Here is a 113,872-nt window from a genome sequence, read left to right as displayed (position 1 = left end):
TTCGTTGGCACGGGTGTAGTTTATTGAGTTTTGCACACCTGCCGCCATGGTAGCCTGTAACGCTGCTATACCTGCAACTGGGTTGGCGATGCCTAGCAATAAAGAACCTAGCATACCGGCCATAGATAGGTTTTGCGCTGCGGCTTGGTTTTCAATACTTCGGGCAATATGACGTTGAGTAACGTGAGCAATTTCGTGAGCAATTACAGAAGCGAATTCACTTTCAGTATCGGCGTATAAAAATAAGCCCGTATGAATTTTAACGTAGCCACCGAGAAACGCCGCAGCGTTAATTTCATTATCGGTCACTAAAAAGAAGTTAAAGGGAGTACGCACTAAATCAGCTTTGGCAACTAGGTGGTTGCCTAGTTCGGTGACATATTCAGATAACACTGGGTCATTGGTCATACGGCTACTAGCGCGAATAATTCGCATATAGGCATTACCGTATATAATTTCTTTGTCGATGGATAAAGCCGACGCACCGGCGGTACCTATTTCAGGTAATTGATTATTGGCAGACATAAGAGGGGCGTAGCCAAACAGCAGGCCTGCTAAAACAAAATGTGCGAAACGCGTCATTGAAATCCGATAACTTTCCATTTGTATCGCGAGAATACCCCGATTTTGTTTGTTATTCAAAAGCTATAAATTGAGTCCTGATCAATAGCCTGTAATAATGTCATGGTTATTTTATGGTAATTATTACAAATGCTTTGCCTCGATTTACAAAAACACAACTGTCCTTACCCATTATTGGAAAGTAAGCTTTGGCTAAAACAAGCTAAAGTAGGTGATCAAATTCAGTTGCTGTTAGGGGACAGCGGATCACGTAGTGATATCCCCAAGTACTTTCGCCGATTAGGGCATGGCGTAAGTATAGAGCAAGGCGCCCGTGGTTTTTGCGTCACCATAACTGTCCACCCGCTAAAGGATTAAAGCTGTAACTATGTTTAAAGTCTTATCAAATTGGTACCGCCGCATGTTTTCTGATCCGGAAGCGGTGGCTATGGCTCTTGTGTTGGTTATTGGTTTTGTGCTGCTGTATTTCTTTGGCAATTTACTCGCACCATTACTTATTGCTTTAGTACTTGCTTACTTGTTGGATTGGCCAGTGAGCTTTTTAGCCAATCACGGATTTCGCCGGGGCTTTGCTAGCGCCTTAGTGCTACTCATATTTTTCCTGATTGCCACATTTACGGTATTACGCATTTTGCCAACCGTGTGGGGGCAGGGGATGAACTTACTCAGTGAATACCCGGTGATGCTCAACAGCACTCAGCAATGGCTTGAGTCTCTGCCACAGCAATACCCAGAGTTTATCGACGGTGCCTTAGTAGAAAGCGTGGTAGACAATGTTAGAACCCGCTTAATGGGTGTGGGAGAGCAATTGTTGCAGTCTTCACTTTCGTCAATTATCAACTTAGCCACGGTGCTGGTGTATAGCGTGTTGGTGCCGTTGATGGTGTTTTTCATGCTAAGTGACAAACAAGTGTTACTGAATAGCGTGTCGCGCTTTTTGCCTAACGATCGCCGCTTGTTAACTCAAGTATGGTCAGAAATGAATGGCCAAGTAATTAATTATATTCGCGGCAAAGCAATTGAAATACTGCTTGTTGGCGGAGCCAGTTACATTGTGTTCGCAATTATGGATCTGCGTTACTCGGCGTTACTTGGCGTGTTAGTTGGTTTGTCGGTACTTATTCCCTTTATTGGTGCCTTTGCAGTAACCCTACCGGTTGCTATGGTTGGCTTATTCCAGTGGGGGTTAAGCCCTCAATTTGGTTACCTTATTCTGGCTTACGGCATAATACAGGTGATTGATGGCAACGTATTGGTGCCCATTTTGTTCTCAGAAGCGGTTAACCTTCACCCCTTGGCAATTATTGTCGCGGTGTTGGTGTTTGGCGGCTTGTGGGGATTCTGGGGAGTATTCTTTGCAATCCCACTAGCCACTTTGGTGAAAGCGGTAATGAATGCCTGGCCGCACCATATAGAAAAGGTTGAGGACAGCGAGCCCTCAACCTCTGCTGAATAGTTATTGGTTTAAGTAATCGAGCACTACTTGATGGTGCTCTTTAGTTTTAAACTTATTAAACACATGCTCAATTTGGCCTTGCTCGTCGATTAAAAAGCTAATGCGGTGAATACCTTCGTATTCTTTACCCATAAACTTCTTTAAACCCCAAACTCCGAATTGGTCGGCAACTGCATGATCTTCGTCAGACAGTAAATCAAAGTTAAGCTGATGTTTTTCTATAAATTTAGGTAGGCGTTTTACTGGATCTGGGCTTACCCCAAATACTACAGTGTTCGCATCTTTGAGCTGTTCAATGCTGTCACGCAAGCCACAAGCTTGGGTAGTACAACCTGGAGTTAGGGCTTTAGGGTAAAAATACACCAATACTTTTTTACCTGCGTAGTCGCTAAGTTTAATGCGCTTTTCATCTTGGTTTGGCAAATCAAATTGCGGAGCAGCAGCTCCGGCCGTCAATGTGTTCATTAAAGGTGTCCTTTATAGTGGTACTTAATTTGACAAAATTTGTAAATCGAACTGCTCGCTGCCTAACTCTTGGCATAGTTGTGCAAACGCCTGTTCAATTTGTTCTGGTTGATGGGTTTGGTTAAGCTTCACGTCAAACTCAGCGTGTAACATCTCAATATTATTCTTGGTGAACAGATTCGATTTTAAACTCACCATATTCATTTGATGGTCGCTGATAAATTGGGTCACTTTGCTAATCACCCCAGTTGCATCAGGCAAAGTTAATTGCAAAACGGCGGCATGTGAATAATCGATCAATTCGTGGCGTGAGGTTTTTTTCATTACCGTTAGCAGTTGCAGTTCTTGCGCGGTTGCGGGTAATCGAGTCTCTATTTGAATAATGGCATTATGAGTACCGGCCACTAGCATGATTAAGGTAAACTCAGAACCAAAGAGTGCCATTCGGCTATCTACAATGTTACAGCCGCAGCTAGAAACCAGTTGAGTTAATTGATTGACGATGCCTGGCCGATTACTGCCAACAGCGGTGACCACAAGATGTTGACTCATATTCCGTTTTACATATTTAGCTAGATTTAGTGTGTCAGGATACTTGCTTAAAGCTGGGAATTCTAGCGCATATAAATTTAGCAGAAAGTAAAAGGTGAGTTTGTATCAAGCCCTGAATGTTTTCGCCTTGTGTTTATGAAAGTGGCTAAGTAGTATAGCGCCCTTACTCTGGATTGTTTTCGTATGACGAAATCGCTTACCAGTAAATATTTTTGTTTGTAGATGTAGTGGGATATGCAACTAGTTTCTTTTCCAACGATGAAAGTCGTGTTTTTTGGCAGCCTAGTAGCGACTCTGGCAGCATGCTCTAGTAGCGGTGAGAAACACCGTCAGGCTGAGCGAGGCTTTGAGTATTTAGAAGCTACTCAAGTAGAGCCTTTAGTGATCCCAGAAGGGATAACACCACCTGAGCAAAGTAGTGAATTTGTTATTCCAACACCGCAAGCTAAAGAGGAAGTTTTAGTCGGGTCGGCGGTAGATGTTCGCGCACCCGTGCAAATTATACCTCTCATCGCGGGAAGCCGTATCGAAAATACCGAAGACGGTCTGATTTTTTGGTTTGATATTCTACAAGCCCAAACCGCTACCGAAACAACAGCTACGATGATGCAAACCATTAGTGACTATATTGCCTATCGTAACTCTTCTATCGCTCGTCGTGATGACCAGCAAGCTATAATCGAATCAAATTGGTTAGTTGATGCCGAAACAGTAGAAGGTAGTTGGTGGTTTTTCTCCAGCGACACGGTAATGGAGCAACGCCAAAAATTTACCTATCAGCTAGATGTTAAACCTCATGGTCGAACCGCTGGTCTAAAAGTAAGCTTTATCGACGGTGAGATTTATCGCGATGGTGGAGACTTAGCGATTGATTTAGATGAGTTCGACAAGCAGCGCCTTGCAGTGGTAGAGCTTAATCGCTTAATTGGTTATATAAGTGACCGACGTGAAGAGCTAGAGCAGCAGCTTGCGGCGCAACGTGAAGAAGCGCGCTTGGCGGCCATGAGTGAAGCCGAGAAAGAGCAACTTTACGATGAGACGGTTAACTTAGTGTTAGTAAACGACAGCGGTGCTGCTTACTACAAAGCGCGTGCTAACATGGAAAAAACCATGAAGCGTTTGCGTTTAGTATTACCTCTAGCGGGTTTCACTATTACCGATTACATTGCTAACTCTGGCAGCTTGTACTTAACTTATGAGCGTCCACCGGAGCAAGTTCTTGAAAACTATGGTTTAAGCACCATGGAGTTTGAAGAAAAAGACTACATCTTTACGGTGGGGTCAAATGGCAATGTTACTCAAATTACCTTAAGTGATAATGAAGGTGTTGTACTTAAGCCAAGTGAAGTAAAAGCGCTGTATCCGTACTTAGCCATTCTGATGAAGATGGGCTTAGATACAAGCGATAGCTTGTCTCGATAATACTCGCTCGCATTTAGCTAGATTTATAAGGCCTCTTTAAGAGGCCTTTTTTATTAGCCTTTTATGTTTTTTCTTGCGCCTTTGCCCTTTAGGCAATTGACTATTACAGTGTGAGAAGTCATTTGTTTTTAGTTGAGAGTTCTTCCCTAGCTTAAAGTGGGCTTATCTACTCTCTCTTGGCTAAACTTATTTTGGCTTGTATTCGTATTAAATAAGTAACTGATAGACTAAAAGGAAGATGTTATGAGATTTATACTAATTATTGGTGCTGTATTCGCCCTAAGCGCATGCAGCAGTCAAAATGTGGATACAGCTGAAAATAGCTCTACAGCTGTTGAACCCAGTCATTCCAGTGTGGAAAGTGTAGGCGCTAATTCTACAGAAACAACTGCTACCACTGTTGCTGGGGAAGCCAGTAACTCTAGTGTAGATACTATTGGCGCAAATGAGGCGACAAGCGAAACGACAACGCCGGTTATTGATCCAGAAGTAGACGCAATGTTTGGGCAGCTAATTCGACAGTCTATCGCGAACGGAAATGAACAACAGGCCTTGAAGCTTGTAGAAGATGCCGAGCAAGCTGGTTCACTCAAGGCCAGAGATGTTTATTTACAGGCTTTAGAAAAGCAAAAGGAACAGTAGCAGTAAAGCTTGAGGAGTTTACTATTAATGGGCGATTTAACGTGGCTCTGAGTCACGCGACTTTTTTGATTTAGGCAGTTTTGCCTTGATGTTAAATCGGTCCATGTGCCTGAGCAGCATCAAATTTCCAAGGATAAACCCCATTACCAGAGCAATGATAAGAATAACGTATCCGATGGCCATGGTAAGTCTCCAAATCCTGCTATGTGGACATTTAAACTAGCTGTGCCAAAGCTAGTTTAGCTTGTTAAACGTGGAGTGCTTGAAGCTTAAGGCTAGAAATAAAGCTAATAAACGCCACGGCCAATAACAAAGGGGCTGGCGGGGCTGTTTTCTTTAGTTGCGGGAATAACCACAACAGAGTCGCTAGCAATAAAAAGCTGCTCATTACTACAAAGTGCTTAACTGTATCAGCTTGTTCCAAGAGTATTTGGTTTAAAATGAGATAAATACACACTGCCACAAGGCTACACATTGCCGCAGCAAGCCCAGCAAATGGCAGCAGTTTATCAAAGCTTGTTAAGCGGTGTTTAGCCTTAACCATTAGCCAGTGAGCAATTGCCGCCGCACAAGCAATAAAGCTAAAGATCCCAATACTATGTTGCAGCAAAACAACCGTAGCGGCTAATAACAGTGGCATACCCATTAACCACCAAAGGTTAATATTTAGGCTGCGTTTGTGTTTAAGCTTGTTGATTTTGAAAGTAAGCACCCAACCGATTAAGGCACTGGCGCAGACCAAGCCTACTAACCAAGTCGCTTGTTGGCTTTCAAATCCACTTAAACCTGCCAAGGTTATAAAGCTAACAAGTGTGCTTAATTGGCGTTGAATTCTGCCTGTTTGCCCAGGGCATAACTCTCCCTTATGTAAAACCAGCATCAATACAAGAAAGGCCAGTGCAGAACAACTAACAAGGCTAACAAACAAGGTGGCATACAAGCTTGGCATTAGGTCTCCGGTAAACAAATATTGGTAACATATTGGCTAAAAATTTGTTCGATGTGCTGTTCAATACAAGCGAAGCCTGCCACCTGGTTATTTCTTAAGTGTTCTAGGGTTTGGCTAGCATCGAGTTTGCTCATCATTGTTTGGCTGGTGGCTAGGTGGCTCAAGTGCCATGGTTCAAACTCTACGCCGCCCTTAAAGCGCAGATAAGGGTAGAAAAAACCAAAATCTTGAGCATATTCATTTAACCATATCGATAAGGCGTGCTGGCAACCTTGCTCTGCATACTCTTGGGGGATGAGTTCTAGACGAGTTCCTGATGGTAGTAGTTTGGGGTCGTAAAAGTCAAAATCGGTACCCCAATGGTGGCGGCTGGTGCCAGGTAAAGCAGACCAACGCAAAATAGCATGCAGCTTTTGCTCATCGCTTAGGCTTGAGATATCCAGTGGGCGACTATTGGCATCAAGAATTGGACGCAGACCATTCCATTTGTTATTCCAGATCGCCAGTTGGCGGTGAAAATCCCGATAACCACTAAAAATGCTTAGGTTAAACCCAGCCTGCGCAGCCGCTTTGATAAGCTTTTTGAGATCAGATAAAACCAAGCGATGAACCCAAGCAAGCTCGGGGTCATCAATTAGTTCGCTCTTGTCTAGCCCATAAAGGGCTAGAGGCTTGGCAAGTTTACTCATCGCCGCCAAGAACGTTTACTAACAGCTCGTAGTACATATCTGTTAACTGTTCTAAATCTGCCACTTTAACGCACTCATTCACTTTATGAATAGTAGCGTTAACTGGGCCAAGCTCGACCACCTGTGTGCCCATTTTTGCAATGAAACGACCGTCAGACGTGCCTCCAGTAGTGAGTAGCTCAGGAGCTTTCTTGGTTACCTTGCTTACCGCGTTGCTCACCGCAGACAAGAATTCGCCTTCCTCAGTTAAGAATGGTTGGCCATTGTAGGTCCAATCTAATTGGTAATCTAAGCCATGGCTATCAAAGATATTGTGCACCCGTTTTACAATCTCGCTATCCGTTAGCTCAGTTGAGTAGCGGAAGTTAAATTGAACATCTAACTCACCAGGAATCACATTAGAAGCACCTGTACCAGCGTGAATATTGGCAATTTGAAAACTCGTTGGTGGGAAGAATTGATTACCGTTATCCCAATGCATTGCCGCAAGTTCTGCAAGAGCTGGTGCAGCATCATGAATAGGGTTTTTAGCTAGGTGGGGGTAAGCCACATGGCCTTGCACACCTTTTACCGTTAAATCTCCAGTTAATGAGCCGCGGCGACCATTTTTAACTACATCACCCACGTGATGAGTAGAGGATGGTTCACCCACTAAGCACATATCAATCAGTTCGTTGCGGGCCATTAAGGTATCTACCACGCGGGTTGTACCATTAATAAAAGGTCCTTCTTCATCAGAGGTGATTAAGTACGAGATAGAACCTTTGTGATTAGGGTAATCAGCCACGAATCGCTCGGTAGCTACGACCATGGCAGCTAAAGAGCCTTTCATATCAGCCGCTCCGCGCCCATGTAGAATGCCATCAATAACAGTGGGCTCAAAGGGTGGGGTATGCCATTTTTCTGCAGGCCCAGGAGGTACTACATCAGTATGTCCAGCAAAACAAAACAGTGGGCCGGTATCACCTTTACGTGCCCACATATTGGTGGTGTCTTCAAATACCATTTCTTCAATGTTAAAACCAACAGCAGTTAGTCGGTCGGCCATTAGTTTTTGACAATCGCAGTCTTCTGGGGTTACCGACGGACGGCTGATAAGATCTTTTGCTAAGTGTAAAACGGGGCTATCTGACATGGATTTATGCTTCCGGAGAAAAGAGTTGTTGGTATTGGTCGGCTTTAAAACCAAGCGTGAAAGACTGGTCAACTTGAAGTAATGGGCGCTTAATCATTGCTGGGTGCTCGGCCAGCAGTTGAATGGCTGTATCTTTATTTAGGTCAGCTTTTTGCTGGTCGCTTAGCTGGCGATAAGTGGTTCCACGTTTGTTCAAAACGGCTTCCCAACTCAACTGTTCACACCAATGGCTAATTTGTTCAACACTAACACCATCTTTACGATAGTCGTGGAAGCTAAATTCAATGTTGTGTTCGTTTAACCAACGGCGGGCTTTTTTAATAGTGTCGCAGTTGGGGATCCCGAACATTACTATGTTTGTTGCAGACATGTATGTTCCCTTTTTTATTTTGGCTAAGAATACCAGAGCTGAAGGCAAAGCTCATCGACCAATTTAGCTGGTAAGGGATTTATACCAATCGTACTAAGTAACTGTTCATTTTATCTGGTTAAAATACTCGATAACTGCTTTAGAATTTTTTGATTGTAGAATAATTACTTATCGAAAAATCCAGCCTTATTCTCGAGTATTTTTCCTGCGTTATTTCTTATCACTTACTTCGTGTGATTGGTATTAAGCTTTGAGTGAATTTAAGGCAAAAAAAACCACGCTAAGTAGCGTGGTTTAATCACTTAAGAAAAAGCCCAATTTATTTAATAATGGTTAGTACCGGCGTTTCGCTAATGGTTACAGAACCTGATTTTTTCACTAATTCTTTAATCTCGTCCATGTTAGAGATAACCACGGGCGTTAGCGTTGATTTTGCTTTTTCTTCTAGCACAGCTAGATCAAACTCAATAATCACATCACCTTGTTTCACTTCTTGGCCTTCAGCCGCGATACGAGTGAAACCTTCACCTTTTAGCTCAACGGTATCAATACCGAAGTGAACGAACAGTTCTACGCCGTCGGTTGATTCTAGCGAAAACGCGTGGTTAGTTTCAAAAATCTTACCAATGGTACCGTCACATGGCGCTACCATTTTGTTACCGCTTGGCTTAATCGCGATACCATCGCCCACGATTTTCTCAGCAAATACTACATCAGGCACTTCTTCAATAGGAACGATTTCACCTGATAGTGGGGCGATAATATCGATCCCGCCTTTGCTTGAACTATCATCTGAAACCATTTTCTTGAATTTGTCGAATAGACCCATTATGGCGCTCCTAAATTCTTATGTATTGTGCAGTTGTAACTATCTTAACAGACGGAATTTTGTTTAACAAAAGTGTCAACTAACGTTTCAATTTCAGCGGCTGTTGGCAACGCTAAAGCTTGATCGGCTAATTTCTTCACATCAGCATAGTTTGAATTACGGATCAGTTTTTTGATCCTTGGTATAGAAATGGCACTCATTGAAAATTCATCTAAGCCCATTCCCATCAATAACAAGGTGGCAGTTTCATCTCCAGCCAACTCACCACACATACCTGTCCACTTACCTTCAGCATGTGAAGCATCAATAACTTGCTTGATTAAAGTAAGGACAGCGGGTGACATTGGGTTATAGAGTGAAGAAATAAGCTCGTTGCCACGATCTACTGCTAGAGTGTACTGAGTTAAGTCGTTGGTTCCAATACTAAAGAAGTCTACTTCTTTAATTAAGTGGTGAGCAATAGCTGCCGCTGCAGGTGTTTCAACCATTACGCCAACTTCAACTTCTTCATCAAAGGCGATGCCTTCAGCACGTAACTCGGCTTTTAGTGTATCTAGCACACCGTTTAACTTGCGAATCTCTTCAACCGAAACAATCATCGGGAACATGATGCGCACTTTACCAAAAGCAGACGCACGTAATAGCGCACGAAGCTGAGCATTCATGATTTCTTCGCGGTCGAAGAAGATACGAATTGCACGCCAACCCAAGAATGGGTTCATCTCTTTTGGCAAATCTAAGTAAGGTAGGTCTTTATCGCCACCAATATCCATAGTACGGATAATCACTGGGTGGCCTTGCATCGCTTCTACTACAGCTTTGTAAGCTTCGAACTGCTCGTCTTCGCTAGGCAGTGAGTCACGATCCATGAACAAAAACTCGGTACGGTATAAACCAACACCTTCTGAGCCGTTGCGATGAGCGCCGTCTACATCTTTAATGGTGCCAATGTTGGCACATACTTCAATTTGATGGCCATCTAAAGAAACCGCAGGTAGATCTTTTAACTTGGCAAGTTCAGCTTTTTCATCGATGTAGCTTTGCTGGCGCTGTTTATAAGTGGCTAGCTGCTCATCGCTTGGGTTGATAACAACTTCATTGTTTAGTGCATCTAACGCAATGATATCGCCATTTTTAACCTGTTGGGTTACGTCGTTGGTACCAACAACAGCTGGTAGCTCTAAAGAGCGGGCCATAATAGAAGTGTGAGAAGTACGACCGCCGATATCCGTAACAAAACCTAGTACTTTATCTAAGTTAATTTGAGCTGTTTCTGAAGGGGTTAAATCGTTGGCGACTAAAATTACTTCTTCAGTAATGGTACTTAAAGAAACAATCTCGATGCCTAAAATGTTTTTAACTAAACGAGAGCCTATGTCGCGAAAGTCCGTTGCGCGTTCTTTTAGGTAAGGGTCGTCTAACTCGGCTAGCATCTGCGCGTTTTGCTCGATAATGGTATGAGCTGCATTGTCGGCGCTAAGCAAGTTATCTTTGATGCAGGCTAGAATTTCCTCTTCAAGCTCTTCATCTTCTAACAGCATGATATGTCCTTCGAAGATAGCTTCTTTCTCTTCACCGAAGGTTTTACCTGCCATTATTTTAATTTCTTCGAGCTGTGCAGAAGTTTTATTACGTCCATCGAAAAAGCGTTGTACTTCGCTTTCTACCTGCGCTGCGTCGATATTTGTTTGGTTAATCACTACTTCTTGTTCCGCAAGTAGCAGTGCTTTACCAATTGAAATTCCTGGAGATGCCAGAATACCTGAAATCATAACCTACACCTATTTAGTTGAACTGATTAACGGACTTATAAAAATGCTGACTTATTCAAGTTCATCCATTAACGCAACTAGTTTTTCTACAGCGGCAGTTTCGTCTTCGCCTTCAGCGCGAATTACCACACTAGTGCCTTTAGTTAGGCCAAGAGTTTGTAGTTTAAAAAGGCTTTTGGCACTGGCAGATTTGCCATTGCTCTCAACAGTGATATCGCTAGAAAATGCTTTTGCTTCTTTTACAAATTGTGCCGCAGGGCGAGTATGAAGACCATTTTCGGCGGTGATAACAACACTTTTCTCAAACATACAATCATTCCTCAAGTTAAATTATGTCGCCTATAGCTTGATATAAGCTTAGACGCTTATTAGTAAAACGTTTTCGAGAAAAAAATAACGTAAAAGCCTTTGGTAAAGTTTAATCTACGTCAAATTTTCCTATTTAGTTGTACAGTGTTACTTAATATTACATAGGGGTTTAGTGTGTAACTCTATGTAATTTAATAAATAATACTAATTTATCGAAGTGAACAATGTGTCAATTTTGATACCTTTTGTTACAAAGTGATACATTGTTAAGCGCATTATTTAGCGGTTTGGAGTATAGTTTTTGCAGTTTTGTTGCACAAGTCTTAATGGTTAATTTTCTTCGGAAATAAAGTCTTTGTCGCAAAAAAAAGCAACCTTCACAGGTTGCTTATTGATTACTTGCTTAAATTTACTTATTGAACGTTTTCTTGTTCAGTGAAAATGTTAGCAAATAAAGCACTTGATAAGTAACGCTCACCTGAGCTTGGCAGTATCACAACAATCGTTTTATCTGCAAATTCTGGCTTTTCAGCGATACGGTTCGCAGCTACAACAGCAGCGCCTGAAGAGATACCCGCTAAAATACCTTCTTCTTCCATTAAACGTTGAGCCATAGCTATAGCGTCTTCGTTCGTTACTTGCTCAACCGCGTCAACCATTTCTAAATCTAGGTTGCCAGGGATGAAGCCTGCACCAATACCTTGGATTTTGTGTGGACCAGGAGTTAGATCTTCACCCGCTTTAGCTTGAGCAATAACAGGAGAATCAACTGGCTCTACTGCAACAGAAGTGATGCTTTTGCCTTGTTCCAGTTTAATGTAACGGCTAACACCTGTAATTGTACCACCGGTACCCACACCCGCTACAAACACATCAATTTCACCGTCTGTATCTTCCCAAATCTCTGGGCCAGTTGTTTTCTCGTGAATTTCTGGGTTAGCTGGGTTATCAAATTGACCTAGTAATACGTATTTCTCTGGGTTGCCATCACGAATTTCTTCAGCTTTACCGATAGCGCCTTTCATACCTTTAGCGCCTTCAGTTAACACTAAGTTAGCACCCAATGCTTTAAGCAATTTACGACGCTCTAAGCTCATGGTGTTTGGCATGGTAAGGGTGATTGGGTAACCGCGAGATGCTGCAACAAATGCTAAAGCAATACCGGTATTACCACTGGTAGGTTCAATGATTTCTTTACCTGGACCCAATAAGCCTTTCTTTTCTGCATCCCATACTAAGTTTGCACCAATACGACATTTAACACTGAAGCTTGGGTTACGGCTTTCTACTTTAGCGAGTACGTTACCTTTGCTTACGCGGTTAAGGCGAACTAGCGGAGTGCGACCGATAGTCAGGGAATTGTCTTCGTAAATCTTACTCATTGAAACGTCCTTTTTAAGGTTAATAGGCTTGCTACAATCAGTGGTTATTGGCACTTAGCAGCATTACTGTGTTACTAGCATAACGTGCTATTTGGGAAGGGGAAGTAACGTTTATTTATAACGTTATGTAATTAAGAGATAAATTGATATGCCATTAGGAGTAGTGTTGTTGGAAATTTGTGAAGAAGCATTGCTACACCAAGGTTTACTTCAACTAAGCTAAAGTTGATTAACTAATCCTTTGGTCACTAGTAGTGAGGACGCTATGTTTATGTGCGATTGTGTATTGCGATATAGCTCAAGAATTGTCTTTTTTATGCTGCTGGTTGTCGCATTGCTGGCGTGCAAGGATGTCGAACAAAGTTCAGATTTATTAAATAACTTTGAGCCAGAATTTGTTGCCCAGTGGCAAACTGTCGTTGAGGCCAGTGAGCCTCCTGCGGAGTTCTCATTACAAGCTGCATGTATCCCTCAGGTAATTGAAGCGAATCCTCAGCAAGCCTTAAAAGGCACCATAATTATCGTGCACGGCTTTACCGCATGTAACCAACAATTTTTTGATTGGGGCTTGCAGTTAGCGGCTGCCGGTTATCATGTTGTGTTGCCAGCTCTTCCTGGTCATGGTCTTGAGGCAGAACAACAAGATTTGCTGTTGGAAGCTAGCGGTTTAGCCAATAATGCCCAAGTGTATTCAGATTTTTCTGACCAATTGGTATTGCTAGGGCAGCTGTCTCCGGGGCCTTCAAAAATCATTGCAGGTCTAAGTGTTGGCGGAGCTGTGGCGGCTGCAGTTGCAATACGCGGAGAACAGACCTTTGATAAAGCTTTGCTAATGGCTCCTTTTTTGGCAATTCCAATGACTTACTCTACAGAACCGGGGCCGCAGCTAGCACCGCTTAGCCCACAAGAAGAGCTCGACTTACTGGATTTGCTCAATGCTGAAACTGATAATTCCGAGCAACTAGAGCAGATCTGGCAACAGTTTGCTCAGTTACTGGAGCAATTTCGCACCGGGGTGGCGCAATCCTTATTAGCACTTCTAAAACTTAGCACCTTTATTCCCCAATTGGATTATAGCTGGGGCCCAGCCTGTGAAGATGAACGAGCCGCTGGCCGAGCTGGGATATGTAATTTTAAAATAAGCAATTTGTTTGCGGTAGACAGTTTTGGTCGAGAAACCCTAGTAGCTTATCAGCAAGCCGAGAGTCTTGCTGTGCAAGTTCAATTGGTGGCAGTTGAAAATGATAGTGGTGCAGACCCATTGGCTATTCAAACGCTGGCGGAACGCTTAAACAGCTTAGTTGGAGAGCAAGCTTTAGGTTACTGTTTGTATGACGGTGAGATTGTGCCGCACTCCTTCATATCAAAATATGACAACATCGTATTGGCAGACGCAGGCGCTACTGATGTACTCAGTTCTGCTTTAGCTAATATGGAAGCGCTTTGGCTAAGCCGATTTTATAGTGAAGCTATTGAGTTTATTGATTCTGATACACCTAACTTTTTTGAGCATGAGCAGGGCTTTTGTATACAGCAATCCTAGTAGCTTACATTTTGCTATCGCTAGGTAAAATCAATGTCTAGTGGCTGGCTATTAATTTTGTGGCTTGCACATTGAGTTTAACGCGCATCATTAATACAACTTTGGTGGCTTTACTTATTTCAGTTTCATTGATAATTGTTTAGGGGTTTAAAAATTACTAACAAACTGAGCCTTAACAACGGGAGAGCCTAATGGAAAAAGTTGCGCGTTTAGCAAGTAAGCACTGGCTAATTGCCATGGTGTTGTTTTCTATTTACGGCGTTCAAGTTTGCCCGTTTTTGGAAGCTCAAACGCCTCTTCAATTATTACTCCCTATCATTATTAGTTTTCTTGTCACCTTGTTGGCGAGGCGCTTTGCCTGTTTGGCAATAGAAAGGAAGTCAAAGGAACAGCAAGTAAGAGCCCAGTTCACTCTCGATTTTTCACTGTTTTTAATCATGGCCTTAAGCATCGTTAGTTATAACTTAATGATGTTTGAGCCGCCTTGGGAGTCAAACTTAAAGGTTATTTTAGGTTTGGCTGCTTTGGGCTTTTATGTAGCGGCAGATTTAGCCTTGTTTAAGGAATGGCAAATTGCTCAAGACTTGGAGAGTGCTGGCCAACACTTACAGATTAAGCCGCAACCTTATTCTGTTAGTCAAAAGTTTTCAGCCTTTGCGGCGGCCAGCGCTTTCGTGCTAGCTGGTGTTATCTTTTTGGTTATTAATAAGGATTTAGATTGGTTGGTAAATGTTGGTTCAGAACTCTACCCAATTGAGGTGGCTCAGCGTTATATTGTTATCGAACTAAGCTTTGTATTGCTGGTGGTATTGGCCTACGTGCTACGGGTAATAAGCAGTTACTCACGCAACCTAAAGCGTTTGCTAGAAAACGAAAATCATAGCTTGGCTAAGGTACAAGCCGGCCAATTAGATACTCAGGTCACCATTAGTAGTAGTGATGAGTTTGGCTTGATAGCCCAGCGCACCAATTCAATGATTGCTAGCTTACAGCGTAGTACTTTGTCGCTTCAGCAAACGCGAGATATCGCCATTCATAGCTTAGCAACATTGGCAGAAACCCGGGACAATGAAACCGGCGCGCATATTCTACGTACGCAGTACTACGTTAAAGCCTTGGCTGAGGCGCTGCAAAATGAGCAAGGTTTTAGCAATTTATTAAGCCCTCAGATTATTGATTTAATCTATAAGTCAGCCCCCTTACATGACATAGGAAAAGTGGGGATCCCCGACGCCATTTTACTTAAGCCCGGTCAACTTGATGATGAGCAGTGGCAGATCATGCGCCAGCATCCTGAAATAGGAGCCGATGCTTTAGCCGAAGCTGAACGCCAGTTTGGCAGTGAGGATGCGGCCTTCCTGCAATACGCTAAAGAAATCGCTTTATCTCATCACGAGAAATGGGATGGAAGTGGTTACCCCGAAGGGTTAGCTGGAAATGACATTCCCTTAAGTGCGCGCTTAATGGCCTTGGCAGATGTTTATGATGCGCTCATTTCTAAGCGGGTATACAAACCTGCTTTTTCTCACGACAAAGCTAAGCAGATTATTTTAGAAGGGAAGGGCTCGCATTTTGACCCTGCCGTGGTAGAAGCATTTTGCAGATGTGAGCAGCAATTTGTCGAGATTGCTGCTCAATACAGTGATAAGCCAGAGTGTGCAGCTTAGTTGCTGTAAACCACAATGGATACGCGGTAGCGATCTCTTTTCGGGCTGCGCTCTACGGTGTAAACCGAGTAGTGGCTAGCGTTTTGGGTACTGGCCCATTCCACAGCTTCTTTTTCGGCTATGTCTAAATCTAAGTTGCTCAAAAAGGTTTTTTGGGCCACTTTGGTTAAATTCATTTCCTGGGCTTCGCCGTAGTTTATCTTTTGTAGTGAACTGGCTGCTGCCATCACTGAACCCGCACTCAGTAAGCTGACACTTAGTACTAAGCCCGATAATAGATGTTTGGTTTTCATTACTGCTTCTCCTCGACCAACTTGTCTCGATAACTATCGACCCAAATTGCTGTGGCACCACATACCGCTACCGGCATGATAATTAAGTTTAATAGGGGTACGGTACTAAAAAATAAAACGATCGCCCCAAATCCACTGTTACGAATGCGATCTTGCTTAAGTTGATCACGCATAGTAGCAAATGGAATGCGATGATTGTCAAAAGGGTAATCAATGTATTGAATGCACATCATCCAAGCACAGAATAAAAACCACAGTACAGGCGCAATCGTTTGGCCAATGGCAGGGATTAAAAATAACAATAGTAAGCCCAGAGCTTTGGGTAGCCAATACCACAGCTTTTGCAGTTCTCGAGAGAAAATGCGTGGTAAATCTTTGATAAGTTCAACTATCGACATGTCGTCGACTTTTTTACCGCTAAGGTGCATTTCTACTTTTTCAGCTAATAAGCCGTTAAAAGGCGCTGCAATCCAGTTTCCAATAATGCTAAAGGTAAAACCAAACACCATCAAAATAGCGATTATCGCAGTTGGCCAAATTAACCAGCTTAGCCAATCTAGCCAGCTTGGTAAGTAATCAATAATTTGTTGAACCCAAGTGCCTAACTGTTGGTATAAAAAGAAGAATGCCGCACCAAATAATAAGATGTTAGCGATTAGAGGAATCATCACAAAAAGCCGAAGACCAGGTTGAGTAATTAAGCTAAAACCCTGGGCGATGTAAGAAATTCCGCTGCGAGAAGCAAGCGAATGCTGCGTCATTGTTGTGATCCCTCGTTTGTTTATGGACTCATATATTACAAAGCGTTGATAGCTCTGGTAAAGTCTTGCTTAACAATAGCAACAAATTAAGCAAAATCATTTATGCGCTTGAAACAAATCCGCCTCGCCGGGTTTAAATCTTTCGTTGACCGAACCACCATCCCTTTTCCCACCGATATGACAGCCATAGTAGGGCCAAACGGCTGTGGCAAGTCAAACGTGATCGACGCTGTTCGCTGGGTATTAGGTGAGAGCAATGCCCGCCATTTGCGCGGTGGCTCTATGACCGATGTTATTTTTAATGGTTCAACCAAGCGCGCCGCTGTATCCAAAGCCATGGTGGAATTGATTTTCGATAACCAGCAAGGGCGAATTGGCGGTGAGTTTGCTAGTTACGCCGAGATCGCCGTTCGCCGAGAAGTTAGTCGAGATGGTCAAAACAACTATTTGTTGAATGGCGCTAAATGCCGTAAACGCGATATAACCGATTTGTTTTTAGGAACGGGTCTTGGTCCACGCAGTTACGCAATTATTGAACAAGGCATGATTAGCCGTTTAATCGAGTCGAAGCCACAAGAACTGCGGGTGTTTATTGAAGAAGCAGCTGGCGTGTCTAAGTATAAGGAACGCCGACGCGAAACTGAGCTTCGCATTAAACACACCGATGAAAATATTCTGCGTCTGCGAGATATCGAGTCAGAGCTTGCGCAACAAGTCAGTAAGCTTAAAACCCAAGCGCAAGCAGCTAAGCGTTATCGCCAGTATCGAGAACGTCATCGTGAACTAAAGGCGCTTATTTGCCTTCAAGAGTTGCGCCAGTTGGACGCGAGCATTGATAAAGGCAATCAGGGGAATGATCAGGCCGAACAGCAGCAAAGGCACGAAGAACACCTGATAACTCAAATGGAAAACCAGCTAAGCTTGCTTAACCATCAAATTGCAGAGCAGCAAGAACAGATTCAAAATCTGCAGCAGCAAAGTTACCAATTTAAAACTGAGTTGGCGAAACTTGAGCAGCAACAATTACATACCAAGCAACAACAAAGTCAGTCGCAACAAAGCCGCGACCGCAACTTAACTCAGCAAGCTGAAATTAAGACAAGCTTAGAGGTGCTAAGTGAGCAGTTAGCGCTGGAACAAGAAGCCATCGCAGAACTAGAGTTGCAACAAGAAATGCAGCAACAAGTGTTGTTAGAGTTAGAGCCACAGCTGGAAGACGCCGAGCACCAGCATGCCGATGTCCTAGCTGAGAGTAATGCCTTTTTAGCTGCTAGCCAACAGGCGCGTCATGCTGTGCAGCAGTGCGAAGCCCAATTGCGCCATTGTGAGCAAATGCAGCAGCGCCATAAGCAGCAGATTTCTCAATTAGAGCAAAGCTTAAGTCACACCGCCGATGGTGATGAAGCTGCCTTGCAGCGTTTAACTCAACAGCTCGACGAAAGCGAACCCAAACAACAAGATCTTGAGACGCAGTTGGCACAGGCCGAGGACTCTAAGCAGCACTTAGCCGACAAACTAGCGGCCTGCCAACAACAATTGCAACAAACACAACTACAACAAACTGCTGAAGAAACCCGCCTGCAGGGTGTAGACAAATTGCTTGGGCAAGTTGAGCAGACTGCTCAGCAGCCACTGCTTGATGTTTTGGGCGTGAAGGCTGGATGGGAGCAGGCAGCAGATGTGGTTTTAGGTACATGGTTACAAGCGGAGTGGTGTGAGCAACTAGACGCCCAGTTTCCTTTAGCATTAAGCGCAGTTGCGCCTGCGGTTAGTCATCAGCTCGCCCCTCAGTTAGCAACGTTGAGCAGCTTAGCTGAGCAATTAGAAAATGTTGAGCTTGGATACTTATGCGGCCAAGTGCTAGTGGTCGATAATCTTGAGCAAGCGATAAGCTTGCGAGAGCATCTCAGTCATGAGCAATCATTGATAACTGCCAAGGGCGAGTGGGTAGGAAGATACTGGCAGCAGTTGAGCCCACCGAACTACCAACATTCTTTGTTAAGTCTGCAACAAGAGCGCCAGCAGCTGCACGAATTATTGGCTCAGTTGGAGGAAAGCGCTACTCAGTTAAAGCTTGAGCAGCAAGACCTGCAGCAGCAATCTCAGCAACAGGCTGAACAGATAAAAGGCCTAAGCCAAAACTTAGTCACTGTGAAAGCCGAGCTTGCCGACTGGCGCAGCCGCTTAGCCTTATTAGAGCAACAGCAAGCCTTTGCCAAGCAACAAGCCGAGCAAATACAGCAGCAAATCGCCGAACTGCAGATTACGCTGGAGCAAGATCAAGAGTCGCAGTTATTGCTTGAAGAGCAACTTGAGCAGCATCAGGCTGAATTAAACCAGCAAAGCGAAAAGCAAAAATACTTGCAACAAAAAACGGCACTGGCGACAGATGCTCTAAAGCAGCAACGCTTGAGCTTGCAGCAACAGCAACAAGCTAGTCATCAGCAGCAATTGTTATTGCAGCAACAGCAAGCAAAGTATCAAGCCCAACTACAGCAGCAAAGCTATCAGCAGCAAAAGTTGGCAGAACTTGAACAGCAGTTACAGGCGCAGCCTGAAGAGCACGATGAGCAACTAGCCCTGCTTGGTGAGCAAATTGAACAGCTGCTCGAGCAACACTTAGAACTGGAAGAGCAGCAAGCTGGCGCTAGCGAAGCGCACCACCAAAATGTTGAACAACAGCAAGCTTTGGCTCAGCAGTTAAAAGATGCACAGCTACGTTTAAAAGAGTTGATTGAGCAAGGTACGCAACAACGAATTGAGCAGCAAAGTTTGTTAGCGCGTCGAACCGTATTGTTAGAGCAACTAGCGGAGCAAGGTGAAAACTTAAAACACCTTGAGTTGTCGTTGCCAGAAGCCAGCTTAGAAGACGATTATGCCAGTGAACTAAGCCAAGTAGATGCGCGCTTGAAGCGATTAGGCGCGGTCAACTTAGCAGCGGAAGATGAATTTGAACAGCAGAATGCACGTTATCAAGAGTTAAGCACGCAACTTACTGATTTAGAAGCCGCTATTGAAGTGCTGCAAACAGCAATCGCCAAAATAGACCGTCAAACTCGTTCTAAATTTAGTGAAACTTTTGCTAAAGTAGATGCAGACTTACAGCAGCTTTTCCCCAAGGTTTTTGGTGGGGGTAAGGCTTGGCTTGAACTGTCTTCCGACGACTTACTCGAAACTGGTGTAACTATAATGGCGCGACCTCCGGGTAAAAAGAATGCTAGCATTAGTTTATTGTCGGGCGGAGAAAAAGCGCTGACTGCCTTGGCCTTGGTTTTTGCTATATTTCGCTTAAATCCTGCGCCATTTTGTATGCTTGATGAGGTAGATGCACCGCTAGATGAAGTAAATGTGGGACGTTTTGCCGATTTAGTGCATAGTATGTCTGATACGGTTCAATTTATATTTATCAGTCACAATAAAGTGACAATGGAAAAGGCCTCGCAACTTGCCGGGGTAACAATGCAGGAGCCAGGCGTATCACGCTTGGTAGCAGTGGATATCGCAGAAGCGATAGCCATGGTGGAATAATAGCTTTAGAGAACAGTTAAATGCAGGAATTACGCATCGTACTTATCGTTGTTGGAATCATTTTAATTATTGCTTTGCTCGCTCATGGTTTTTGGAGTAGTCGCAAACAACGACCTGAAAAACTGGTTAGTCCCAAAAAATCTTTAGGGGCTCAAGAATCTTCAGCAACACGTGATGAACAAGGTTTTGATGATCTAGGTGTAGGTCAAGCTCGGGTTATTGGTGACCCTATTGAAGATGCTATTACTCAGCAAGAAGTAGCTCCAGCCGCAAAACCTGCGGCTAAATCAGCCGAAGTAAAAGCAAGCCCAGATTTTGCCGCTGAGCCAAGTGCGCCAGTGCAGCGCAAAGAGCCTGAATTTAGCTTTTCTGCGGTAGATGAAGCGCCAAGTATTAGTGATAGCCAAGGATTAGAGGGCTTAGAACCTAAGGCCAATCCAGAGGCTGTGAGTGTTGAACCTGAGCCAAGTACTTTGTCTAGCGAACCAGAGTTTGCTTTTGATATGGATGAAGTAAAAGAAGAACTTGTAGAGCCTGTTGTGGAAGAACCACAAGAGCCGGTTAAAGATCCTAATGCACCCGATGATGTGTTTATCTTAAATGTTATGGCTCAGAGTGGCCGTTACTTAAAAGGTGCTGCGCTATTAGCAAGCTTAGACAAAATTGGTTTGCGCCATGGTGACATGGATATTTTTCATCGTCACTTAGATAACAGCGGCACGGGTCCGGTGATATTTAGTTTGGCTAATATGGTTAACCCTGGCACTTTTGATATTAATGCCATGGACCAGTTGGAAACCCGTGGTGTAAGCATCTTCATGACTGTGCCATGTAAGGGCGAACCAACTAAAAACTTTGCCTTAATGTATAACGCAGCAATGACCTTGGCTAAAGATTTAGACGCGATTATGTTAGATGACCAGCGTAATCCTTTGACCAAGCAAACCGTTAATCACTATGAGCAACGGGTGCGTGAATACGAGCGTAAGCAACTGCTCGTAAACTAATAAATTGTGTGTACTTTTAAGCCTTTCCAATACATGTATTTGGGAAGGCTTTTTTATTTGAAAGGTCTCTCATGGACAAGCCAGAACAACAAATTGAGCAGCTAAGAACTCAACTCGAGCAATATAACTATCAATATTACGTATTGGATGAGCCTTCGGTTCCTGATGCTGAATATGACCGCTTATTTCTAGAATTACAGAGCTTAGAAAAGCAGCATCCAAACTTGCTGCGAAGCGACTCGCCTACTCAGCGGGTTAGCGGAGCGCCGCTATCAGCCTTCGATCAAATTCAGCACGAAATGCCAATGTTGTCCTTAGACAACGTATTCAGTGAAGAAGAGTTAAGCGCCTTTAATAAACGTTTGCAAGAGCGATTGGTGACTGCCGATGCAATTACCTATTGCGTCGAACCCAAGCTTGATGGCTTAGCCGTGAGCATCTTGTATCTTGATGGTGTGCTCCAGCAAGCTGCAACGCGTGGAGATGGCAGCACCGGTGAAAATGTTACCGAGAATGTGAAAACTATTCGCTCTATTCCTCTGCGTTTACGGGGCAATAACTGGCCCGCCAGATTGGAAGTGCGCGGCGAAATCTTCATGCCTAAGGCGGGTTTTGAAAAACTTAATCAGCAGGCAATCGAAAAGGGTGAAAAAGGCTTTGCCAACCCACGCAATGCAGCAGCAGGAAGTTTGCGACAGTTAGACTCGCAAATCACTGCTATGCGTCCTTTGGCATTTTATGCCTACTCCTTGGGCGTGGTGAGCGAAAGCTTAAGTCAAAGTCATTATCAGAACTTACAAAGCTTAAAAGACTATGGTTTACCGGTGTGTCCTGAAGTACGCACTGTTAGCGGCAGTGAGGCGTGTTTTGCCTATTACCAAGAAATTGGTGAGCGCCGCAATAGCCTCGCCTATGAAATTGATGGCGTTGTTTACAAAGTAGATAGTTTGGAACTGCAGCAACATTTGGGTTTTGTTGCACGAGCACCTCGCTGGGCAACCGCCCATAAATATCCGGCTCAAGAAGAAATCACCATATTGCGAGATGTTGAATTTCAGGTTGGGCGAACTGGAGCGATAACTCCCGTAGCCCGTTTAGAGCCGGTTTTTGTTGGTGGTGTTACGGTGAGTAATGCCACCTTGCACAACGCTGATGAAATTGAACGTTTAGCGGTGCGTATTGGTGATAGCGTGATTGTACGCAGAGCGGGTGATGTGATTCCGCAGGTAGCCGGAGTCATACTTGAGCGTCGCCCAGAAGATGCAAAAGAGATAGTTTTTCCCGAAAGCTGCCCGGTGTGTGATAGCGCCATCGAGCGCATCGAAGGTGAGGCTGTTGCGCGTTGTGTAGCAGGCCTGCGTTGTGGTGCGCAGCGTAAAGAGGCACTAAAACATTTTGTTGCCCGTAAAGCTTTAGATATAGACGGTATTGGTGACAAGCTGGTAGAGCAGTTAGTCGAAGCGGAGTTATTGCAAACCCCCTTAGATTTGTTTCACCTTGCGCAGCAACGTGACGCCTTGTTGGGCTTAGAGCGCATGGGCGAGAAGTCTGTCGATAAGTTGCTTGCCGGTATCGAGGCAGCACGAGAGACCACTTTGGCGCGCTTCATTTATTCCTTAGGGATCCGTGAAGTAGGTGAAGCGACTGCTGGCAACCTTGCTCAACATTTTAAAAGCTTGCCCGCAATAGCCGATGCCAGCCTTGAACAACTGCAAGATGTGCCGGATGTAGGTGAAATTGTTGCTAAGCACCTGCGTTTCTTCTTCACTCAAGAGCAAAATGCAGAATTAGTGAATGCGCTGGCCGAACAACTCAGTTGGCCTGCGATAGAAGATAAGGCGGAAGAAGACTTGGCCATGAACGGTAAGGTAATTGTACTTACCGGCACCTTAAGTCAACTTGGCAGAAGTGAAGCTAAACAAGCGCTGCAAGCCTTGGGAGCTAAAGTAACCGGCAGTGTTTCAAAGAAAACCAACATTGTGATTGCCGGTGATGCGGCAGGCTCTAAACTGACTAAAGCCCAAGATTTGGGCATTGAAGTATGGAATGAACAACAATTAGTTGATTTGCTGCAAAGCTAAGTGAAAGCTCTCTCACTATCACTACTATAAAGGCCCGCTAGTTTGCTAGCGGGCCTTTTTGTTGAATAGTCACTAACAACCACTTTGATTGCTTGGCTTAAATGACTTGTTATATGTCGATTCAGCTACGCTTAATTAACCACCACCAATAAAGTGATCCCTATGAGTCAATTCGATTCCTTGCTTCCACCCCAAATGGCTGAACGTGCTGCCGACGTTGGAGTGAGTAAAGCCACCAAAGATCCGCTTAAAGCATTTTTACTTGCCCTTACTGCTGGCGCACATATCGGCATAGCCTTTGTTTTTTATACCACTGTAACCACTGGTGCGGGAGATTTTCCTTGGGGTTTTACCCGTTTAATCGGCGGTATGGCATTTAGCTTAGGCCTGATTTTTGTGATTATTACCGGTGGTGAATTGTTTACCAGCTCTGTATTGACGCTGGTGGCAAGAGCCAGCGGTAAAATCTCATGGAAAAGCTTATGTGTTAATTGGTCATTGGTTTACTTAGGTAATTTGGCTGGTGCTTTTGTCTTAGTTTCGCTAATGCTAATGACCAAGCAATATACTTTTGCCGAAGGAGAGGTAGGTATCAATACTATGCGTATTGCCCAGCACAAGCTGCATCATGATTTTTTTCAAGCAGTTGCCCTGGGCATTATGTGTAATGTGTTGGTATGTATCGCAGTGTGGATGACCTTTAGCGCCCGCAGCTTAACAGACAAGGTAATGGTAATGATTCTGCCGGTAGCAATGTTTGTCTCGGCGGGTTTTGAGCACTGTATTGCCAATATGTTCCAAGTACCTATGGCCATTGGTATTAAAAATCTCGCAGGCCCCGAGTTTTGGCAAGCTACCGGTTTAAGCCCTGCAGACTTTGCCGAACTCACCTTTGGCAACTTCTTCATCAACAATTTAATTCCGGTCACTCTCGGTAACATCATCGGAGGAGGGGTATTTGTGGGGCTAGGCTATTGGCTTATTTATCTACGAAAGCCCGATTAACCGCGTTTGTTGCATCGTTTGGGTGCGATTGTTGATCACTTAACTAAGCCTGCGACTAGTCAGTATTTACTGCGATTAACTTAGCCGCAGCTTGGTTTTGCTGAGCATTGTGGTAAGAACATAGTGCTAATAGTGATTCCTCTGAATTATTACCTCTTTTGGTGTATATTTTGCTTCGTTAATTCTTGAGTTTAGTTGTTGTACTTGGTGATTTAGGTAGTTTATGTCGGTTCTTTCTCCAAATAGTGTTTTTACTTCGCTTCAGCAAGATGGCCCCTTTGCGGTAAGCCGTGATGCCTTTGTGGCGCACCCATTTTCTACTGGCGTTCGCAGCTGGGTAAAACGCTTGCAGCAAGATAGTAATAATGTGTCTAAATATCGGGCTCTGCGTAGCCAGATATTCGAGTTTTTGGGCATCGACAGTTTTTCACAAATTCAGAACTTGATTGACGACGTGAGCTTGCGTAAACAGCGCAGCGAACGAGCATTATCTCTATTGGGCAATATGTTTGGTATTGATGGCAACTTAAACGAAATTGAGAGCCGAGTTGATGAATATGCGCGTACTGCAGATGCGGTCATTCACTCAATTAAGGGAAAAATTCTTTCTCCTTATGCTTCGCATATTGAAAATACCAACGAAATTGAGGTTACTAATAATCCGGTAGAGTTATTGCTGATTATGTTCAATGATGACTACCACAAAAAAGCTCGCTTTGAAGCGCGACGTAAACTGATTTTGATGACCCTAGCTGGCAGCATCGAGCAGCGTGAGCGAGAAACTGAAATTGAAAACAAGTTTTCAGCGTTTCTTGAGTTTTTGAATGGCTACGTGTGGAGCAAAGAGCTCAAGATTGGAGAGTTAGACCCGGTCTATTTACACTCAAAACACCTTAACGACGATTACGCTTGTAGTGAGGTGAAAGTATTAAACCCTCAGCAGGCCAAGCTTATTCAACGTGGCGAGCGTGAAAAACTCACCTTGTTAAAGCGCCGAAGTTTTACTGTGGGCGAGCGTAAAATTCCAATCTACGTTTCTATTCGTAAAAAGCCGCCAGAAGCAAAAGTATTAAAGCTATTGCGCAAAAATCAGAAGAATCCTGCGGTGGCGGTAGATGACGAACTTGGCTTAATGGCGGTTCTAGATTCGGTTAGCGATATTAAAGCCTTTCAAAAGCACCTCACGCGTAGTGCTTCTAGCGCAAATTCCTTAATGGTGCTAGAAGACATTTCCGATACCTTAACCGATAGATCTGAATATCGCGGCAGGGCAGTGGGCTCTAGTGAAAAAACACCAATGATGAAGTTTTTTGCGCGCTTAGGCGGAATGCGGGTCGAGTTTATTATTCATACCAACCGGACTTGGCTTAATTATATGTATCAACAAGATGTTGCTCACAATGAGTATGAAGTAAAACGAATGTTCGATACCGGGGTTATTGAGCTACTATTCCCTATGGATATTTTCCATTTGAATCACCGAAAGACCCGCGATGAAATGATTCAATTTTTTAGGAAACAAATAGAGGCTTAAGCCTTAAAATCTGCGGCAAGTCTAATAACGCCATCAAGCCAGCGAGCTGGCTTGCAATGGTATATTGGTGGCGCTAGAGTGTTGGTTAAATAAAGTTGTTGGTTGTGTATTGTTGAATTTGGCGCGTTTTTCATTAGTGGTTTATACAGCTCTAGCATTTGCTTTAACTAGCATTAATGCAAGTGCTGGTGCGCTCATTGAGCAGCAACACACGGCTGAAGATATCTTGGCAATCGGCCACTCACCGATGCAAGATTGTCATGTAAATGCTAGTTCTTCTGCGGCAGTAAATATCGATGGACATGCACTAACACACTCAATGCCTATTGGCGGCAGTTGTTGTACCGTAACTTGCATGGCTCCGCCGCTGATGAATTTGCTCAAACTCAATATTGCTGAATCCCCAAGCAGCCTTTTAGCTTTTTCCTCTACCCGCAGTATTACCTTATTCAATACTGCTGAGCCTCTATATCGCCCTCCTATTGGTTAAGTTCCCAAGATTATAAGCATTATCAGTTTTTGGATTGATAGTGGAAGCATTAAGCCCTTAGTTAGATGGGCCAAAAGTGGAACAACAATGAATATATCTTTTTATAGATTGGTAGCTGCGATGCTGCTTACCGCCTATGCAAATTTGGTTTATGCAGAGCCGAATGAAAATGCACTTGGTAAAAACCTGTACTTAACTGTTGGCGGTTACGGGTGCGCGGCCTGCCATGGCAAATACGCCAATGGGGCGGGGAACGTGGGAGGTAACATTCGTGGTGCCAGCTTAGAGCAGCTTAATTACGCCTTAGAAAATGAACCTACTATGCAGTTGCTAAGCGACGTTTTAGCGCCAGAGCAACGAGGGTTGATTGTGCAATACCTAGATAGTTTAGGTGCAGTGCAGCTGGTGGAGTGGAGCATCGGTGAAAATACCGACATTAAAGCTCAGCAGCTTATACCCAAACAGTTGAGCCAGTTGGTTGTTAAAAATGACACCTTAGTTTCTATAGCGGTAGATCTTAGTCCCTTGGCAATAAATCAAGCATTACATATAGAGCCTTTAGATACGCAAGCTGTGCAGTTTGTTGCGCCAGCTTTTTCGGTAAGCCTACAAGTTAAAGGGCAGGCTCTACAATTACTAGTGAATGAATAAGAGAATAATGATGAAAATACTAAACAAAATACTACTAAGCCTGTTGGTCTGCTTCAGCAGTTCGGTATTGGCTAAAACTAGCATTGAGCTATATAAGTCACCCACTTGTGGTTGTTGTACCGAATGGGCCAAAATTATGGAGCAAAAAGGGTATCAGGTGAATGTGCACCACAAACAACAGTGGAACGTACTAAAACAAAGTTACGACATGCCCCCTCAGCTGCAGTCTTGCCATAGTGCGGTGATTGATGGCTACTTAATCGAAGGGCATGTACCGGAAAGTGACATTGCCCGCTTGTTAAAAGAACGCCCTAAAAACATTAAAGGCCTAGCTGCGCCTGGTATGCCACAGCATTCGCCGGGGATGGCAAAAGAAGGAGCTGCTTATAAAGACTTTAAAGTTATCGCTTTTTCAGAGGACGGCTTAAGTATTTATAAGCAGTATTAAGGTTTTGTAGGTGATCTAAACTTAGGCCAGCTCGTTGCTGGCCTTTTCATTGTTAGTTGCTAACAATGAGAGTTCGCGTTTGACAGAGGAGTGAATTAAGCTTTATTTACGTAGATAACTGAAATTGAAGACATTCAAATGAAGCTATTTTTAGTCATGGTTCTGTTGTTTTCTTGGTCAATACATGCCAAATCTCAATCCGAAACAACAACTATGTATTTCGCTAATATCCCCAATAATTTTACCGTAGCTATAGGCGCAGAGGTTATTAAGACTGCATACCAAAAACTGGGCATTGCGGTCGAATTTGTTGTTATGCCCACTAAACGCGCGCTGAAACAATCTAATGAAGGAAAGGTAGATGGTGAAATTCACCGTGTTTGGAGTATCGCCGATAGTTATCCAAACCTGATTCGAGTACCTACTCCGATTAACTACATCGATCAGGTGGTATTTAGTTCGGTACAGAATGTAGATATAAAGCAGTGCGCAGATTTAGCGCCTTATACTGTTGGAATAGTGAGAGGCGTGAAGCATGCTGAAGAATGCACTCGAGATCTTCCTCTTCAGAGGGTTTTTAATACATCTGCCAAGATGATGACCATGTTAAGTGTGCAAAAAATTGATTTTGCTATTTCATCTTGGGTCAACGGTATGTGGTTAAGAAAAACCATGGATATAGATAATGTACATGTGATTGGCCCTCCGGTAAGTCGGCAATTGCTCTATCACTATGTGCATAAAAAACATGCCGATTTGGTAGAGAAAATCGATGCAGTATTTATAGATATGCAAGAGAGTGGCGAGCTTGAGCTGCTTAGGAAGCAAGTGATAAATGATCTATTAAAAAATGCACCATAAAATCTGAATACCTCGTTTTTGCACTAATCCAAGTGTTCTTCTTTCAGCTGCAAAGTGAGCAATACGACCCAAGCCAATCCAGGTGAGTATAGTGAAACAGAATCCTCTTTTACCGCACCTTAGCAGTAAACTCTTTGCCTGTTATACCGGATTGGAAACCGAGTTGGTTTATCGCCGTGGTTTTAACTTACCCGGTTTTGCCGCTTATCCGTTGTTAACCACTCCCAGTGATAAACTTTTGCTTGATGCTTATTACAAGCAGCTGATCGAGTTAGCGAGAGGGCTGGGCGTAGGGTGTATTCTTGATTCAGTGTCTTGGGCGGCAAATCGAGACCGAGCTTCTGCTCTTGGTATAACGATTGATCAGCTGAAACGGTTCAACATAGAAGCAATAGATTTTATAGCGAGTATTAAGCGGGAAACTCCTGATGTGCCAATAGTATTATCAGCGCAAGTAGGCCCGCGTGATGATGGTTATGCCCCCCGCCATTTAATGAATGTGCAACAGGCTTTTGATTATCACAGTGAGCAAATAACGGTGTATTCCAGCACTGAAGCGGACCTTATCAGCGCATTTACCATTTGTTATGCCGAAGAAGCCATTGGTATCGTCAAAGCCGCGCAGAAATTCGCAATGCCAGTTGCCATTGCATTCACCCTAGAAACCGATGGCTGTTTACCTACAGGTATGGCCTTGAAAGATGCTATCGCAATGGTGGATGCGGAAACAGACTCAGCAGCGCTTTATTACTTAATAAACTGTGCTCACCCTAGTCATTTTACTCAGATCTTTGATGGTGGTGCTTGGATGCAGCGCTTGAGTGGCTTGGTTGTAAATGCCTCTTGTTGCAGCCACCAATCGCTTGAGCAAGCCACTGACTTAGATGAAGGAACCCCGGTTGAATTAGGTAGCCAAGTTGCTGAGTTTCATCTCCGGTATCCCCAACTCAATATTCTTGGCGGCTGTTGTGGTACCGATATGCGCCATATGAAATCAATATTTGAAGCGGTGAAAGCAATTGGCTAATTCGCGATTTATAGAACTTCAGTAATAAGTGTAATAACTCTTTACGGCTAAGCGATAGGTTCGAGTTTTCTGTTTGGCAGAAAGCAAAAAAGCCTGCAAATGATGCGGCCTTTTAAATATGGTGGTCGCTACTGGGCTTGAACCAGTGGGTATTGACTAATAGCGTCGCCTAGCAAAGAGGAGGGCGTTGTTCTCCCGCTCTTTATGGCTAAGTGATACCTTTGAGTTTTCTGACTGGCGGAAAGCAAAAAGGCCTGCAAATAATGCAGGCCTTTTTAATATAGTGGTCGCAACGGTGTTTGAACCAGTGAGTATCGACTAATAAGAGCCGCCTAGTGAAGGGGAGGGCATTGTTCTCCCTCTCTTTATGGCTAAGCGATACCTTTGAGTTTTCTGACTGGCGGAAAGCAAAAAGGCCTGCAAATGATGCAGGCCTTTTTAATATGGTGGTCGCTACTGGGCTTGAACCAGTGACCCTCGCCTTGTAAGGGCGATGCTCTCCCAACTGAGCTAAGCGACCAACGGGTTTCGTTGCTATGCAACTGGAGGCTAATTTACATTAACACCCAATAAATTATGGTGGTCGCTACTGGGCTTGAACCAGTGACCCTCGCCTTGTAAGGGCGATGCTCTCCCAACTGAGCTAAGCGACCGAATTTTTTCTTACTAGTAAACCGTTCAAAGAACCATTTACTTTAAATATGGTGGTCGCTACTGGGCTTGAACCAGTGACCCTCGCCTTGTAAGGGCGATGCTCTCCCAACTGAGCTAAGCGACCGAATTTTGTGTTACTAGCAAACCGTTCAAAGAACCATTTACTTTAAATATGGTGGTCGCTACTGGGCTTGAACCAGTGACCCTCGCCTTGTAAGGGCGATGCTCTCCCAACTGAGCTAAGCGACCGTCTTGTGGGGGCGTATTATAGGGTGGTCTGCGTGTGTGTCAACGCAAATTTTAAGGAAACTGACTGCTTGCACAAATTCTCGTCAAAATGCCTATTTAGGCCGCTGTATTGGCCAGAATGTTAGCAAATTAAGCGTATTTTGAGTGTGGCTCTTAGCTAGCGAATTTTGTTGGGTGTGGTAAAATCCGCGCCATTCAACTTGGTCAACTATTTAACTAGAGAATAAACATGACAGTTCGTACTCGCGTAGCACCTTCACCAACGGGTGACCCACATGTAGGTACCGCCTATATCGCATTATTTAACTACTGTTTTGCCAAGCAACATGGTGGCGAATTTATTCTACGTATTGAAGATACCGACCAAGCGCGTAGTTCACGTGAATCTGAACAAGCGATCTACGACAGCCTAAGCTGGATAGGCTTGAACTGGGATGAAGGCCCAGATTGTGGCGGAGCTGCTGGCCCATACCGCCAGAGCGAGCGTAGTGACATATACAAGAAATACGCTCAACAGCTTATTGATGAAGGCAAAGCATTTTACTGTTTTGCTACGTCAGAAGAGCTTGATGAAATGCGTAAGCAGCAAATGGCAGAAGGCCTACAGCCTAAATACGATGGCCGAGGCTTAAAACTTAGCGCTGAAGAAATTGCTGCTAACCTAGCAGAAGGCAAACCTTACGTAGTGCGTATGAAAATACCTGAGTCTGGTAGCTTTAGCTTTACCGACTATTTACGTGGTGAAGTTGAGATCCCTTGGGAACAGGTAGATATGCAAGTGCTACTTAAAGCCGATGGTTTACCAACTTACTTCTTGGCTAACGTAGTAGACGACCACCTAATGGGCATTACCCACGTATTCCGTGGTGAAGAATGGTTAAACTCTGCGCCAAAACTACTGAAGTTATATCAAGATTTGGGTTGGGAAGCGCCAGTGCTTGGCCACATGCCGTTGCTGCGTAACCCGGATAAGAGCAAGCTAAGTAAGCGTAAAAACCCAACCAGCGTAAATTACTATCGCAAGATGGGCTTCTTGCCAGAAGCAATGCTTAACTATTTAGGCCGCATGGGTTGGTCTATGCCTGATGAGCGTGAAAAATTCACCTTGGCAGAAATGATTGAGCATTTCGATATGAAACGTGTATCGCTTGGCGGTCCAGTATTTGATGTAGAAAAACTCAAATGGTTAAACGGTTTGTGGATCCGTGAAGAGCTAAGCGATGAGCAGTTAGCTCAACGTTTAGTTGAGTGGGCTTACAACCAAGAAACCTTGATGAGCATTATTCCGCAAGCAAAAGCGCGTTTAGATGTATTAAGTGACTTAGCACCGCTTGCTGGGCACTTTGTATCGGGCATTCCAGAATATGCACCTGAGCTGCTTACCGCAGGTAAACTTGAAGAAGAGCAAGTTCGTAGTTTGTTGCAGATGTTTATTTGGCAATTAGAAGAGCAGCGTCAATGGGACAAAGACACGGTATTTGCGGTAGCTAAGCAATTATCTACTCATCTAGACGTTAAAATTCGTGATTTCTTAGAGCCTATTTTTGTGGCAGTTACTGGCAAAACCAGTTCTACCTCGGTAGTTGATGCTATGGCTATTCTTGGTTCAGACATGAGCCGAGCACGTTTACGCTTTGCACTAAGCCATATTGGCGTAAGTAAGAAGCAAGCTAAGTCGTTAGATAAAGCATATCGCGCATACAAAGCTAGCTGGTAAACCGCCGTTAATACTTAAAAAGCCAACGCTAAGCGTTGGCTTTTTTATTTCTTAGCGTAAATAGTTTGTTTATACCAATAACATGCTGCCACAAGCCGCAAGCAGTAAACCTAGTGCCAGCAAGAACTGCAATTGAAGTCTAATACTCATCGTGTTCCTATATTATGCATCAGTAGATAACTCATCTTGCATCAAGCACTGTAGCGATTACCTTGAATTGCTTCACAGTTTGTTTTTTGACCAGTGCTTATACATTAAAAACCTTCTTTAGATCTCATTTACATTGCGTTTCAATGCCAATTTTGTAACCAAATTGACACAATGGCATAACATGCTGAAAGCCTAGTTTAGAGTCAAAGTTGCTAAGCCTATTTGTAAGATGCTTATTCACAAATGACTTATTTATAAATAAAGTCTTGAGCATCTAGTATTTGGCTTTTTTTTTGCTATTGTTGTGGTTGCACTAAGCTTGATTGTGGATATTAAGCAATAAGTTATGACTGAGTGAACATGAATAAGTTTGAAGCAAGGAACGCTTTAGCACTTGGTTAAGTGAAATCAACTAAATTTGGTTTTTAGCATAAACCAATAGTGATCGTTACAAGGAGATTCGATGTCTATTAGTAGTCAGTTAGATCAAGATTCAGGTCAGCTTATTATTAGTGTGGCCGGTAGGTTTGATTATTCTTTGCACCGTGACTTTAGAGCTTGCTACGAGCATGTATCGGTAGAGGGAATTCAGCTCATTCTTGACTTAAGCAGTGCTGATTATATGGATAGTTCAGCATTAGGCATGATGTTATTGCTCAAAGAACATGCTGAAAAAAGCCAAGCTGAAGCCCTTACTATTCGTAAACCCTCACCGGCAATTTTAAAAATTTTAGAAATAGCCAACTTCGATAAACTACTTAAAATCGAAAATTAGTGTTTGAAGTTGATACGCTAAGTTTTCTTAACAAGGCGGTTAAAGGCACAGCCCTAGTGGTTGACGATACCCGCATAAACCGTTTGTTGTTAGGGAAAATACTCAGTGATATTGGCTATCAGGTGGTATTTGCTGAACATGGACGAGAAGCGGTAGAGCTTTTTCAGCAGCAAGATATCGATATTGTGTTCATGGATGTATTGATGCCAGTAATGGATGGTTATCAAGCAACCGCAGAAATTAAACGTCTAAGTACTCAAAAATTTACCCCAGTTTTATTCGTTACCGCGCAAAATGAAGTGGATGCATTGGTTAAGTGCATTGCCTGCGGCGGAGACGACATTCTATTTAAGCCTGTTCATCAAGCGGTACTCAAAGCTAAAGCCCTTGGCTTTGAACGTACTAGAGCTATTTACAATGAAATAAGCCGACTGCATAACCAGCTTCAAGAGGAAGAAGAGCTAGCCGAGCGAGTATTTAGTAGCGCGGTGGCTAACTCTCATTGTGCCGACCAAGAACTGCTTGTATCGCTTGATAGCGCGTCTACCTTTTCCGGGGATGTTGTTTTTGCAGAGTATCGGCCAAATGGCGATATTCATGTTTTGCTAGGTGACTTTACCGGACATGGTTTGCGAGCAGCAATAGGTGCAATGCCAGTTGCCGATATTTTTAGAGGCATGACTCGCAAAGGTTATACTGGTGAAGCCATTCTTCGGCAAATTAATCGCCGTCTGCATCGCTTATTACCCACCGGTATGTTTATGGCCGGTATATTTGTAGAGCTCTCGCTTCAGCAAAAGTCTTTAACGGTTTGGAATGGCGGCATGCCAGAGCTACTTGTTTACAATACTCAACAACAAAGTATTCGTGAGCGCCTAAGATCTGAATCAATTCCTCTAGGTATTCAAAACGAAGTAGAGCTCAACCTCAAAACGCTACCTTGGTTGCCCTATGACCACGTGGTGTTATTAAGTGACGGCGTGACCGAAGCGCTTAGTGTTAGTGGCGAGATGTTTGGCGAACAGCGTTTAATAAATGCAATTACTGATAAGGCGAGCCATCCCTCTTTTATTGCCAGTATTCAGCATGCACTAGAAGGATTTTGTGAAGGTGCTGAGCAACTCGATGATATCAGCATGGTAGAAGTGCCCGATTTATTAAATAGGCCTAACCAACAGGCAGCCGATACTTATAACGCTGGTCCACTGGCTGCAGGGCAATGGAGTTGGCAACTAGAGTTAGACGCTACCAGTCTTAAAAAATTTACGCCTATCCCCCTATTAATGACCACCTTGCAAGAGCTGTCGGTACACCAAACCGACCGCAATATTTTATTTACCGTAGTCAGTGAATTGTTTAACAACGCCTTTGAACATGGCGTATTAGGGCTAGATTCGGCGATAAAAACTTCTGCCAGTGGGTTTGAGGAATATTATCGCCAGCGTAAACGCAGAGCCAAAAAACTTACTGAAGGCTCGGTAAGCATTGCGATTGAGTTTGATGGAAAGCAGACTCGTCAATTCACCATTCAAGTTGCTGACAGCGGCAATGGGTTTGAAGCCTCACAAACTGCTGAAAAAAGTGCTGAACAGCAATACTCTGGTAGAGGCTTGCGTTTGGTCGAGTCTCTTTGCGAAAGCATGACCTTTAATCAGCAAGGCAACTGCGTTACTGCGGTTTACCGCTGCCAGCATTAAACAAAATTCTATAAATGGTCTTGAATTGTTGGCTAATTGAGCAAGTGGCTCGTTTCTTAGTAAAAACGGTTGACACTCTAGTTCCCGCTGCTTAGAATTCTGCTCGCTTTCGGCAGATATTGTATTGAAAGCAGTGTGATTTTGGGGCTATAGCTCAGCTGGGAGAGCGCTTGCATGGCATGCAAGAGGTCCGCGGTTCGATCCCGCGTAGCTCCACCAATTCACACCCTACCGTATATCGGGGCTATAGCTCAGCTGGGAGAGCGCTTGCATGGCATGCAAGAGGTCCGCGGTTCGATCCCGCGTAGCTCCACCAATTTTCCTTGTTATCCTGTATCGAACAACTAACAGTAGTTGTAATTTTCTGTTTCTATCTATTGTTGCTTTAAGCCGCTACTTACTACACTCAAAGTCTGATGTATTAACTTGAGTACCGCTTATGTTTATCCGCAATCTTGGTTTACCTTGCTTATTAGCCGCTGGTTTAGCGACCTTTACGACAGCCTCTTTAGCCGAACCTCTACCCACTCGAGACCAAGCTGCACAAGCTTTAGCAGCTAGTTATAACCAGCAGCAACGCCAGTTCATGCTTGAGTCGGTTAATGCTACCGCCAGCGCTCAAGGAGACTTGGTTCACTACCACCTTACCTTAGCTGAGCAAGGCTCTAGTGCTAAAGACATCGAACTGCTCGCCCAACAAGTAAGGGCCGATATTTGCAAAGTCGACCAGCAGTCTTTGTATCGTGGGGTAAGAGTTAAACTGGTGATAAACGCTAGCAATGGAGATTCGCTGTATCAAGCCATTCAAAGTGACAACGACTGCTCACGTTTGCCCTATTAACATCTCATAATAATAACCAAACAATACCATCGCTAAAACGGTTAATTCTTCTTAGCTGAGGAATTGACCGCTTACTTGTTTACTTATCGTCTATCCTCTTGATAAGGCGTGTGAATTGAGGAGTGTTAAGTATGTCTTTTACCAATACCATCGAGTCAATGTGTCCGATTGCTCGCGGGCCCGACCATCGAAACTCACCGATCCCAATGGAAGGAAAGTGGGTTAATGCCATTGAAGTTACCGATATCTCGGGTTTATCAAATGGGGTGGGTACTTGCGCCCCTCATCAGGGGGCAACCAAGGTTTCGATAAATGTTAAAAACGGCATCATTGAAGAATGCTTAATTGAAACTGTAGGCTGCTCTGGTATGACCCATTCAGCGGCAATGGCATCAGAGATCTTGACCGGGAAAACCTTGTTGGAGGCCCTGAATACCGATTTGGTCTGTGATGCAATTAATGTAGCTATGCGTTCTATTTTTGAAAACCTGGCTTACGGGCGCAGTCAAACCGCTTTTTCTGAAGGGGGCCTGCCTGTTGGAGCGGGCTTAGATGATTTAGGTAAGGGTTTACGTTCGCAAGTAGGCACAGCCTATGGCACCAAAGCGAAGGGGGCACGTTATTTAGAACTAGCAGAAGGTTATGTGACACGTATGGCCTTGGATGAAGACAATGAAATTATTGGCTACGAGATAGTGCAAATGGGCAAAATGATGAGTGCAATAGCCGATGGTGTAGACGCTAATCAAGCCTTAAATGACAGCAAATCTCATTATGGGCGCTTCGAAGATGGCGTTCAATATGTTGATCCGCGAAAGGTATAGGGAGCAGTATCATGGCAGAATTTGAAGGAAAAGAGCGCCGAATTGAGCGGATTGAGCAAACCTTAGCCCAGTATCAAATTAAATCATTGGAAGCGGCTCGAGAGCTGTGTCAGTCTCGCGGGTTTGACCCACATGACATTACCTTAACCACTCAACCAATTGCTTTCGAAAACGCCGCTTGGGCTTATGTATTGGGCGGAGCCATTGCAATTAAAAAGCAAGATAAAACCGCTGAGCAAGCTGCTCTCTCGATAGGTGAGGCCTTGCAAAGTTTTTGTGTACCTGGCTCGGTAGCCGACCAACGTAAGGTGGGCTTAGGGCATGGCCAACTTGCTTCTCGCTTGCTTTCTTCTCAGTCAGACTGCTTTTGCTTCTTGGCTGGCCATGAGTCTTATGCCGCTGCAGAAGGGGCGATTAAAATCTCTGAATATGCCAACCAAGTAAGAAGTAAACCGCTGCGCCTGATTCTTAACGGCCTTGGTAAAGACGCCGCCTATATGATTGCGCGCATGAATGGTTTTACCTACGTGCAAACGCAGTTTGATTATCAAACCGGCGAGCTCAATATCACTCGTGAAAAAGTGTTTGGTAAAGGCCATCGAGCCACTATCCGCTGTTATGGCACCGACGACGTGGTTGAAGGTGTGGCAGTAATGCATCACGAAGGCGTGGATATATCCATTACTGGTAACTCTACTAACGCAGCGCGTTTTCAGCATCCTGTTGCGGGCACCTACAAAAAGGAGCGCTTTTTACTGGGCAAAGAATACTTCTCGGTAGCTTCTGGCGGTGGTACTGGGCGAACCATGCACCCAGATAATGTTGGTGCAGGGCCAGCTTCCTATGGGTTAACCGATACCATGGGCAGAATGCACTGCGATGCCCAATTTGCGGGCTCTTCTTCAGTACCGGCGCATGTTGAGATGATGGGCTTAGTCGGTATGGGTAACAACCCTATGGTGGGTGCCAGTGTTGCGGTGAGTGTGGCGGTAGAGCAATCGCAATAAAGTGCAGGTTCCGCAAAAATTATATTAAAGCTACCTATTGGGTAGCTTTTTAGTGTTAGTGAACTGCTAGTAAATGTTTTGTTTAGCTTGAGTGTGCATAAAAATTTTGAGCGTTAATAACAAAAGGCTAATTGAGCTAGTTTGGGGTATGCCATAATTGCTTGATTGGTTTTAATCCCTTCATGTTGCCGCTTGCTTAGCGATAGAGTTAAGGCTGTAAAATGATAATTGGAGAGTGAATGAGCGATAAAGTTGTAGAGCAAGCAATCGATAATGTCAGAAAGAAGTCTAAAGGGAACTCCACACCCGGTAACTACCGAGTAACCATAAACTTTCATCCCGATCGCTTTACCCCCACAGGTATCCCTTTACTGCTTGCAATTGCTCAAGATGGCTGTTTGAAATCTCAGTTTGAAACGGCAACCAGTAACGGCGGGCATAGTGCTTATAAAGGCGGCGAGCGTTGGCTATGGGAGCAACAGGCATTTGATGGCGCGTACAACAACGCCGATAATAGTCTTAGGCCTAAATATGGCGCACTTAACTTTCGAGAGTATCAAACAGGTGCATCTTGCCGATTTGGCTCTGCCTATTTTGAGTTAAAGCCACAGGTACTAGAACGCACTACCTTTTGTTATCCCGACAGTTATTTTACTCCCGAAGACTTTGCTGTGTCTGGCCAGTTAAACAGTCTTATCGACAAAGCGAATGCCTCAAATGATGATTTACTTGATGACTATATCGAAGCGCACATTCACGGAGTCCTATCGGTAAAAGATGATATTGAATGTTTGGTACTTGATCCCTGTTATCACTCTAGCGTTGTTGAAGAGCATGCTTTAAAGCTAGGTGTTCCAGTTAAATGGCATAAAGGCTATGAGCTGAGTCTTGAGAGTATGAGTCTTTATCCAGATTATCGAGGGCAACGGTTTATTGAGCTGGCTAAAGAGATTGCGCAGAACGGGTTTATTAACCCAAGATTGCTAGGGATAGCGATAACCCAGCAGGGTTACGATGAACAAGACATAAAGAAAATCTGGCACTACCTTGCTAGGTTTGGGTATTCATCTACTTAAAGCATTACCTCTGCGTAGTAGTTAAACAAGCAAAAGGCTTAGCATCGCTGCTAAGCCTTTTTTGATAGCTATATTACGCTATTACTTACTCGTAATCAGAAGCATAGGTGTCTTCGTAAGAGTGCGAGTAGAACTCAAATAGGTTACCAAACGGGTCTTCTAGGTAAACCATTTGTGCTTGCTTAGAATCATCTTCTGGGTGATAACGGTGAATGTCCATGCGTACCTTACCGCCAAACTCTTCAACACGTTTGATTGCTGATTCAAACTGCTCTTTGGGTAGCTGTAAACAGAAATGGAAGATACCAAGGCGAGAGAAGTCTACTTCGTGACGCTCATCGCGCTCTTTCATTTCAAACAGTTCTACTCCAATACCGTCAGAAGTCACAAGGTGGGCAATATTGAAACCTTTGAAGCCTTCACCAAATACTGCGATACACATGCGACCAATTGCAGACTCGCGCTCTTCAATTACTTTAGTGTTGTTCATTACAATGCGAAGGCCTAGCGCTTTTGTGTAGAACTCTACCGCTTTGTCCATATCGCCTACCATGATACCTACGTGATTCATTTTCATAATTCTTCTCCAAACTTTAATTTGTAAACTGTTGCGTTGTTTTGCTTCGATGGAGAAAGTATATGCAGCTCGGTAAATTTTATGAAATTATTAAAGATTATTAATTTGATAATTATTTGTTATTAAAATTGGGGCGGAAGACAAGCTGCGTTGTAGAGTTACTGGGGGCGAATCTAGCCGTGTTTAGCTTAGTTGAATAGCAGCTTTATCGCGGCAAACAAAATAAGCACTCTAATTGCCCAGGTCATTTGTTTTAAGTTGATCTTTTTGAGTATAAGAAAACCCAAGGCGCAACCAACTAGCAGACTAGGCAGTGCACTTAAACTGGTTTTTGCTGTTTCTATGTTGAGCAAGCCAATACTGATTAGCATAGGAACCTTGGCTACGTTAACTAAGCCTGCTACCCAGGCGCGAGTGCTTACATAACTGGTTTTACCTAGTTGTTGCTGCATCATATATAAACTTATTATTGGACCAGCAGAATTGGCGGTCATGCTAATAAAGCCGGCAAATACGCCGCTGCCAGCAGCTACCGCGGGTGTTTTCATGCATTGTGAGTTACTGCGTTCCAAGTAGATACTTAAAACCAGCATACCAAGAATGATAGAGCCAATGGCTAGGGTAAATTCGCCAGGGTCCAAATAAGAGAGCAGCAGTGCACCAAGCCCACAGCCCAACACCATAAATACCAACAAACGCAGTAGAATTCGCCATGCTATTTTGTGGCGATATACCGCCATGGTGAGAATGTCGGTGAGTAAAAACATTGGGATGAGTATCGCCAGTGCTTGCCCATCGGGATAGGCGATGAGTAACAAGGGCAAGATAAGTGCGCCCATTCCTCCAATAGAGAATTTAGAAATTCCGGTTAATAAAGCAACCAGGTGCAAGATGATGATTGTGCTATCCACTTTACCTCTTTCAATGTAAGCCATTGAGCTTGTGAATGTGCTGCGCAGAATAGCAAATGCCATGAAAGATAAATAATCACTTATTTGGATAATCTTGATTGTATTTATCTATATAGATTAAGCTGTTTGTAAGGGTATCTATATCGAGAGTGAACATGAATCATGAGCAGCTACGCGCCTTTGTGAGTGTTGCCCAGTTGGGAAGTTTTCGGGCAGCGGCGCAGCATTTAAATAAAACTCAACCTACCTTGAGCGCTTCGGTTAAAAGCTTAGAGCAGCACTTTTCTATTACTCTGTTTAATCGCTCTAGTTATCGCCCCACACTTACCGCAGAAGGGGAACGCTTTTTAGTTAAAGCCAAAAGTTTGCTTAAACAAGCTAATGAGTTAGAGCTGTTAGGCCATGAGCTTGCGCAAGGCGCCGATCCGCAGCTTGCTCTCACCTTAAGCCCTATGTGCTATTTGCCACCGCTGGTAAGCAAAATAGAAGCTTTTTCAAAACACTACAGTAAGTTGCAACTTAACTTAGACTCTGGCCATTTATCGGGCATTCTAGAAGCTTTGTTAAAGCAACAATCTGACCTAGCCTTGGCACCCAACATAGGCTTAGATGGTCGCTTTGATTTTGTAGAAGTAGGCAAAGTTCACATGATAACGGCAGCGGCACCACATTTGTTTGAGCAGCACGAGCAAGTGCTTAAGCAAAGCATGTTGCGTAACAAACCACATATTTTATTGGCTGATTCTGGCTCCGAGGCTCGCTCAGACAATATTAATGTGATTGCTGGTGGCCAACGCTGGTATGTAAATGACTATCATCTAAAAAAGGAATTGTTGTTAGCAGGCCTAGGTTGGGCAAGAATGCCCGAGCATATTGTACAGCAAGAGCTAGAGCAGGGCTTATTGGTAAGCTTGAAAGTGGAGCAATTTGCTTATAGTAGCCAAGTACCCATTTATTTAATCAAGTTGCGTGAGCGAGCTGATAAAGAAATTGTGCGGGCGTTTTGGCAGCAATTTAGTTGAAGGTGTTGGTGTACGCCTGCAAACAAGAAGGGAGCTTAAGCTCCCTTTTTAGTCGTGTAATTGAAGTTCTCGTTAAAGAACCATCGACAAAAACTGCTGCAGCCTTGGGTGGCTAGGGTTGTCGAAAAAGGCTTCTGGCGTAGCTTCTACTAAGAGCTCGCCATCTTCCATAAACAATACTCGGTCTGCCACTTCACGGGCAAAACCCATTTCGTGGGTAACTACCACCATTGTCATGCCGTCGGCAGCGAGGCCTTTCATTACATCTAATACTTCGCCTACCATTTCTGGGTCAAGCGCCGAGGTGGGCTCGTCAAACAACATAATGTTAGGTTGCATCGCCAGAGCTCGTGCAATCGCCACGCGCTGCTGCTGGCCGCCAGATAGGTGAGAAGGGTAGTTGCCCATTCTATCTGCTAAACCTACTTTAAGTAGCAAGGCTTTGGCTTCATCTTCGGCTTCTTGTTTATCACGTTTAGCCACTTTAAGAGGCGCTAGCATTACGTTGCCTAAAGCAGTTTTATGTGGGAACAAGTTGAAGTTTTGGAACACCATACCTACTTCTTCACGCAGGCTATTAATGTTGGTGCCTTTGGCATACATATCGGTGCCATCAATAGTGATAGACCCACTGCTTACCGTTTCTAGCTGGTTTAAGGTACGCAAAAACGTTGACTTACCCGAGCCAGATGGCCCCACAATCACCACTACTTCGCCACGGTTTACCGTTGCCGATACGTCTTTTAATGCGTGGCAGCCATTGGGGTAAATTTTGTTTATGTTCTTTGCAACGATCATGTCGTTGCCTTGGTAATCTTTAGTCACTGGCAGCTAACCTCTTTTCTAAGCGTTGAATAGCCCAAGACAGGCTGCTGGTAAGTACCAAGTAAAGTAGGGCTACAGTAAACCATACTTCAAAAGGTGCAAAGCTACCGCTAACCACCTCACGACCGGCTTTGGTTAGGTCGGTAATCGATATCACCGATACCAATGAAGAATCTTTAATCAGGTTAATAAACTGGCCCGCCATTGGTGGCAAGGTTCGCTTAAAGGCCTGCGGTAAAATCACGTTCACCATGGCTTGTGGGTAGTTCATACCTAAAGAGCGCGCCGCTTCCATTTGGCCTTTAGGAATAGACTGAATACCTGAACGGATGATCTCGGCTACGTAGGCAGCAGTAAACACCGATAAAGCAATCACACCTGCAGTAAAGCGTTCTAAGTCGAATACAGTGCCAATGAAGAAGTACACAATGAAAATTTGTACCAGCAGTGGTGTACCGCGAATAATTTCAATATAGGTAATCGACAACTTACGCAGCGCTGGGTTGTCGGCGATACGCATTAAGCCAATCACTAAGCCAAGCAAAATGGCAAATACCAATGACCATAATGAAATTTTAATCGTAACAATTAAGCCTTCGGTGAGCGGGCCAATTCGCCACTCTTCAGAGGAGGCTAGTTGGTCGCCTTCAAATACTAGGTCACCTTCGTATACTGAGATGTTTTCAAACTCAGCGAGATTTACTAATACCTCGCCACCATCAGACACTAATTGCAGTTGGCCTGCTGCATTACTTTCAATACTGCCGTCTTGCGGCGCGGTAATGCTGGCTGCTTCGTTATTTACGATGTAAGGAACAACACGTTGCCAGTTCCAGTTATAGTCAATTTTTTCGCCCGACAGATAAATGAGTCCGCATAGGCTAAGTAAAATGGCAACAAAAACACCATTCCACAGAATTTTGCTTGCTTGAGTTTGCATCTGAAGCTCTTTTATTAATATTTGGTTTTACTTTACTAAGCACGCTTAAGGCGCGCTTAGTAAAGAAAAGTGGCTGCTAAGGGCAGCCACTTAAGTCTTACTATTGAACTTGTTTTAACCAAGCGTCGTCTTTAAACCACTTGTCGTAAATGCGGTCGTAGGTGCCGTCACCTTTAATTTGACGCAAGTAACCGTTCAAGAAGTTTAAGAAATCAGGATCGCCTTGGCGAACAGCCCAACCTAGTGGTTCAAAAGTGAACGGTTGATCTAGGTGAGTTAGTTGACCTTGGTTTTCTGCCGCGTAAATTGCGTTAAACGGTAAGTCGTAAATGAAGGCATCGGCTTTGCCGTTAGTCACTTCTAGTACCGCTTCAGATTGGGTTTCAAATAGGTTTACTTTAGCTTTAGGAATGTAGCGCTTAATTGCACCTTCACCAGTAGTACCTAATTTAGTTACCACAGTGTATTGGTCGCTGTTTAGGTCACGGTAGCTGGTTACTTTGCCTTCTAATTTAGGGCTAAGTAGGATTGATTGGCCAATGACTACGTATGGGTCTGCAAAGTTAACTTGCATATTACGTTGTGGCGTAATGGTCATGCCGCCCATAATTAGGTGACACTTACCAGTAAGTAGGGTAGGAATAATACCGTCCCAAGCGGTGTTTACTGGTACGTATTTAACGCCCATTGCACGCGCCATTTGCTTACCTAAATCAATATCAAAACCAATGAACTGGCCGTTTTTGGCCTTCATTTCAAATGGCATGTAGCCAGCATCAAAACAAGCGCGTAGCTCGCCAGATTCGGTGATTTCTTGTAGCAATGTTTGCTGAGCAAAAGCAGCACTTGATAACAGTGTTACTGCAGCAATCGCAGATTGAATGACACGTTTCATAATGGTCCTTGTTGTGTTTTTAGTTCGTTATTTTTATTGAGTTCATATTCTGCACTATCCTTGCAAAACAGCGTGAACTCTTAGTGTTTCAGGGAAGTTATAGCAGAATACACTAGAAAAAAATAGCGGCGGTTTTTTGTATCTTGTTTACAAAATAAACGATGCTTTCAAGTTTAGTTAGCCGCATGGACGTCTAAATGCCCGCAAATTAAGGCTTTAGTCGTGCTGCTTGTTTAACTGTTTTATTTGTTATTAATGATAAAAAAATTTTAGGCCACAAAGAAAATCTATGGTTATCAAGGCTAAATGTAGAATATTTAGGCAGTGCTAAATGAGCAGTGCGCTAAAAAATGGGTACTAACTGGTAGCGCTGTTACTTGCAGTTTTAAGCGACAGCCCCCATGCTGAGGTAAGATCTAAACTCTTGTATGGAAACAGGAATGGCCGATAGTTTTTTATTATTTGAGCCCGACGCCAGCGACATGGTGAGTCAAAAGCTCGTTCCGCTGTTCGACGATGTAATATTGCCAAAAATGTGGGATGCGAACCAACCGCCCGAGTTTAAAGCCGAAAGCCTGGTTTATTGTTATCTCAGTGATGAAAGCTTAACTGCTGCCATTGCGCTTGCAGTGGCGCAGCAATGGGTTGTTGCGGTATTGCCTCACCCTAAAGCAAACCATGCCCGCCGGGCTTTTAGTTTGGCTAACTCTCCAGAAAAAGCATTGGCGGAGTTTCAGCAAGCCGAAGCCACAAAAATAGATGTGCTGCGTTGTAACCAGCAAGTGGTGTTAAATCACTTAGTGGTAGGGCATAGCTTTAACCTGCGACCTGGCGGGCACAATGCTTCGTGGCGACAGCGCATTGCCCAGACTTGGCAAAATATTCAAAAAATTGGCGATATTAAACCGCAAAAACTCAGCTTAACCACTGGCAGTGACACCTGTTTAGAAACCTCGTTAGTGGGGCTAGTCATTATTGAACATGCCCAAGGCTCAATGTTATCTAAACGAATACTCACCGATACTCACTGTAACGACGGCATGTTAGAAAGTATGCTGCTAGCACCTCGCAGCATAATGGAAATGTTCCGCTTTTTAGTACTTGCTATGTTTGGTCGAGTGGTTAAAAAGCCGCGCTTTCTTAGTTTAATTAAGTCTAAATCGATACAGGTTAGCGGTGAGAGTGAACTGGAGTACTGGCACGATGGCATCCTCTCAAAAGCCAATAGCTTAACCATTGACTGCGACCACCGCGCCTTGAGTATATTGCCATCCGCAGACATGCTCTGCCAAGACAGCGCCGCTGCAGTAAAAGAGAGCCGCAAAATTGCCAACTTGCCGGAGGGCGAGGCGATAAATGCCTTAGCAGCTAAGCCATTGCCTTGGATTGCCCATGCTGCCAAAGAAGAATTCAAAGACCTTTACCAGCTGTTACGTGACAACGCCACTACCTCACCGGCCTTTTTAACCTTAATGGTATTATCTACGTTGTTAGCTACCATTGGCCTATATGCCAGCTCGGCACCGGTGATCATTGGTGCAATGATTTTAGCGCCGTTAATGGCACCGATTATTTCGCTTTCTATGGCGCTTACTCGCCAAGATCCCAGTTTAATGACTGCCAGTTTAGGTACTTTGTTTACTGGCTTGTGTGTAGCCCTGGGCTTTGCTGCAAGCGCCAGCTTTATTATTCCAATGGAAGTAATTACGCCCGAAATCTCGGCGCGCCTAAGCCCCAATTTACTTGATTTAGGGGTGGCGATTATCTCCGGCATTGCCGGTGCTTATGCCCATGCGCGGATTGATGCGGCCAAAAGCTTGGCAGGCGTTGCTATTGCCGTGGCGTTGGTGCCGCCTTTAGCGGTAACAGGCATAGGCTTAGGCTGGTTAAACATTGGTGTGGCCTCGGGCGCCTTTTTGCTGTTTTTAACTAACTTAGCCGGCATTGTATTTTCGGCCGCTTTAACGTTTTTAGCCTTAGGCTTTGCCCCGTTTACCCGCGCCAAAAAGGGACTTGGCATCGCTTTAGTCGCCGTGACCCTTGTGAGCATTCCACTGGTATTTAGCTTTAACCGCCTATCAGAAGAAGCGCAAATAGTGCAGCGCCTGCAAGGTAAAACCTTTAACCAGGTATTACTGCGAACAGTTCGCGCACAAAGCACCAAGCCGCTCACTTTACATTTGCAGTTGGTTAGTGAGCATTCACTAAACGACCAACAATTAGATGGGCTTAAAGCGCGCATTGAACAAGAGCTTGGGCGTAGCTTCCAGTTAGAAGCTTCAATCATTATTCGGCGTTAAAGACCCTATGTTATTGCTCTGAACATATTTCTAAAGAGGCTATAAGTGATGCAACACATAGCCTCTTCCTTACTCCTACTTATAAAGCGCCTAAAGGTTTATTGGTCAATCTGGTTTTACTATTAACAAGGCCATTGCAATTTACCTTGAACATAAAATCAAAATAAGCCTTGAATTACAGTTATGATATAACGTAACATTTGTCGGCGGGTTATTTTTAACCAAGTAAAACAAAATGTGAGCAAATTTATGATGCAAATTGATAGCGTTATTCAACATGCCGAGCAACACTGCAAGCAACGAGGTGTTCGCTTAACCACCAAACGCAAACAGGTGTTATCTGGCTTGGTGCAGTCAAACAAAGCGCTCTCTGCTTATGAACTCACCGATTATTGTAAGCAACTATTCGACCAAAGCATTCCTGCCATGTCGGTGTATCGCATCCTTGATTTTCTAGAAACCGAGCACCTTGTGCACAAACTTAGCTTGGCCAATAAATATGTCGCTTGTGCGCATATTTGCTGCAGCCATAGCCATGGGGTACCGCAATTTTTGATATGCGGTAAGTGCAGCAAAGTAAAAGAAATCAGCATCGCAGCTTCAACCATTAATGAGCTAAAACAAAATGCTGAGCAGGCTGGTTTTACCTTAGTTAGCCAGCAACTGGAAATGAACTGCCTATGCGAAGACTGTATTCAGCAAGCGGCTTAATTTAATCAACATTTAAAACAAGGAATGTTAATGAAAGTCACTCAAGCAATCGGCGATAAGTTCGCCATCGGTTTATCATTTGCGTGCGCCATTCATTGTTTGGTGTTACCTCTGTTGTTTGTCTTAGTTCCCAGCATGGTTGCGCTACCTTTACACAACGAGGCTTTTCACCTTTGGATGGTCGTAGCGGTTATACCCATTAGTGCTTATGCACTCACCATGGGGTGTAAACAACACAAACGAACCAAAGTGCTGCTATGGGGTATTGCAGGTTTGGCTCTATTGATTTTGGCAGTCGCCCTTGGTGAAGACCGTATTGGGGAAATTGGCGAAAAATCGCTTACCTTGTTAGGCGCAACGTTAGTAGCTGTTGGCCACTGGATGAACTATCGTTTGTGTCACCAGCATGATCACAACAATTGCGATTGCCCAGAGCATTAAGGCTTTCAGCCTTTTTAACCATTATTACTTGTTTAGCCCCATCATTAAACCAAGTCTTAAACTTAAAGGCTTGGTTGAGTTAGTCTAGTAATCAACGTTCTTTCCTCAGTTAAGTAATGCTATAACCAATACTTAGTTTTTGCAGCAATGCTTACCTTTTTTAATTAATTGGAACACAAACCATGAGCAGTAAGCGCCAGCCCATTAGCGCCGTACCAACTAATATCATCACTGGCTTTTTAGGTGTAGGTAAAACCTCAGCTATTTTGCAGCTAATGCGCAATAAACCAGAGAACGAACGCTGGGCGGTACTCGTAAATGAGTTTGGCGAAATTGGTATAGATGGCGCCTTACTACAAGGCCAACATCAGCAGCAACAAGTATATATTCGCGAAGTTCCAGGAGGCTGCATGTGCTGCGCTGCGGGCTTGCCAATGCAAATCGCATTAAATCAGTTGTTAAGTGAATCTACCCCAGACAGGCTACTTATCGAACCTACCGGATTAGGTCATCCCAAAGAAGTGTTACAAGTGCTCTCATCCAAGTATTACCAACAAGTGTTAACACTAAACAAAACCATAACCTTAGTGGATGCCAGAAACCTTAGTGATGCCCGTTACACTAACCACGAAACTTTCAACCAACAAATCGCAATAGCCGATACAGTGATAGGTAATAAGTTAGATCTTTATCAAACAGATGAGCAGCAACAGCTACGTGAATATGTTGCTCAACATGGGCGCAAAGGTGCGCAAGTTCTGTTTAGCAAAAACGGCCAGATGGACATTAGCTGCCTGCAAGGCGTTACGGCGGGTAGCTATGCACCTGATGAACATCATCATCATGGGCACAATAAACCTTTAGCTTCCGAGCAAATTATTCCAGAGAGTGGTTACTTAAAAGCCAGCAACCAAGGCGAAGGCTTTAACAGTATAGGCTGGCGTTTTGCACCTAATAAAGTATTTGACCGCAAGAAGCTGTGTTTGCTGCTATTAAGCTTAAAAGTAGAACGCATAAAAGCCGTATTTATCACTAGCAGCGGCGTATTTGGCTACAACTACACCAGCGATGGTCTAAGCGAAGCTGAGCTAGATGACTGCCTAGAAAGCCGCATAGAAGTGATCGCAGATCAGCTAGATGATGGTTTAGAAGCAAGGTTGCTTGAGTGTTTGTTAGAGTAGGTAAGGGGGGGCGAAGTTTAGCTATGCTAGGATACTATTCTTACATTCCTAGTTTAGTTGTTTGAAAGTAAATGTTACATCCTTGTATCCTTAAGTGATAAAAAAATTAATTGCTTGATAGTTTTAAATATATATCTATTATTTATGGCCTTTCGCTGGCCATATACAAGGATGTGTAATGAAGTTGATGAGTCAACTGCTACCAGGTTTTTTGCTTTTTTTATTTAGTTTATATCACTATCAAAGGAGCAACCTTCCAATTCCTAGCTTTAATCAACTCGAGCTTCATCAAGGTAAGGTTTTATCTACTCGTAAATCAAATTCAATTGGAAAGAAGAGCAGTTGTAGTTTTGGGGTGAAGCTAGACTCAGACACGTCAAACTACCTTAGTTTACCGTGCTTTAAAGGTTATAAAGAGGTACTTTCCTTGGTTGGAAAAAGTGCTGAGATAAGAACCCACTCCACAGAAATGTGGGGAGTTTTTTATGATGTAGAAGTTTGGGATGTAGTGGTTTCTGGAAAACATTACTATAAATATGCTAATAGAAGCTATAATCAGGCTACTTCTCGTTTGTGGGTGATTATATCAAATTTCGCTTTGTGGGCAGGATATATATATTGGCTGTATAAGAATAGAGAGTCTTCGGTAGGCCGGCTAAAAAAAAGGCATTATTTTTAATTAAAACCCCTTTTTATTCATGCTTTGAAATATAACTACTCAGTAGTTTTTACTTTTCGTGAAGCGTTAAGAATGAATAAAGCATCATGAATAAATTGAGTTTAAAGCAAATGCCAATTCGTTGATTGGAGCTTATACTCAAAAGCCATTTACTTGGAAAGTGAAGCCTATTTGTGAAGTTTTACAGAATTATGTTTAACTGCTGTACCTTCTCTACAAATGCAACGGCACCATTTGTCGCCAGTAACGTCCGCGGTGGGCGCGGCCTTGCCATTCAATCATTCGATGATTTAAGCCTTTGTGATTAAGGATATGGCTTAGGGTGTGGTTGTTTTGCAGGAAGGGATCTTGATTACCAATAATGAATAGTAAATCGGTATTGGCTAGCTCGGCCAAGCGTTGAGGGCAGTTTAGGTTTACTAGGTAGTGGGTGGGTGTGTGAAAATAGACGTTGTCGTTATAAAAGCCTTCGAACAAATCACTGAAAGATTCAACCTGCCAAGTAAGGTCGAAACGGCCCGAAAAAGCTGCCAGCTTGTTAAACAAGTGAGGGTGGCGAAATACAATGTTAGCGGCATGATAAGCACCTAAGGAGCATCCGTGAGATATGGTGCAAGGGTGGTCATTTTTCTGCGCCATTAAGGGCAGCACTTCGCGTAGGATGTAGTCTTCGTATTGCTGGTGGCGCTGGATACGCCCAGCAGGGTGGGCCCAAAAACAATACATGCTTTCTATATCGATGCTATCTACACAATACAATTGCAGCTGTCCGGCATTTATTTTGTGAGCGATTGAGTTAACGAGTCCTAGGTTCTCGTATTCATAAAATCGCCCGCCGCGAGTAGGAAACACCAGCACTTTAGCCCCTGCGTGACCAAAAACCAACAGCTCCATATCGCGATGTAAATTAGGGCTCCACCAACGATGATATTCTCTATTCATGCTTAGTGAGCTCAGCAAAAAATGTAGCCAATTGTTGATTTACCTGCTGGCGCTGCTGTTGTTGCTCGGGGTAGTCGAAATGGCCTGCTTTTAGCACTGTAAGTTGTTTAGGCTGAGGAGCGTTGTTATATGCCGAAAACTGTCCAGGTGGCGCGACAAAAGGGTCAAATAAGGCCAAGGCCCAATGGCTAGGACACCTTAAGTAAGTTGCTGCGGTGGCTGAGTCAAAATAGCGTAATGTACTTAATGCGAGTTTGGGTTGCTGTTGGTAAAAGTCTTGTAATGCTTTGCCGCTGCCATGGGTAGCCAGTTTTAAACGCAGCGCTACGTTACCAAAAGTGGGCACATGAAAGTGAGCACGCTGAATGCGTGGGTCAAAGGCGCTCGCAAATATGCACAGTCCGCCTCCAAAGCTGCTGCCCATTAAGCCTATCTTATTGGTAACTTGTGGGAATAGACGTAACAGGGCGCTAACTCCGCACCATAAATCTTGAACACAACCGCCAATAATGTAGCGCTCTTTATCTTGAATGTTGTGCAGTACGTGCCACATGGGATTGTCTGAAATAGGCGCTTTGGCACTTAAGCCAATGCCCCGTGAGCAGGGCATTAACACTGCTGTGTTATAAAGCGATACTGGGCAGTCTACTTGTTCGATACCACCATAACCATGGGCACTAATGATTGCTTGTTTTACCACACCCGAGTGGGGAAGTAGCAGCCAGCCGCCGCAACGCATTTGCTTAGTAGAGTTGTAATAGCACTTAAAAATGCGCCAGTTGGGAGTGTCTTGGTGGCAATCTTGTATAGCGACGTCTGGCCTAATTTGCAGGGCATGCTGATATTTGTTTTGCCAAAAGCTTTTAAAACCTCTGGGTCGATCATCTGGATGCAGCGCTTTAAGTTGGCTTAAGGTGTATCCGTAGTCTGGCTCAAACTCAAAATCATGTTTAAGTTTGCTGGGCATATTTCGCTATCTTCATTTAGGTTTATGAAAACTATAACGCTTTTATGTTACAGATTTCTAATGTTAAATTTTTTTGTCAGTGTGGTCGAATCAGTTGCTATTAAAAATGCTAAACAACAGGCTTTAGTCAATACTGCTAAGCGGTATAGAATAATTCTCACTTAGGCATCTCTGATTTAACAAATAAGGATAGATTGTGGTTGAAGACTTTTCTTCTATTTGGCAACGAGCGGCGGAGCGTAAAGGTGGCGATGCTGCGTTACAACATTTGCTTACTACCCCTTTAAGTCGTGAACACTTAGCTAGCATTAGTGATGATCGCTGGTTGTCGGCAATGACTAAAACTATATTCCAATCTGGTTTTGTGTGGCGAGTGGTAGAAAATAAGTGGCCAGATTTTGAGCGGGCCTTTTTCGACTTTGATCCAGAAAAAATGCTGATGCTGGACGACAGTCATATTGAACGTTTATGTAACGATGCCAGCATTATTCGTAATCGCCAAAAAATCATCACCGTGCCACATAACGCCCAGATGATTTTAGACCTTGCTAGCGAGCATGGCAGCTTTGCCAAGTTTGTTGCGCAGTGGCCTTGTGATGACATTGTAGGTTTATGGTTATTGCTTAAGAAGCAAGGTGCGCGCCTTGGCGGTAATTCTGCCTCTTATACCTTGCGTCGCATGGGTAAAGATACCTTTATGTTGTCGAATGATGTGGTGGCTTACTTGGTTAATCGCGGGGTGATAAACAAAGCGCCAACCAGTATTAAAGGGCTAAAAGCAGTGCAAGAGGTGTTTAACAGCTGGCAATTACAAAGCAGCTTACCTTTAGCGGCTATTAGCCAAACCGTTGCCTACTCTATCGGTGAAAACAACTTATAAAGTCTAGGGCAATTTACTGCTGACAGAATCAACACAAACTCAGCTGAACTAAGCTTGTTGCCATCAGTCTATTGGTTTTTGTGGGTAATAGGCTTTCATGGATGGCAAAGTGTGGTAACAGCTTTTGGAATTCGGCGCTGGTGGTTTCTACCTTGGCGCATGTGGGGCTGTTATATGTATTGTTGAATCACTTGTATCAAATTCGCGAGAGTCAACCTGCCAAGGCCTCTCGCCCGATTATTCAAGCCAGCTTGTACAAAACACCAAGGCTGGCGTTGACTACGCAGCAAGAAGCTAAGCAGATCCAAATACTTGAATCCCCTAAAGATGCCAACTTGTTGGTAGAGCCTAAACGGCACACGAGTATAGTTACCGATAAACCAAGTAACCTGCAAAGCAACTCTGGCAGTCAGCTACCAGTTAACAAGCCTAGCAGTGCAGAGCCAGCAGAAAGCCCCACAGCAAACGTAAAACCAACTAAACAGGCCGATATAGTCACCCAAGCTTTCAAAAGTAAAAGTGTTGTTCAAGCGCCAGTTTCACGAGCTGATCCCCCGCAACAACCGCGCTCAGCAGCGTCATATCTTGAGCGTTACCAACAGCAACAACTGGACAAACTTGCCACAAAGCGGGCTAAGCGCTTTGAGCAACAAAAAAACGCTCCGGCTTTAGCTAATCCCAAAAAGCACAAATCCAGCTTGAGCGCAGAGCAGCAGTTTAAGCAAAGTCTAGAAGTTAAGGTGGATTGCAGCAACTCGGCTAAGCGGGCTGCGACTATCGCCGCGGGTTTATTTGGCGGCACTTTACGTTGTGAGCCTCAAGCCGAGTTACAGCAGTTCCTCGATGCAAAGCGCCAAAAAATGTTTGATGAAGAGCAGAAAAGGCCGTTGCGCTCGGTAGTGATTGAGCCCTAGACGTTCTTAGCGGCGCAGCAGTATTTCTTTGAAGGCATGGTCTAGCTCTTTGTAGCGAAAGTTAAAGCCTTCTCCGCTTAGCCGTTTCGGCAGCACCTTTTGCCCGCCAGTAATTAAGCTGGCCATTTCGCCCATTGCGGTATTTAACACCCAAGCTGGTGCCCGAAATAAGCATGGGCGCTTAAGTTGCTTGCTTAGCGCTTGGCTAAATTGTTGGTTAGTGACAGGGTTAGGAGAGGTTAAGTTGTAAGCGCCATGGCATTGCTGATTGTTGAGCAGAAATATAATGGCGTCTACCATGTCACTAATGTGGATCCACGACATTTGCTGTTGGCCATCGGCCACTGGGCCACCTAAACCTAAACGAAAGGCTGGCAACATTTTTGCCAATGCCCCACCTTCTATGCCAATTACCACGCCAGTGCGCAAAACACATACACGGGTATGCTCGTTAGCCGCTTTTAATGCGATTTGCTCCCAGGTTTTACATACTTGATGAGGGAAGGAGTCGTCTTCTATGATGCTGGTTTCGTCTAAGGCTTGTTGGCCTTGCTCGCCGTAATAGCCAATGGCACTGCCACTAATAAAAGTATCTGGTGCTTGCTCACTTTGTTCAAATAGCTCTACTAGGCGCTCGGTGAGTGCCCAACGGCTATCGCAAATACGCTTCTTTTGTTGTTCGGTCCAACGTTTGTTGGCGATAGGTTCGCCAGCTAAGTTAATAACGGCATCGTATTCGTTAAGGTTATTGAGGTCTTTAAGAGAAGGAATGGCCAGTAGGTTATGTCCAAGCTTTTGATAGGCGCGAATAGGGTTGCGTGACAATATCGTCAATTCATGACTAAATTGTAAATGTTTAACTAAGCGGCTGCCGATGAAGCCAGTTCCACCGGTAAGTAGTATTTTCATAATGTTGAGCAGTCCTTGTCAGGGCTAGCCATGTTACTCTTTGATTTAGTTAACAATAGCAGAGATTTATAGGATGGAAAGCAAGATGAAGACGGTTTTGATTACCGGGGTTGGTCGACGCTTAGGTTTTTTTCTTGCGCATCAGTTTGTTGGCTTAGGTTATCGGGTTATTGGTCAATATCGAAGTGAGCGCGCCGAACTAGCTGAGCTAAGAGACTTAGGGGTTACATTAGTACAAGCCGATTTTAGCCAACGCACTCAGCTATTAGGCTTTGTGGAGCTGCTACCAAAGCTTTGCGACAGTTTGGACGTACTCATTCATAACGCTTCGTTATTTGTTAGCGATGAGCCAAATCACAGCCCTGCCGAGCAAGCTGAGTTTTTTGATGCCATGTATGCAGTGCACATGTTGGCGCCAAAGCTAATTAACGAGACTATGCATAGTGCATTATGCAGGGCCAAAGGTTGCGTAGTAATGATGACCGATATTTATGCTCAGCAGCCACATGCTAAGTTTCGCTCTTACTGTGCTTCTAAAGCCGGCTTGGCTAATATGCTAAAAGCTTATGCTAGCCATTGGGCACCAGAGGTGAGAGTTAACGGCATAGAGCCAGGGCCGATGTTATTTTTGGATGAGCATGATCAACAGCATCGTGAGCGGGTACTGGCGCAAACCCCCTTAGCTAAAGAAGGCGGCATAGCGCCGGTTTGGCAAACCATTGAGTTGCTGATTAACAATGAGTTCCTAACCGGATGCTCGATTAAAGTGGATGGTGGTAGGTCGCTTACCCAGTGGTAGGCATTGCTGCGGGTTTAGTTGCAGGTTTATATCTAGCGCTTGAGGAAGCGTTTTTGCTGCGGTGGTAAATAGTTGCTGTTGGAGCGTGAGCAAAAAAGGGTCGATCGCTAAATAGGCAAGGGCAGCTTGCTGCTCTGCCGGCCCAATTAAATCTATGTCTAAGCTTCGGTCTTTAGCGCTAGATAGTGGATCGTTGCGATTGCGACCGTGCCTAGCTTCAAGTTGATTAAAAAACTGTTTAAGTTGGCTGGGGCTTTGCCTCGATTCAAACCAGCCTAAGGCATTCACAAATTTATGTTCAGTTTGAATATCAAAAGGTGTGGTTTCGATAAACGAGCTAATGGTGAGTGTTTGCAAGCGTTCACTAAGTTGGCATAGCGCAGCAGGAAGGTGCTCGAGTGGCTCAATGTTGCTGCCAAGGCTACATAAGTAAAACATCTGGTTACTCCCGTTTGCTATTGGATTTTATTTAGCCTTTTCGCCAGCGCTTATGCAAGCTAAACTGCTGAGCATAATCAGTTATTTCTAGGAGTGAGTGGTGAATCAACCCACCTCGATGCGCCATGGCTTAGTCACAGCCGCTGCCTTAGTGGTTTTACTGGCAGGGCTTAAAGCTGCAACACCGGTGTTAATCCCATTTTTGATGTCGATGTTTATCGCCATTATTGCCAGCCCCATAGTTAATTTCTTAACCCGATTAAGAATTCCACGGGTATTGTCGGTAATGATGGTGCTGTTGCTAATTGTATTTTTAATCATGCTGTTAGCAGGCGTTGTAGGTAGCTCGATTAGCGATTTTAGAGCCTCTATTCCTGTGTACCGAGAGCAGCTGCTGGTGCAATTAGCTGGTTTAAGTGCATTTGCAGCGCGTTTTGATATCGACCTGTCGATGAGCATTGTGACTGATTACTTTGACCCCGGCATTATTCTGGGGCTATTTGCTAATACCTTAACTGGCTTAAGCGGGGCAGCCGCTAACATCTTCATTATTTTGCTAGTGACGATTTTTATGTTGCTAGAAGCCGATACCATGCCACAACGAATGCACGATGCGATTCATAATCCTGGCGTGCGTATGTCTCAGGTGAATAAGTTTTTAAAAGCGGTTAACAGCTACATTGCAGTTAAAACGTTAATCAGTTTGTTTACCGCCATTCCTATCACCATTGTGCTGACCTTGCTGGATCTAGACTATGCGATTTTGTGGGGGATTTTGGCCTTCTTGCTTAACTATATTCCTAATGTGGGTTCGCTTATTGCTGCGATTCCACCAGTATTATTAGCCTTATTACAACTGGGGCCTAGCCAAGCTTTGGCTGTGGCGGGTTTATATGTGGGCGTAAATTTGGTGATGGGCAACATAGTGGAACCACGTATTATGGGCAAAGGTTTAGGTTTGTCTTCGCTGGTTGTGGTGCTGTCGTTAATATTCTGGGGCTGGTTGTTTGGCAGTGTTGGTATGTTGTTATCGGTGCCCTTGACCATGATTATCAAAATTGGCTTGGAATCTAGTAACAGTGGCCACTGGTTCTCGCGTATCCTTAGCCACCCAGACGATTTAAAGAAAGAGAGTGAACCTGTAGATGAAGCTTAATCTTCCGCAGCTAAGTGGTAATGCATTACGTGTTGTACATGGTCGCGGCCACTGCCTAGAAGGTGCTGAATCCTTCAATATTGAATGGCTACCACCAATAATGCTGATTGTGGCTTATGCGCCTCTCAGCGAAGAGTTGGTGAGTCAGTTAGTGGAGCAATTGAGTGTAGAGCCTTTGGTTGAGGGCGTATTTTTGCAACAGCGTGACCAAGCCATGGCCCCAGTGAGCCACTTATGGGGTTGTGAACAAACGCCGAATGAAGTAACTGAACAAGGTTTACGCTACAAAGTTGAAGTTGGCACTCATCAAAACTTTGGGATCTTTTTAGATATGGCCAAAGGACGAGAATGGGTAAAGCAGCAAGCCGAAGGTAAACAAGTACTTAACTTGTTCTCTTATGCTTGTGGCTTTGCCGTAGCCGCGATTGCTGGTGGCGCTAAGTCGGTGGTTAATATCGATATGAGTAAAGCAGCGTTAAGTGTTGGCCGCGACAACTTGCGTCTAAACCAGTTGGATGACAAAAAAGCCCGCTTCTTTGGCCACGATTTGTTTAAATCTTGGGGTAAGCTGCGCAAGCACGGCCCTTATGAATTGGTGATTGCTGATCCGCCATCAATGCAAAAGGGCAGTTTCTTGGTTGAAAAAGATTACCCGCGGATTATTCGCCAGCTGCCTAGTTTGCTCACAGAGAACGGCATAGCTATGTTGTGTTTAAATGCGCCGTGGTTAGGGCGTAGCTTTTTGCTCGACGCCATTGCCACAGAAGCCCCACAATTAAAGCTTATTGAAACGCTGGAAAGGCCAGATGCGGTAATGGAAAAAAGCCCAGATGATGGCTTAAAAGTGCTTATCTTCCAAAATCAGCCTTAGCTACAAATATCACAATTTAGCGCTTTACTGCCCCTCGCTACTCAGCGTTAGCTAACGCTCTGCTAAGCTTGTATTAAGCCTTTAATTCAAAGGTTTAATACAAGGAGCGTATATGGGGTTTCGTTTTTCTCACCTATTTTCCTCTCTGCTTAAAAGTCTTCGCGATATCTCGCCGATAGTTGTGGTTGTTTTGTTTTTCCAATGGGGAGTGCTAGACAGCAGCTTACCTAATGTTTTGAGTATCTTAAGTGGTGCTGTGATGGTGGTGGTGGGTTTAAGCTTTTTTGTGATGGGCTTAGAGCTAGGGCTGTTTCCTATAGGCGAAAACCTTGCCCATGCCTTTGCCAATAAAGGCAGTTTGCTAGCCCTGCTTAGCTTTGCTTTTTGTTTGGGCTTTGGCACTACCATCGCCGAACCGGCCTTAGTAGCTGTAGCAAAAGAGGCCGCAGAGGTAGCCGCACAAGCCAAGCATATTGAAAACACCGAAACCGGTATGCAGGAGTATGCCGCTGGGCTGCGTTTAAGTGTAGCCTTTGCCGTTGGCCTAGCGATTGTGATTGGCGTTATTCGCATCATAAAAGGTTGGCCGCTATATCTAATTATCATTGGCGGTTATTTGTTGATTGTGTTGCTTACCATGTTTGCCCCGCAAGAAATCATTGGTATTGCCTACGACTCTGGTGGAGTGACAACCTCTACTATCACCGTACCTTTAGTCACCGCCCTTGGAGTTGGTTTAGCTTCGGCCATTAAAGGCCGTAACCCCTTGCTTGATGGCTTTGGTTTAATTGCTTTAGCTTCGTTAACCCCCATGATGTTTGTGATGCTCTACGGGATAGTCTATTGATTAGCGCAAGCCTAAATTTCTTAGAGACGCTGTTTGGCACGTTAGGGGATATTTTCCCCATTGTTGTGACCATATTGGTCTTTCAGTATTTGGTGATTAAGCGGCCGATTAGTCAGCCAAAGCAGCTGCTACTGGGCACGCTATTCGTTGTGCTGGGCATGGTGTTATTTTTATTGGGTTTAGAGCAGGCACTATTTCCACTGGGCGAGTCTATGGCAAAACAACTCACCAGCGCAGAATTTTTGGGCTTAGATGAGTCTGCGGTTTATGTCGTGTCGGAACACTGGGCGGCTTATGCTTGGATTTACCTGTTTTCTGCTGCTATTGGCTTTAGCACTACGATTGCCGAACCTTCTCTGTTAGCGGTAGCCATAAAAGCTAATGGCGTGTCGGGCGGGGCTGTATCAATAGGTGGTTTGCGGATCTCTGTAGCAATTGGTGTGGCTTTAGGCTTAGCCTTAGGCAGTTATCGAATAGTGGTGGGTGACCCGCTGCATTACTACATTATTGCAGGTTATATTTTGGTGGTGATACAAACCCTGTTTGCTCCTAAAGCGATTGTACCTTTGGCTTACGACAGTGGAGGCGTGACCACATCTACGGTTACTGTGCCTTTAGTGACCGCACTGGGTTTAGGTTTGGCTGAATCGGTGCCTGGGCGTAGCCCCCTACTTGATGGCTTTGGCTTAATTGCGTTTGCCAGCTTATTCCCCATCATTTCGGTGCTTGCCTATGCGCAAGTTACTAGTTTCTTAGCAAGTTCTAGTTTGTCAGGAGATGACGATGAAATTTAAATTGATTCTTGCCTTTGTTGATGACCAAAAAACCACCTTGGTGCTTGATTCCGCGCGTGCTGCCGGCGCTACCGGTGCAACGGTAATAAATAATGCGCGAGGTGAAGGAGTACATCGCAAAAAAACCTTCTTTGGATTGAATTTAGAAGCACAACGAGACGTGTTGCTGTTTGTTGTGGAAAGTCACCTTGCCAAACCGATCTTAAATACTATTAGTGCGGTGGCTGAGTTTGACCAAGAAGAAGGGCAGGGAATTGCTGTATTGCTAGACGTAGAAGAAGCCGTTGGGGTAGCTCATCAAATTCAGGCCTTAATTCACAAAGTACCTACAGACGAAGAGTAAACGGGATTAATGTGAATAAATAGTTATGTAGAGCTCAATAATTGCCTTCTGCTGTGTATAACTATTATCTTTTTATTTTTTTATCCACACATTCTGTGGATTAAAGTGTGTATGAAACCACTGTTTGTAAATATCTTATTGTTTTATATGACTTTTTAATGTTGTCTAAAAAAGAAGCGATGCTTTATGGTGCCATTTTAGTAGTTGCATTCTTTAGAAAACTGTAGACGAATTCCCGAGTTGTAATGTGGTAGTGGCTATTCCGTCCTGTCTATTTAGTTTAAAGCTACATCTATTCTTAATGATAAATAAAAAAATAATCTCAAAAGCTGCAATCAAACGTGGCGTTGATTCGTTACTGCTAAGTAAAGTCATTAATGGAATAGAGAATAAGATGGAACAAAAGCAATTAGACAACGCAGCATTATGGTTGCGTATAGGCCTTGGATTGGTGTTTATTATTGGTGGTACATCGAAACTAAGCTTGTTGTTAAACTCCAGCACCGAAGCGGCAATGGTTGCCAACTACATGGGGACTACCGGTTATATTAATGAGTTATTTCAAGACTACCTGTTTTCTGCAGGATTACTTAGCCCTTGGGCATTTTTAACTACTTTATCGGCTTTTGAGCTATTGTCGGGTGTGGCTTTGGCTGCAGGTTTTTTGGTTAGGCCTTTAAGTCTATTTTACGGGTTTTTGCTATGGACTTTTGTGGTATCACTGCCTGTTGATACTGTACCAGGGGCATCGGTAGGTGTGAGTACTTATACTTCACCGGCGATATTTGTGCAGATTAGAGACATTACCCTGTCGGGTATGATGTTTGTGTTGTTTAACCTAGGCGCTGGTGCGCTGAGCATTGATGAACGGCTGCGCAGTAAACGTGGGGTAGCCAGCAAAAATTCTCAAGACTGGCAAACGTTAGGTCTGTTGTTACGTTTTTCTTTAGGTATGACCTTTATCGTCGCTGGCTTTTTCTCGGGCTATGCAAAAATCCCTAGTTTTGCTACTCATCAGCTAGTTTTAATGGTTTTGGGTCTAATTTTTATTTTTGCTCATGGTAAAACTCTAAAAATGGGAGCTGTAGCCTGCGTATTAGTGATGATTTGGTTTATGCTTCAGAAGTTCTCTATCGATAAGTCACTGATTAAGAACTTAAATGGAGTTAAACGAGAGTTCGCTTTAGCAGCGGCAGCCATAGTGTTGGCAAAACTGGGTGGAGGAAACCGCTTTAGTTTGCAAGACTTGTTGCTAAGAGTGAAATCTTACTACTTGTTTAACCGCGCAGTGAGTAAGTGATAGCTTGTTCGGCGTGAAAGCGCCGTGTTACTTGAATAACAAAGGAATGTCTGCTGGATAGTTAGCAGTAAGATAGCATGCTGAAATTGTTTAAACGTAAAGCCCGACCGGTATTTTCGGACGCGCTGCTTAACCAGTTATATCGCTATAGTTTTTCACTATGTCACAATAGTGAGCAGGCTTATGACCTATTGCAAAGTTGCTGCGAAAAAGTGCTGCAGAAAGATCCTCCGCCAGAACCTCTTAAACCTTTTATGATGCGAGTTATTCGCAACGAATTCATCGACAACTTTCGTCGTAAAAAGCTGGAGTTGGTGGTGGATGAGGACCAATACATTGATGCCAGTATTGTTGAAGAGAGTCTACAAGACATGGAGTTGCTGCTGATAGACCAGCAACATGTTGGCTTAGTGATGGAGCGTTTGTCTGAAGACGAACGCGAACTTTTATACTTATGGGCGGTAGAAGGTTTTAGTATTCAAGAAATAGCCACCACTAGCGGAGTTGCTCGAGGCACCTTGTTATCACGCGTTTCCCGCTTGAAAAAGCGTTTAAGTGATGAGTTTGGTCACTTAATTGAGGAGGTGTCTTAAGATGAGCTTTAGCGCGCAAGATGGCAGCTTTAAGCAACTTACTCGAGATTACTTTCAAGAGCTGCAGCTTTCTAAGAAGCAAGTTAACAAATTACAGGGCTTAGCCAAAAGCAAGCAAATGGATGCTAGCCAGTGGGCTTGGGCAAGTGCGGTCTCTTGTGTGCTGGCCGTAACTATCTATTTGGCCTTCTTTGCCGGCATCAACTATTCCGCTATTTCTAAAGAGATTGCCTATAACCATAACAGCCAAATGCAAATGGAAGTTATGTCCTCATCGATTAATGATATTCAAAAACATCTTAACCGTTTGGATTTTAAGCTCATTCAATCTCAATTATTAGATAAAGATAAATGGGAGCTAATGGGGGGGCGCTACTGCAGTATTGATGGCCGTATTGCCGCTCAGTTAAAAGTTAGAAACCGTCAAAGCTTGCAAGTACACACTTTCTATCAAGCTAAGTTGCCTGAAGAGTGGCTAAACATTACTAAGCAAAAAGAATTAGAAGTGGATGGTGTTAAGGTAAAAGTTTGGCAAGAAAAGGGCTTACTTATTGGCCTAGCTATTTAGAAAGCTAACAAACAGATACAAAAAAGCCGATCCTACGATCGGCTTTTTTATTGCTTAGCAATAACTTACTTGCTTTGGCCTGCTTGAATTGCGGTCAGTGCAATGGTGTAAACAATGTCGTCTACTAATGCACCACGTGACAAATCGTTTACAGGTTTAGCCATGCCTTGCAGCATAGGACCAATACTGATTAGGTCGGCACTACGTTGAACGGCTTTATAAGTAGTATTACCGGTGTTCAAATCTGGGAAGATAAACACAGTTGCTTTACCTGCAACAGGGCTGTTAGGCGCTTTGCTCTTAGCAACGTTTTCCATAATTGCAGCATCGTACTGAAGCGGACCATCAATGATTAGCTCAGGGCGGCGCTCTTTAGCAATTTTGGTTGCTTCACGTACTTTTTCTACGTCTGAGCCAGAGCCTGAGCTACCAGTAGAGTAAGAAATCATTGCAACACGTGGCTCGATGCCAAAGGCAACAGCAGACTCTGCAGATTGAATGGCGATATCTGCCAATTGTTCTGCACTTGGGTCTGGGTTAATTGCACAGTCACCATATACCAATACTTGATCAGGTAGCAGCATGAAGAAGATAGAGCTCACCAAGTTGTAACCTGGCGCAGTTTTAATCAACTGTAGCGGCGGGCGAATGGTGTTGGCTGTGGTGTTAACTGCACCAGATACCAAACCGTCTACTTCGTCGTTAGCTAGCATCATAGTACCTAGTACTACGTTGTCTTCCAATTGCTCTTTGGCTACTACTTCAGTAAGGCCTTTGCCTTTACGCAACTCAACCATTGGTGCAACGTATTTGCCTTGAATTTCAACCGGGTTGAAAATCTCAACACTTTCGCCAAGCACTACGCCTTGTTGGCTAGCAATGCGCTGAATCACTTCTGGGTTACCTAGCAATACTGGGCGAGCAATACCACGTTCGGCACAAATAGCTGCAGCAGCGATAGTGCGTGGCTCTTCGCCTTCTGGCAATACGATACGCTTGTTAGCGTTGCGCGCCATTTCGGTTAACTGGTAACGGAAAGCTGGTGGCGATAAGCGACGAGCACGCGCAGATATAGCGGTAAGTGACTCAATCCAATGTTTATCGATGTGACCAGCAACGTAGTCTTGTACTAATTCGATGCGTTGAGAGTCATCTACTGGGATTTCTGCATTAAAGCTCTGTAGCGCTAATGAAGTTTGCCAAGTATTTGAATTGATAAGCATAACAGGTAAACCTGTAGCGAATGCACCTTCACATAACTTAAGAACTTGTGGCTCAGGTTGGTAACCGCCAGTAAGCAGCAGGGCACCAATCTTAACGCCGTTCATGGCAGCTAAACAGGCCGATACAATTACGTCTGAGCGATCACCAGACGTTACCAACAAGCTGCCTGCGTTAAAGTGTTCAACCATGTTTGGAATACTACGTGCACAGAAGGTCACACGACCTAGGCGGGTATCCATGTCACCTTCATTAATAATGGTGGCATTTAAGTGGTTAGCTAAGTCGCGAGCACGTGGCGCAACAAGTGGTGCATTCCAAGGCACGCAACCTAAGATACGCAGAGGACTCTTGCCAAACATTTGCAGTACTTCAAGGTTGGTAGAGTGATCTGATTTGTTATCGAACATTTCAGTCAGATCTGGACGAGTGATTTCGTGCTCGTCGATTGGCGCGCCAACTTTGTTAATAATGCAGCCGATAATGCGTTTGTTCTTCAAGCCGCCAAAGTTGTTACAGGCAATTTCCATACGCTCTTTTAGCTGCTGAGAAGTATCGCTACCAGGGTTAGTAACAAACACCATATCTGCGTCTAGCGCTTTAGCAATACCGTAGTTTACATTGGTAGCGTAAGGCGACTCTGAGGTAGGCACTAAGCCTTCCACTACGACAATTTCGGCACCAGAAGTTGCAGAATTAAAACGCGCTACAATGCCTTCGAGTAAATCGTCGATTTGGTTAGCACTGATGAGGTTTTCTGCGTAAGCCTGAGTGAATGGCTCTGGAGGAATAATGTTTGAAGCTTGACGGATAATAGCGGTAGAACGTTCTGCACCTTTCTCACGGGTTTTAGGCTGTGCGATAGGTTTGAAAAAGTTTACGTTTACGCCATTACGTTCCATAGCGCGAACCATACCAAGGCTGACGGATGTTACACCAACACCAACGCCAACTGGGATTAACATAATTGTACGAGCCACGGCTGTACCTCTTAAGTTAAGTGATAGAACAAGGCTGAGTATTACTCAGCCTTGATAAGAATCTGCATTAAGCTTGAGTTAATGCCACTGCATCTTGTGCGATTACCATTTCTTCGTTAGTTGGAATAACTAAGATTGGGCGACTTGAGCTAGTGCCAATATTACCTGAATTACCAAAACGTGCATCCAAGTTTGCTTGCTCGTCTAGGCTAAAGCCTAACAGGGCTAGTTTTTCGATGGTTAGCTTACGAACTAGCGCTGAGTTCTCACCAATACCGCCAGTAAATACTAAGGCGTCTAGTTTACCGTCCATTGAGGCAGCGTAAGACATAATGCTTTTCGCTAAGCGGTAAGTGAATACGTTCATGGCGCGAATGGCTGGTTCTTTACCTTCGCCATAACCTTCTTCGGTGTAGCGACAATCACTGCTTGCTTCAGTTAGGCCCATTAATCCAGACTGCTTGTGCAGCATGTTGTTAACTTCTTTTAGGGTGTAACCTTCACGATCAACAAGGTGGAAGATAATGGCTGGGTCAATGTCGCCGCTGCGAGTACCCATTACCAAGCCTTCTAACGGAGTTAAGCCCATGCTGGTATCAAAGCTTTTACCGTTTTTAACTGCACAAATTGATGCGCCATTACCTAGGTGAGCGGTAATAACGTTAGTTTGTTCGATCGGCTGTTCTAACATTGCAGCAGCTTCACGCGAAACGAATAGGTGGCTGGTACCGTGCATGCCATAACGGCGAATACCTTTTTCGCGATATAACTTGTAAGGCAGTGCGTACAAGTAAGAGCTTTCTGGCATAGTTTGGTGGAAAGCTGTGTCAAATACCGCAACGTGTGGGCGCTTAGGGAAACAAGCTTGTGCTGCACGAATACCAATTAGAGCCGCTGGGTTATGCAATGGTGCAAGTCCAGAGCATTCTTCGATACCTTCTACAACCGCTTCATCGATGATAGCTGATTTGGTGAATTTCTCTCCACCATGAACAACGCGGTGACCAATAGCAACAATGTCGTTTAGGATTTCAGGGTTAGCTTCTAGAATATTTTTTACGATGAATTCGATGGCTTCACGGTGAGCTGCGTAAGCACCTAGGCTTGATTCGTTTTTCTCACCTTGCGCTTTCCATTTAAGGCGCGCATCTTCTAAATTAAAACATTCCGCTAAACCAGAAATAATCTCTTCGCCACTTAACGCATTTAGAACTGCAAATTTAAGTGAAGAGCTACCACAGTTAAGAACGAGTACCAGCTTGTTGCTCATTTATAGACACCTGTTGTTGAATTTGTTCAATTATAGACAGTGAAAGAAAAAACGTCGGGCATTGCGAGACACGTTTTTTGTTTCAGATTTTCAGTCTCTGACTAAGGCAAATTAGATTTGACCTAGTGCCTTGGTCTCAATCAAGCTACACTTAACAAATAAGCTGATTTATATGAAACCGTTTGCCGGACCAATGATAACCGAAAGCAAATTTTATTCATATATGTCATACTAATAACTAGCCAAAAATGTAAAAAAATTACTAGTTTATTGGTTTAAGTCAATTTTGAGTGTTGAGGTGCCCATGGGCAAATTCTCTGAAATGTTAAATGATGGTCGTGAATACATGAAACGCTGGCCTAATCAGCGTGTACTGGCCCCTATCTTTCCTGAGAATCGCGTTATTTTTGCTACTTCACTGGCGATGAAAACCATGCCTGCGATTGCAGTGGTTACGGTAATGATGCCGTACATGGCTAATTTGACTGAAATATTACCACAATCAGTAATGATGGCGATGGTGATATTTTTAATGCCTTTGCACGGATTATATTGGCTAGGTAAACGTGCTAACTCACAATTGCCGCCGAGCCTGGCGACCTGGTATCGTGACTTGCATCACAAGTTAGCCGAGGCGGGTGAAAGTATTGCACCGGCTGTTACTCAGCCCCGTTATGCAGAATTAGCAGATTTACTGCGAAAAGCCTTTAAACGCTTTGATAAAAGCTTTGTGTTAGCCGACGACTTTAACGATTATTCCTAGTCTTTATTTGTAATACAATTAATCGAGCTTATTGAGCAAGATCGCTAGTGTATTTTGTTCTTGTTCAGTTGGTTTTTTGTCGCTAATTTCAGAGCCTATTTCCTTTGTATGTTTTTTCTTCCTTGATTGTGTTTTTATATTCATTCCTCTCGTTCATTTCCTCCCTAAATCCCGTTAGCTAGCTATACAATAATATCAACAACTTACGTATATCGCTAAACACCAAGAAACCGCCTTTTGGACATATCATTAGTCGCTATTTGTAAATATTTATTCGGCTGTCGAATTATTTAATCTAGCTCCCATCTCTTGCGTTAAGTTAATAAATTATATTGATGTTTTTGTTATTTTTGCTTTAGGTGAATCTAGGTGCTGCTTAGGCTAATCAACATTCGCTTTATTACTTGTTAATGTTTTTAACATTGTATGACATATCAATAAATACTGATGAGGCTGGCCAATAAGCAGAGGGTAACTAAAACTACAATAGCGGAGCGCTATAATAATGAAAGCCAAATTCGTCGGTGCTTTTTCTCAATTAATCACACTTATTGGTGCACTATTAGTGTCTAGTAACGTGATTGCGGAACCAGCACCAGCTAGTCCTTCAATCGAACCACCTGCTGGATACAAGTGGGAAATGGTAGAGGCGTTAACAGATAACTTTAATGGAAACACCTTAGATTCTAATAAGTGGTATGACTATCATCCAGTTTGGTCTGGCCGATATCCTTCAAGGTTTAAAAAGGGGAATGCCTTTGTGCAAGACGGCGTGTTGTTTTTACGCAGTACTAGTCAAATAGATACCCCATTAGCCGATCCTGAATCTAGGGTTTGGGTTGATGCGGCAGCGGTGGTATCAAAAGAGAAATTGGCAGAGCCAGGTTGGTACTATGAAACCTCTATGAAAGCTTCTGACACCGCAATGAGTTCATCATTTTGGTTTCGTATAGGTAAATACTCAGAAATTGATGTGATTGAACATATTGGTCGCGCAACCAAAGGAAATGTTGATGCGACTAAATCCTTTTTATATGAAGCTAATACCCACGTTTATGGCGAGCAATCTGGCGCTTCTATTCCTGAGTCTTACAAAATGGCTACTCGAGGTAGAGATGAGTTCCATCGCTATGGCTTATGGTGGAAAGATGCCAATAGTCTTTGGTTCTACCATAACGGGGTAAAAGTGTTTGAGATCCAGCCATCGGTGGCTTTTCAAGAAAAGCTACACATGATTTTTGATACTGAAACGCTAGCGTCTCAATGGGTGGGCTACCCAACAATTGAGTCGCTTAAAGATGATTCTCGTAATGCGATGAAAGTTGATTGGGTTAAAACATGGAAGTTAGTACCAGGGGAGCCAGAGCCGCCAGTTACTGCCGAACATTCGATTCCCGGGAAAATAGAGGCTGAACATTTTTCTAACCAAAGTGGAATTCAAGTCGAGCCTACTTTAGACAGTGGCGGTGGTGACAATATTGGATATATCGAAAATGGTGATGTTGCCGAATATAAAGTTAATGTTGCCCTAGCTGGGAAGTATAAGCTTAGTTTTCGAGTTGCCTCGGCGACCAACGGTGGCAACTTAGTGATTAAAACCAACAGTTCCACATTAGCTTCACTGGCAGTACTGGGCACTGGGGCTTGGCAAAACTGGCAAACCATTGAGCAGGAAGTGACTTTAGCCAAGGGAGTGCAAACGCTGTCTTTAGATTTCACTGGAGAAAGCGGCTACTTATTTAATCTAAATTGGCTAAGTGCAGAGTTACTCGAGAGCAATACCGGAACAGCCTACAAAACGCATGCTATTCCCGGCCTAATTCAAGCCGAAGATTATGACAACGGTGGCGAAGGAGTAGGGTACTCTGATAGCAATACTAGTAATCTGGGTGGCCAATACCGAAATGACGGTGTTGATATTGGCAATGCTGCAGATATTGGTGGCGGGCAATTTGTTGGTTGGGTAGAAGCTGGCGAGTGGCTGCAATACACCATTAGCAATGTTACTCAAGGCAATTACGATGTAAATCTGAGGCTTGCAGCGGCCGGCACAAGCGATAAATCGGTTAGCCTAAACATAGACGGCAACACCTTAGGTAGTGTGAACTTTAAAGCTACCGACGGTTGGCAGAATTGGCAAACGCAAACCTTGAAGAATATATATATTTCTGGGGAGCCAAATCAGCAGCTACGAGTACACATGGAAACGGGGGCCCTTAACCTAAATTGGATTGAGTTTGTGCCAGTAAGCAACGTGAGTGTTGATCAGTGCAATAACACTCAACAGTGTCGAAACGAATTTGGCAGTCAGGCAACAGATTGCTTAAATAGTCAGTCGGCAACGAGCATATGCATGTGTGGCACAAACCAGTGTTTGTAGTGTAGGTAATTGCACCCATCTAGCTTGTAACTCGGGTGGGTGCTTTAGTTTATACTGATGTTATTGCCGTTGATAAACTTGCAGCACAAATTCAAAATTCATTTCGAAATCATCCTGCGAATTAAGGTGCTGTTCTAACTCTTTATTTTTCTTCCACGCGAAGGGAGTCATCATGCACAGGGCGTTCATATCTGGACGGTTTAAGGTAGCTAGCTGCGCAATTTTTTGTTGTTCTAACAATTGCCATCCGGGCATGTCTTCTGCTTGTTCAGAGTGAGCTTGTAGGTCTTTGTATAACAGCGTGCGTAGCTTAGATAAGTGCATCGCGCCTGGGACTACTTTTAGTAGGTAAGCCTTGGGCTTACTGATACGCAATAGCTCTTGATTGTCGCTGGGGGCAAACACTCTTACGGTGAAGTCGATGCTGTTATCAGCAATAGGAAGGCGATGGTTACTCGCCACAAAAAACTGTGCTTGCTTGCAGCGTTTGGCTGCCATGCGAATACCATCTTTAGCTATATCAATACCGATAACACTGTTGGCATTACTTTGTTGTTTGCTAATGGTTTGCGTGTAATAGCCTTCTCCGCAGCCTAGATCCACAATGTTTTGGGCAGAATACTGGCTAAGCATTTTATTGATGGCCGTTGCCAAAAACGCAAAGTGCCCTTGATTAAGAAAGTGCTGCCTAGCCTGCAGCATGGCTTTACTATCTCCTGGCTGTTTAGAGTGTTTATGCTGAACTGCCAGTAAATTGGTATAACCTTCTTTAGCTTGATCAAAACAATGGCCCTTATCACAGGACCATTGTTTATTTTGAAGGCTCAACGCGCTTTGACATATAGGGCAAATAATCATGTATAGCTTATTCTCGAGAGGCTATTAGTAAATCACTTTATCGTGATACTGCTTTAAAATGCCGCTAATGGTTTCCATAGTGTCTTTGCTTGGTGGTTTAACGCCAGCAAGTGGGTAATCTTCGCCCATGGCCGTCCATTTGTGCTTGCCTAACTCGTGATAGGGTAATAATTCAATTTTTTCTACATTATCAAAAGGCGCTAAAAATTCGCCTAAGTCATGTGCTGATTGTTCGTCGTCGGTAAAGCCAGGCACTACAACATAACGTATCCAGGTTTTTTGACCTACCTTGTGCAAGTAGCGAGCAAAATCTAAGGTACGTTTATTACTTACGCCCACCAAATCTTGGTGCACATCATCATGTATTTGTTTAATGTCGAGCATCACTAAGTCTGACACTTCCAGTAGCTCGTCAATGACCTCGGTATGTTTGCGCACATAACCGTTGGTATCTAAGCAGGTATGAATACCTTGCGCCTGACATTCTCGAAATAGGTCTCGCACAAACTCAGCTTGAAGTATCGCTTCTCCACCACTAGCTGTTACACCGCCGCCACTGGCATTCATAAAACGTCTATAAGGGGTAAGGTCACTCATTAGCTCACTAACGCTAATTTCTTTACCGTCGTGTAAATCCCAAGTATCGCGGTTGTGGCAGTATTGGCAACGCATTAAGCAACCTTGCATAAATACAATAAACCGGATCCCTGGTCCATCAACGGTTCCGCAAGACTCAGTAGAGTGAATTCGCCCAATCTTTGACATTTGTTTCTCCAAAAAAAAACCTTGCCCAAAAACTTGGGCAAGGTTAATTATAACCGTAGTCTCTGCTAAGCAGAACTACTTAACGTTCAATTACATACTTTGTGTGAAAGTACGAGTGATTACGTCTTGTTGTTGCTCTGGCGTTAGCGAGTTAAAGCGCACTGCGTAACCAGATACACGGATGGTAAGCTGAGGGTATTTCTCAGGATTTTCCATCGCATCAACTAACATTTCACGGTTCATAACGTTAACGTTCAAGTGTTGACCACCTTCTACGTCAGCGTTGTGGTAGAAGTAACCGTCCATTAAGCCAGCTAAGTTAGACTTCTGAGTATCGTCATCTTTACCTAGTGCGTTTGGCACGATAGAGAAAGTGTAAGAGATACCGTCTTGTGCGTTAGCAAATGGTAGTTTAGCTACTGATGTTAAAGATGCTACCGCACCTTTTTCATCACGGCCGTGCATTGGGTTAGCACCAGGAGCAAAAGGAGCACCTGCTTTACGACCATCTGGAGTAGTACCTGTTTTCTTACCGTATACAACGTTAGAAGTAATAGTAAGAACTGACTGAGTAGGAATCGCATCACGGTAAGTTTTAAGCTTACGGATTTTATTCATGAAGCGGTTTACTAGGTCAACGGCAATATCATCTACGCTGTCGTCGTTGTTACCAAATTTAGGGTAATCACCTTCAATTTCGAAGTCGGTAGCAATACCGTCTTCGTCACGAATAGGCTTAACTTTAGCAAATTTGATAGCAGACAATGAGTCAGCTGCAACTGATAGACCAGCAATACCACAAGCCATAGTACGGCGAACGTCACGATCGTGAAGTGCCATTAATGAAGCTTCGTAGCTGTACTTGTCGTGCATGTAGTGAATACAGTTAAGTGCAGTCACGTATTGCTCTGCTAGCCAATCCATAAAGGTGTCTAGGCGACCCATTACGTCGTCAAAGCTTAGAACTTCGTCAGTGATCTTGTCAGAAACAGGACCTACTTGGATCTTAAGCTTCTCATCCATACCACCGTTAATTGCGTAAAGCAGTGTTTTAGCTAAGTTAGCGCGAGCACCGAAGAACTGCATGTGCTTACCAACAACCATTGGTGATACACAGCAAGCAATTGCGTAGTCATCGTTGTCGAAGTCAGTACGCATTAGGTCATCGTTTTCATACTGGATAGATGAAGTATCGATAGATACCTTGGCACAGTATTTCTTGAAGTTAATAGGTAGTTGCTCAGACCATAGAACAGTAATGTTCGGCTCTGGAGAAGGACCCATTGTGTATAGCGTGTTCAAGAAACGGAAAGCTGTACGGCTTACTAGCGTACGACCGTCAGTACCCATACCACCGATAGACTCAGTTGCCCAGATTGGGTCACCAGAGAACAAATCATCGTATTCAGGCGTACGCAGGAAACGAACCATACGTAGCTTCATTACTAAGTGGTCTACTAATTCTTGCGCTTCGCTTTCTGTTAGTGTGCCAGCAGCGATATCACGCTCAATGTACACGTCTAGGAAAGTAGTAGTACGACCAAACGACATTGCAGCGCCGTTTTGTGATTTAACAGCAGCTAGGTAGCCGAAGTAAGTCCACTGTACTGCTTCTTTTGCATTTTCTGCTGGGCGAGAAATATCACAGCCGTATTTAGCTGCCATTTCTTTAATTTGGCCTAGAGCACGGTGCTGCTCGCTGATTTCTTCGCGAAGCTGCATAGTAGAAGCTAGGTCAGAACCGTTTACAAAGTCACCTTCCAAAGAACGGTGTTGCTTAACTTTGTCAGCCATTAAGAAGTCGATACCGTAAAGTGCTACGCGACGGTAGTCACCAATAATACGGCCACGGCCGTAAGCATCAGGCAAACCAGTTAGTACACCTGACTTACGACACTTCATGATAGCGCCAGTGTAAACGTCAAATACACCTTGGTTATGGGTTTTACGGTAGTCAGTGTAAATTTTGCTTACCATTGGATCCAATTCGCGATCGTAAGCTTTACAAGAACCTTCAATCATACGAATACCGCCGTTAGGGATAATCGCACGTTTTAGTGGCGCTTCAGTTTGCAGGCCAACAATTTGCTCTAGATCTTGGTTGATGTAACCAGCGTCGTGAGCAGTAATGGTTGAGATTACTGAAGTATCGAAGTCTACCGGCGCGTGAGTGCGGTTTTCTTCTTTAATGCCTTCCATAACTTTGTCCCAAAGCTTATCCGTAGCTTCGGTTGCTCCAGCTAGAAAGCTCTCATCGCCTTCATATGGAGTGTAGTTAGTTTGAATAAAGTCACGAACGTTAACTTCATTTTGCCATTCGCCGGTTTTAAAACCTGACCAGGCACTAGCAAAAACATCGTTCTTCTCTGCCATTTCTTGTCCCACCTATAAGTTGGTATACAAATAAATATTCTATGGTTTATCAGATAGCTAAAGAGCCACTATCTTAAGCCCTTGGAACAAGTATAGTGCTTGTTCCAAGAGGTAAAAATTAAAATTACAACAGTGCTGGAATACCGTATTTACCTTCCAGCATACCTACAGCCATCATGGCTACAAAACAAATCAATAATACGGTAGCAGGGATAACAATGCGGTCTGCAAAAGACAACTTCTTCGGACGTTCTTTGTCACCGATTAGGCCATTGTTATCAAGTAGCATAGTTAGTGCCCAAGCCAATACTGGGTTAGTTACCGCTGCAGCAAAGATACAGATACCAGCAGATTGTGAATCTTTAGTGTCTTTAATCATTTGCATGCCTGCTTCTAGTAACGGCAAGAACACACCTACTAGTAGAGCAATCTTCATTACTGGAGGCCAAACCGCAACGTCCATTGGGAAGCCTAAAATTGCAATGATGATACATAGTGAACCAAGCAAAATTGCACCGCCAGGAATTGGGCGTTTAGCAATAGCGGCTGGGATCATGTAAGTACCCCAGCTAGATGTAATGTTACCACCACCTACAGCTGTACCTACAATCTGGCGAACTGAACAAGTAGTCATGGTGTCATCAACATCCATTAATACTTTGTCTGTACCGCGTGGGTAGTTTAGTTCTTGGAAAATACGGTGACCTAGGAAGTCTGGTGACCACATCGCTACAGCTAAAATTGCAAACGGTAGTGAAGCGATAAAGTGTTCCATGTTAGGTAAACCTAACTGCCAACCTTGTTCAGTAGAGCCCCACCAGTAAACTGGGTTTAGGTTAGGTAGGCCCATCTCGGTTTTAAAAGTAAGGTCAAAACCTGCTCCAAATGCCAAGGCAATTGCTAGACCCATAACCGCACAGGCTGGAATCGCTAACCAACGTTTACCGATTTTTGCTAAGAATGCATACAATACAATGGTAGCGGCTAAAACAACTAAGCCGACATAGCCCATCTCGCCTGCAGCAATACCAGCATCAACAGATTCAAGACCTTTAGACCAAGATTGAATGTCACCAATCATTGACATGGTGCCGCCAAAACCAAGGAATACCAGCAAGCCGCCAGCAACACCTTCACTGGTTAAGTTCACCAGTTTAGAGCCACCTTTAAAGAAGCTAAGAAGTAAACCAAACACACCAAGTAAAATTGCTAATGCAAGCGGGTGAGCACCTGCTAAAGCGATGGCGCCAATCAATGGAATCATTGGACCATGGTTACCTGCAAGGTTAGCGCGCGGGTTAAATATCCCCGAAGCTAGTACACAGAAAAGTAACGCAGGGATAAGCATTTCTACTCGAGCTACCTCAATAGCAAACTCGGTACCTAGGTTAATGTGGTCCCAACGTTCGGTTAGGCCATCTGCCCATGCCATCATTACTGCAGAGTACATTGCAATAATGCCAATAGTACCGGCAATGGCTGGCACCAAATCTTCCCATTCGAAGCGGAAGTCACGACCTGGCAAATTTAAGCCCCAGCGACGAGGCTTCATGATTTTTAGTTCGTGGTCTAAGTAGTCGGAACGAGTTTCAAACTCAGAAGCAGGGCGGTGTGCTTCTGAATAGCTCAGTTCTTCGTCTTGAGACTGGTGGTTGTTACTAGACATAGTTTCCTCAAAAAACAAATATAAAAACCGGTAAATCGCAGGTGCTTATTAGGTGTTACTAAGCCTGAGATCCTTCTCACTCGCGATAATCGTCTCAATGGGACGAACAACATATAAGGATAGTGAGTATAAAACGTGAATTAACAGTATGCAGCTAAAGTTAGAAAGTGTTGTGATTAACTGTATTAAAGAAATATGAAAGATACACAAAATTCGGCAATTTTGAATATTGTTGTTAGTAATACTTAGGCCGCTTGTTTTGTAGTTCTTAACCACAACTTCTACCTGCTACTTTTGATAGCAAAATTGTATCAAAGTAAGCAAGATCCGGAATTTGATCTGTGTCAAAAAAGCCCATAATTTGTGTAATTTTACTACTTATTTGCAGGGTAAAGCGAAACATAGTCGAAGTTATGGGCTTTATTCTGTAATTTACTTACTAAAATAGTGGGCTTAGTAATGAGAGCTGGCTCACTTATTTACGCTTAATCTTAGAGTGCTATTTTACAATTACGCAACAGCAAATGCGGCGCTAACCGTAAACTGAACTAAAAGGCCTATTATTGATGTATATCGAGCTAAAATTCTAAAACTGAAATTAAATTCGTTGCGCGGGCGTTATATAGCGTATATATGCAGACTGGTTGAATATAAAGATGCTAATAAAATCGCTTAATAGGGTGTTTTGTAATCATAAGAGCGCCAATTGCCCCATAAAATGTTGAGTTTTGTCTTTCGCGATGATACTTTTCGTTGGGTTGAACGTGTAACAAATTATTTAACAATAACTACGCGCCTTAGGAAACAAGGCTGGTTGCTTAGGCAGTCATTAACAAGGTAAACATAAAATATGAGTGATGTGGCTGCACTAGAAGCATCAAATATCCACAAGGTGTTTGGCGATAACGAAGTACTTAAAGGTATTGACCTTACCGCAAACAAAGGCGATGTGATTTCTATCATCGGTTCTTCTGGTTCTGGCAAAAGCACTTTTTTACGCTGCATGAATCTACTTGAGATCCCAACTCAAGGCGATATCGCACTTCACAGTGAAAAAATTGGCTTTAAGCACTTACGCAATGGTGAGCGTTTACCCTCTGACAATAAGCAAGTTGAACGAATTCGCTCTAAACTCTCGATGGTGTTTCAAGGCTTTAACCTCTGGTCACACATGACCGTATTAGAAAACATCATTGAAGCGCCGGTTCACGTACTGGGCATCCCCAAGAAAGAAGCTATCGAGCAAGCTGAAGGCCTGTTGGAGCGCGTAGGTTTGCACGACCGAAAAGATTACTACCCAGCCCATATGTCGGGTGGACAGCAGCAACGGGCTGCAATTGCCCGTGCCTTGGCAATGAACCCTGAGGTGATGTTATTTGATGAGCCAACTTCCGCACTTGACCCCGAATTGGTGGGTGAAGTGCTTAAAGTAATGCGTAGTTTGGCTGAAGAGGGGCGAACGATGTTGGTTGTGACTCACGAAATGGCCTTTGCGCGTGATGTATCCAATCAGGTGTTATTCCTCCACCAAGGCATAGTGGAAGAGCGTGGTTCCCCACAAAAAGTATTCGAAAATCCAGATTCTGAGCGCATGAAACAATTTCTAGCCCCAAAATACTAAAATTATAACTATGGAAGACAAGCGTTAACTCGCTTAAAGCAAACAACACGGAGTAAAAAATGAAAAAAACATTAGTCGCGATGATTGGTGCAATTGCACTAAGTACTACAGCAGTTGAAGCAAAAGACTGGGAAGTAGTTCGTTTAGCAGTAGATGTGCCTTACGAACCGTTTGAGTACAAAGCTCCTGATGGCTCACTAACCGGTTTTGAAATTGACCTAGGTAACGCGGTTTGTGAAGAAATGAAAGTTAAGTGTGAGTGGGTAATTCAAGCATGGGATGGCATCATTCCTGGCCTACTAGCACGTAAGTACGATGCAATTTTCTCGTCTATGTCTATTAACGAAGACCGTGCGAAAAAGGTATTGTTCTCAGAACCTTACTACAACACGCCTACCGGTTTCTTTGGCCCTAAAGCAAGCGAAGTTGACCCAGCTAAACCAGAAACCTTAAAAGGCCTACGTGTTGGTGTTCAGCGCGGTACTATTCAAGATACTTACGCAACAGACAACTACTCAAAAGTAGCTGATATTAAACGTTACACTACCGGTGATGATCTAGTGGTTGATCTACACGGCGGCCGTTTAGACGTTGTAGTTATCGATTTCCCTGTAGGCGTTAGCACGATTATTGAAGTTGAGAAAGGCGCAGACTTTAAAGTGTTAGGCGACAACGTACAGCTAGGTGAAGGTGTAGGTGTTGCTGCACGTAAGCGCGATGGCGAACTAATTGAAATGTTCAACAAAGCCTTAGCTACCGTTAAAACTAACGGTGTATACGACAAAATCAACGAAAAATACTTCGATTACAGTATTAAAAAGTAAGCCTTGCACTACCATTAACCCGAGCCCAGCTCGGGTTAACTTTCTAAGAGACTCATTATGTTAGATCTTCATGGTTACGGCCCTTCAATATTTATGGGGGCGATTGTCACTATCGAAGTTGCCTTCTTATCATTGGCTGTAGCGCTAATTTTAGGCATGTTGGCAGCGGTGGCGCGTTTATCAAAAAACCGTATTGCTAATGGCGTTGCTGTGGTTTACACCACCGTTATTCGCGGTGTGCCCGACTTAGTGTTAATGCTGCTTATTTTCTTTGGCGCTCAAATCATGATGAATGTGTTTTCTGATTGGTTATACGACAACTTTGATATCGATTACTACATCAATATCAATGAGTTTGTGGCGGGTGTAACCACCATTGGATTTATTTTTGGTGCCTACATGGCGGAAACCTTTCGCGGTGCTTTTCTCGCAGTAGATAACGGCCAGATTGAAGCCGGCAAAGCTTATGGTATGAGTAGCTTGCAGGTATTTCGTCGTATTACTGTGCCGCAAATGATGCGTCACGCTATTCCGGGCATTGGTAATAATTGGTTGGTATTGGTGAAAACGACAGCGCTGGTTTCGGTGATTGGTCTAGCGGATATGGTTCGCCTAGCCAAAGAAGCTGCAGGCGCGGTGCATGAACCATTTTTGTTCTTTATTCCAGTGGCCTTTGTATACCTTGCACTTACTAGTGTTTCTGAAATTTTCCTAAAACGGTTAGAAATTCGTTTTAGTGCTGGTACGGTGAGGTAAGCGCTTAATTATGTATGAAACTATCGAGAACTTACTCGCCAACAACGACATTTTTACTTTAACCACCGTGTTAGGGTACTGGGACGGTTTAGTGATGACCGTTCAATTGGTATTTTTGTCGCTAATATTAGGCCTAATTCTGGCAATTCCCCTTGCCATTATGCGTTCCTCCGACAACTTTTTAATTAGCCGCAGTGTTTGGGTATTTACCTACGTATTTCGTGGTACTCCCTTACTGATTCAGCTTTATATTATCTACTATGGCGTGACTTATATTGAGGGTATTCAAGATTCAATGTTTTGGCCGATAGTGCGAGAAGCGTTTTATCCTTGTTTATTAGCTTTTGTATTGAACACAGCGGCATATACCACCGAGATTTTTAGAGGTGCGATTGTTGCAACGCCACGTGGTGAGATAGAAGCTGCCAAAGCTTATGGTATGTCTAATGGTAAGGCGATGCGCAGGATTATTTTGCCAAGTGCGCTTCGCCGAGCATTGCCCGCTTACAGCAACGAAGTAATTTTTATGCTGCATGCTAGTTCGATTGCGAGTGTGGTAACAATTATTGACCTTACCGGTGCTGCCCGTGATGTATATGCTAAATACTACGCGCCATTTGAAGCCTTTACTTTTGCAGCGCTTATCTACTTATCGGTGACCTTTTTGCTGGTATATGGCTTTAAGCATTGGGAAAAACGCTGGCATCGTCATTTACGGCCGCTAAGTTAAGTTTTACAAAGGGGCCTAGGCCCCTTTTTTGTTTGGGATTAAGAAGATAGCTATGCTCACTTTACTTAAAAATGCACAGGTGTACGCACCAGAAGCTCTAGGCTTAATGGATGTTTTGTTGGCTAATGGTAGCATTTTGCAGCTTGCACCGAATATTGAGCTTAAGGCCAGTCATGGCTTAGTAGACAGTATTGATTTATCAGGTAGCATCCTAGCCCCTGGTTTTGTTGATGCCTTAGTCCACTTTACCGGCGGCGGTGGTGAAGGGGGCTTTGCTTATCGCACTGCAGAGCTTAGTTTTGAAAATGCCGCACCCACTGGTGTTACTACTTTAGTAGGCGCATTAGGTACCGATAGTGTTACCCGCACTCCAGCGCAAGTATTAGGTAAAGCACGAGAATTAAGTGCAATGGGCTTAAGCTGCTATTGCTACACCGGCTCCTATCATCTGCCGGTTAAAACCATCACCGGAAGCATCGAGCAAGACATTGTATTAATTCCTGAGATGATAGGTGTAGGAGAGCTAGCCATTGCTGATCATCGAGCCAGTCAGGCCTCGGTACAAGCTTTTACCGCAGTGGCCGCCGAGGCGCGCGTAGCCGGACTATTGTCGGGTAAAAAGGGTATTAGCTTTTTCCACGTTGGTGATGGAAAAGGAAAATTAAATCTACTGCGAGAGATTGTTAAGCAATCTGATTTATCAATCACCCAGCTCTATCCTACCCATTGTAATCGTAATCAGGCTTTGTTTAACGACGCCCTAGCGTTTTTGAGTGAGGGCGGTGCTATCGATTTCACTACTAGCACTATTCCGCAGTTTATCGAAGAAGGCGAGGTAAGCTGCCCTCAAGCGCTTAAAACCATTGTTGATAAGGGCTTAGATTGGCAACGAGTGAGCTTTAGCTCAGATGCTAACGCAAGTTTACCGCTGTTTGATGATGCTGGCGAGTTAGTGGGGATGCAAGCGGGAAAACTAGAGAGTTTATATCTGGCTGCTAAAGAAGCTGTTCAGTCTTATCAAGTGCCTTTAGATATTGCGCTGTCGGTGATTAGTCGTAACCCAGCTAAGATTTTGGGTTTAACAAATAAAGGTCAATTAGCAGCAGGCTTTGACGCAGATTTAGTGGTTCTCGACCAGCAATCTTTAACGATCAAGCAAGTGTTTGCCAAAGGCCAAAGTATTTGGGCTGAGTAGAATTTGCTGGCGCTACTGGCTGAGGGCTGCTCGTTTTTAGACCTTGGCTAAGGCATAATAGCGGCACTTGGTTTTTACTAGAAGTAGCCCTATGAGCTTTAAAGGATTCACAACACAGCTGGTTCACTGCGACCGTTTAGCTGGCGTAGAGGATGGCGCTGTTCACGCGCCAATTCATAACTCGGTACCTTATGGATACGCTGCCACTCAAGACTTGGTGGATGTATTTCAAGGCAAGCAAGTTGGCCATGCTTATGCGCGCCAATCAACTCCGACTCTCGATTACTTACAACGCAAAGTAGCCATGCTTGATGAAAGTGTTGCCAGCTTAGTATTTGGTACCGGTATGGCGGCCATTGGTACGGTTTTTTTAACCTTGCTAAAGGCTGGCGACCACATCGTAGCGAGTCGTTTTTTATTTGGTAACACCAGCAGCATATTTGGCACGCTAAAAGGTTATGGCATTGAAGTGACCTTAGTGGATGCCACAAGCAGTGACGCAGTAGAGCAGGCTTGCCAAGCCAACACCAAAATGGTTTTTGTTGAAACCATTGCTAATCCTGCCACCCAGATAGTTGATTTAGCGGGGATTGGAAAGTTATGTGAGCAACGAGGTTTGGTTTACGTAGTGGATAATACCTTAACCTCTTCTTACCTTTTTCAGCCTAAGTCTGTAGGCGCGAGCTTAATCATTACCTCGTTATCAAAGTATGTTGGCGGCCATGGTAATGCATTGGGTGGCTCGGTAAGTGATACAGGCTTATTTAATTGGAGTGCTTATCCTAATATTTTTGAAGGTTATCGCAGTGGCGATCCTAAGATGTGGGGCATTAACCAAATTAAGAAAAAAGGCCTGCGAGACTTTGGAGGCGCCTTGAGCTCGCAAGCTGCACATTTACTGTCGGTAGGGGCCGAAACCATGGCCCTGCGTATGGAACGCCAATGTGCGAATGCCTTGGCCTTAGCCAAGATGTTAGATGAGCATCCTAAAGTGGCTAAGGTGTATTACCCTGGCTTGGCTTCTCACCCTCAGCATCAACGAGCCAGTGAACTGTTTAAGCACTATGGCGCTTTGGTGAGCTTTGATTTAGTTGATGGGATCAACAGCACAGAGTTTTTGGATGAAACCAATATCGTAATTAATGCGACCCATTTAGGGGATAACCGAACTTTGGCCTTGCCTGTTGCCCAAACCATTTACTTTGAAATGGGCTTAGAGGCACGCCAAGCCTCGGGTATCAGTGAAACAATGATCCGCTGCTCAATTGGTATTGAAGATACTGAAGATTTACTCAAGGACTTTGAGCAAGCGTTAGCCAGTTCTTAGTAAAGAAAGCTGATACAAAAAGCCTTGGTCACGCCAAGGCTTTTTTACATTTTCCCGAAATATCTGATAAGTTTACTTACTATCTATTGATAGCAACTCCACTTCAAAAATTAAGGTAGAGCCAGCTGGAATTGATGACACACTGCGGTCTCCGTAAGCCAATTGGCTTGGAATAAAGAATCGAAATTTCTCGCCTACACTCATATATTGTAAGCCTTCGGTCCAGCCCGCGATAACTTGCCCTAGTGGGAACTGAGCAGGGCGTTGACGTTCTACCGAACTATCAAACACTAAGCCGCTTAACAGTGTTCCATGGTAATGAACGGTTACTGTGCTGTTTGCAGAAGGTTTCTCAGCGCCTTCTACAACATCTTCAAGGATTAGGTACTGCAATCCAGATTCTGTGGTTATTACACCGTCTTTTTGAGCGTTTTCAGCAAGAAAGTCGTGGCCTAGCTGACGGTTTTGTTTAACCGCTTTGGCGTTATTATTGGCGCGGAGAATAAATACAATCACAAAAATAGCGAGTAGAGCGAGAACCACAAATTTCAAAGTCGAGTCCTTACAGGGTGTTGAGTAAAAGATAAATGTTAATCTAACTTTACGAAAGTGCTAGTTAAAAAGCACTGCTTATCTTAGAAAACTCGCCTCAACAGCGCTAGCGGGTCATTTTTTTTACAAATACCACAACAAACAAGGCAATAATAAAGCTGCCACTAAAGGCCTCTATGGCAGCGAACATGCGGGAAAGTCCAACCGGGGTAAAGTCGCCATAACCAAGAGTAGTAAAAGTGACCACGCTGTAATACAAGCATTCAAAAAACGCTACAACGTTTTGTCCAAGGCTTTGATTAACACTGAGAGAAACAATATTTCCGTTGAAATGAATGCCAGTAAACGAGTAAATAATAGCGCAACTCAAAATGATTAACAGAGAGGTGTATACCACGCGGATCGGCAGTTCTCCGTAGCCGCATACCAAATCAACCAGCTTGGATATTCCGCGCCGATAAGAGAATTTGGGCATTTGATAGCGTCGCATGGTGAGCTCTTTACGTAAAAATACACCTGCAGTAGTAAACAAGCCTTCCGATTCGGCTGTCTTACGGAGGCCGCGATACACTTCTTCGGCTTGTTGGTAGTAGTCGGCCATGGCTTCTTTATCTTGCTGTTGCTCAGCGGCACTGCCTAATTGCTCTTGAAGCACTTTTTCGCCAACGCACAGGCTATCGCATTTACATTGGTCCATTTTGGCACCAAGCAAATTGGTTTTTGTTAGGTCGGCATGATTTAAATTGGCCCCTCGCAAATCGGCTTTCATTAAGCTACCGCTTTGCAGGTTGATATTAAAAAGGTGTGCCCCTCTCAGGTCACTTCGATAGAGGTCAGCGCCAGAAAGGTCGTAACCTTGCTTGCTGTTGTAGCGAACTAAATCAATACCAGCTAGTTTGGCTTTTTTTAGGCTGATACCTTGAAGCATGCCGCCGTTTTTAGCATGGTTTTCTAGCTTCTCTTTGATCTCTTCGCCGCATTTGTCCTCGTCTGGATCATGCCAAAAACACAACCCGCTTTCTAAAGCTGGTTCCTTGCAGTTGGCTCCAGAACTATCTTGATACAGACATTGACTGCACTTCTCCATATTTGGCTAACGCTCCAGCTATTAATCAACAATTTGATTATTAGCCAGTTGTATTCACTGGCTTTAAGCTAAGTGTATTTCAAATGGAGGATTTTGCGAGCAGCCTTAAAATGTGAGGCTAACAAGTCTTGCTTGCTACTTTTTGTTGCCGCTACCGAGTTGCTGGAACTCACTTTTTAAGGTTGAGTAACGCTCGGCGTGGTTGTCGTTTAACTTAAGACCATCGAGTAACTTAATGGTAATTTTGCAGTCATTTAAAAGCTGTCCGCTAAGCCCTTTTTCCGATTGATTAAGCTGTTTTAGTATGGCTTGGATTTTATTCAAGATTGCGCCGGTGTTACCAGGGGCCACTTGTAATGCCTTGTCGAAATAGCTCGTCGCCTCGTGAAAGCGATTTTCTTCATAGGCTTCGATGCCCATTTTGTTGTATTCACGAAACTGGCCAAGTTTGAGTTCAAAATCTTCAGCTTTTAATACCTTGTGCGCAGAGGATAAGGACATGGGGTCGATATCATCGCGTTTTTCTAGTTCTTCGGCAAAGGGCATTGCGTATTCAAACTCGCCTACAGAGTTTAGGGTTAAGAAGGTGTCGGGCAATAGTTCACCACTTACTTTGCTGGGTGCATCTAACAAACCGTCGTGGCTATCAAACAGCAATCGTTTGGCTTTGTTTAGCTCTCCTTTAGTGGCGTGCACGCGAGCTTGGCTTATGCCTTCAAAGGCATCAAAGTTAAAATCATCGTCTTTGCCTTCTTCTCGCCTAGCATGAAATAGCACAGAGTTAACTTCTTGCAGTAAGCGATTTTTTCGATACAAATCATCTTCACTTTGCGCTTCGTCTATTAGGCTGCGTACATAGTTACACAGGTGATGAGGGCCACGATGTATAGAACGCCTAGCAAGCTGCAAAATGGTAGAAAAAGTTTCTTTGGCTAGGGTTAAATCGCCAGCCTCCATAGCAAGCTCGGCTAACAGCTGTTGCCGCTCAATACTATTTACCGCCAACTTAGAGGCTTTAAGTACAGTTTCTAAGGCTTTGTCTAACTCGCCGTCTGCTCGGTAAGCGCGAGCTAGCCAGTCATAGCCGGTGAGCAGTAATGGGCTTTCTGCAATAGAACGATTAAGTGTTTCAATCGCACTTTTATTGTCTTTTAGTAACAGGTGAACACGGCCTAAGGTAGCTTTTGCCCAGGTTTGTTTCCGCTCTTCTAGAATGGCTTCTAGTGCTTCTTTAGCTGCCACGTATTCGCCTAAGGCTATTTGCGCTTCAACGCGTAAGTTACGGCAATAGTTGCTGTAACGGCTTTCGGCTTCAATCTGTTTGTCACACAGTTCAATAACTTGCTGATACTGTTTTTTTGATAATGCGTGATAAACCTCGCGTAAACTTTGACGTTTTACATGGGCTCTTGCTAGGCGGTTGTGCAACTGAAACTGAGAAAATGGTTTGGTTATGAACTCGTCTGGCTCCATTTCTAGAGCACTAAGCACCATGCTTTTATTATTGTCACCGCTAATAATAAAAAACAGAGCATCAACTTCTAACAACTCGCTAACACGAAGCTCTTCTAAAAGCTGGCCACCATTCTTGCCAGTGCCAAGGTTATAATCTACTAGAAGGATGTCAAATTTTCGTTTTTTGCACGCTCTTACAGCGGCTTCGCCAGTGTTTGCGAAATAAACGTCGGTTGCGCCAAAATTTTGCAACATGGCCTTAAGCATAACCTGAAAGGCTCGCTGGTCATCAACGATGAGTATTTGCTTGTCGCTGTAATTGTATTGCGTTGCCATTACTGAGTGTTCTAATCCTTTTGGCTTATCCTAGCATAAGTTACCAAGCGATAAAGTAGTGTAAGTATAGACAGTTAGCGCAGTAGTAGTATCTGCTATTAAACCTTGCAAAAACAGCTAAGCTTGATTTAATATTGAGGTGTTGATGAGTCTTTTGGTCTCATCAGCGCTGAGTCAAAGCCAAACTTGGAGTGATCCAAGGTCGGAAAGTTACAGGTCTTTAGGGCAACCTTAAGATGGCTGGACCGCCTTAGTTGAGTGGTTAGATTTGCACAATGTACATCTTTCTACTTAGTAAGTTAGTCTATTTACCGTTTATTACTTTCCGTATTTGGTTGGAACGCCAAGCTAAAATTAGCTTGGCGTATTTGTTTCCGCTGCCTTATCTTGTTAAGCATTTGTTTCTAAATGCTGTTACTCCTAAGACTTTTAAATCTATTGGTTATTGCTCAACTTAATATTTTTGTTGTGCGCTAATTGCATACTTAAGGCAAATTTCGGGTATAAAAAAAAGACATCCTAAGATGTCTTTTTTTATCAATATGGTGGAGGGAGGTGGATTCGAACCACCGAAGCTTTCGCGACAGATTTACAATCTGTTCCCTTTGGCCACTCGGGAACCCCTCCTGCTTGTGGAGCGGCATATTACCAGAACTTGGTGGGCTGTAAAGCAAAAACAGCGACATTTTTATTGGTAGATAACTGTTTGCTTATTATCTGTGCATTTGGCCGAAATTTGCTAAAGTTTTAGCCTGCTTTTCCGATATCTATAAAGGTAATGGAGGAGCAATATGTTAGTTGAGCAAATTAGACAAAGTAGCTTATGTGATGAACTGCAGTTGGGCGATACGCTTAACCAAAGTGCCTTGCAGGGCGATCAGGCTCATTTTCATTTATTGCTTAGCATGCTTAGCCAAAACGTATGCGATCAAGCTCAGTTTTCAATGCAAAAGCAACAGCATGAACAAGTTCAGCAAGATTTACGTGATAAGTTTCAACTGGCTCAAGCTCGCGCTCTTAAAGCGCTAGATGATGAGTTTCCAGTGCAAGCTAATTGGAGTAAGCACCTGCATGCTGGTGAGCCGTCGCGGATTCGTTTAGAACAGGCTCTTGGCGGCTATGCGGCGTGTGCAGAAGACAGTGTCGACGGTTTACCTCACGAGGTAATGAACAACGTGGATTTGTTAAGCCGGGTAAAACACCAAGTGGCTAAGCCAGATCTGCAACAAGGAATAGATAAAGAAGTTAAGGGTACTGACATGTACAAGCTACTAAGTGACTTTGACTACTCAAAGCCACTTAGCGTTAAGTACTTTAATTAACGAAACACCACGGTACGGTTTCCGTATACAAATACTTTTTCATCAAGCACTTGCTGCAGCGCTTTACTTAATACTGCTTTTTCTACATCACGGCCAGCTTTGGCCATTTCTTCGGCGCTGTAAGTATGATCAACATGGATTACATGTTGTTCTACGATTGGCCCCTCGTCTAAATCGTTGTTTACAAAGTGGGCGGTGGCACCAATAATTTTTACGCCTCGGTCGTAAGCTTGTTTATAAGGCTTAGCGCCAATAAATGCTGGCAAAAACGAGTGATGAATGTTTAAGATTTTGTTGCTAAAGGCTTCAACAAAAGCTGGCGTAAGAATACGCATGTACTTGGCAAGTACTACGTAGTCTGGTTGGTACTGCTGTACTACCTTGATAACTTGTTGCTCATGCTCTTCGCGGCTTAAATCTACATGGCTAATATGATGGAAAGGAATATCAAATTTTTCCGTCAAAGTACGTAGGCTATCGTAGTTACCTACAACGGCAGCAATTTCTACATCCATATCACCGTAAACGGCTTTCATGAGTAGATCGCCCAAGCAGTGCGCTTCTTTGGTTACCATGATAACAATACGTTTGCGCCCGGCACTCTCTAAACGGCGGGTACTCCCAGCTGGAAGTGCACCATCTAAATCGGCAAGTAAAGTTTGGTCGTTAAAGTAGCCTTCTAATACTGTACGCATAAAAAAGCGATTGGCATCGTTATCAACAAACTCGTTGTTTTTAATAATGTTAAGCTGGTGCTTAGCACATATATTGGTAATGCTTGAGATTAAACCTTTTGCGTCTGGGCATTCGGTTAATAGAATTTTTCTTTCCATTGTGTTTTCGATTTATTCAGTTTTAAAGTTAAGATTTATTACAGCACTGTTTAAACTTTTTGCCGCTTCCGCAGGGGCAAGCTGAATTACGCGCCAAGGCTTTTGGGGCGAACTCTCCATCAGTATAAAACCAACGCTCATTAACTTTCTTAAAGTTAGAGCGCTCGTGCAAAATTTGTCGTTGACCCTGTTCGCGATAATGAGCTTTAAACTCCACTATGCCTGTTTGGCCATCTTTAAAGTCACAGCTAAAGATTATTTGTAGCTTTTCCCATTGCCCTAAATCTTCTTTAGTTGAAGGTTGTGGGGCATCGCCTTGTCGATAGTCTGGGTGGTGCGTCTGCCATAAATAACTAGCATCGCCCAGCGTAAACGCGGTGTAGCGAGAACGCATTAACTGCTCACAACTTGTTGGTAAGCAATCACCGGTGATGATGGGCTGACAGCACTGAAGAAAATCGTTGCCGCTACCGCAGGGGCAAACTAACACAGGGAAACCTCAAATTTGACTAAGGGCGAAGTGTAGCAAGAAGCTGCCTATAAGGCAGCTGAAACTTGGTGATAGTTTGGCCAAATTGGCCTTATTAATCAGGATTTAACATGTGCTTAACCGTAAATGTGGTTAATTGAGGATCAAAGTGTGGATTGTTGGCTAAATCAAGCTGAGCCAAACTTGCTTGCTGGTCTGTGTGCTCACTTAAAAATACCGCTAAAGCTACAATACGGGCGTAAACATGAATGGCTTCACCGCTTAGGCCTAGTGGTCGGCCACTGCCATCCCAGTGTTCTTGGCTTTGATTAGCTACGATAAGTGCAGCATCTATTTGCTGTTGCACTGCGGGATCTTTAAGTGTATCTGGTAGCTCGCAATGTTCGGCAATGCGCTGCCAACTCCCTTGGCTTAACATGTTACAGCTAAGCAGCACGTCGGGTAAGCCGTGGTTAGCTAGGTCATAAAAGCTAGCGGCTTGGTTTAATGCTTCACACTGTTGGTCGCTGAGCGAATAAGCCACAGCAAGTTCAGCGCAATAACGCTCTATAGTGCTAAGCTGCTCGGTATTATATTGTTTGGTTTGAATGGCTTGATGAATTAATTCCACCAGGCGCAATTGACCGTGAGCTAGTTGTTTTTGCAAGTGTTGGTTTTCTAGGCGCACAGCCGTAGTTTGGATCAAATAGTTAAGTGGTTCTAGCTGCAACTGCTGGGTGTCGCTCCATCCTTCTAGATAGAACATCAAAGGTTCGCTATCAGTATTTTGCAAATAAAATACCGCATTGTTCTCGCCAAAACTGTGCTGTTGATTTTGCTGCGCTTGGTTAAGCAATGACTGAACTCGGCTTGGTAGCTCATGTAAGCTGCGAACTTCTTCTAAATAGGCCAGCTTCCCTTCGCTATGCAGTACTTTAAGCTTGGAGCGGTAAACACTTAAGGCTAAGCCACTGAGCGTAAGTTTGGCATCTTGCTGTGTTAACAAGTCAATTAGCTCATGAAACACGCCTATAGCCAAGTTTTGCTCGTTTTTACAGTTTTCAATATGGCTAGAGGAATTGATGACCGCACGCAGGTTATTACGTTGTGAATGCAGTTCGGTAATTTCTTGGTAGGCACGAAGGGAGGCGCACATTAAAGTGTCTAAATTTACATCGCTTAACTCGGTTTTGTTTTTGTAGTCACTCACATCGTAGCGGCGAATCACCTCTCTAATGGGCGCTAAGCCGGGTTGCCCGGTGCGCAAAATTAGTCTTATTTTGTGGTTGTTAAGGCGTTGGCGAATATCATCGATAAGCAATAAGCCCGCATCGTCACTTTCCATGACGACATCTACTAAGGCAATCGCAACATCGCCGTGTTCACTGAGTAATTGATAAGCCTCGGCAGCGTTATAGGCGTCAATAAAGCTGAGTTTTCGATCTTGATAAGAAAAGTTGTTTAACACTAATTTTGTGACGGTATGCATTTCGCTGTCGTCATCAACAATTAGCACCTTCCAGGGAGCTGGCTCTAGGGTTTCGGTAGCGGTATCGTCTTCTTCATCAAACAGGAATAGTTCAGCACTATCATCCATTGCTACTGTCCTCACTCGTTAATAAGGCCTCTATCATCAGTATAGGAAATTACTAGCGATTCTTAGGATATTTTTCTTAAAACTGGATATTAAACACGCTAAGCTTAAGCAATTGCACTTATGTTGCTAGGAAATTGATTTTGCATAATAAATTCGTGATTGAAGCGCTAGACCAAGGCTTAGCTGAAGCCTTAATCAATAAGATTGATTTAAAAACTAAGCCACAAGGTTCTCTTGGGCAACTGGAAACTTTAGCCTGCCAAATAGGGCAAATTCAACAGACCTTAGAGCCTGAAATTCGCCAGCCTAAAATGATTGTATTTGCCGCTGACCATGGTATTGCGCTTGAGGGTGTGAGCGCCTTCCCACAAGAAGTTACTGCTCAAATGGTACAAAATTTTGTTAATGGTGGAGCCGCCGTTAATGTATTTTGCCGTCAACATGGTTTGGGCTTCGAGATCGTTGATGTTGGGGTGGGCCAGCTTTTGTCTGAGCAAGGGGTACAACGGTGTAAGGTAGCAAACGGCACCAAGAGTTTTTTGAATGCCGATGCAATGAGCAAAGAGCAATGCCTTCAAGCAATCGACGTTGGCGCTGAGCGAGTTGCCCAAGCTGCACGTGAAGGTTCGAACTTGCTGGCTTTTGGCGAGATGGGCATTGCTAACACGGCTAGTGCTGCTGCCATTATGGCGGGCTGCTTGGGTCTGGAAGTTAGCGACTGTGTTGGTCGCGGAACTGGTTTAGATGATCAAGGCTTACAGCATAAAACGGCAGTGTTACAGCAAGCGATGCAATACCATCAAGGTGAATACAGCGCGCAGCAATGGCTAGCCAAAGTAGGCGGATTTGAAATTGCTGCCATGGTGGGAGCGATGCTAGAAGCCGCTCATCGGCGCATCGTTATTTTGGTAGATGGCTTTATCTGCTCAGCGGCTGCCTTGGTGGCCAGCCAGATAAACCCCTTGGTAACACAATACATGATTTTTTGTCACCAAGGTGCAGAGCATGCTCACCAAAGGTTACTTGAAGCGCTAGAGGCCAAGCCTTTGCTGGATTTAGCACTGCGTTTGGGTGAAGGAAGTGGCGCAGTGCTGGCTTATCCACTGGTTGAGTCTGCCCTGGTGTTCTTAAAAGAAATGGCCTCGTTTGACTCAGCTGGCGTGAGTCGTGAGCGTGATTGAACGCGCGAAACATGAGCTGAACTTAGTGTTTAATGCACTCAGTTTCTTTAGCCGGATCCCGGTTCCGAAAAATGTAAGATACAGTGGCCAAAGTCTCAGCCAGTGTGTGGCGTATTTCCCATTGGTTGGCTGGATTGTTGGTTTAGTTAGCGCGGGGCTCATTGTATTGCTAATGCCCATACTTGGCGCGCCCTTAGCTATATTACTCTCGATGGCGGCCAGCTGCTGGCTTACCGGTGCATTTCACGAAGATGGCTTTGCCGATTGCTGTGATGGCTTTGGCGGTGGCTACACTCCAGAGCAAATGCTGCGAATTATGAAAGACTCCCGCTTAGGCACCTACGGAGTGCTAGGTTTGTGCAGCATATTGGCGATTAAATTTAGCGCCTTATTGAGCCTTAGTCAGATGCTCATTAGCACCGATCTCTTATTGGTGCTGTGGCTAGCGCATAGCTTAAGTCGCTTTAGCGCGGTGCTTATTATCTGGAAACTTGATTACGTTCGTGAGCCGTCTGAGCCGAGTAAAGCCAAAGCGGTTGCTCAGTCGATTGGTTCCAAAGAGCTTCTTTTAGCCTTGTTTTGGGTTGCGGTGCCAGCAGCTTTATTAGAGCTAAATATGTTAGCTTTTGTGGTGTTAAGTTGCTTGCTAGTCACGCTATTGTGGGCTCGCTACCTAAAGCTTAAGTTGGCTGGTTATACAGGGGATACCTTAGGGGCACAGCAGCAGTTGAGCGAAGTGGCCATTTATATCAGTTTGCTTGCAGTTATTAATACAGGCCTGATTCTGTGAATAGAGTGCTATTGGTGCGCCACAGCCAACCAGATATTGCTAGTAACCGTTGTTATGGCCAGCTAGATATGCCAGCAAAACCAGAACAACTACAACAAGCCACAGTACGATTACAAAAATTGTTGGCCGAGTACTCTGTAACAGAGGTGTATGCTAGCCCTTTGTTACGTTGTCGCCAGTTGGCCGAAAGCCTTTTTGTTGCGGAGGATATTGCATATCAAGACTCACTGAAGGAAATAAGTTTTGGTCAATGGGAAGGCTGTAAGTGGGATGACATTCCCCTCAATCAACTGGACGCTTGGGCTGATAATTTAGAGAGCTATCGCCTTGGTCAATCTGGCGAAACCGTTGCTGAGTTTAGCCAACGCATACTAGGCTTTTGGCAAACTCAGTTATCTAAAACTAGCGAAGTCAATACCACCCACGTGTGGTTTACTCATGCTGGGGTTGTTCGTACCATTGTTGGTGATATTCAAGCTTTACCTGTGGCTGAGTCCTGCAAAATAGCACTAAAATTTGGATCCTTAACTTGTATAACATTTGCCTCTAATGGAGCCGCCATTGAATACCTTAATCGCTAAACTTGTTATCTTATGTGTGCCTTTAACATTTGCTCTGGGGCAAGCTCAAGCCAGTGAAGAAAGTACTTCGGCCAATAAACCTAAAGTAAACATTATTGGTAAGTGCTGGCAGCGTGCTACCAAGCCAGAGGTGAATACATGTTTAGAGAACAGCCTAGCCCAACTTGACCATCAAGTAAGGCAACGCTTGGTAGTTCTGCATAAGCAAGCTATGGACTTAGAGTCTATTAGTGAAGGGGCTCAAGGCGCAGTTCAAGCTTTAGAAAAAGCCAAAATAGAGTTTAGTGAGTTTCGACAATCTTTGTGTGCTTGGGAAAGCTTAATGATGGCTGGCGGCAGCGGTTCGGCTAGCCAGTATTTAAGTTGTGAGATAGAGCTTACCCAACATTGGTTAAGCCGTTTGCACCAGTGGTAAGGTTGAATTTTAGATAGCAAACAGCCCGCTTTTAGCGGGCTGTTTGTTGGTAAACTGTCGCGAAAGATAAACAGCCTTTGGGCATTTACGCTTCTGCAGCGCGAGCTTCTTGGCAACCTTTAATGGCGGGGGCCAAAATTTCCAAAGCGGTTTGCTCACAAGGGCTTAAACTAGCATCTGATTCGGCGATAGGTGTAACACGCTGACCCCAGCGAATCGCAGCCGCTCCCCATGTTAGTCCAGCACCAAAAGCGGCTAGCAATACATTGTCACCAGGCTTGATTCGGCCTTGCTCTAAGGCTTCACATAAGGCTACTGGAACAGTAGCCGCTGAAGTGTTCCCGTATTTTTCAATGTTCACCATAATATTGTCATAAGGAGCATCAATACGTTTGGCTAGGGCATCAATAATGCGTAAGTTGGCTTGGTGGGGCACAATGAAGTTGAGCTCATTGTTGGCGATGTTAGCCTGCTCTAATACGTTACTTGCTGCTTCACCCATGCCTTTTACCGCACGTTTAAAAATCTCAGGCCCTTCGAACTGAAAATTGTAAAGCGTATCTACGCCTGAAAAACGTTTACGGTTAGTGCCAAAATCTGAAATAAACAGGATCTCACGTTTCTCGCTATCGCAGCCTAGTTTTGCTGCAAGAAATCCTACTTTTTCCGCTTGGTCGTTTGCTTCTAGAATCACTGCGCCAGCACCGTCGCCAAACAATACTGCAGTATCGCGTTTAGTCCAGTCGAGTAATTGAGTTAATCGTTCAGCGCCAATCAACAGAATGCGTTTCATCGCTCCGGTTTGAATTAAGGCAGAGGCTGTTTGCATGCCGTAAACAAAACCTGAGCAAGCGGCGTTCATATCAAATACGGCGGCTTGTTCTGCTTTAAGTAGTTGTTGTACACGGCTGGCACTGCTAGGTACCGATGTACCAGGGGTGCAGGTACACAAAATAATCGCATCGAGCTGTTCTGCTTTTAGCCCTGCAGCAGCTAAAGCTTGTAAGCCAGCGGTAGCTGCGAGTTCAGCAATATCTACATGAGAAACACAGCGCTCTTTTATGCCTGTTCGGCTACTAATCCACTCATCCGATGTGTCGAGAAAAGTACTTAAGTCGTGGTTAGTGAGTCGCGCTGGTGGCATACATTTGCCCCAACCGGTAATTTCAGCATTGTACATAGCGTGCTTAAAACTCTGGCTAATTGAAGTTGCCAAGGATTATGCCTTAAGCATTGCAAATAACCAAACTAGAACAAGAATTAGTCTCAAACTGTAGCTTTTTGTGGCTAAAGCTCACATTTTAGCTTTAGCTGGTGTTTTATTGGGAAAATTGTGCCATAATCAGCCCATATTGATGGACTAGACCTAATAATATGTAGGTCAATTTATGTAACAGGGACGCTCAATTACTCTCTGAATTACGTAAATGGGGTCTGTTATGACTGCGCAACAACACAATTCTGTATTGTCTCCACCTGGTGATGATAATACTCAAATGTCTAGTTTTACTGATAATACGCGTTTTTTTGAATTAACCGTTGATTTCTACGCGGATTCACTAAGCCTTTTAGCTTTTGGTGGCGATGTTATTGGTAACCTTCCACCTAAAAAACTGGTGGCTGTAAATGGCCAAATAGATAATGAAGAAGCCTTTTTCAAATCTATGTTTATTTGGACATTTTCTGCTATCGATGAAGTAGAAGCCCCAGTAAATCCTAAGCCACAAGACTGGTTATTGCTGAACGCAAACGATCAGTAAAGCCTTAGAAATAAGGCCTAGCCAAGGCACATTGGGCAAAGCCTTATTGGTTTAAGCTTATAAAAACATTCCTCCCGAAGCTTCTATCCGCTGGCCATTTACCCAAGAGGCTTGGTCGCTGAGTAACATGGAGAGGGCATCGCCAATGTCTTCTGCTATACCTACTCGGCCTAGCGCTGTTTGTTGGGCTAGTTGCTGATTAAGTGTGGCATTGTCACGTACAACTCCGCCACCAAAGTCCGTTTCTATCGCTCCTGGCGCGAGCGTATTTGCCCTAATCTGCTTGTAGCCTAGTTCTGCTGCCAAGTAGCGAGTCATTACCTCTAATCCTCCCTTCATCATGGCATAAGCACAAAAGCCTGGGATGCTAAAGCGCGTCAATCCGGTAGAGATATTGACTATTCGTCCTGCTGTTTCAATCATTGGTAGCAAGGCTTGAGTAAGAAAGAAAGTGCCTTTTAAATGCACATTCATTAATTGATCAAACTGTTGCTCGGTAGTTTCAGCAAAGCTGTTATTAATGCCGATTCCTGCGTTATTAACCAGGTAGTTGATTGAGTCTCGTTCAAATTGTTGTTGTAAGGTCACTCTTAATCTACTGATAAAGCTAGGGAAACTGCTACTATCTGCCAGATCAAGTTGAATGGCGGCGGCGTTTACTCCAAATTGGCGAATTTCACTCACTAGCTGCTCGGCTTTGTCTTGTTGGCTATGGTATGTGAAGACTATATCCACTCTGCTTTTCGCTAACGCTAAAGCAGCACTGCGCCCTAAGCCTCGGCTCCCACCTGTCACCAATAATAAGTTGTTCATAAAGTCTCTCCTGTTTGTATCGACATGCAGGTTAGAAAAAATACTGTTAGTGAAAAACACGCTAAAATAGATATCATTGTTTCTTTTTGGCAAACAATAGCGGCTATGGATAAATTTGAGGCAATGCAACGTTTTGTGGCTGTTGCGCAAAGTGGCAGTTTTACGCGAGCAGCAGAATTACTTGATTTACCTAAGTCGAGCATTTCCAATGCGGTGCAATTTTTGGAAAAAAAGCTGGCAACTCGCTTACTTCATCGCAGCACGCGCAGCGTTACGCTTACTCAGGATGGTGAAGTTTACCTTCAGCAGTGTAGGTCTATTTTGCGGGAGTTAGACGCTGTAGAAAGCCAATTTCGTCAAGCGGATGAAATACGCGGTGTCCTTCGGGTGGATATGCCTAGCCGGTTTGCTAGCACCATGGTGCTGCCTCACTTAGCCGAATGGCTAGAGCGTTACCCACAAGTTCAAATCAAAATAAGCAGTGCTGATTACCAAATCGATCCGGTGAAAGAGGGCGTTGATTGTTTAATTAGAGTGGGAGAGCTGCAAGATAGCCAACTCATTGCAAAACCCTTATGTAACTATCAAATCTACAGCTGTGCTAGTCCCAGTTATTTGCAGCGTTATGGCGAACCAAAGCAGCTTAGCGAACTAGCCAAGCATTATTTAATCGATTATGCGCCTAAAATGGGCAATAGCGCTGCCGAGTTTGAATACCTTGATAAAGGACAGCGCCAAGTATTTGAAATGCCCAGTAGGCTGGCAGTAAATGGCACCGATGCTTATATGGCAGCATGTGAGGCTGGCTTAGGCATTATTCAAGTTCCGGCTATGGGAGCGGCCTTACAGCTTAAAAGTGGGGCCATACAACGTATTTTGCCAGATATTGAGGTTCCATCGATGCCGGTCTCAATTCTCTATTCGTCACGTCGACAGTTGCCGCAGCGATTAAGTTTGTTTATGGAATGGTTACAAGATTTGATGAAGCGTCTAGCAGCAAGCAGTTTGATATGAAAAAGAGAGAACTGCCTGACGGTCGTCAGGCAGTCATATAGAGCTTAAAGGTAACGCTGGCGCAAGTGTTGCTCGAAGTAACGGGTGTTTAAGGTTTCTCCGGTAGCACGACTTACCAGCTCATCGGTGTCGTAAATACTGGCTTGTGACCAAATATTTTGTTGCAGCCAAGCAAAAACTTCATTGTAGTTGCCCTCTGCCACCGCTTTCGGTGTGTCGGGTTTGGCTTTAACTAAAGCCGCGTGGAATTGTGCGGCGTACATTGCGCCTAGCGAGTAAGAAGGGAAGTATCCAATTAACCCTGCTGGCCAATGCACGTCTTGCATGCAGCCATCGCGATAATTTCCTTTGGTAGACAAACCTAAATATTGCTGCATTTTTTGATCCCACAACTCGGGGATATCTGCCACTTTAATATCTTGATTGATTAGGTCGCGTTCTAGCTCATACCGCAGCATCACATGGGCAGGATAAGTCAGCTCATCGGCGTCTACTCGAATATAACCCGGCTTAACACTTAAATAGTGCTGCTTAAGTTCTTCAAGGTGCATTGGCTGCTGCTGGCATAAGTGCTGATTAACTAAGGGTAATAGTTGCTCAACAAAGGCTTGGCTGCGGCCTAATTGCATTTCAAAGAATAGACTCTGGCTCTCGTGTATACCCATCGAACGGGCTTGTCCCACCGGTAAATCAAGATAATCTAGCGGTAAGTTTTGTTCATACCTTGCGTGACCCGTTTCGTGCACAATGCCCATTAATGAACGGGTGAAATCTTCATCTTCGTAACGCGTGGTTATACGTACATCACTGGGCACCCCGCCACAAAACGGGTGAGCGCTTACATCTAGTCGGCCATGCTTAAAGTCAAATTGCAGTTTTTCCATCACCGCTAAACCTAGTTTCTTTTGCTGTTCACTAGGGAAGGGGCCATTTAACGTTAATTCCGGCCAATTAGCTTGTTTGTTGACCACTTGAGTTATTAAGTCTGGCAGCCAAGATTGTAGCTCACCAAATACTTTATCTAAGCGCTGCATTTGCATGCCTGGTTCGTATAAATCGAGCATGGCATCGTAAGGGTTTAAGCCGGTTTTATCTGCCCGGATTTGCGCTTCTTCAATGGCTAGCTGCATTACTGCTTGCAAGTTAACTTGGAAGGCTTTCCAATCATTAGCACCGCGTTGCTCACGCCAAGCATGCTCACAGTGGGCAGTGGCTAGCGATTTGGCTTTAACCAAATCGGCGGGAAGGGCGGTTTGATTGCGCCAGCTACGAGACATTTCTCGAAGCGAAGCCTGTTGCATCGGGTTAAGGTTTTCTTGCTGTGCTTGTTCTAGCCATTGCTCCATTTCTGGGCGGGTGGACTTCTCATGAATAATCACTGCCAGTTCTGCTAAGGCTTCGGCACGAGCTTGGTTACCACCATCTGGCATCATGGTGGCCTGATCCCAGCCACAAATCGAATTTAAGTGAGAGAGTTTAGACAGGTGTTTAAAGTGCTCACAGAGCTGTTGATAAGCAGTTTGCTTAGTCATAGTTGTTCCTAGCTTAGGCTAAACGGCGAGCATGACGCTCACGGTTATCGAGTTTTTGTAACTCACTTTTTTTGAGTAGTACGTAAATGGCGCCAGTACCACCGTGCATTGTTTGGGCGCTGTGAATGGCCAACACCGCGTCTATTTGCGGTAACCACTGGCTCACATAGCTTTTTAATAGTGCTGGTGGGTCACTGTTATGGCCTTTACCCGGAATAATTAGTGCGCTACGGATATTGAGCTTTTGGCATTGCTTAATAAAACTAATTATTTCGCTGCGGGCTTTTTCTAAGCGAAATTTATGTAAATCCAATTTGGCTTGAATTTCATATTTGCCTAAGCGTAGTTTTTTAAACACGCCTTGTTGTAAGCCTGACTTTTTGAAAGACACCACATCGTCGGGGTGCAGTAAGGTAACATTCTCTAAAGAAAGGTAGTCTTGAGATGTAGCAAGGTGCTCTGCAGCGGCCTGTTGTCTAGCTTTTTTGGCCGCTTCGTTAAGGCTGTCGCCAGCCGACACCACGGCATCTTGCTTTAAGGGTTTTATTCCAGCCACTTCCTGCTGGAACAGATCAAATTCATCAGACATAAAAGAACTCCTGAACAACGAAGTTCCTTCTTTATAGATGAGAGCAGACAGCGGTGCAACCGCTGCGTAAGCTTATTTTTGCTGAGGGTCGCTTTGGCGGATTTTTTTCAAGAAATAAAATGTATAAAATCCCATCAAAGCAATGGTGGTGGCAATCACCGTCACCGACATTAATCCAATGCTATTACCAAAGAGTAAGTCTAACCAAAGTTCCATTGCTAATACTCCTTTTAAGTAGGAGTAATTAGCATAAATTGCTCAAGGAAAGGTCAAATTGATGTTGGTCAATTTGTCGCCGGATCAACTTCACGGATTGAGTAACCCAGTTTTTTTAGCTCATTGAGTAAACCTTGTTCTCCATATAAGTGCATCGCACCAACTACCACAAAACTGGTATTGCTTAAGTTAGTTAGTTGTCGCATCCATTTGTGGTTGCGCTCAAATAGCAATTTCTCCAATACGTATTCGGCATCGTGTTGGAACATCGGGTCGTCCTCAAGTAATGCCAGTAGCTTTTGGTTCTCACCGTTATTCCAGTGGCTTACGAGTTGATTGAACATGCTAGGTACTTGCTCAAAGTCATCCAAGGTTTGCTCCAACAAAGGTACTTGAATACTGGCTAGGCTGCTTAAAGCTTCTATTTGCTCGGCAAAGCTTTCTAATTGATGGATCGAAAGCAGACTTTGTTGCGCCCGCTGAATGAAATGTAGATCAAGCCCTAACTCAGGCTCAAAGCCTAAGGCTTGCATTTGCAACTGGCTAAGTACCACTGCTACATACCAGGGCTGCATGTTGTCGAAAATAGAAGGTGAGATCCCAAGCTGTTGGCTGCGTAGCTTAAGTTGGTCTAAATAATCAGCACTTATTTTGTCAGCTAATTTCTCACCGCTCGGCAATTGGCTAGCGTGCTGCAATAGCTGTTGGTCGCTGCCGGAAACAGACGATACGTCCATTTCTATCACTAGGCGCTCACTGCGCTCAAAGGCATCAATAAAGGGTTTAGGCAAGGGATAAAATGCTTCGCTGCCTAGATGAATAGAGCCAAACAAGTAGAGCTGCTGCTGGTCTTTACTGGCTAGCCAAAGAGAGGGTTCTGCAGCTATTTGGCTGCTAGAAAACAGCAGCAATAAAGTGCTTAAGCGATTAAGCCAAGGTTTCATAGTTTATCCATGCTTAGGAACAGAAAACTACTTTAGCATGAGTCGCTTAGCTGGCGAGCAGCTTTAGCCTTTTTTAAGGATATTATCGAGCAATGAAACCGGTAATATTCGACGAAGCCAAGCAAACAAGTGGGTAGGGAAAGTAACGTAGTAACGCGCTTTAGGTGTTGGTTTTTCAAGTGCGTGCAATAGGGCTTTATACACCGCGCTAGCGGGCAGCGTGAATTTACTGCTTGGGCCTTCTTGCTCTAAGCGTTCTAGCGTTTTTTGGTAAGCGCTTTGGTGGCGAGTATTGTTGGCATCAATGTTTTGTTCAAAGGCGGCTTTAGCATTTTGCCTAAACAAGCTGGTAATCGGGCCTGGTTCAATGAGAGAAACATGTAGCGGGGTATTGGCTAATTCTAAACGTAGGGTATCGGTGTAGCCTTCTAGGGCGAACTTACTGGCGTTGTAGGCTCCGCGATACTTCATCGCCACCAAGCCAAGTACCGAACTGTTTTGAATAATCCGCCCGTGTTGCTGTTGTAACATATGAGCTACTGCTAAACGGCTTAAGTGATGCCAGCCAAATAGATTGGTTTCGAACTGTTGGCGAAGTGCTTGAGTGGGCAGATCCTCTAGCGCCCCTGGTTGACCATAGGCACCATTGTTAAACAAAGCATCTATTTTACCATTAGCTAAGGCTAGCGCTTGTTGCCAGCCTTGCTCAATAGAGCTTTCGCTATCTAGATCAAGTGTTACACATTGCAAACCACTTGTTTGTAGCGTTTTCACATCGTCGTCTTTACGGCAAGAGGCGATAACATTGTAGCCGCGCTGTTGTAATTCTTTGGCGCAATAAAGGCCAATGCCACTACTACACCCGGTGATTAAAATGCTGTTGATTGGTTTGCTCAAGCAATGCCCTGTATTTTCTTTTCGTAGGCTTTATCAACAAGTTGGTATTCAATTTGTTGATTAACAAGTTCGTAATCTTGAACAAATTGACAGCCCAGTGCAAATTCATTTCGCTCGTTAGGGGTATTTTTTATTTGGCAGGTAAGAATTACTGGCTCGTCGCGCTTAGGAAAGCGGGTTTGTAGCTGTAAGTTCTTGTCTTTTAATACATTGATATTGAACTTGTTGGCAGCGCTTGGCACAAACTTACAACCACGTTCAGAGATATCTTTTAGCACTCCACGTAACACGTGTTTTGAATCAAGGTGCAGGGTTGCTGGCTGATAACACTCATAACGGTCATATTTACGCAGTGGCATAGACATAACGTTTTGAGGATATTGCAAAATCATCCAACGAGCGGGCTCATTAATCAATGCCACAATTTCAGAGCGGAAGGCGATGAGTTTACCGTCCCAATGAAAGCGCGCATTTACTTCACAGCCTTCACTAATAAGATTGATGCCAGTGCTTGAATCGGCACCATTAAGGCGGCAAATAATGTAGCTCTTTTTGTCTACGCCTATCCAGTAGCCTTTGTAATCGGCTGCTTTTTTAAAGCGAGTGGTAATATTAAGGCTTAGTCCGCAGTTTGGCGGCACTTTGTGAAACTGTACTTGATCCATAAGGGTAAAACTTCAAATCCGTTTGTGCGATCATTCAGGTTCGACCACTTCGAAATGTGGTCAGTTGCGCAGATTCTAGCGGATTAATTGTCAAAAAAACATCTTGAAAACTCATTGGAGTGAACAAGTTTTATTAGCTTAAAAGTCAATAGTTGAAAGGCCTAGGTAAAGCTTAGTTACATCAACACCTTAGTATTAGTAGAGGCTCGAGAGCTTTTTAGCGTAGTTAGTAAGCAAGCTATTCTTCATCAAAAAGAATAGTTAGAGCGAGTTTAGAATAGGGGCTATTGCTTGCTTCAAGTCGCGCTAACAATTTAAAGCTAGGGCTAGTCAAGCTTTGGCAATACACCCCTATTGATTTAAGTGACGCTAAGACTGCCAAAATGATTTCTCGGCCTCTCGTAATGCATCTGCTCTACTCACCCCAATGTCTTTTAGCAAATAGTCGGGAAGCTTAGCTAATTCACGACGGCTTTTTCGGCGCGCCAATAGCATATCCAATTTACTAAGCATGTTGCGTAAGTTTAGTTTAGATGATGTTAAAGCTTGGTGTTGTTGGCTTGTCTTTGCTTGGTTAATGATATTCATAACAAAACTCCTTTAGGCTGCTGACGGTTAAAAAGTACGCTATATTGGAGCTCAGTGACAAACGACTTAAATTGACTCTTAGTTAAGGAAAACTTAAGTGAGCGACCGAATGCCTCCCTTGCAAGGGCTTTATTACTTCTATTTGGCTGCAGAAATGGGCAGCTTTAAAGCAGCTGCAGAAAAGTTATTTGTAAGCGCTGCGGCTATGAGCCAGCAGATCCGTCAGTTAGAGGAGAGAATTGATGTGCAGCTGTTTGAGCGTCAACATCGTAGAGTAGTGTTAACCGCTGAGGGTGAAACCTTGCATCATTACGCTAAACAAGCATTTAGAACCCTGCAGGACGGCGTTCGTCAAGTAAGCCTTGATCCCGATCCAAACAGCATGTCTTTGTCGGTGTTACCGTCTTTTGCCCAGCATTGGCTAGTGCCTCGGTTAGGTGAGTTTAGCCAACTACACCCAAATCTATCGGTAATGCTAATGCCAAAAAATAGTTTGATAGATTTTCGCCAAGATAGGGTCGATTTATGTGTGCGTTATGGCTTGGGAGATTACCCAGGTTTACATGCCGCTAAGCTAATGGATGATCATCTATATCCTGTTTGTCATCCATTGTATTTAGAACAGCATCCAGAGGTGTGTTTAAACGATTTGAGTAAACACACGCTGATTGATGATGCGAGGCCTGATATGAATTGGCAGTATTGGTTAGAGCTAGCTGGTTTTAACTCTAGTGTGCCCAAGGCTAACTTATTGTATCAAGGTGCTCATGTAGTGATTGAAGGCGCGCTAGCTGTTCAAGGTATCGCTTTAGTAAGGCACAGCTTGGCGTGGAAGTATATCCAACAAGGTTTACTGGTTAAGTTGGGCAATGTAGAAGTAAAACCTCGTTATCGTTATTACTTGGTAGCGCCAAAGCCTTATTTTAAACGAGAGAAAATAAAGCAATTTAGTGAGTGGATTAATCAGCAAGCTCAGCAGTTTTGGCTAGAGGGGGAGGCGCAGCGAAGTAAAAGCAAAATTGTTAACGCGCCACTAATAAAAAATTGAATTCAGCTCTATCTGCAGTAATAAGCCTTGTGATTAACAAGGCTTTATAATTGCAAACGCAAGGTTGGTTAGTTGCTAAGCTCTGCTTAGTTGTTAGCGGCTTGCTTAGCTAACATTGGTTTTTCTGGTTCAACAATATCAATGCGGGTGGCCTCTAGGGTAGCCCAGCTTTTACCGTTGCGGATAATTTCTGCTTTAACTAAGTGATAATCTAATTCAGGCGCCAACCATAGCCAGGTGCTGCGGCCTTCTCGTTTTTTCTGCTCCACCTTCAGCGCTTCAAAAGTACCGAGTATGGTTTCTACGGTTTCTTCGGCGACGACGGTGAAGCGGTAGTTATCCACTTCATCAATCACATTGTAGTGATAATCTAAATCTTTTAAGCCTTTCTTTAAGTCGTTTTGTAATTGCACCGAGAAGCCTGCTGCATCCATTAACTGGTGCACGTTGTCTGGGGCTTCAAAATGGTGTCTTTCACCATCAACATCAACGATTAAGCCGCCTTTACGGTCTGGGTGGCCGGTAACTCGTGTGGTGGAAAATAGGTTACTTTGTTTAAGTACAAAGCCTAAGGTTTTTACATCTTGTTGGTGATAGGTAAAACGAGATGTATCGTCGTATTTAAGGCCGCCAGCGAGGGCTGTACCAATACTTTTAATTTGAAAGGTATCGTTACCCAAATCAATCAGTTGGCGATAGCCTTTGGCAATGGGGATACCTTTAAAATCTGCGCGGTATTCGGCCTCAAAGGGCAGTACCTCAGCAATACTGGTGGTGGCAACTAACAAAGCTGAAAGTGCTATAGCTTTTGAATACGACATAACATTAACCCCAAACATCTTCGACTAATTATAGCCGCCATAGTATGACAAAGCTTAGCGCGAAAATGAAAATAAAAAAAAGGCTCCTTAAAGGAGCCTTAGTATTTAGTGCTATTTAGTGATTAAGCTTTTGCTTTAGTCGCTTTTTTAGCAGCTGGTTTTTTAGCTTTTTGAGATTCAGCTTCTGCACTATCTGCTGCTTCGGTGTATGGACGACCGTAGTAAGAATCAAGTAGAACTTGTTTCAATTCAGCAATTAGTGGGTAACGTGGGTTTGCACCAGTACATTGGTCATCAAACGCGTCTACCGCTAGTTCGTCAACTTTAGCTAGGAAGTCAGCTTCGTTCACGCCTGCATCTTTAATAGATAGAGGAATGTTCAATTCAACTTTCAACTCGTCTAACCAAGTTAGAAGGGCGTTAAGCTTAGTTTCAGTGTTACCTTCACGGAAGCCTAAGTGCTCTGCAACTTCTGCGTAACGAGCACGTGCCTTAGGACGGTCGTACTGAGAGAACGCAGTTTGTTTAGTTGGCGTGTTAGTTGCGTTGAAACGAATTGTGTTAGTTAGCAACAATGCGTTAGCCAAACCGTGTGGTACGTGGAACTCGGCACCTAGTTTGTGAGCCATTGAGTGACACACACCTAAGAAAGAGTTAGCAAACGCGATACCAGCGATAGTAGCAGCATTGTGTACTTTCTCACGAGCTACTGGGTCAGCTTTACCGTTTTGGTAAGAGCTTGGTAAGTATTCTTTAAGCATCTTAAGTGCTTGCAGAGCTTGACCGTCTGAGTATTCGTTAGCTAGTACAGAAACGTAAGCTTCCATAGCGTGAGTAACCGCATCGTAACCACCGAAGGCACATAGTGACTTAGGCATATCCATTACTAGGTTAGCATCAACAACAGCCATGTTAGGCGTTAGTTCGTAGTCAGCTAGTGGGTATTTCTGACCAGTAGTGTCGTCAGTTACAACCGCAAATGGTGTTACTTCTGAACCAGTACCTGAAGTAGTAGTAATACATACTAGTTCAGCTTTTGAACCCATTTTAGGGAACTTGTAAATACGTTTACGGATGTCCATAAAGCGCATTGATAGGTCTTCGAAGTCAGTTTCTGGGTGCTCGTACATTACCCACATGATCTTTGCAGCATCCATTGGTGAACCACCACCAACAGCAAGAATTACGTCTGGCTGGTAGTTGTGACAAGCTTCAGCGCCTTTCTTCACAATAGACAGAGTAGGGTCTGCTTCTACATCGTGGAATACTTCAACTTCCATGCCTTTCTCTTTAAGGATGGCACGTAGGTCGTCGATGTAACCGTTGTTGAATAGGAAGTTATCAGTAACAACCATTGCACGTTTCTTGCCGTCTAGGTCGTCCATTGCGATTGGTAATGAACCACGACGGAAGTAGATTGACTTAGGTAGTTTATGCCACAACATGTTCTCAGCTCGCTTCGCAACAATTTTCTTATTGATAAGGTGTTTTGGACCCACGTTTTCAGAAATCGCGTTACCACCCCAAGAACCACAACCTAGCGTTAGAGAAGGTGCTAGTTCGAAGTTGTAAAGGTCACCAATACCACCGTGAGAAGAAGGCGTATTGATAAGAATACGTGCAGTCTTCATTTTGTCGCCAAAGTAAGCGATACGGTCAGCGTTTGCGTCTTGGTCTGTGTAAAGTACAGACGTGTGACCAACACCACCGATGTCTAATACGATACCAGCTTGGCGAACAGCGTCTTCAAAGTCTGTCGCTTTGTAAACACCTAGAGTTGGAGATAGTTTCTCGTGTGAGAACTCGTCATCGTAAGATGCTTCTAGGCCTTCACCGATTAAGATCTTAGTTGCTTTTGGTACAGTTACGCCAGCTAGCTCAGCAATTTTGTATGCTGGTTGGCCAACGATTTTAGCGTTAAGCGCGCCGTTAATCATAAGTACTTTACGTACTTTATCTGCGTCTGCTTTGCTTAGTACTGCTGCGCCGTATTTAGCGAAACGAGCAATGACTTCGTCGTACTTAGATTCAACAATGATAGCTGCTTGCTCAGAAGCACAGATAACACCGTTATCAAAAGTCTTAGACATAAGAATAGAAGAAACAGCACGTTTAACGTCTGCAGTTTCGTCAATTACTACTGGCGTGTTACCAGCACCAACACCAATAGCAGGCTTACCTGAAGAGTAAGCAGCTTTAACCATACCTGGACCACCAGTTGCAAGAATTAGCGCGATGTCTTCGTGCTTCATTAGTGCGTTAGATAGTTCTACAGAAGGAGTATCAATCCAGCCAATAATGTCTTTTGGCGCACCAGCAGCGATAGCAGCATCAAGTACTAATTTAGCCGCAAAGTTAGTTGCGTTTTTAGCACGTGGGTGTGGAGAGAAGATACAACCGTTACGCGTTTTAAGGCTGATTAGCGCTTTAAAGATAGCGGTAGAAGTTGGGTTAGTGGTTGGTACGATGGCACAAACAATACCTACTGGCTCAGCGATAGTAATAGTACCGCCTTCGTCGTTACGTTCGATAACGCCACAAGTTAGAGTATCTTTGTATTTGTTGTAGATGAACTCAGAAGCGAAGTGGTTTTTGATCACTTTGTCTTCCATTATGCCCATGCCAGACTCTTCAGCCGCCATACGAGCTAGTTCAATACGTGCTGTAGAAGCAGCGAGTGACGCAGCGCGGAAAATCTTGTCCACTTGTTCTTGGCTGTAAGATGCGAATTCAGCTTGCGCCGCCTTCACTCGAGCAACCATTGCGTTTAACTCATCAATATTACCTACAGGCATCCTGTTCTCCTCATTTAAACTAAAACTAATTAGTAAACCAACACTGATAGTTCAATCCGCCTCAGTATAGACCGTAAATCACCGTTCTAGTGGTTTAGTAATTAACTTTCACCAGCAATTATAGGTAGCCCTTTAGTGGTACAACTTGATCCAGATCATGTGTTGCTAAGTTACAAATGTAAAAAAATCACGAAATATTTTCGGCTAATTTTACAGAATCAATCAGTATTCAGGCAAAAAGTGTAAATTTTTTACCAATTTTGCTACTCCGATCAAATTTGTAGTTTCTTCTCAATTTATCTACGTTAACAGTAAGTTTTGATGTTTTTTTAGATGCTAGCTTAACCTAGTGAATTAACAATAAAAACCCAATAATTCTTGAGAATAATCAGGAATCTTCACTAACAAAAGGCAACTTATTATTTGTTGTTTATTTGATTCGGGTGTAGCATCTGGCGTTGATGTGCGTTTTATTAGAATATTGTACTGATTTAATATTCATGTAAAGTGAATGGAAATTTCACAAACGGCCTAGTTATAGCCAAATGTGTCAATATGGAGATGAAAATGAAAACTGCTAAAACTTTAGCTGCCAGCCTCGTTAGTGCTGCGATCCTAAGTTCTTTCACCACTGCCTCTTTTGCTGCTGATGTTCCCGCTGGCGTTAAACTTGCCCCAGTACAGGAACTAGTACGTGGTAACGGCACCGAGCCTGCTTCCCTAGACCCTCACAAAACCGAAGGCGTGCCAGAATCTAATGTGATTCGTGAGCTACTTGAAGGTTTGGTAAATCAAGATGGCGACGGAAACCTGGTACCTGGCGTGGCAGAATCTTGGGAAACTGAAGATAACCTTACCTTCGTATTTCACCTTCGCAAAGATGCAAAATGGTCTAATGGCGATGCATTAACCGCCCACGATTTTGAATATAGTTTCAAACGCGCAGTTGATCCAAAAACCGCAGCGCCTTATTCGTGGTATCTAGAAATGACCACCATGGTAAATGCAGCAGACATTATCAATGGCAAGAAAGACGCCTCTGAATTAGCAGTTAAAGCTCTTGATGACTACACCTTAGAAATTAAACTAGAGCAAGCCCTACCTTACTTTGTTGCGATGACGTCGCACACTACGCTGAAGCCTGTGCACAAAGCTACTGTTGAAAAGTTCGGTGATAAGTGGACTTTACCAGCTAACTTTGTGGGTAACGGTGCTTACAAAGTATCTGAATGGGTAGTGAATGAAAAAATCGTTATGGAGCGTAACGAAAACTACTGGGATAACGACAAAACCGTTATCAACAAAGTGACTTACCTACCAATCGAGAACCAAGTTACTGACATGAACCGCTTCCTAGCGGGCGAAATTGATATGACTTACGAAATGGCTAACGAGCACTTTAAGCGCATGCAAAAAGAGCAGCCAGATTCGTTAAAAGTAACGCCTTACTTATGTTCTTACTACTACGGCTTTAACAACAAAAAAGCACCATTTGATGATGCTCGCGTACGCAAAGCGTTGTCTTACGCCATTGACCGTGACGCAGTAGCTAAGTTTATCGTGGGTAAAGGTGAGCTACCTGCTTACAACTTTGCACACCAAAAAGTGGCTGGCCTACAAGTAGATACGCCAGATTACGCTACTTGGTCGCAAAAAGAGCGTAATGCAAAAGCTGCTGAGCTACTAGCCGAAGTAGGTTACGGTAAAGACAAGCCACTAGAGTTTACTCTGTTATACAACACTAGCGAAAACCACAAGAAGATCGCTATTGCAGTAGCTTCTATGTGGAAGAAAACCCTTGGTGTTAAAGTAAACCTAGAGAACCAAGAGTGGAAAACTTTCCTAGATAACCGTCGTAACGGTAACTACGATGTAACCCGCGCCGGCTGGTGTGGTGATTACAACGAAGCGTCAACCTTCCTATCGTTAATGCAGAGCAATAACGGTAACAACGACCAGTTCTACAACAGCCCAGCTTACGATGGCTTTATGAATGCAGCTATGTCAGCGGTTGATGATGCTGTTCGTGGCGATAACTACCGCCAAGCAGAGGCACAACTTGCTCAAGACATGCCACTTGCTCCAATCTACCACTACGTAAATGCGCGTTTGGTTAAGCCAACAGTTGGTGGCTACCCAATGAACAACGCCGAAGACAAAATTTACACTAAAGATCTATACATTATTGCCAAATAGTTGATGGTCTTTTGTAAGGCACCTTATGCTTAAGGTGCCTTATTTTGTTGTTAGCTACGCTAATTCAATTACAGCAATAAACATAAGCTGGAAAATCGAATGATTAAGTTCATCTTAAAACGAATGCTAGAAGCAATACCTACGCTGTTGGTATTGATTACTATCACCTTCTTTATGATGCGTTTTGCCCCGGGAAGCCCATTCTCTGGTGAGCGCTCACTTCCGCCTGAAGTATTAGCCAATATCGAGGCTAAGTACGGTTTGGATAAACCGGTACTGGAGCAATACTTCTCTTACTTAGGCAATTTGGCACAAGGCGATCTTGGGCCATCATTTAAATACAAAGACTACACCGTGAATGAACTTGTGGCGCAAGCCCTGCCGGTGTCAGCAAAAATCGGCTCTATTGCCTTTATCTTTACAGTGTTGATGGGGGTGTCTGTAGGCACGCTGGCAGCACTAAAACAAAACACCTGGATGGACTTTAGCATTATGTCCACGGCAATGGCCGGGGTGGTGATGCCCTCCTTTGTATTAGCGCCCACCTTGGTTTATATCTTTGCGATTAAGTTGCAATGGTTACCCGCAGGGGGCTGGAATGGGGGGCAGTGGCAATACATTATTCTACCCATGTTAGGCATGTCACTACTTTACGTGGCCTCGTTTGCGCGGATTATGCGTGGCAGCATGATTGAAGTATTAAGCTCTAACTTTATCCGCACTGCCAAAGCCAAAGGTTTGCCATATCGTTACATTATTGTACGCCACGCGCTGCGCCCAGCTTTGTTACCAGTAGTGTCTTACATGGGCCCAGCTTTTGTTGGCATTATTACTGGCTCGGTAGTGATTGAGACCATTTTTGGCTTGCCTGGTTTTGGTAAGTTGTTTGTGAATGGAGCGCTTAACCGAGACTACTCCTTAGTGTTAGGTCTCACCATTTTAATTGGTACCTTTACCATTGTTTTCAACGCGATTGTAGACATCTTGTATGCCTTCATCGATCCGAAAATTCGCTACTAGGAGGCTGCAATGTTAGATAACAAACAAAACAGCGACGCTATTAGTGAGTTCGCAGATAAGTTAGAAATTGAAGGCCGCAGTTTGTGGCAAGATGCGCGTATGCGTTTCATGCGTAACCGCGCCGCCATGGTAAGTTTAGGCATATTGGTATTCATCACTTTGCTAGTGATGTTTGGCTCTCACCTTAGTGAGTTTGCCTTTGACGATACCGACTGGGGTGCCATGCACCATGGACCATCTATTGAAAGTGGTCATTACTTTGGTACCGACTCGTTAGGCCGAGATATGTTTGTTCGTACCTTATTGGGCGGACAAATCTCATTGCTGGTAGGTGTGATGGGCGCTTTTGTCGCGGTACTTATTGGTACCCTTTATGGCGCTACTTCGGGCTTTTTAGGCGGCACAGTAGACCGAGTAATGATGCGTTTGCTAGAGATCCTCTACGGCATTCCGTTCATGTTCTTTGTAATTTTGCTGGTGACCTTTTTTGGCCGCAATATTTTCTTGGTGTTTGTTGCCATTGGTGCAGTGTCTTGGTTAGACATGGCGCGTATTGTTCGTGGCCAAACCTTAAGCCTTAAAAACAAAGAGTTTATTGAAGCTGCCGAAGTGTGTGGTGTATCCAAATGGAAAATTATTACTCGCCACATTGTGCCTAATGTATTAGGCATTGTTGCAGTATATGCCACGCTGCTAGTGCCACAAATGATTCTTACTGAATCGTTTTTAAGCTTCTTAGGTTTGGGTGTACAAGAGCCAATGACCTCGTGGGGCGCTTTGTTGCAAGACGGCTCGCAAACCATGGAAATTGCCATTTGGCAGCTATTATATCCAGCTGCATTTATGGTGGTCACGCTGTTTAGTTTTAACTATGTAGGCGACGGTTTACGTGATGCCTTAGATCCAAAAGATCGCTAAGGCAGGGGCAGAGTAATGAGTTTATTAAATGTGAAAGACCTTCGTGTAGAGTTTTCTACCCCCGAAGGCAGCGTAACCGCAGTGAACGATTTAACTTTTTCACTGGAAGCAGGGCAAACATTGGGTATTGTTGGTGAGTCAGGCTCGGGTAAAAGCCAAACCGCTTTTGCCTTAATGGGCTTACTGGCAAAAAACGGTACTATTAGCGGCGAAGCCTTGTTTAACGGCCAGCAAGTTCTTAACTTGCCAGAGCAGCAGTTAAACGCCATACGCGCCGAGAAGATCTCGATGATTTTCCAAGATCCGATGACCTCGCTAAACCCTTACATGAAAGTGGGTGAGCAGCTAAAAGAGGTGCTTCGCTTACATAAGGGCATGAGTAATCGTGAAGCCCACGTGGAAGCCGTTCGTATGCTTGATGCGGTTAAAATGCCAGAAGCTGAAAAACGCATGGCCATGTACCCCCACGAGTTCTCGGGTGGTATGCGCCAGCGAGTAATGATTGCTATGGCTTTGCTGTGTAAACCACAGCTGTTAATTGCCGACGAGCCAACTACGGCCTTAGATGTAACGGTTCAAGCGCAAATAATGACATTGTTAAACGAACTGAAGAGTGAGTTTAATACAGCAATTATTATGATTACTCACGATCTAGGTGTAGTTGCCGGTATCTGTGACAAAGTGTTGGTTATGTACGCTGGCCGCACCATGGAATATGGCACGGCTAAAGAAGTGTTTTATCAACCTAGTCATCCGTATACCGAAGGTTTGTTAAAAGCGATCCCACGCTTGGATACCGAAGGTGAAATATTGCCGACTATTCCGGGTAATCCACCTAACTTACTTAAACTTCCACAGGGCTGCCCGTTTCAAGAACGTTGCCATAGAGTGAGCGATCACTGTCGCCAGCAAAGCCCTGAACTAAGCACTTTTGCTAACCAGCGTCAGCGTGCTTGTCACAATGATTTCCACTTAAGCGGAGGCCAATAAGATGAGTGATAAAGCCTTATTGCTAGATGTAGTGGATTTAAAAGTCTATTTCAAAATTAAAAATGCCAAAGCCTTACCTTGGACACCTGCTGCCACCTTAAAAGCAGTAGACGGCGTGTCGCTTAAGCTTTACCAAGGTGAAACGTTAGGGGTAGTTGGCGAATCGGGCTGTGGTAAATCTACTTTCGCCCGTGCAGTGATTGGCCTAGTGCCAGCAGAAGCAGGCAAGGTAGTGTGGTTAGGGCAAGACTTAACCGAGCTTGATCAAAAGAATCTGCGCGAAAAGCGCAAAGAGATTCAAATGATCTTTCAAGACCCGCTAGCATCACTAAACCCAAGAATGACGGTTGGCGATATTATTGCCGAGCCATTGCGTACTTTTTACCCAAACCTCAGCAGAGCTGAAGTAAAACAAAAAGTGCAAAAAATGATGATGCGGGTGGGCTTGTTACCAAACGTAATCAACCGTTATCCGCATGAGTTCTCTGGTGGTCAGTGTCAGCGTATTGGTATCGCCCGAGCGTTAATCCTTGAGCCGAAGATGATTATTTGTGATGAACCTGTATCGGCGCTCGACGTATCGATTCAGGCGCAGGTGGTTAATCTGCTTAAAGAGCTGCAAGCAGAAATGGGCTTAAGCCTTATTTTCATCGCTCACGATCTTTCGGTAGTGAAGCACATCTCCGACCGCGTATTGGTAATGTACTTGGGTAACTCGGTTGAATTAGGCACGGCTAAGGCCCTGTTTGATAAACCCACGCACCCTTATACCAAAGCGTTGATGTCGGCAGTGCCTATTCCCGATCCGGATTTAGAGCGCGGCAAAACCATTGAACTGCTAGAGGGCGATTTACCCTCGCCAATTAACCCACCTTCGGGTTGCGTATTTCGCACGCGCTGCCCCATAGCCACCGAGCAATGTGCTAAAAATAAACCCGCTTTAGTGGGGAGTGATGAGCATTCTGTAAGTTGTTTACACACCTCGGTGTAGCAGTATTGTTGTGATTAATAAGCCAGGTTAAACCTGGCTTTTTTGTAGGTAAATATTGGTTGTGCGTTACAGCAAAGTAATAGCCTAAAGATTGCTGCTGCGAAACAGTATTATTTGTATAGCCAAACCCTCGAATCCAAAAGCTATATAGGCTTTTCGTTGCGCGCTAGTAAATCTAAGAACTTAGCAAAGCGCTTTTGTCTGGTTTCGGGCCTTTTGGCACTAAGTAGGCCGTGAGCTATAACATAGCGACTTGATTTAGTGAGTGTTTCATAAAACTGTTGTGCCTGTGGTTTTAGCGCTAATGCCGTTAAAAAGTCTGCGGGGACTTCCATTTCACTTACCGCGTAGGCATTCTCCCACCTTCCGTCAGCTTTAGCTGCCTCTACTTGCAATAGGCCAGGTTTGGTCATTCGCCCCTCGTTTATTAACCGCTCTACGTGTTTTCGGTTTCTTTTCGACCAAGTGCTACGGGGTTTTCTGGGAGAAATTCGCTGTAAGTATGCATGCTCGTCAATCGACTTTTTTACTCCGTCAATCCAACCCCAGCAGAGAGCTTCAATTACCACTTCATCCCAAGTTACGCTTGCTAGGTTTGTTTTCTTCTTGAATATTTTTATCCACAGTTCAGTTTGGGTTGCGTGATTAATTTCGAGCCAACGACCAAGCTCTTGCGGCGTTGTAAAGGTAATAGCTTTGCTTAAATCTGGTTTAGGCATGATGGTCGGCTCTCTTCAACGACATGATCGTTAGTGCAATTTGTGCAGTGCTCAAATTGCACTAACGTGATTTTTATAACAACAAAACAATCAATGTAGCATAAGGTAATTGCCTAAATAGCGTGTTTTTGTAAGTAAGCTATTGGTATTAGCTGTGTTGGAATTTTGGTTTTTCTGAACAGCAATTGTTGTTACGTTTTTGCTTTATAGAGTTTTTACAGCACGCTTTATGGCTATGCTTTTTTGAATGTTGTAGGGAAGGGCGAGCAAGTTCTAGGGATTTAAGTTCTATCATTGGGCTTTGGCTTATGGTATTCAACGCCACGCGAGCGTTGGTTTTAAACACTTTAATCCCCATTGCAAGCAATCTATTTAAAGCTTTCTCTCCAATATTTTTAACAATAACAGCGTCTACGTTTAGCTGGCATAGCTGTTCAAAGATGGCTATTTTGCTGTTGCATGACTGCTCATGGTTAGCTTGGTGAGTAATTTCATCGAGTAACTCGGTATCGCTAAATACGCTAAAGCTTGGTGCTTTCATAAAATGGTTAGCTACTTGGCCTTGGTTATTTGGAACGGCATAAATCATAGTTCAGATTCCTCATCGGCAAAAACAAGGGCTTTTCCTTCTACCAAACATGTCGCTATTTTAAAGCGTGCTTGGCTAATTATATTGCCAAAGGTTTGTCGGGAAACGCCCATTTCTGTGGCTGCTTCTAATTGGCTCATCTTGAGTTGGTCGGCAAGTCGTAGGGCTTCAAACTCTTCCGGTAGAATTTCTAGCTGACTTAAGCGACTCATAGGTACGCCATTGGGTTTAAAGCAGTTATGTGCTGGTCGCCCGCAAATGCGGCGGCATTTTTTGGGTCTGGCCATGTTATCTCCTAAGCTTAAGTTCATTTTCACTATAGATAAATTATTGGCATATGCCAATAATTTATTGATGTTTATTTTTGGCATATGCTATAAATAAACAGGTTTTTACACTTGAGAATTGATGATGGACATTGCTATTCCTTATTCACATAAGCACTGTTTTGCCTGTGGAACGAGTGACTCTTCTAGTACTGCTTTAAACTTACGCTTTATTCGCAGCAAAGCCGGGGGGATAGAAGCGGCAGTTAGTTTAGATAGGCTTTATCAGGGATATAGCGGGGTGTTGCATGGCGGTATTATTTCTACTCTGCTCGATGCCGCAATGACACATCGTTTATTCGCCGAGGGGGTGGAAGCAATGACTGCTGATTTACATATTCGGTTTGCTAAACCAGTTCCGGTTAATCACGAAGTCATACTGAGCGCAGATATAGATAGCAGTATAAGAGGGGTGTTTACGCTATCTAGTAAACTGTATTGCGAACAAAGCATTTATGCTTCAGCGAAGGCAAAGTTTATGCGAGCCAACGCTAGTGCATCGAGTTCATTTCTTTCAAGTGATTGCTGAAGAGGGAAGTACCATTAACAGCTGATTATGCATCACTAAATTGCTGGTTGAGTTTAAGGGCTAAAATCTGCTTGGCTAAGCTTGCATTGCTGGCATACAACACGCCTTTTTGATTCATAAAACTGCTAGTTGGGTTATTTAGTTTTATGGCTTGGCCGTTGCTGTCGCTCACCCAAGCATTACAGCCGTGGGCGATGCATGAGCTGGCGGCGAAATCCCAAATGCTGCCGCCACCTTGTGTTCGTTTGGCGAGTTTTAAATAAAAGGCGTTTGATTCATCAATTACTGAGCAAGCGTTTACTACGGCTCCAGCGCTAGTCTTAATTAGCAGTTCAGAATAGCCTAAGTGTTTGGCAAGCTGTTCTAATTGCGCCTTAAGTTGCTCAAAATAAGGCAATTTAAGGCTGCTTCTATCACAATAAAATGTTAGCGAAGTGGAGCCTAAGTCGCATATATTGCTTGGTGTTTTTTGCTCAAACGCAAGCTGTTGCTTAAAACTGTGGTGTTGTTGGGCGTCAGGGTTAAAGTAGCTGTGGTAGAGCGTGTTACTAAAGGGAAGGTAACATACACCCAAAAGTGCTTGACCGGCTTTATTCACTAAAGCAATTGATACTGCGCAACCATCGCTTCCTTCGATAAAGGGCAGGGTGCCATCTAAGGGGTCGATTGCCCAAAAAGCTTCACTGTTAAACCGCGGGTGTTGCGTTAAGTCGAAGCCTTCGGTGTTCTCTTCGGCTAGAGTGGCTAGTTGATGCAACTGAGTGATTGGCTTAAGCGTGTTTAAAATAATCCTTTCACAGTGTCGGTCTACCTCGGTAACCACCTGCGCGCTTAAACTCAAATCTTGGGATTTATGTTCTACCTTTAGTTGCTCTCTTGGGTAAGCAGCAATGTATTCGCCAGCTTGTTTGGCGGCAGTTATTGCAAGGCCTACAAACTGTTGCAGTTGAGCTGAACTAAAGTGGCAATTTATCTTAGACTTAGTCATTGCTATTTTCCGCCAAAATTTGGAGAGCCAATTGGGTTTGTTGGTGGCTGTAACTATTTAGCTTCCAGTGACCTGGGCTCCAGCCTTCGAGAAAACGTTCAAAGTCGGCCCAAGCAAAAGGATACAAATCTCGCCATTGTTGTTCCAGCTCTGTAAAGTTAACTTCAGTAACAGCATAGTGTTCAAGGGCTTGTTGTAGCATTTCAAAGTAGTAATCAAGAATGTTTCGTTGTTGCTCAAAGCACTGTTGTTCACTGAGGCAACTACCTACAAACAGGGCCAAATCTTGGATGCCACAACCTTTGCCAACGTACTGAAAATCTACTGCTGCAAC

Annotated in this window: 113 protein-coding genes, 7 tRNA genes and 1 riboswitch (2 of these 121 cut by a window edge); of the genes, 64 read left to right on the top strand and 56 right to left on the bottom strand. The window is 44.0% G+C overall.

Annotated features, from left to right (window positions below; translation table 11 throughout):
* Positions 1 to 582, bottom strand: partial view of a M48 family metalloprotease gene (locus OV592_RS15260; protein ID WP_406609164.1) — the 5' end (the start) only. Its footprint begins 858 nt before the window's first position; the window shows 582 of its 1,440 coding nt (coding positions 1–582); its start codon is at positions 580 to 582; the stop codon falls past the left edge of the window.
* 129 nt (positions 583 to 711) lie between these two features.
* Here OV592_RS15260 and OV592_RS15255 point away from each other — a divergent pair, with 129 nt between their 5' ends.
* Positions 712 to 939 carry a sulfurtransferase TusA family protein gene (locus tag OV592_RS15255; RefSeq protein ID WP_016403650.1) on the top strand — a complete coding sequence of 76 codons (228 nt, stop codon included), beginning with the start codon at positions 712 to 714 and terminating at the stop codon, positions 937 to 939.
* 10 nt (positions 940 to 949) lie between these two features.
* Positions 950 to 2,038, top strand: coding sequence for an AI-2E family transporter (locus OV592_RS15250; protein ID WP_152779707.1), 1,089 nt, complete (start codon positions 950 to 952; stop codon positions 2,036 to 2,038).
* On the opposite strand, the gene bcp is transcribed toward OV592_RS15250, so the two are convergent.
* Positions 2,039 to 2,503, bottom strand: a complete 465-nt coding sequence (gene bcp, locus OV592_RS15245; protein ID WP_406609163.1) for a thioredoxin-dependent thiol peroxidase — start codon at positions 2,501 to 2,503, stop codon at positions 2,039 to 2,041. It lies immediately after the preceding gene.
* Positions 2,504 to 2,527: 24 nt separating this feature from the next.
* Positions 2,528 to 3,055: an ACT domain-containing protein gene (locus OV592_RS15240; protein WP_338621882.1), complete on the bottom strand. Its 528-nt coding sequence runs from the start codon at positions 3,053 to 3,055 to the stop codon at positions 2,528 to 2,530.
* A gap of 234 nt (positions 3,056 to 3,289) precedes the next feature.
* On the opposite strand from OV592_RS15240, the gene bamC reads away from it, so the two are divergent.
* Positions 3,290 to 4,477, top strand: a complete 1,188-nt coding sequence (gene bamC, locus OV592_RS15235) for an outer membrane protein assembly factor BamC (RefSeq protein ID WP_406609162.1) — start codon at positions 3,290 to 3,292, stop codon at positions 4,475 to 4,477.
* Positions 4,478 to 4,720: 243 nt separating this feature from the next.
* Positions 4,721 to 5,119, top strand: a complete 399-nt coding sequence (locus tag OV592_RS15230; protein WP_406609161.1) for a hypothetical protein — start codon at positions 4,721 to 4,723, stop codon at positions 5,117 to 5,119.
* A 36-nt stretch (positions 5,120 to 5,155) separates the two neighbouring features.
* Here OV592_RS15230 and OV592_RS15225 read toward each other — a convergent pair whose 3' ends face one another.
* From OV592_RS15225 to cysK, 9 genes are all read right to left on the bottom strand, one after another.
* Positions 5,156 to 5,302 (bottom strand): DUF2897 family protein, encoded by a 147-nt coding sequence (locus OV592_RS15225; RefSeq protein ID WP_406609160.1) that lies wholly within the window; start codon positions 5,300 to 5,302, stop codon positions 5,156 to 5,158.
* A gap of 64 nt (positions 5,303 to 5,366) precedes the next feature.
* Entirely contained in the window at positions 5,367 to 6,068 is a 702-nt protein-coding gene (locus OV592_RS15220) for a hypothetical protein (protein ID WP_406609159.1), read from the bottom strand.
* Complete coding sequence (locus tag OV592_RS15215; protein ID WP_406609158.1) at positions 6,068 to 6,757, bottom strand: M15 family metallopeptidase; 690 nt, start codon at positions 6,755 to 6,757, stop codon at positions 6,068 to 6,070. Before OV592_RS15215 ends, OV592_RS15220 begins: the two co-directional genes overlap by 1 nt.
* Entirely contained in the window at positions 6,750 to 7,892 is a 1,143-nt protein-coding gene (gene dapE / locus OV592_RS15210; RefSeq protein ID WP_406609157.1) for a succinyl-diaminopimelate desuccinylase, read from the bottom strand. Before dapE ends, OV592_RS15215 begins: the two co-directional genes overlap by 8 nt.
* Positions 7,893 to 7,896: 4 nt before the next feature.
* Positions 7,897 to 8,262, bottom strand: coding sequence for an ArsC family reductase (locus OV592_RS15205; protein ID WP_406609156.1), 366 nt, complete (start codon positions 8,260 to 8,262; stop codon positions 7,897 to 7,899).
* Between the two features lie 319 nt (positions 8,263 to 8,581).
* Positions 8,582 to 9,091: a PTS glucose transporter subunit IIA gene (gene crr / locus OV592_RS15200; protein WP_016403639.1), complete on the bottom strand. Its 510-nt coding sequence runs from the start codon at positions 9,089 to 9,091 to the stop codon at positions 8,582 to 8,584.
* Between the two features lie 44 nt (positions 9,092 to 9,135).
* Entirely contained in the window at positions 9,136 to 10,863 is a 1,728-nt protein-coding gene (gene ptsI / locus OV592_RS15195; protein WP_016403638.1) for a phosphoenolpyruvate-protein phosphotransferase PtsI, read from the bottom strand.
* 51 nt (positions 10,864 to 10,914) lie between these two features.
* On the bottom strand, positions 10,915 to 11,172 hold the full coding sequence (locus OV592_RS15190) for an HPr family phosphocarrier protein (RefSeq protein WP_016403637.1): 258 nt from the start codon (positions 11,170 to 11,172) through the stop codon (positions 10,915 to 10,917).
* Between the two features lie 413 nt (positions 11,173 to 11,585).
* Entirely contained in the window at positions 11,586 to 12,554 is a 969-nt protein-coding gene (cysK, locus tag OV592_RS15185; protein ID WP_016403636.1) for a cysteine synthase A, read from the bottom strand.
* Positions 12,555 to 12,870: 316 nt separating this feature from the next.
* Between cysK and OV592_RS15180 the strand changes: the two genes are divergently transcribed.
* Both OV592_RS15180 and OV592_RS15175 read left to right on the top strand, forming a co-directional pair.
* Positions 12,871 to 14,097, top strand: a complete 1,227-nt coding sequence (locus OV592_RS15180; protein WP_406609155.1) for an alpha/beta hydrolase — start codon at positions 12,871 to 12,873, stop codon at positions 14,095 to 14,097.
* A 191-nt stretch (positions 14,098 to 14,288) separates the two neighbouring features.
* Positions 14,289 to 15,764 carry an HD-GYP domain-containing protein gene (locus tag OV592_RS15175; RefSeq protein ID WP_406609154.1) on the top strand — a complete coding sequence of 492 codons (1,476 nt, stop codon included), beginning with the start codon at positions 14,289 to 14,291 and terminating at the stop codon, positions 15,762 to 15,764.
* Here the strand turns inward: OV592_RS15175 and OV592_RS15170 are convergent.
* Together OV592_RS15170 and cysZ are read right to left on the bottom strand one after the other, a co-directional pair.
* A complete protein-coding gene (locus OV592_RS15170) occupies positions 15,761 to 16,057 on the bottom strand; it encodes a hypothetical protein (protein ID WP_221076456.1) in 297 nt (98 codons plus the stop codon). The genes OV592_RS15175 and OV592_RS15170 overlap by 4 nt on opposite strands.
* Positions 16,057 to 16,818, bottom strand: a complete 762-nt coding sequence (gene cysZ / locus OV592_RS15165) for a sulfate transporter CysZ (protein ID WP_016403633.1) — start codon at positions 16,816 to 16,818, stop codon at positions 16,057 to 16,059. Before cysZ ends, OV592_RS15170 begins: the two co-directional genes overlap by 1 nt.
* Positions 16,819 to 16,920: 102 nt before the next feature.
* Here cysZ and smc point away from each other — a divergent pair, with 102 nt between their 5' ends.
* The 10 genes from smc to OV592_RS15115 all read left to right on the top strand — a co-directional run bounded on the left by smc (position 16,921) and on the right by OV592_RS15115 (position 29,450).
* Entirely contained in the window at positions 16,921 to 20,346 is a 3,426-nt protein-coding gene (smc, locus tag OV592_RS15160; protein ID WP_406609153.1) for a chromosome segregation protein SMC, read from the top strand.
* A 20-nt stretch (positions 20,347 to 20,366) separates the two neighbouring features.
* Positions 20,367 to 21,353: a cell division protein ZipA gene (gene zipA, locus OV592_RS15155; protein WP_406609152.1), complete on the top strand. Its 987-nt coding sequence runs from the start codon at positions 20,367 to 20,369 to the stop codon at positions 21,351 to 21,353.
* Between the two features lie 71 nt (positions 21,354 to 21,424).
* Positions 21,425 to 23,434 (top strand): NAD-dependent DNA ligase LigA, encoded by a 2,010-nt coding sequence (gene ligA / locus OV592_RS15150; RefSeq protein WP_406609151.1) that lies wholly within the window; start codon positions 21,425 to 21,427, stop codon positions 23,432 to 23,434.
* A gap of 162 nt (positions 23,435 to 23,596) precedes the next feature.
* Positions 23,597 to 24,439 carry a formate transporter FocA gene (gene focA, locus OV592_RS15145; RefSeq protein ID WP_406609150.1) on the top strand — a complete coding sequence of 281 codons (843 nt, stop codon included), beginning with the start codon at positions 23,597 to 23,599 and terminating at the stop codon, positions 24,437 to 24,439.
* Positions 24,440 to 24,662: 223 nt separating this feature from the next.
* Positions 24,663 to 25,973 carry a hypothetical protein gene (locus tag OV592_RS15140; protein WP_016403628.1) on the top strand — a complete coding sequence of 437 codons (1,311 nt, stop codon included), beginning with the start codon at positions 24,663 to 24,665 and terminating at the stop codon, positions 25,971 to 25,973.
* A gap of 67 nt (positions 25,974 to 26,040) precedes the next feature.
* Positions 26,041 to 26,463, top strand: coding sequence for a hypothetical protein (locus tag OV592_RS15135; RefSeq protein ID WP_406609149.1), 423 nt, complete (start codon positions 26,041 to 26,043; stop codon positions 26,461 to 26,463).
* Between the two features lie 87 nt (positions 26,464 to 26,550).
* A complete protein-coding gene (locus tag OV592_RS15130; protein ID WP_406609148.1) occupies positions 26,551 to 27,114 on the top strand; it encodes a c-type cytochrome in 564 nt (187 codons plus the stop codon).
* 7 nt (positions 27,115 to 27,121) lie between these two features.
* Positions 27,122 to 27,562 carry a DUF411 domain-containing protein gene (locus tag OV592_RS15125; protein WP_246611950.1) on the top strand — a complete coding sequence of 147 codons (441 nt, stop codon included), beginning with the start codon at positions 27,122 to 27,124 and terminating at the stop codon, positions 27,560 to 27,562.
* A gap of 213 nt (positions 27,563 to 27,775) precedes the next feature.
* Entirely contained in the window at positions 27,776 to 28,423 is a 648-nt protein-coding gene (locus tag OV592_RS15120; protein WP_406609147.1) for a substrate-binding periplasmic protein, read from the top strand.
* A gap of 91 nt (positions 28,424 to 28,514) precedes the next feature.
* A complete protein-coding gene (locus OV592_RS15115) occupies positions 28,515 to 29,450 on the top strand; it encodes a homocysteine S-methyltransferase family protein (RefSeq protein ID WP_406609146.1) in 936 nt (311 codons plus the stop codon).
* Positions 29,451 to 29,894: 444 nt separating this feature from the next.
* Here the strand turns inward: OV592_RS15115 and OV592_RS15110 are convergent.
* The 4 genes from OV592_RS15110 to OV592_RS15095 all read right to left on the bottom strand — a co-directional run bounded on the left by OV592_RS15110 (position 29,895) and on the right by OV592_RS15095 (position 30,353).
* Positions 29,895 to 29,970 (bottom strand) — tRNA-Val (locus OV592_RS15110).
* Between the two features lie 57 nt (positions 29,971 to 30,027).
* Positions 30,028 to 30,103: transfer RNA gene (locus OV592_RS15105), tRNA-Val, on the bottom strand.
* A 49-nt stretch (positions 30,104 to 30,152) separates the two neighbouring features.
* Positions 30,153 to 30,228: transfer RNA gene (locus tag OV592_RS15100), tRNA-Val, on the bottom strand.
* Between the two features lie 49 nt (positions 30,229 to 30,277).
* Positions 30,278 to 30,353 (bottom strand) — tRNA-Val (locus tag OV592_RS15095).
* A gap of 229 nt (positions 30,354 to 30,582) precedes the next feature.
* On the opposite strand from OV592_RS15095, the gene gltX reads away from it, so the two are divergent.
* From gltX to OV592_RS15050, 9 genes are all read left to right on the top strand, one after another.
* On the top strand, positions 30,583 to 32,070 hold the full coding sequence (gene gltX / locus OV592_RS15090) for a glutamate--tRNA ligase (protein WP_406609145.1): 1,488 nt from the start codon (positions 30,583 to 30,585) through the stop codon (positions 32,068 to 32,070).
* Between the two features lie 613 nt (positions 32,071 to 32,683).
* Positions 32,684 to 32,995, top strand: coding sequence for an STAS domain-containing protein (locus tag OV592_RS15085; protein WP_016403941.1), 312 nt, complete (start codon positions 32,684 to 32,686; stop codon positions 32,993 to 32,995).
* Positions 32,995 to 34,692 (top strand): SpoIIE family protein phosphatase, encoded by a 1,698-nt coding sequence (locus OV592_RS15080; protein WP_406609144.1) that lies wholly within the window; start codon positions 32,995 to 32,997, stop codon positions 34,690 to 34,692. The genes OV592_RS15085 and OV592_RS15080 overlap by 1 nt, the downstream gene beginning before the upstream one ends.
* A 143-nt stretch (positions 34,693 to 34,835) precedes the next feature.
* A tRNA-Ala gene (locus OV592_RS15075) sits at positions 34,836 to 34,911 on the top strand.
* Positions 34,912 to 34,932: 21 nt separating this feature from the next.
* A tRNA-Ala gene (locus OV592_RS15070) sits at positions 34,933 to 35,008 on the top strand.
* 123 nt (positions 35,009 to 35,131) lie between these two features.
* Positions 35,132 to 35,533, top strand: a complete 402-nt coding sequence (locus tag OV592_RS15065) for a hypothetical protein (RefSeq protein ID WP_338621861.1) — start codon at positions 35,132 to 35,134, stop codon at positions 35,531 to 35,533.
* Positions 35,534 to 35,664: 131 nt separating this feature from the next.
* Entirely contained in the window at positions 35,665 to 36,357 is a 693-nt protein-coding gene (locus tag OV592_RS15060) for an iron-sulfur cluster assembly scaffold protein (protein ID WP_221076469.1), read from the top strand.
* A gap of 11 nt (positions 36,358 to 36,368) precedes the next feature.
* Positions 36,369 to 37,364, top strand: a complete 996-nt coding sequence (locus OV592_RS15055) for a GGGtGRT protein (RefSeq protein WP_406609143.1) — start codon at positions 36,369 to 36,371, stop codon at positions 37,362 to 37,364.
* A gap of 239 nt (positions 37,365 to 37,603) precedes the next feature.
* Complete coding sequence (locus tag OV592_RS15050; RefSeq protein WP_406609142.1) at positions 37,604 to 38,440, top strand: DUF3626 domain-containing protein; 837 nt, start codon at positions 37,604 to 37,606, stop codon at positions 38,438 to 38,440.
* An 85-nt stretch (positions 38,441 to 38,525) separates the two neighbouring features.
* Here the strand turns inward: OV592_RS15050 and OV592_RS15045 are convergent, their stop codons facing one another.
* Positions 38,526 to 39,017: a VOC family protein gene (locus tag OV592_RS15045; protein ID WP_016403935.1), complete on the bottom strand. Its 492-nt coding sequence runs from the start codon at positions 39,015 to 39,017 to the stop codon at positions 38,526 to 38,528.
* Positions 39,018 to 39,205: 188 nt separating this feature from the next.
* Complete coding sequence (locus tag OV592_RS15040) at positions 39,206 to 39,928, bottom strand: sulfite exporter TauE/SafE family protein (RefSeq protein WP_249483604.1); 723 nt, start codon at positions 39,926 to 39,928, stop codon at positions 39,206 to 39,208.
* A 155-nt stretch (positions 39,929 to 40,083) separates the two neighbouring features.
* On the opposite strand from OV592_RS15040, the gene OV592_RS15035 reads away from it, so the two are divergent.
* Positions 40,084 to 40,950, top strand: a complete 867-nt coding sequence (locus tag OV592_RS15035) for a LysR family transcriptional regulator (protein ID WP_406609141.1) — start codon at positions 40,084 to 40,086, stop codon at positions 40,948 to 40,950.
* Positions 40,951 to 41,022: 72 nt separating this feature from the next.
* On the opposite strand, the gene OV592_RS15030 is transcribed toward OV592_RS15035, so the two are convergent.
* The 3 genes from OV592_RS15030 to OV592_RS15020 form a co-directional block, all read right to left on the bottom strand.
* Positions 41,023 to 41,748: an amino acid ABC transporter ATP-binding protein gene (locus OV592_RS15030; RefSeq protein WP_152780741.1), complete on the bottom strand. Its 726-nt coding sequence runs from the start codon at positions 41,746 to 41,748 to the stop codon at positions 41,023 to 41,025.
* Positions 41,749 to 41,767: 19 nt separating this feature from the next.
* Positions 41,768 to 42,715: an amino acid ABC transporter permease gene (locus OV592_RS15025; protein ID WP_152779609.1), complete on the bottom strand. Its 948-nt coding sequence runs from the start codon at positions 42,713 to 42,715 to the stop codon at positions 41,768 to 41,770.
* A 100-nt stretch (positions 42,716 to 42,815) separates the two neighbouring features.
* Positions 42,816 to 43,610, bottom strand: a complete 795-nt coding sequence (locus OV592_RS15020; RefSeq protein WP_016403930.1) for a transporter substrate-binding domain-containing protein — start codon at positions 43,608 to 43,610, stop codon at positions 42,816 to 42,818.
* A 440-nt stretch (positions 43,611 to 44,050) separates the two neighbouring features.
* On the opposite strand from OV592_RS15020, the gene OV592_RS15015 reads away from it, so the two are divergent.
* The 5 genes from OV592_RS15015 (at position 44,051) to OV592_RS14995 (ending at position 48,922) form a co-directional block, all read left to right on the top strand.
* Complete coding sequence (locus OV592_RS15015) at positions 44,051 to 45,910, top strand: TIGR00341 family protein (RefSeq protein ID WP_406609140.1); 1,860 nt, start codon at positions 44,051 to 44,053, stop codon at positions 45,908 to 45,910.
* A gap of 237 nt (positions 45,911 to 46,147) precedes the next feature.
* Positions 46,148 to 46,621 carry a Fur family transcriptional regulator gene (locus tag OV592_RS15010; protein ID WP_406609139.1) on the top strand — a complete coding sequence of 158 codons (474 nt, stop codon included), beginning with the start codon at positions 46,148 to 46,150 and terminating at the stop codon, positions 46,619 to 46,621.
* A gap of 30 nt (positions 46,622 to 46,651) precedes the next feature.
* Entirely contained in the window at positions 46,652 to 47,062 is a 411-nt protein-coding gene (locus tag OV592_RS15005; protein WP_406609138.1) for a MerC domain-containing protein, read from the top strand.
* Positions 47,063 to 47,244: 182 nt separating this feature from the next.
* On the top strand, positions 47,245 to 48,243 hold the full coding sequence (locus tag OV592_RS15000; protein WP_406609137.1) for a CobW family GTP-binding protein: 999 nt from the start codon (positions 47,245 to 47,247) through the stop codon (positions 48,241 to 48,243).
* A gap of 178 nt (positions 48,244 to 48,421) precedes the next feature.
* Positions 48,422 to 48,922: a hypothetical protein gene (locus OV592_RS14995; protein ID WP_338621853.1), complete on the top strand. Its 501-nt coding sequence runs from the start codon at positions 48,422 to 48,424 to the stop codon at positions 48,920 to 48,922.
* Between the two features lie 213 nt (positions 48,923 to 49,135).
* Here OV592_RS14995 and OV592_RS14990 read toward each other — a convergent pair whose 3' ends face one another.
* Positions 49,136 to 49,864 (bottom strand): esterase family protein, encoded by a 729-nt coding sequence (locus OV592_RS14990; protein WP_406609136.1) that lies wholly within the window; start codon positions 49,862 to 49,864, stop codon positions 49,136 to 49,138.
* Entirely contained in the window at positions 49,857 to 50,831 is a 975-nt protein-coding gene (locus OV592_RS14985) for an acetylxylan esterase (protein WP_406609135.1), read from the bottom strand. The genes OV592_RS14990 and OV592_RS14985 overlap by 8 nt, the downstream gene beginning before the upstream one ends.
* A gap of 196 nt (positions 50,832 to 51,027) precedes the next feature.
* Between OV592_RS14985 and OV592_RS14980 the strand changes: the two genes are divergently transcribed.
* Positions 51,028 to 51,711 (top strand): DNA-3-methyladenine glycosylase I, encoded by a 684-nt coding sequence (locus OV592_RS14980; RefSeq protein WP_406609134.1) that lies wholly within the window; start codon positions 51,028 to 51,030, stop codon positions 51,709 to 51,711.
* 101 nt (positions 51,712 to 51,812) lie between these two features.
* Positions 51,813 to 52,625, top strand: coding sequence for a hypothetical protein (locus OV592_RS14975; RefSeq protein ID WP_406609133.1), 813 nt, complete (start codon positions 51,813 to 51,815; stop codon positions 52,623 to 52,625).
* 6 nt (positions 52,626 to 52,631) lie between these two features.
* On the opposite strand, the gene OV592_RS14970 is transcribed toward OV592_RS14975, so the two are convergent.
* Complete coding sequence (locus OV592_RS14970; protein ID WP_152779594.1) at positions 52,632 to 53,534, bottom strand: TIGR01777 family oxidoreductase; 903 nt, start codon at positions 53,532 to 53,534, stop codon at positions 52,632 to 52,634.
* 85 nt (positions 53,535 to 53,619) lie between these two features.
* Here OV592_RS14970 and OV592_RS14965 point away from each other — a divergent pair, with 85 nt between their 5' ends.
* On the top strand, positions 53,620 to 54,333 hold the full coding sequence (locus OV592_RS14965) for an SDR family oxidoreductase (RefSeq protein ID WP_406609132.1): 714 nt from the start codon (positions 53,620 to 53,622) through the stop codon (positions 54,331 to 54,333).
* On the opposite strand, the gene OV592_RS14960 is transcribed toward OV592_RS14965, so the two are convergent.
* On the bottom strand, positions 54,280 to 54,771 hold the full coding sequence (locus tag OV592_RS14960; RefSeq protein ID WP_406609131.1) for a 2-amino-4-hydroxy-6-hydroxymethyldihydropteridine diphosphokinase: 492 nt from the start codon (positions 54,769 to 54,771) through the stop codon (positions 54,280 to 54,282). The two genes, OV592_RS14965 and OV592_RS14960, sit on opposite strands and share 54 nt — an antisense overlap.
* Before the next feature lie 100 nt (positions 54,772 to 54,871).
* Here OV592_RS14960 and OV592_RS14955 point away from each other — a divergent pair, with 100 nt between their 5' ends.
* The 8 genes from OV592_RS14955 (at position 54,872) to OV592_RS14920 (ending at position 61,243) form a co-directional block, all read left to right on the top strand.
* A complete protein-coding gene (locus OV592_RS14955) occupies positions 54,872 to 55,927 on the top strand; it encodes an AI-2E family transporter (protein WP_406609130.1) in 1,056 nt (351 codons plus the stop codon).
* Positions 55,917 to 56,798, top strand: a complete 882-nt coding sequence (locus tag OV592_RS14950; RefSeq protein ID WP_406609129.1) for a class I SAM-dependent methyltransferase — start codon at positions 55,917 to 55,919, stop codon at positions 56,796 to 56,798. The genes OV592_RS14955 and OV592_RS14950 overlap by 11 nt, the downstream gene beginning before the upstream one ends.
* A 112-nt stretch (positions 56,799 to 56,910) precedes the next feature.
* Complete coding sequence (locus OV592_RS14945; RefSeq protein ID WP_406609128.1) at positions 56,911 to 57,645, top strand: DUF1538 family protein; 735 nt, start codon at positions 56,911 to 56,913, stop codon at positions 57,643 to 57,645.
* Positions 57,642 to 58,439, top strand: coding sequence for a DUF1538 domain-containing protein (locus OV592_RS14940; RefSeq protein ID WP_152779585.1), 798 nt, complete (start codon positions 57,642 to 57,644; stop codon positions 58,437 to 58,439). The genes OV592_RS14945 and OV592_RS14940 overlap by 4 nt, the downstream gene beginning before the upstream one ends.
* A complete protein-coding gene (locus OV592_RS14935) occupies positions 58,429 to 58,782 on the top strand; it encodes a P-II family nitrogen regulator (protein WP_016403688.1) in 354 nt (117 codons plus the stop codon). Before OV592_RS14940 ends, OV592_RS14935 begins: the two co-directional genes overlap by 11 nt.
* Before the next feature lie 394 nt (positions 58,783 to 59,176).
* On the top strand, positions 59,177 to 60,082 hold the full coding sequence (locus tag OV592_RS14930; RefSeq protein WP_406609127.1) for a DoxX family membrane protein: 906 nt from the start codon (positions 59,177 to 59,179) through the stop codon (positions 60,080 to 60,082).
* A gap of 77 nt (positions 60,083 to 60,159) precedes the next feature.
* Positions 60,160 to 60,675 carry an RNA polymerase sigma factor gene (locus OV592_RS14925; protein WP_016403691.1) on the top strand — a complete coding sequence of 172 codons (516 nt, stop codon included), beginning with the start codon at positions 60,160 to 60,162 and terminating at the stop codon, positions 60,673 to 60,675.
* A 1-nt stretch (position 60,676) separates the two neighbouring features.
* Positions 60,677 to 61,243, top strand: a complete 567-nt coding sequence (locus tag OV592_RS14920) for a hypothetical protein (protein WP_016403692.1) — start codon at positions 60,677 to 60,679, stop codon at positions 61,241 to 61,243.
* A 65-nt stretch (positions 61,244 to 61,308) separates the two neighbouring features.
* On the opposite strand, the gene pta is transcribed toward OV592_RS14920, so the two are convergent.
* Both pta and OV592_RS14910 read right to left on the bottom strand, forming a co-directional pair.
* Positions 61,309 to 63,444: a phosphate acetyltransferase gene (gene pta / locus OV592_RS14915; protein WP_040307631.1), complete on the bottom strand. Its 2,136-nt coding sequence runs from the start codon at positions 63,442 to 63,444 to the stop codon at positions 61,309 to 61,311.
* A gap of 67 nt (positions 63,445 to 63,511) precedes the next feature.
* Complete coding sequence (locus OV592_RS14910; protein WP_338621843.1) at positions 63,512 to 64,714, bottom strand: acetate kinase; 1,203 nt, start codon at positions 64,712 to 64,714, stop codon at positions 63,512 to 63,514.
* Between the two features lie 304 nt (positions 64,715 to 65,018).
* On the opposite strand from OV592_RS14910, the gene yfbV reads away from it, so the two are divergent.
* Both yfbV and OV592_RS14900 read left to right on the top strand, forming a co-directional pair.
* Entirely contained in the window at positions 65,019 to 65,477 is a 459-nt protein-coding gene (gene yfbV / locus OV592_RS14905) for a terminus macrodomain insulation protein YfbV (protein WP_016403695.1), read from the top strand.
* A 505-nt stretch (positions 65,478 to 65,982) separates the two neighbouring features.
* Positions 65,983 to 67,857: a carbohydrate-binding protein gene (locus OV592_RS14900; protein WP_406609126.1), complete on the top strand. Its 1,875-nt coding sequence runs from the start codon at positions 65,983 to 65,985 to the stop codon at positions 67,855 to 67,857.
* 60 nt (positions 67,858 to 67,917) lie between these two features.
* On the opposite strand, the gene rlmA is transcribed toward OV592_RS14900, so the two are convergent.
* From rlmA to OV592_RS14880, 4 genes are all read right to left on the bottom strand, one after another.
* The gene (gene rlmA, locus OV592_RS14895) at positions 67,918 to 68,715 is read right to left on the bottom strand and encodes a 23S rRNA (guanine(745)-N(1))-methyltransferase (protein ID WP_406609125.1); all 798 of its coding nucleotides are present in this window, start codon (positions 68,713 to 68,715) and stop codon (positions 67,918 to 67,920) included.
* A 24-nt stretch (positions 68,716 to 68,739) separates the two neighbouring features.
* Entirely contained in the window at positions 68,740 to 69,480 is a 741-nt protein-coding gene (gene pflA, locus OV592_RS14890; RefSeq protein ID WP_406609124.1) for a pyruvate formate lyase 1-activating protein, read from the bottom strand.
* Between the two features lie 90 nt (positions 69,481 to 69,570).
* Complete coding sequence (pflB, locus tag OV592_RS14885; protein WP_406609123.1) at positions 69,571 to 71,853, bottom strand: formate C-acetyltransferase; 2,283 nt, start codon at positions 71,851 to 71,853, stop codon at positions 69,571 to 69,573.
* A 124-nt stretch (positions 71,854 to 71,977) separates the two neighbouring features.
* Positions 71,978 to 73,519 carry a DUF3360 family protein gene (locus OV592_RS14880; protein ID WP_016403702.1) on the bottom strand — a complete coding sequence of 514 codons (1,542 nt, stop codon included), beginning with the start codon at positions 73,517 to 73,519 and terminating at the stop codon, positions 71,978 to 71,980.
* 850 nt (positions 73,520 to 74,369) lie between these two features.
* Between OV592_RS14880 and OV592_RS14875 the strand changes: the two genes are divergently transcribed.
* The 6 genes from OV592_RS14875 (at position 74,370) to OV592_RS14850 (ending at position 79,972) form a co-directional block, all read left to right on the top strand.
* A complete protein-coding gene (locus tag OV592_RS14875) occupies positions 74,370 to 75,140 on the top strand; it encodes an ABC transporter ATP-binding protein (protein ID WP_016403704.1) in 771 nt (256 codons plus the stop codon).
* Between the two features lie 59 nt (positions 75,141 to 75,199).
* Positions 75,200 to 75,964 (top strand): transporter substrate-binding domain-containing protein, encoded by a 765-nt coding sequence (locus OV592_RS14870; protein ID WP_016403705.1) that lies wholly within the window; start codon positions 75,200 to 75,202, stop codon positions 75,962 to 75,964.
* A gap of 57 nt (positions 75,965 to 76,021) precedes the next feature.
* On the top strand, positions 76,022 to 76,720 hold the full coding sequence (locus tag OV592_RS14865; RefSeq protein ID WP_016403706.1) for an ABC transporter permease: 699 nt from the start codon (positions 76,022 to 76,024) through the stop codon (positions 76,718 to 76,720).
* Positions 76,721 to 76,730: 10 nt separating this feature from the next.
* On the top strand, positions 76,731 to 77,450 hold the full coding sequence (locus OV592_RS14860) for an ABC transporter permease (RefSeq protein ID WP_406609122.1): 720 nt from the start codon (positions 76,731 to 76,733) through the stop codon (positions 77,448 to 77,450).
* Positions 77,451 to 77,502: 52 nt separating this feature from the next.
* Positions 77,503 to 78,645, top strand: a complete 1,143-nt coding sequence (gene iadA, locus OV592_RS14855; protein ID WP_406609121.1) for a beta-aspartyl-peptidase — start codon at positions 77,503 to 77,505, stop codon at positions 78,643 to 78,645.
* A 91-nt stretch (positions 78,646 to 78,736) separates the two neighbouring features.
* Entirely contained in the window at positions 78,737 to 79,972 is a 1,236-nt protein-coding gene (locus OV592_RS14850) for a cystathionine gamma-synthase family protein (protein ID WP_406609120.1), read from the top strand.
* A gap of 72 nt (positions 79,973 to 80,044) precedes the next feature.
* Here the strand turns inward: OV592_RS14850 and OV592_RS14845 are convergent, their stop codons facing one another.
* The 4 genes from OV592_RS14845 to OV592_RS14830 all read right to left on the bottom strand — a co-directional run bounded on the left by OV592_RS14845 (position 80,045) and on the right by OV592_RS14830 (position 84,029).
* A complete protein-coding gene (locus OV592_RS14845; protein ID WP_406609119.1) occupies positions 80,045 to 80,524 on the bottom strand; it encodes an FKBP-type peptidyl-prolyl cis-trans isomerase in 480 nt (159 codons plus the stop codon).
* A 106-nt stretch (positions 80,525 to 80,630) separates the two neighbouring features.
* Positions 80,631 to 81,611 (bottom strand): ion channel, encoded by a 981-nt coding sequence (locus tag OV592_RS14840; RefSeq protein WP_406609118.1) that lies wholly within the window; start codon positions 81,609 to 81,611, stop codon positions 80,631 to 80,633.
* Between the two features lie 135 nt (positions 81,612 to 81,746).
* Positions 81,747 to 83,402, bottom strand: a complete 1,656-nt coding sequence (locus OV592_RS14835; RefSeq protein ID WP_152779564.1) for a response regulator — start codon at positions 83,400 to 83,402, stop codon at positions 81,747 to 81,749.
* Positions 83,403 to 83,571: 169 nt separating this feature from the next.
* Positions 83,572 to 83,655, top strand: a riboswitch (cyclic di-GMP riboswitch).
* Between the two features lie 290 nt (positions 83,656 to 83,945).
* Positions 83,946 to 84,029 (bottom strand) — tRNA-Tyr (locus OV592_RS14830).
* Between the two features lie 164 nt (positions 84,030 to 84,193).
* Between OV592_RS14830 and OV592_RS14825 the strand changes: the two genes are divergently transcribed.
* A complete protein-coding gene (locus tag OV592_RS14825; protein WP_406609117.1) occupies positions 84,194 to 84,724 on the top strand; it encodes a VC2046/SO_2500 family protein in 531 nt (176 codons plus the stop codon).
* On the opposite strand, the gene purU is transcribed toward OV592_RS14825, so the two are convergent.
* The 3 genes from purU to OV592_RS14810 form a co-directional block, all read right to left on the bottom strand.
* A complete protein-coding gene (gene purU, locus OV592_RS14820; RefSeq protein ID WP_016403715.1) occupies positions 84,721 to 85,557 on the bottom strand; it encodes a formyltetrahydrofolate deformylase in 837 nt (278 codons plus the stop codon). The genes OV592_RS14825 and purU overlap by 4 nt on opposite strands.
* Positions 85,558 to 85,585: 28 nt before the next feature.
* The gene (locus tag OV592_RS14815; RefSeq protein WP_406609116.1) at positions 85,586 to 86,047 is read right to left on the bottom strand and encodes a YchJ family protein; all 462 of its coding nucleotides are present in this window, start codon (positions 86,045 to 86,047) and stop codon (positions 85,586 to 85,588) included.
* Positions 86,048 to 86,141: 94 nt separating this feature from the next.
* The gene (locus OV592_RS14810) at positions 86,142 to 87,623 is read right to left on the bottom strand and encodes a DUF3369 domain-containing protein (RefSeq protein ID WP_406609115.1); all 1,482 of its coding nucleotides are present in this window, start codon (positions 87,621 to 87,623) and stop codon (positions 86,142 to 86,144) included.
* A gap of 140 nt (positions 87,624 to 87,763) precedes the next feature.
* On the opposite strand from OV592_RS14810, the gene cobT reads away from it, so the two are divergent.
* Genes cobT through OV592_RS14790 form a run of 4 tightly spaced genes read left to right on the top strand, consistent with a single transcriptional unit; the run spans position 87,764 to position 90,590 of the window.
* Entirely contained in the window at positions 87,764 to 88,804 is a 1,041-nt protein-coding gene (gene cobT, locus OV592_RS14805; RefSeq protein WP_406609114.1) for a nicotinate-nucleotide--dimethylbenzimidazole phosphoribosyltransferase, read from the top strand.
* On the top strand, positions 88,791 to 89,594 hold the full coding sequence (locus OV592_RS14800) for an adenosylcobinamide-GDP ribazoletransferase (protein WP_406609113.1): 804 nt from the start codon (positions 88,791 to 88,793) through the stop codon (positions 89,592 to 89,594). The genes cobT and OV592_RS14800 overlap by 14 nt, the downstream gene beginning before the upstream one ends.
* Positions 89,591 to 90,175, top strand: a complete 585-nt coding sequence (locus OV592_RS14795; RefSeq protein WP_406609112.1) for a histidine phosphatase family protein — start codon at positions 89,591 to 89,593, stop codon at positions 90,173 to 90,175. Before OV592_RS14800 ends, OV592_RS14795 begins: the two co-directional genes overlap by 4 nt.
* Complete coding sequence (locus OV592_RS14790) at positions 90,156 to 90,590, top strand: lysozyme inhibitor LprI family protein (RefSeq protein WP_016403721.1); 435 nt, start codon at positions 90,156 to 90,158, stop codon at positions 90,588 to 90,590. Before OV592_RS14795 ends, OV592_RS14790 begins: the two co-directional genes overlap by 20 nt.
* 85 nt (positions 90,591 to 90,675) lie before the next feature.
* On the opposite strand, the gene OV592_RS14785 is transcribed toward OV592_RS14790, so the two are convergent.
* The gene (locus tag OV592_RS14785) at positions 90,676 to 91,770 is read right to left on the bottom strand and encodes a ketoacyl-ACP synthase III (protein WP_220721540.1); all 1,095 of its coding nucleotides are present in this window, start codon (positions 91,768 to 91,770) and stop codon (positions 90,676 to 90,678) included.
* Positions 91,771 to 92,029: 259 nt separating this feature from the next.
* Between OV592_RS14785 and OV592_RS14780 the strand changes: the two genes are divergently transcribed.
* A complete protein-coding gene (locus OV592_RS14780) occupies positions 92,030 to 92,350 on the top strand; it encodes a hypothetical protein (protein WP_406609111.1) in 321 nt (106 codons plus the stop codon).
* A gap of 57 nt (positions 92,351 to 92,407) precedes the next feature.
* Here OV592_RS14780 and OV592_RS14775 read toward each other — a convergent pair whose 3' ends face one another.
* The gene (locus OV592_RS14775) at positions 92,408 to 93,163 is read right to left on the bottom strand and encodes an SDR family NAD(P)-dependent oxidoreductase (protein WP_406609110.1); all 756 of its coding nucleotides are present in this window, start codon (positions 93,161 to 93,163) and stop codon (positions 92,408 to 92,410) included.
* A 24-nt stretch (positions 93,164 to 93,187) separates the two neighbouring features.
* On the opposite strand from OV592_RS14775, the gene OV592_RS14770 reads away from it, so the two are divergent.
* Complete coding sequence (locus tag OV592_RS14770) at positions 93,188 to 94,177, top strand: LysR substrate-binding domain-containing protein (RefSeq protein WP_406609109.1); 990 nt, start codon at positions 93,188 to 93,190, stop codon at positions 94,175 to 94,177.
* Between the two features lie 44 nt (positions 94,178 to 94,221).
* Here the strand turns inward: OV592_RS14770 and OV592_RS14765 are convergent, their stop codons facing one another.
* The 7 genes from OV592_RS14765 to OV592_RS14735 all read right to left on the bottom strand — a co-directional run bounded on the left by OV592_RS14765 (position 94,222) and on the right by OV592_RS14735 (position 99,608).
* Positions 94,222 to 95,709, bottom strand: coding sequence for a carboxypeptidase M32 (locus tag OV592_RS14765; protein WP_406609108.1), 1,488 nt, complete (start codon positions 95,707 to 95,709; stop codon positions 94,222 to 94,224).
* Positions 95,710 to 95,722: 13 nt separating this feature from the next.
* Complete coding sequence (smrA, locus tag OV592_RS14760) at positions 95,723 to 96,298, bottom strand: DNA endonuclease SmrA (RefSeq protein ID WP_016404055.1); 576 nt, start codon at positions 96,296 to 96,298, stop codon at positions 95,723 to 95,725.
* 72 nt (positions 96,299 to 96,370) lie between these two features.
* Complete coding sequence (locus tag OV592_RS14755) at positions 96,371 to 96,514, bottom strand: DUF3149 domain-containing protein (RefSeq protein ID WP_152779542.1); 144 nt, start codon at positions 96,512 to 96,514, stop codon at positions 96,371 to 96,373.
* 68 nt (positions 96,515 to 96,582) lie between these two features.
* Positions 96,583 to 97,458, bottom strand: coding sequence for a TraB/GumN family protein (locus OV592_RS14750; RefSeq protein WP_406609107.1), 876 nt, complete (start codon positions 97,456 to 97,458; stop codon positions 96,583 to 96,585).
* 63 nt (positions 97,459 to 97,521) lie between these two features.
* Positions 97,522 to 98,355 carry an SDR family oxidoreductase gene (locus OV592_RS14745; RefSeq protein ID WP_338621823.1) on the bottom strand — a complete coding sequence of 278 codons (834 nt, stop codon included), beginning with the start codon at positions 98,353 to 98,355 and terminating at the stop codon, positions 97,522 to 97,524.
* Positions 98,352 to 99,020 carry a PilZ domain-containing protein gene (locus tag OV592_RS14740; RefSeq protein WP_016404059.1) on the bottom strand — a complete coding sequence of 223 codons (669 nt, stop codon included), beginning with the start codon at positions 99,018 to 99,020 and terminating at the stop codon, positions 98,352 to 98,354. The genes OV592_RS14745 and OV592_RS14740 overlap by 4 nt, the downstream gene beginning before the upstream one ends.
* A 369-nt stretch (positions 99,021 to 99,389) precedes the next feature.
* Positions 99,390 to 99,608, bottom strand: a complete 219-nt coding sequence (locus OV592_RS14735) for a DUF1127 domain-containing protein (RefSeq protein ID WP_406609106.1) — start codon at positions 99,606 to 99,608, stop codon at positions 99,390 to 99,392.
* Positions 99,609 to 99,705: 97 nt separating this feature from the next.
* Between OV592_RS14735 and OV592_RS14730 the strand changes: the two genes are divergently transcribed.
* Positions 99,706 to 100,656, top strand: a complete 951-nt coding sequence (locus OV592_RS14730; RefSeq protein ID WP_406609105.1) for a LysR substrate-binding domain-containing protein — start codon at positions 99,706 to 99,708, stop codon at positions 100,654 to 100,656.
* Between the two features lie 86 nt (positions 100,657 to 100,742).
* On the opposite strand, the gene OV592_RS14725 is transcribed toward OV592_RS14730, so the two are convergent.
* Together OV592_RS14725 and adhE are read right to left on the bottom strand one after the other, a co-directional pair.
* On the bottom strand, positions 100,743 to 101,477 hold the full coding sequence (locus OV592_RS14725; RefSeq protein WP_406609104.1) for a DUF3108 domain-containing protein: 735 nt from the start codon (positions 101,475 to 101,477) through the stop codon (positions 100,743 to 100,745).
* Between the two features lie 122 nt (positions 101,478 to 101,599).
* Complete coding sequence (gene adhE, locus OV592_RS14720; protein ID WP_016402736.1) at positions 101,600 to 104,272, bottom strand: bifunctional acetaldehyde-CoA/alcohol dehydrogenase; 2,673 nt, start codon at positions 104,270 to 104,272, stop codon at positions 101,600 to 101,602.
* Between the two features lie 567 nt (positions 104,273 to 104,839).
* On the opposite strand from adhE, the gene OV592_RS14715 reads away from it, so the two are divergent.
* From OV592_RS14715 to oppF, 5 genes are all read left to right on the top strand, one after another.
* A complete protein-coding gene (locus tag OV592_RS14715; protein WP_406609103.1) occupies positions 104,840 to 106,468 on the top strand; it encodes an ABC transporter substrate-binding protein in 1,629 nt (542 codons plus the stop codon).
* A gap of 99 nt (positions 106,469 to 106,567) precedes the next feature.
* Positions 106,568 to 107,488: an oligopeptide ABC transporter permease OppB gene (gene oppB, locus OV592_RS14710; RefSeq protein ID WP_016402738.1), complete on the top strand. Its 921-nt coding sequence runs from the start codon at positions 106,568 to 106,570 to the stop codon at positions 107,486 to 107,488.
* Positions 107,489 to 107,497: 9 nt separating this feature from the next.
* Positions 107,498 to 108,406 (top strand): oligopeptide ABC transporter permease OppC, encoded by a 909-nt coding sequence (gene oppC, locus OV592_RS14705; RefSeq protein WP_016402739.1) that lies wholly within the window; start codon positions 107,498 to 107,500, stop codon positions 108,404 to 108,406.
* A gap of 15 nt (positions 108,407 to 108,421) precedes the next feature.
* Entirely contained in the window at positions 108,422 to 109,396 is a 975-nt protein-coding gene (oppD, locus tag OV592_RS14700; protein WP_016402740.1) for an oligopeptide ABC transporter ATP-binding protein OppD, read from the top strand.
* 1 nt (position 109,397) lies between these two features.
* Positions 109,398 to 110,387: a murein tripeptide/oligopeptide ABC transporter ATP binding protein OppF gene (oppF, locus tag OV592_RS14695; protein WP_406609102.1), complete on the top strand. Its 990-nt coding sequence runs from the start codon at positions 109,398 to 109,400 to the stop codon at positions 110,385 to 110,387.
* Between the two features lie 143 nt (positions 110,388 to 110,530).
* Here oppF and OV592_RS14690 read toward each other — a convergent pair whose 3' ends face one another.
* The 3 genes from OV592_RS14690 to OV592_RS14680 all read right to left on the bottom strand — a co-directional run bounded on the left by OV592_RS14690 (position 110,531) and on the right by OV592_RS14680 (position 111,982).
* Entirely contained in the window at positions 110,531 to 111,106 is a 576-nt protein-coding gene (locus OV592_RS14690; protein ID WP_406609101.1) for a YdeI/OmpD-associated family protein, read from the bottom strand.
* Positions 111,107 to 111,254: 148 nt separating this feature from the next.
* A complete protein-coding gene (locus tag OV592_RS14685; protein ID WP_406609100.1) occupies positions 111,255 to 111,695 on the bottom strand; it encodes a NifB/NifX family molybdenum-iron cluster-binding protein in 441 nt (146 codons plus the stop codon).
* The gene (locus tag OV592_RS14680) at positions 111,692 to 111,982 is read right to left on the bottom strand and encodes a DUF134 domain-containing protein (protein ID WP_406609099.1); all 291 of its coding nucleotides are present in this window, start codon (positions 111,980 to 111,982) and stop codon (positions 111,692 to 111,694) included. The genes OV592_RS14685 and OV592_RS14680 overlap by 4 nt, the downstream gene beginning before the upstream one ends.
* A gap of 121 nt (positions 111,983 to 112,103) precedes the next feature.
* Here OV592_RS14680 and OV592_RS14675 point away from each other — a divergent pair, with 121 nt between their 5' ends.
* Complete coding sequence (locus OV592_RS14675; protein WP_406609098.1) at positions 112,104 to 112,550, top strand: PaaI family thioesterase; 447 nt, start codon at positions 112,104 to 112,106, stop codon at positions 112,548 to 112,550.
* Between the two features lie 25 nt (positions 112,551 to 112,575).
* Here the strand turns inward: OV592_RS14675 and OV592_RS14670 are convergent, their stop codons facing one another.
* Together OV592_RS14670 and OV592_RS14665 are read right to left on the bottom strand one after the other, a co-directional pair.
* On the bottom strand, positions 112,576 to 113,538 hold the full coding sequence (locus tag OV592_RS14670) for a 3'(2'),5'-bisphosphate nucleotidase CysQ (protein ID WP_406609097.1): 963 nt from the start codon (positions 113,536 to 113,538) through the stop codon (positions 112,576 to 112,578).
* Positions 113,531 to 113,872, bottom strand: the 3' portion of a protein-coding gene (locus OV592_RS14665; protein ID WP_406609096.1) for an oxidoreductase family protein. 657 nt of this gene lie beyond the right edge of the window; the window shows 342 of its 999 coding nt (coding positions 658–999); its start codon lies beyond the right edge, outside the window; the stop codon is at positions 113,531 to 113,533. The genes OV592_RS14670 and OV592_RS14665 overlap by 8 nt, the downstream gene beginning before the upstream one ends.

This window comes from Agarivorans sp. JK6, assembly GCF_045277145.1.
Classification (GTDB): Bacteria; Pseudomonadota; Gammaproteobacteria; order Enterobacterales; family Celerinatantimonadaceae; genus Agarivorans; species Agarivorans albus.
The sequence above is the reverse complement of the archived record's forward strand: the minus strand, read 5'-3'. Positions and strand labels throughout refer to the sequence as shown.

Excerpts from the sequence above, each read along its gene's own strand:
- OV592_RS15255 (WP_016403650.1), top strand. The coding sequence starts at position 712 with ATGCTTTGCCTCGATTTACAAAAACACAACTGTCCTTACCCATTATTG.
- OV592_RS15250 (WP_152779707.1), top strand. The coding sequence starts at position 950 with ATGTTTAAAGTCTTATCAAATTGGTACCGCCGCATGTTTTCTGATCCG.
- bcp (WP_406609163.1), bottom strand. The coding sequence starts at position 2,503 with ATGAACACATTGACGGCCGGAGCTGCTGCTCCGCAATTTGATTTGCCA.
- OV592_RS15240 (WP_338621882.1), bottom strand. The coding sequence starts at position 3,055 with ATGAGTCAACATCTTGTGGTCACCGCTGTTGGCAGTAATCGGCCAGGC.
- bamC (WP_406609162.1), top strand. The coding sequence starts at position 3,290 with ATGCAACTAGTTTCTTTTCCAACGATGAAAGTCGTGTTTTTTGGCAGC.
- OV592_RS15230 (WP_406609161.1), top strand. The coding sequence starts at position 4,721 with ATGAGATTTATACTAATTATTGGTGCTGTATTCGCCCTAAGCGCATGC.
- OV592_RS15225 (WP_406609160.1), bottom strand. The coding sequence starts at position 5,302 with ATGGCCATCGGATACGTTATTCTTATCATTGCTCTGGTAATGGGGTTT.
- OV592_RS15220 (WP_406609159.1), bottom strand. The coding sequence starts at position 6,068 with ATGCCAAGCTTGTATGCCACCTTGTTTGTTAGCCTTGTTAGTTGTTCT.
- OV592_RS15215 (WP_406609158.1), bottom strand. The coding sequence starts at position 6,757 with ATGAGTAAACTTGCCAAGCCTCTAGCCCTTTATGGGCTAGACAAGAGC.
- dapE (WP_406609157.1), bottom strand. The coding sequence starts at position 7,892 with ATGTCAGATAGCCCCGTTTTACACTTAGCAAAAGATCTTATCAGCCGT.
- OV592_RS15205 (WP_406609156.1), bottom strand. The coding sequence starts at position 8,262 with ATGTCTGCAACAAACATAGTAATGTTCGGGATCCCCAACTGCGACACT.
- crr (WP_016403639.1), bottom strand. The coding sequence starts at position 9,091 with ATGGGTCTATTCGACAAATTCAAGAAAATGGTTTCAGATGATAGTTCA.
- ptsI (WP_016403638.1), bottom strand. The coding sequence starts at position 10,863 with ATGATTTCAGGTATTCTGGCATCTCCAGGAATTTCAATTGGTAAAGCA.
- OV592_RS15190 (WP_016403637.1), bottom strand. The coding sequence starts at position 11,172 with ATGTTTGAGAAAAGTGTTGTTATCACCGCCGAAAATGGTCTTCATACT.
- cysK (WP_016403636.1), bottom strand. The coding sequence starts at position 12,554 with ATGAGTAAGATTTACGAAGACAATTCCCTGACTATCGGTCGCACTCCG.
- OV592_RS15180 (WP_406609155.1), top strand. The coding sequence starts at position 12,871 with ATGCTGCTGGTTGTCGCATTGCTGGCGTGCAAGGATGTCGAACAAAGT.
- OV592_RS15175 (WP_406609154.1), top strand. The coding sequence starts at position 14,289 with ATGGAAAAAGTTGCGCGTTTAGCAAGTAAGCACTGGCTAATTGCCATG.
- OV592_RS15170 (WP_221076456.1), bottom strand. The coding sequence starts at position 16,057 with ATGAAAACCAAACATCTATTATCGGGCTTAGTACTAAGTGTCAGCTTA.
- cysZ (WP_016403633.1), bottom strand. The coding sequence starts at position 16,818 with ATGACGCAGCATTCGCTTGCTTCTCGCAGCGGAATTTCTTACATCGCC.
- smc (WP_406609153.1), top strand. The coding sequence starts at position 16,921 with ATGCGCTTGAAACAAATCCGCCTCGCCGGGTTTAAATCTTTCGTTGAC.
- zipA (WP_406609152.1), top strand. The coding sequence starts at position 20,367 with ATGCAGGAATTACGCATCGTACTTATCGTTGTTGGAATCATTTTAATT.
- ligA (WP_406609151.1), top strand. The coding sequence starts at position 21,425 with ATGGACAAGCCAGAACAACAAATTGAGCAGCTAAGAACTCAACTCGAG.
- focA (WP_406609150.1), top strand. The coding sequence starts at position 23,597 with ATGAGTCAATTCGATTCCTTGCTTCCACCCCAAATGGCTGAACGTGCT.
- OV592_RS15140 (WP_016403628.1), top strand. The coding sequence starts at position 24,663 with ATGTCGGTTCTTTCTCCAAATAGTGTTTTTACTTCGCTTCAGCAAGAT.
- OV592_RS15130 (WP_406609148.1), top strand. The coding sequence starts at position 26,551 with ATGAATATATCTTTTTATAGATTGGTAGCTGCGATGCTGCTTACCGCC.
- OV592_RS15125 (WP_246611950.1), top strand. The coding sequence starts at position 27,122 with ATGATGAAAATACTAAACAAAATACTACTAAGCCTGTTGGTCTGCTTC.
- OV592_RS15120 (WP_406609147.1), top strand. The coding sequence starts at position 27,776 with ATGTATTTCGCTAATATCCCCAATAATTTTACCGTAGCTATAGGCGCA.
- gltX (WP_406609145.1), top strand. The coding sequence starts at position 30,583 with ATGACAGTTCGTACTCGCGTAGCACCTTCACCAACGGGTGACCCACAT.
- OV592_RS15085 (WP_016403941.1), top strand. The coding sequence starts at position 32,684 with ATGTCTATTAGTAGTCAGTTAGATCAAGATTCAGGTCAGCTTATTATT.
- OV592_RS15065 (WP_338621861.1), top strand. The coding sequence starts at position 35,132 with ATGTTTATCCGCAATCTTGGTTTACCTTGCTTATTAGCCGCTGGTTTA.
- OV592_RS15060 (WP_221076469.1), top strand. The coding sequence starts at position 35,665 with ATGTCTTTTACCAATACCATCGAGTCAATGTGTCCGATTGCTCGCGGG.
- OV592_RS15055 (WP_406609143.1), top strand. The coding sequence starts at position 36,369 with ATGGCAGAATTTGAAGGAAAAGAGCGCCGAATTGAGCGGATTGAGCAA.
- OV592_RS15050 (WP_406609142.1), top strand. The coding sequence starts at position 37,604 with ATGAGCGATAAAGTTGTAGAGCAAGCAATCGATAATGTCAGAAAGAAG.
- OV592_RS15045 (WP_016403935.1), bottom strand. The coding sequence starts at position 39,017 with ATGAAAATGAATCACGTAGGTATCATGGTAGGCGATATGGACAAAGCG.
- OV592_RS15035 (WP_406609141.1), top strand. The coding sequence starts at position 40,084 with ATGAATCATGAGCAGCTACGCGCCTTTGTGAGTGTTGCCCAGTTGGGA.
- OV592_RS15030 (WP_152780741.1), bottom strand. The coding sequence starts at position 41,748 with ATGATCGTTGCAAAGAACATAAACAAAATTTACCCCAATGGCTGCCAC.
- OV592_RS15025 (WP_152779609.1), bottom strand. The coding sequence starts at position 42,715 with ATGCAAACTCAAGCAAGCAAAATTCTGTGGAATGGTGTTTTTGTTGCC.
- OV592_RS15020 (WP_016403930.1), bottom strand. The coding sequence starts at position 43,610 with ATGAAACGTGTCATTCAATCTGCGATTGCTGCAGTAACACTGTTATCA.
- OV592_RS15015 (WP_406609140.1), top strand. The coding sequence starts at position 44,051 with ATGGCCGATAGTTTTTTATTATTTGAGCCCGACGCCAGCGACATGGTG.
- OV592_RS15005 (WP_406609138.1), top strand. The coding sequence starts at position 46,652 with ATGAAAGTCACTCAAGCAATCGGCGATAAGTTCGCCATCGGTTTATCA.
- OV592_RS15000 (WP_406609137.1), top strand. The coding sequence starts at position 47,245 with ATGAGCAGTAAGCGCCAGCCCATTAGCGCCGTACCAACTAATATCATC.
- OV592_RS14995 (WP_338621853.1), top strand. The coding sequence starts at position 48,422 with ATGAAGTTGATGAGTCAACTGCTACCAGGTTTTTTGCTTTTTTTATTT.
- OV592_RS14990 (WP_406609136.1), bottom strand. The coding sequence starts at position 49,864 with ATGAATAGAGAATATCATCGTTGGTGGAGCCCTAATTTACATCGCGAT.
- OV592_RS14985 (WP_406609135.1), bottom strand. The coding sequence starts at position 50,831 with ATGCCCAGCAAACTTAAACATGATTTTGAGTTTGAGCCAGACTACGGA.
- OV592_RS14975 (WP_406609133.1), top strand. The coding sequence starts at position 51,813 with ATGGCAAAGTGTGGTAACAGCTTTTGGAATTCGGCGCTGGTGGTTTCT.
- OV592_RS14970 (WP_152779594.1), bottom strand. The coding sequence starts at position 53,534 with ATGAAAATACTACTTACCGGTGGAACTGGCTTCATCGGCAGCCGCTTA.
- OV592_RS14965 (WP_406609132.1), top strand. The coding sequence starts at position 53,620 with ATGAAGACGGTTTTGATTACCGGGGTTGGTCGACGCTTAGGTTTTTTT.
- OV592_RS14960 (WP_406609131.1), bottom strand. The coding sequence starts at position 54,771 with ATGTTTTACTTATGTAGCCTTGGCAGCAACATTGAGCCACTCGAGCAC.
- OV592_RS14950 (WP_406609129.1), top strand. The coding sequence starts at position 55,917 with ATGAAGCTTAATCTTCCGCAGCTAAGTGGTAATGCATTACGTGTTGTA.
- OV592_RS14945 (WP_406609128.1), top strand. The coding sequence starts at position 56,911 with ATGGGGTTTCGTTTTTCTCACCTATTTTCCTCTCTGCTTAAAAGTCTT.
- OV592_RS14935 (WP_016403688.1), top strand. The coding sequence starts at position 58,429 with ATGAAATTTAAATTGATTCTTGCCTTTGTTGATGACCAAAAAACCACC.
- OV592_RS14930 (WP_406609127.1), top strand. The coding sequence starts at position 59,177 with ATGGAACAAAAGCAATTAGACAACGCAGCATTATGGTTGCGTATAGGC.
- OV592_RS14925 (WP_016403691.1), top strand. The coding sequence starts at position 60,160 with ATGCTGAAATTGTTTAAACGTAAAGCCCGACCGGTATTTTCGGACGCG.
- OV592_RS14920 (WP_016403692.1), top strand. The coding sequence starts at position 60,677 with ATGAGCTTTAGCGCGCAAGATGGCAGCTTTAAGCAACTTACTCGAGAT.
- OV592_RS14910 (WP_338621843.1), bottom strand. The coding sequence starts at position 64,714 with ATGAGCAACAAGCTGGTACTCGTTCTTAACTGTGGTAGCTCTTCACTT.
- yfbV (WP_016403695.1), top strand. The coding sequence starts at position 65,019 with ATGGGCAAATTCTCTGAAATGTTAAATGATGGTCGTGAATACATGAAA.
- OV592_RS14900 (WP_406609126.1), top strand. The coding sequence starts at position 65,983 with ATGAAAGCCAAATTCGTCGGTGCTTTTTCTCAATTAATCACACTTATT.
- rlmA (WP_406609125.1), bottom strand. The coding sequence starts at position 68,715 with ATGATTATTTGCCCTATATGTCAAAGCGCGTTGAGCCTTCAAAATAAA.
- pflA (WP_406609124.1), bottom strand. The coding sequence starts at position 69,480 with ATGTCAAAGATTGGGCGAATTCACTCTACTGAGTCTTGCGGAACCGTT.
- pflB (WP_406609123.1), bottom strand. The coding sequence starts at position 71,853 with ATGGCAGAGAAGAACGATGTTTTTGCTAGTGCCTGGTCAGGTTTTAAA.
- OV592_RS14880 (WP_016403702.1), bottom strand. The coding sequence starts at position 73,519 with ATGTCTAGTAACAACCACCAGTCTCAAGACGAAGAACTGAGCTATTCA.
- OV592_RS14875 (WP_016403704.1), top strand. The coding sequence starts at position 74,370 with ATGAGTGATGTGGCTGCACTAGAAGCATCAAATATCCACAAGGTGTTT.
- OV592_RS14870 (WP_016403705.1), top strand. The coding sequence starts at position 75,200 with ATGAAAAAAACATTAGTCGCGATGATTGGTGCAATTGCACTAAGTACT.
- OV592_RS14865 (WP_016403706.1), top strand. The coding sequence starts at position 76,022 with ATGTTAGATCTTCATGGTTACGGCCCTTCAATATTTATGGGGGCGATT.
- OV592_RS14860 (WP_406609122.1), top strand. The coding sequence starts at position 76,731 with ATGTATGAAACTATCGAGAACTTACTCGCCAACAACGACATTTTTACT.
- iadA (WP_406609121.1), top strand. The coding sequence starts at position 77,503 with ATGCTCACTTTACTTAAAAATGCACAGGTGTACGCACCAGAAGCTCTA.
- OV592_RS14850 (WP_406609120.1), top strand. The coding sequence starts at position 78,737 with ATGAGCTTTAAAGGATTCACAACACAGCTGGTTCACTGCGACCGTTTA.
- OV592_RS14840 (WP_406609118.1), bottom strand. The coding sequence starts at position 81,611 with ATGGAGAAGTGCAGTCAATGTCTGTATCAAGATAGTTCTGGAGCCAAC.
- OV592_RS14835 (WP_152779564.1), bottom strand. The coding sequence starts at position 83,402 with ATGGCAACGCAATACAATTACAGCGACAAGCAAATACTCATCGTTGAT.
- OV592_RS14825 (WP_406609117.1), top strand. The coding sequence starts at position 84,194 with ATGTTAGTTGAGCAAATTAGACAAAGTAGCTTATGTGATGAACTGCAG.
- purU (WP_016403715.1), bottom strand. The coding sequence starts at position 85,557 with ATGGAAAGAAAAATTCTATTAACCGAATGCCCAGACGCAAAAGGTTTA.
- OV592_RS14810 (WP_406609115.1), bottom strand. The coding sequence starts at position 87,623 with ATGGATGATAGTGCTGAACTATTCCTGTTTGATGAAGAAGACGATACC.
- OV592_RS14785 (WP_220721540.1), bottom strand. The coding sequence starts at position 91,770 with ATGTACAATGCTGAAATTACCGGTTGGGGCAAATGTATGCCACCAGCG.
- OV592_RS14780 (WP_406609111.1), top strand. The coding sequence starts at position 92,030 with ATGACTGCGCAACAACACAATTCTGTATTGTCTCCACCTGGTGATGAT.
- OV592_RS14775 (WP_406609110.1), bottom strand. The coding sequence starts at position 93,163 with ATGAACAACTTATTATTGGTGACAGGTGGGAGCCGAGGCTTAGGGCGC.
- OV592_RS14770 (WP_406609109.1), top strand. The coding sequence starts at position 93,188 with ATGCAGGTTAGAAAAAATACTGTTAGTGAAAAACACGCTAAAATAGAT.
- OV592_RS14765 (WP_406609108.1), bottom strand. The coding sequence starts at position 95,709 with ATGACTAAGCAAACTGCTTATCAACAGCTCTGTGAGCACTTTAAACAC.
- smrA (WP_016404055.1), bottom strand. The coding sequence starts at position 96,298 with ATGTCTGATGAATTTGATCTGTTCCAGCAGGAAGTGGCTGGAATAAAA.
- OV592_RS14755 (WP_152779542.1), bottom strand. The coding sequence starts at position 96,514 with ATGGAACTTTGGTTAGACTTACTCTTTGGTAATAGCATTGGATTAATG.
- OV592_RS14750 (WP_406609107.1), bottom strand. The coding sequence starts at position 97,458 with ATGAAACCTTGGCTTAATCGCTTAAGCACTTTATTGCTGCTGTTTTCT.
- OV592_RS14740 (WP_016404059.1), bottom strand. The coding sequence starts at position 99,020 with ATGGATCAAGTACAGTTTCACAAAGTGCCGCCAAACTGCGGACTAAGC.
- OV592_RS14735 (WP_406609106.1), bottom strand. The coding sequence starts at position 99,608 with ATGAATATCATTAACCAAGCAAAGACAAGCCAACAACACCAAGCTTTA.
- OV592_RS14725 (WP_406609104.1), bottom strand. The coding sequence starts at position 101,477 with ATGTCGTATTCAAAAGCTATAGCACTTTCAGCTTTGTTAGTTGCCACC.
- adhE (WP_016402736.1), bottom strand. The coding sequence starts at position 104,272 with ATGCCTGTAGGTAATATTGATGAGTTAAACGCAATGGTTGCTCGAGTG.
- OV592_RS14715 (WP_406609103.1), top strand. The coding sequence starts at position 104,840 with ATGAAAACTGCTAAAACTTTAGCTGCCAGCCTCGTTAGTGCTGCGATC.
- oppB (WP_016402738.1), top strand. The coding sequence starts at position 106,568 with ATGATTAAGTTCATCTTAAAACGAATGCTAGAAGCAATACCTACGCTG.
- oppC (WP_016402739.1), top strand. The coding sequence starts at position 107,498 with ATGTTAGATAACAAACAAAACAGCGACGCTATTAGTGAGTTCGCAGAT.
- oppD (WP_016402740.1), top strand. The coding sequence starts at position 108,422 with ATGAGTTTATTAAATGTGAAAGACCTTCGTGTAGAGTTTTCTACCCCC.
- oppF (WP_406609102.1), top strand. The coding sequence starts at position 109,398 with ATGAGTGATAAAGCCTTATTGCTAGATGTAGTGGATTTAAAAGTCTAT.
- OV592_RS14690 (WP_406609101.1), bottom strand. The coding sequence starts at position 111,106 with ATGCCTAAACCAGATTTAAGCAAAGCTATTACCTTTACAACGCCGCAA.
- OV592_RS14685 (WP_406609100.1), bottom strand. The coding sequence starts at position 111,695 with ATGATTTATGCCGTTCCAAATAACCAAGGCCAAGTAGCTAACCATTTT.
- OV592_RS14680 (WP_406609099.1), bottom strand. The coding sequence starts at position 111,982 with ATGGCCAGACCCAAAAAATGCCGCCGCATTTGCGGGCGACCAGCACAT.
- OV592_RS14675 (WP_406609098.1), top strand. The coding sequence starts at position 112,104 with ATGATGGACATTGCTATTCCTTATTCACATAAGCACTGTTTTGCCTGT.
- OV592_RS14670 (WP_406609097.1), bottom strand. The coding sequence starts at position 113,538 with ATGACTAAGTCTAAGATAAATTGCCACTTTAGTTCAGCTCAACTGCAA.